Source organism: Microbacterium luteolum, assembly GCF_039533965.1.
Classification (GTDB): domain Bacteria; phylum Actinomycetota; class Actinomycetes; order Actinomycetales; family Microbacteriaceae; genus Microbacterium; species Microbacterium luteolum.
This window is the reverse complement of record NZ_BAAAUN010000001.1, coordinates 1,415,951-1,530,741: the sequence shown is the minus strand read 5'-3', so window position 1 is coordinate 1,530,741 and position 114,791 is coordinate 1,415,951. Positions and strand designations below refer to the sequence as shown.

Genomic DNA, 114,791 nt, shown 5'->3' with positions numbered 1-114,791 from the left:
TCACCAAGGTGTACCCGGTGCGGGGACGCGGCGAGGACTTCGTGGCCGTCGACGACGTGTCGCTCGCGATCCCGCGGGGCGAGACAGTCGCGATCGTGGGGGAGTCCGGCTCGGGCAAGACCACGACCGCACGGATGCTACTGAAGGTGGTCGAGCCGACCAGCGGGCTGATCCGCTTCGAGGGCAAGGACATCTCGTCGTTGAGCCGGGCGGAGACGAAGAACTTCCGTCAGCAGGTGCAGCCGATCTTCCAGGATCCGTACTCGAGTCTGAACCCGATGTTCACGATCGAACGCCTGATCGCAGAGCCGCTGGACTTCTACAAGAGGGGGAGCGGGTCGGACCGGCGAAAGCGCGTGCGGCAGCTGCTCGACGACGTGGCGCTTCCGCAGTCGATGCTGCGCCGCTATCCGTCCGAGCTCTCCGGCGGGCAGCGCCAGAGGGTCGCGATCGCGCGCGCCCTCGCGCTCTCGCCGGACCTGATCGTGTGCGATGAGCCGGTGTCCGCGCTGGACGTGCTCGTGCAGGATCAGATCCTCAAGCTGCTCGGCGACCTGCAGCGGGAGTATGGGCTGAGCTACCTGTTCATCTCGCACGACCTCGCGGTGGTGCGGCTGATCAGCGACTACGTGTGCGTGATGAAGGACGGCAAGCTCGTGGAGGCCGCCTCCTCGGAGGAGATCTTCACGAACCCGCGCGACCCGTACACGCGCCGCCTGCTGGCCTCGATCCCGGGCAACGAGCTGAACATCGCGTCCTGACCGGCGCCGACACCCCGGCTCGCTGTCGAAACCCCCTGCCGCGCGCGGCAGGGGGTTTCGACGTCGGAGCCGGGGTGATGAGGGGCTTTTACCGCAGCTTCCGAGATTGGTCAAGGACTGAGCTTGCCATGTCGCAGAATCACACGTATAGTTGGTAGTTGCGCTCGCTTCTCCCTGCCCTCATATGGTGGTCGGCATTCGTTGAGTCTTTGAGCGCACACTCCACCTGACGACAAAGGAATCGAGAAGCCCTGCGGGGCTCACGGAGGTTATTCCCTTGGCTGCTGCTCGCAACGCATCCACATCCACCACCACCAAGAACGGACGCGGAGCATCCCGTCTTTCGTTCGCCAAGATCTCCGACACCCTGACGGTCCCAGACCTTCTGGCTCTGCAGACCGAATCCTTCGGTTGGCTCGTCGGCAACGACGCCTGGAAGGCGCGCGTGGCCGAGGCCAAGAAGGCCGGCCGCACCGACGTCAACGAGAACTCGGGCCTCGGCGAGATCTTCGAGGAGATCTCTCCCATCGAGGACCTCGGCGAGACGATGCAGCTGTCGTTCACGAACCCGTATCTCGAGCCGGAGAAGTACTCGATCGACGAGTGCAAGGAGCGTGGCAAGACCTACGCCGCTCCGCTGTACGTCGAGGCCGAGTTCATGAACCACCTCACCGGTGAGATCAAGACCCAGACGGTCTTCATGGGCGACTTCCCGCTCCAGACCGACAAGGGCACGTTCATCATCAACGGCTCCGAGCGCGTCGTCGTCTCGCAGCTCGTGCGCTCGCCGGGTGTCTACTTCGACAAGACCCCCGACAAGACGTCCGACAAGGACATCGTCTCGGCGCGCGTCATCCCGAGCCGTGGCGCATGGCTCGAGTTCGAGATCGACAAGCGCGACCAGGTCGGTGTGCGCGTCGACCGCAAGCGCAAGCAGTCCGTCACCGTCTTCCTCAAGGCGCTGGGCATGACGAGCGAGGAGATCCTCGCGGAGTTCGCCGGCTACACCTCGATCGAGGAGACGCTCGCGAAGGACACGATCGTCACGAAGGAAGATGCGCTCCGCGACATCTACCGCAAGCTCCGTCCGGGCGAGCAGGTCGCCGCCGAGGCCGCCCGCGCGCTGCTGGACAACTTCTACTTCAACCCGAAGCGCTACGACCTGGCGAAGGTCGGTCGTTACAAGATTAACCACAAGCTCGGTCTCGACCAGCCGCTGAACTCGTCGGTCCTGACCGTCGAGGACATCGTCGCCACCATCAAGTACCTCGTGCGCCTGCACGCCGGTACCGAGGAGACCTTCACGGGGATCCGCGGTGGCAAGAAGGCCGAGATCCGTCTCGCGACCGACGACATCGACAACTTCGGCAACCGTCGCATCCGCGCGGTCGGCGAGCTGATCCAGAACCAGGTCCGCACCGGCCTGTCCCGCATGGAGCGCGTCGTCCGCGAGCGCATGACCACGCAGGACATCGAGGCGATCACGCCGCAGACCCTGATCAACGTGCGCCCCGTCGTCGCCGCGATCAAGGAGTTCTTCGGAACGTCGCAGCTGTCGCAGTTCATGGACCAGAACAACCCGCTCGCCGGTCTGACGAACAAGCGTCGTCTCTCCGCGCTGGGCCCGGGTGGTCTGTCCCGTGACCGCGCCGGTGTCGAGGTCCGTGACGTCCACCCGTCGCACTACGGCCGCATGTGCCCGATCGAGACGCCGGAAGGCCCGAACATCGGTCTGATCGGTGCGCTCGCGACCTTCGCACGCATCAACTCGTTCGGCTTCATCGAGACCCCGTACCGCAAGGTCGAGGGTGGCGTGGTCACCGAGCACATCGACTACCTGACGGCTTCCGAAGAGGTCGACTTCAACATCGCGCAGGCCAACGCCCCGCTCGATGCCAAGGGTCGCTTCATCGAGAGCCACGTCCTGGCCCGCCCCAAGGGCGGCAGCGGCGAGGTCGACATGTTCCTCCCGGAGGACATCGGCTACATCGACGTCTCCCCGCGCCAGATGGTGTCGGTCGCGACCTCGCTCGTGCCCTTCCTCGAGCACGACGACGCACAGCGCGCCCTCATGGGTGCCAACATGCAGCGTCAGGCTGTGCCGCTGCTCCGCAGCGACTCGCCGCTCGTCGGAACCGGTATGGAGGGCTACACGGCCATCGACGCCGGTGACGTGCTCACCGCCGACAAGGCCGGTGTCGTCTCCGAGGTCTCCGCGGACCGCGTCGTCGTCATGCTCGACGAGGGCGGAACGCAGGAGTACCACCTGCGCAAGTTCGACCGCTCCAACCAGGGCACGTCGTACAACCAGAAGGTCGTCGTCTCCGCCGGTGAGCGCGTCGAGGTCGGAGAGGTCATCGCCGATGGCCCCGCGACCGAGAACGGTGAGCTGGCCCTCGGGAAGAACCTCCTCGTCGCCTTCATGACGTGGGAGGGCTACAACTTCGAGGACGCGATCATCCTCAGCCAGGACCTGGTGAAGGACGACACCCTCTCCTCGATCCACATCGAGGAGTACGAGGTCGACGCCCGCGACACGAAGCTCGGCAAGGAGGAGATCACCCGTGACCTCCCCAACGTCAGCCCTGAGCTGCTGAAGGATCTCGACGAGCGCGGCATCATCCGCATCGGCGCCGAGGTCCGCCCCGGCGACATCCTGGTCGGCAAGGTCACGCCGAAGGGCGAGACCGAGCTGTCGGCCGAGGAGCGTCTGCTCCGCGCGATCTTCAACGAGAAGAGCCGCGAGGTCCGCGACACGTCCCTGAAGGTGCCTCACGGCGAGCAGGGCACGATCATCGCGGTCAAGGAGTTCAACGCCGAGGACGGCGACGACGAGCTCGGCTCCGGCGTGAACCGCCGCGTCGTGGTCTACATCGCCCAGAAGCGCAAGATCACCGAGGGCGACAAGCTCGCCGGCCGCCACGGCAACAAGGGTGTCATCGCGAAGATCCTCCCGATCGAGGACATGCCGTTCCTCGCGGACGGAACTCCGGTCGACATCGTGCTGAACCCGCTCGGCATCCCGGGTCGAATGAACTTCGGCCAGGTCCTGGAGACCCACCTCGGGTGGATCGCGAAGCAGGGCTGGAAGGTCGAAGGCAAGCCGGAGTGGGCAGCGCGTCTGCCCGAGCAGGCGTTCGAGGCCGCCCCCGGCACGAAGGTCGCCACCCCGGTGTTCGACGGTGCGAGCGAGGAGGAGATCGCTGGTCTCCTCGACGCGACCACGCCGACGCGCGACGGTGACCGCCTGATCGGTTCGAGCGGAAAGGCCCAGCTGTTCGACGGCCGCTCCGGCGAGCCGTTCCCGGCGCCGGTCTCCGTGGGCTACATGTACATCCTGAAGCTGCACCACTTGGTCGACGACAAGATCCACGCACGTTCCACGGGTCCGTACTCGATGATCACGCAGCAGCCGCTGGGTGGTAAGGCGCAGTTCGGTGGACAGCGCTTCGGTGAGATGGAGGTGTGGGCCCTCGAGGCCTACGGCGCCGCATACGCGCTCCAGGAGCTCCTCACGATCAAGTCCGACGACATCCTCGGCCGCGTCAAGGTCTACGAGGCGATCGTCAAGGGCGAGAACATCCAGGAGCCGGGCATCCCCGAGTCGTTCAAGGTGCTCATGAAGGAGATGCAGTCGCTCTGCCTGAACGTCGAGGTCCTCTCGGCCGACGGCACGCTGGTCAACCTCCGCGACACCGACGACGAGGCCTTCCGCGCAGCGGAGGAGCTCGGGATCAACATCTCCAGCCGCTTCGAGGCCGCCTCGATCGACGAGATCTAAGGTGAGGGCCGCCAGTGGCGGCCCTCCCTCCCAGACTTCTCAAAAAGAATTCCGACACAGGAGAATCAGTGCTCGAGTCAAACACTTTCGATGAGCTTCGCATCGGCCTCGCCACCGCGGACCACATCCGCGCGTGGTCGTACGGTGAGGTCAAGAAGCCCGAAACCATCAACTACCGCACCCTGAAGCCCGAGAAGGACGGTCTCTTCGGAGAGCAGATCTTCGGGCCGTCCCGCGACTGGGAGTGCGCGTGCGGCAAGTACAAGCGCGTCCGCTTCAAGGGCATCGTCTGCGAGCGCTGCGGCGTGGAGGTCACCAAGAGCTCCGTCCGTCGTGAGCGCATGGGTCACATCGAGCTCGCCGCTCCCGTCACCCACATCTGGTACTTCAAGGGTGTCCCCTCGCGTCTCGGCTACCTGCTCGACATGGCGCCGAAGGACCTCGAGAAGGTCATCTACTTCGCCGCCTACATGGTCATCTCGGTCGACGAGGATGCTCGTCACCGCGACCTGGGCACGCAGGAGAACAACATCCGTCTCGAGCTGAAGACGCTCGGCGACCGTCGTGACGCCAAGATCGCCGAGCGCCTCGCTCGTCTCGAGGAGGAGCTCGCTGCTCTCGAGGCCGAGGGCGCCAAGGCCGACGCCAAGAAGAAGGTGAAGGACGCCGCCGAGAAGGAGATGTCCCTCATCCGCAAGGGCGCCGACGAGGCGATCCTCAAGCTGGAGCGCGTGTGGGAGGACTTCCGCACGCTCGAGGTCGGCGCACTCCGTCCCGAGGACGACGTCTTCCACGAGCTGCAGGACCGCTTCGGTCAGTACTTCGAGGCCTACATGGGCGCCGAGTCGATCCAGCGTCGCCTCGCGGCGTTCGACCTCGCTGCCGAGGCGGAGAACCTGCACCTGCAGATCTCCGAGGGCAAGGGCCAGCGCAAGATCCGCGCGATCAAGCGCCTGAAGGTCGTCAACTCGTTCCTGGAGACCGGCATGAGCCCGGCCGCCATGGTCCTCGACGTCGTTCCGGTGATCCCGCCGGAGCTGCGCCCGATGGTGCAGCTCGACGGTGGCCGCTTCGCAACCTCCGACCTCAACGACCTCTACCGTCGTGTGATCAACCGCAACAACCGTCTTCGTCGTCTGATCGACCTCGGTGCCCCCGAGATCATCGTCAACAACGAGAAGCGGATGCTGCAGGAGGCCGTCGACGCACTGTTCGACAACGGTCGCCGTGGTCGTCCCGTCACCGGTACCGGCAACCGTGCCCTGAAGTCGCTCAGCGACATGCTCAAGGGCAAGCAGGGTCGCTTCCGTCAGAACCTGCTCGGCAAGCGCGTCGACTACTCGGGCCGTTCGGTCATCATCGTCGGACCGCAGCTCAAGCTGCACCAGTGCGGTCTGCCCAAGCAGATGGCTCTGGAGCTCTTCAAGCCGTTCGTGATCAAGCGCCTGATCGACCTCGGTCACTCGCAGAACATCAAGGCGGCCAAGCGTGCGGTCGAGCGCACCCGTCCCGAGGTCTGGGACGTGCTCGAGGAGATCATCCGCGAGCGTCCGGTGCTGCTGAACCGTGCACCCACCCTGCACCGTCTCGGCATCCAGGCGTTCGAGCCGCAGCTCGTCGAGGGCAAGGCCATCCAGCTCCACCCGCTCGTCTGCGCGGCGTTCAACGCCGACTTCGACGGTGACCAGATGGCTGTGCACCTGCCGCTGTCGGTCGAGGCTCAGGCCGAGGCCCGCGTGCTGATGCTCGCGTCGAACAACATCCTGAAGCCGTCCGACGGCCGCCCGGTCACCCTGCCTTCGCAGGACATGATCATCGGTCTGCACCACCTGACCACGGTCAAGGAGGGCGCAGCCGGTGAGGGTCGTGCATTCGGTTCGGTGGGCGAGGCGATCCTGGCCAAGGACGAGGGCACCCTCGACCTGCAGGCCAAGGTCCGCATCCGCATCCCGGGTCTGACGTTCCTCGAGGGCGACGCTCCCGAGGGCTACGAGCGCCACGGCCTCGTCGACGCCTCGCTGGGTCAGGCGATCTTCAACGACACGCTCCCGAAGGGCTACCCCTTCGTCCGCGAGCAGGCTGACAAGAACAAGCTGTCGCAGATCGTCAACAAGCTGGCCGAGGAGTACCCCAAGGTCGAGACCGCCGCTTCGCTGGACCGCATCAAGGATGCCGGTTTCTACTGGGCCACGCGCTCCGGTGTGACCGTCGCCCTGAGTGACATCCTCACCCCGCCGAACAAGGCGGAGATCGTCGCCGGCTACGAGAAGCAGGCCGCGAAGGTCCAGTCGCAGTACGAGAAGGGCCTCACGACCGACACCGAGCGTCGTCAGGAACTCATCAAGATCTGGACCGAGGCGACCGACGAGGTTCAGGCCGCCATGAAGGCGAACTTCCCGGAGGACAACACCATCAACCGCATGGTGTCCTCGGGCGCCCGTGGTAACTGGCTGCAGATCCGGAACATCGCCGGTATGCGTGGTCTGGTGAACAACCCCAAGGGTGAGATCATCCCGCGTCCGATCATCTCCTCCTACCGCGAGGGTCTGTCGGTGGCGGAGTACTTCATCGCGACGCACGGTACCCGTAAGGGTCTGGCCGACACCGCTCTGCGTACCGCCGACTCGGGTTACCTGACCCGTCGTCTGGTGGATGTCTCGCAGGACGTCATCATCCGCGAAGAGGACTGCGGCACGTCGAAGGGCCTCGAGCTCCCGATCGCCGCTCCGAACTCGCAGGGTGAGCTGGTCCGCGACGCGAACGTCGAGAACTCGGTGTTCGCTCGTACCCTGGCCTCCGATGTCGTCAGCGAGTCGGGCGAGGTTCTCGCCTCGGCCGGAGACGACGTGGGCGATGTCCTGATCGACAAGCTGGTCGCTCTCGGTGTCGAGACCATCAAGGTCCGCTCGGTTCTGACCTGCGACTCCGCCGTCGGTGTCTGCGCGCAGTGCTACGGCCGTTCGCTGGCGACGGGTAAGACCGTCGACATCGGCGAGGCCGTCGGCATCATCGCGGCCCAGTCGATCGGTGAGCCCGGTACCCAGCTGACGATGCGTACCTTCCACACCGGTGGTTCCGCGTCGGCAGACGACATCACGCAGGGTCTGCCCCGCGTGCAGGAGCTGTTCGAGGCTCGTACCCCCAAGGGTGCGTCCCCGATCGCCGAGGCCGATGGTCGCATCACGATCGACGAGACCGACAAGGGCAAGAAGGTCATCCTGACGCCCGACAGCGGCGACGAGCCCGTCATCTACCCGGTGCTGCGTCGTGCGACGCTACTCGTGGAAGACGGACAGCACGTCACCGTCGGTCAGCCGATCCTGGTCGGAACGCTCGACCCCAAGGAGATCATGCGCGTCATGGGTGCTCGCGAGGTGCAGCGTTACCTCGTCGGCGGCGTCCAGGGCGTGTACCGCTCGCAGGGTGTGCCGATCCACGACAAGCACATCGAGGTCATCGTCCGTCAGATGCTCCGCAAGGTCACCGTCGTCGATCACGCCGACACGACCCTGCTCCCGGGCGAGATGGTCGACCTCAAGCGCTACCAGGCGATCAACCGCGAGGCTGTCGCCGAGGGCAAGCGTCCGGCCTCCGGTCGTTCGGAGCTGATGGGTATCACGAAGGCGTCGCTCGCGACCGAGTCGTGGCTGTCGGCTGCGTCGTTCCAGGAGACGACCCGTGTGCTCACCGAGGCTGCCATGCAGGGCAAGCGCGACCCGCTGGTCGGTCTCAAGGAGAACGTCATCATCGGTAAGCTCATCCCCGCCGGAACGGGACTCTCGAAGTACCGTGACGTCACGGTCGAGGCGACCGAGGAGGCCAAGAGCGAGCGCTACCCGAACCGGATCTTCGCATCCGACGGTGCGTACGCCGACGGCGACTTCGGTTACGTCGACTTCGACGCGTTCTCGACGGACGACATCACGCCCGGTACGTACAACTGATACAGCTGACGCACTGAGTGACTGAGAAGGCCCCGGGGTTCACCCCGGGGCCTTCTTCGTGCGCGCACGCGCGCGCACGCGCATCCGATCCCTCGCGCGGGGGAGGAGAAATCGTGCCGTGGGGGGACCCGGGCGGTACCACCGGCGGATGGCAGGACGAGGCGGAGACGCTTTGCTGGAGTTGATCGCTCTCGACCGCGGCCAGGAGCCGCGTCGGGGCGGCGTCTCTTCCCGGTCGGACCGAACGAAACTCCTCTCACACATGACATTCCTCACGCGCGCCAGCCTCGCCAACCGCGCCATCGTCGGCCTGATCACGATCGCCGTCGCCGTGTTCGGCATCATCGCGATGTCGTCGCTCCGCCAGGAGCTGACGCCGTCGATGACGCAACCCGGTGCGTACATCTCGGTGAGCTCCAGCGGACTCTCGCCCGACCAGATGGTCCAACTCGCGACCGAGCCCGTCGAAGAGGCCCTCGGCGGGGTGAGCGGACTCACTTCGGTCAGCTCCACCACGCAGAGCGGCAATGCGCAGGTGATGGTCAGCTGGCCGTTCGAGCTCGATGCGGACGAGACGCTTCGCGCGATCAAGGCGGCGGTCGACGGGGCCAAGGCCGCGCTGCCGAAGGACGCCACCGTCGTCGTGCAGTCGGGTTCCGCATCGGAGCTGCCGGCGATGGTTCTGAGCGCGGGCTCGACCACCGATGCCGAGACCTTCGCCGAGGCGCTCGAGCAGAGCGTCCTGCCCGAGATCCGTGCGGTCTCCGGGGTGCGTGCGGCCACGCTCGAAGGCCGCGAGACCCAGCAGGTCGAGGTCTCACTGCGACCGGCCGATGTCGAGCGTCTGAAGGTCGACCCCGCGATGGTGCTCGCGGCGCTGCAGAGCAACGGCGCGGTGCTGTCCGCCGGTCAGGTCGGCACGGATGAGGGGCAGGTCGCGGTCAACGTCGGCCCTGGCACCGACAGCATCGAGGCCATCGCCGCGCTTCCCCTGCAGGTCACCGAGGGCGCGGTGCAGATCCAGGATGTCGCCGACGTCACGCTGAAGCCCCAGCCGGCAGGCTCGCTCTCGCGCGTGAACGGCAAAGCCGCCCTCACGATCCAGGTGATGCCCGCTCTTGGGGCGAACGCCGTCGAGATCTCGCACGGCGTCACCGCGATCCTCGATCGATACAGCGACTCGCTGAAGGCCGAGTTCGTTCCGATCTTCGATCAGGCGCCCTACATCGAGCAGTCGATCGAAGACCTCTCGACCGAGGGTGGTCTCGGGCTGCTCTTCGCGGTCATCATCATCTTCGCGTTCCTGCGCTCGTGGCGTTCGACGATCATCGCGGCCGTTTCGATCCCGCTGTCGCTGCTCATCACGATGATCGCGCTGCTCTGGACAGACAACACGCTCAACATCTTCACGCTCGCCGCGCTCACGATCGCGATCGGACGCGTCGTGGACGATTCGATCGTCGTGATCGAGAACATCAACAGGCACGCCGAGAGGAAAGTACCGACGGTCGCGGACATCGTCGCCTCGGTCAAGCAGGTGTCGGGTGCGATCATCGCCTCGACGGCCACGACGATCGCGGTCTTCCTGCCGATCGCCTTCGTGTCGGGTGTCACCGGACAGCTGTTCCGTCCGTTCTCGATCACGGTGACGATCGCGCTCGCCGCGTCGCTCGTGGTCGCGCTGACGATCGTCCCGGTCCTGGCGTACGTCTTCCTGAGGTCCCGCGGGGCGCGACGCTCCGCAGCGGTGACCGCGGGCGGTGTGACCGCCGCATCGGAGGCGGAAGCCCCCGTCGAGGATGCCGAGTCGTTCGCACGCGCCGAGATGAGCGCACCGGAGGATCGGCTGCAGCGGGGGTTCATGTCCTTCCTCGGGGCGACGCATCGGCGTCCGGTCATCACGCTCGCCGCGTCGACGGCCGTGCTGCTGGGGACATTCGTCCTCGCGACGCAGATCCCCACGGACTTCCTCGGCGAGTCCGGCCAGCAGAGCATCACCGTGACGCAGACCCCGGAGAAGGCGGCCACCGTCGAGGATCGCGTCGCGGCGGCCGAGCCGGTCGAGCGTGCGCTGCAGGGTGTCGAGGGCGTCGAAAGCGTCCGGTCCACGATCCCCGGAGCATCCACGAGTGCCGGCGAGGAGAACATCAACACGTTCGACGTCACGCTCGAGAAGGGTGCGAAGGCCGCGGAGGTCCAGGACGGGATCGATCGGAAGCTCGCGAAGCTCGGTGACCCCGAGCAGTTCGAGGTGCAGACGGCGGATGCCGGCGGCGGGGGAGCAGGGATCGACCTGCGCGTGATCGGCGACGATCCGAAGGCGCTGGCAGCGGCGAGCGACTCCCTCATCGAGGCGCTCGAGAAGGAGAAGAGCGTCCAGAGCGCTTCGAGTGATCTCAGCGGGGAGCAGCCGATCGTGCAGGTCGCGGTGGATCCTCTCAAGGCAGCGGCTCTCGGTTTCGATCAGCAGCAGATCGCGGCAGCCATCACGGCTGCCCTGAACGGGACGCCGGCGGGAAGCGTGGTGCTCGACGGGCGAGAGCGTGACATCGTCATCCGCACCGGAGCCGTCAGCGGAGGAGCCGACGCGGTCGCCGCGATGGCGCTCCCGGTGACGTCCAAGCAGACCGCAGCTGCGCAGAAGGCGGCGCTCGATGCGCTGGAGGCCCAGCAGAAGCAGAAGGCGGAGGAGCAGACGGCGAAGGCCGCCCGCGAGATGGACGACCAGATCGCCGAAGCGAGCACTCAGCGCTCGCAGCTCGGAGAACAGCTCGGCTCCCTGCGAAGCCAGCTCGCCCAGCTGGAGGCATCCGCACCCGTGGTGCCGGCACCGCAGACACCGGAGACGCAGGCGGCGATCGACGCCGAACGCGAGCGTCAGGAGCAGATCGCGGGGATGCTGTCGGCGATCGGGCAGGCGCAGGCCGGCATCGAGGCCGCTGACGCGCAGATCGCACAGCTCCGCGAGGGCCGTGCCGAGTCCGCTGCGCAGCAGGAGGAGGCCACGCGCCTCGAGGCAGAGCAGAAGGCGGCATCCGAGGTGCGAGGCACGGCCGTGCGGGTCGGCGATGTCGCGACCGTGACCGAGGAGATGACGGCACCGTCGATCTCGCGGGTCGGCGGCGAGCGGGTCGTGACGATCACGGTCACCCCGAAGAGCGGTCAGCTCGACGCAGCCACGAAGGCCCTGGACGCGGCCACGGCGCAGTTCGACCTCCCCGCAGGTGCACGCTTCGAAGTGGCCGGCGTCTCCGCCGATCAGGATGATGCCTTCGGACAGCTCGGCCTCGCCATGCTCGCGGCGATCGCGCTGGTCCTGCTGGTGATGGTGATGACCTTCCGCAACCTGCGTCAGCCGACGATTCTGCTCATCGCCGTGCCGTTCGCCGCCACCGGTGCGATCGTCGGACTGCTGCTCACCGGCACGCCGCTCGGCCTCCCGGCGCTGATCGGACTCCTGATGCTCATCGGCATCGTGGTGACCAACGCGATCGTGCTGCTCGACCTGGTCAACAAGCTGCGCGAGGGTGGGGCCGATCTTGCTGAGGCGGTCTACCACGGAACGCGACTGCGTCTGCGCCCGATCCTGATGACGGCGACGGCGACGATCTTCGCGCTGCTCCCGATGGCGTTCGGGATCACGGGAGGCGGGGTGTTCATCTCCCGTCCGCTCGCGATCGTCGTGATCGGCGGCCTCATCAGCTCGACCCTTCTCACGCTGGTGCTCGTGCCGATCCTGTACCTGCTGCTCGAACGCTCGCGCGAGCGCCGCATGGCCAAGCGTGCAGACCGGCGGGCGCGGCGCGAGCAGGAGAAGCTCGACGCGCAGGAGCCGGGTGAGGACGAGGGCGTCGCGGTCTTCGACGACGGCTCCGAGGGCACGGACGACAGCGTGCCGGCGGTGCAGCGCGAGTGAGCGCCCGACCGCCGGCCGGCGCGCGGTCGTCAGTCGAAGATGTGCGCGACGATCGACGACGTGTAGCCGGACGGCGACAGGTTGGAGTACCGGGTGTCGATCATGATGTCGTCACGCCAGAACAGCGTGCGTCCGTCGGTCACCGGATACTGCGTGTTCGGCCAGGTCTTCTCGCAGCGGGTGCCGCCGTCGGGGGTGAAGCAGGCGAAGCCCTCGGTGTCGGCGAGTGCGTTGAGCATGTCGAGCGCCGGGCCGCGGTTCATGGCGGAGATCGTCGTGACGAGCCTGGTGGTGTCGGCTCGGGGATCCGCCCAGACGCACGTGAGCGTGCCGTCGGTGCCGACGCCGGACGGGCCGAACGCGGCGTCGTTGAGGGGCGTGCCCTCGAGCTGGGCGAGTACGTCGTCGGAGAGGATCGCGCGGCAGTCCGTCGGCAGCGCGACGCCCTTCGCGGTCGGCGAAGGGCTGGGGGACGGCGTTCCGGTCTCGACGGGGCCATCGGATGCTCCGGCCGACGGACTCGGCGATCCGCCCGCGTTTCCCGAGTCGTCGGATGCCGGTCCGCACGCGGTGAGGACGGCCACGAGGAGGAGTGCCGCGGCGCCTGCGGGGAATCGCGCGTTCATGGCCACACCGTAGCGCGGTTGCGGTTCGGGGGACAGCATTCGTGCGGCACGCTCGCAGTGGCGCGTCGCGGTAGGGTCGGCGGATGAGCATCGAGACTTCCACCGCAGGATCCGTCGTCGTGATCGGCGATGCCCTGATCGACGAGATCCGCGACGATTCGGGTGTGCGGGAGTTGGTCGGCGGGGCCGCGCTCAACGTGGCTGTCGGGCTCCGACGTCTCGGCGTCGCGACGACGCTCATCGCGATGGTCGGCGAGGACGAGGCCGGAGCGCACATCCGCGAATACCTCTCCGATCACGGAGTGCGTCTCATCGAGAGCGCGGCTCCGCACGGCTCCTCGCGTGCAGTCGTCCAGCGCGCGGCCGACGGGGAGCCCGACTACGTCTTCAACGAAGCGGCCCGGAAGCGCAGCATCCGCTATTCCGGCGAAGCTCGCCAGGCCATCGCGGAGGCGGGACTGGTCGCGATCAGCTGCTTCCCCTTCGACGTGCCCGCCGAGGTGGACGCCCTGCTCGAGGCCTCAGCGGGGGCGCGCCTGGCGATCGATCCGAATCCGAGGACCGGCATGCTGAGCGATCGGGCCGAGTTCGTGAGGGGCTTCGAGCGGGCCGCGGCGGGTGCCGACATCGTCAAGGTCGGCGCCGACGACGCGACGATCCTGTACGACGGCGACCTCGACGTGCTGCGCGCCCGACTCCGCGGCCTCGGAGTCGGGGCCGTGCTCGCGACGGCGGGTGCCGACGGTGCGCTCCTCGAGACGGATTCCGGGACCGCTGCGGCCCCGATCTCGGACCTCCCCGGCCGCGTCGTCGACACCGTGGGCGCGGGGGATGCGACCCTCTCGGCGGTCGCCGCCGGCCTCGTCGCGGGGAGCCCCGCAACGCTCGACGAGTGGCGCGCGCTGCTCACCCGGGCCATGGACATCGCCGCCGCGACGTGCCGCGCCGAGGGTGGCCTGCTCCGCACGCCGGAGTCGCTCGAGGAGGCCGAACGAGGCGTCTTCGGCAGCTGAGGGGCCGATTTCATGTGCCCGCGTCTGACGGGTATGATGGTCTTTCGTGCCCCCGGTTGGCTGTTCAAGTCGGACGGGTGCGCTCTGGCGAGTTACCCAAGCGGCCAAAGGGATCTGACTGTAAATCAGACTGCATCGCATTCGGGGGTTCGAATCCCTCACTCGCCACCAGCGCAGATCACACGCAACAAGCCCCGGTAGCCCGGGGCTTGTTGCGTTTCTCCCCGCGTTTCGAACGGCCGCGTGCCCGATACAGTGACCTCATGATGAACCTCACGGGCGTCTCCGTCGTCGCCCTTCGCGAGGCGCTGTGAGCGCGCCGGCAGGCTGGTACTCCGACGCTGCGGGCGCTCCGCGCTGGTGGGACGGGTATGGGTGGGCCGAGGAATATCGGGTGCCGCCCGACCCGCTGCCGCCGCAGGTCGCTCCGGGAACGAGTTCGCGCACGGTCTGGGTGTGGCTCATCGTGCTTCTTCCGCTGCTGAGCCTCTTCCCGTTGTTCTTGTATCTCGACCAGATGCTGCGAGGAATGGTCGACCTCGTGGCACTGTTCCCCACCAGCGGTTCGGCTCCTGACCCCCAGCGCCTCCTCGCAGCGGAGCTGAGCCTCATCTTCAATCCTTGGCTTCTCGTCATGACGGTCATCGGATGGGGGTCCGCCGCCCTGTACGTGTGGTTCGCGTTCCTCGATGCGCGAGAGCTCGAGCGTCGCGGCTTCGCAGCCCCGTTCCCCTGGCTGTGGAGCCTGCTGTCGCCGCTCGTGTACGTGATCGGGCGCCACGCCGTCATCCGACGCCGAGGAGGGAAGGGGGCAGCTCCTCTCTTCGTGACGATCGCGATCCAGGTCGCCGTCTTCGTCGCGACGATGGTCTGGACTGTGGTGTTGATGTTTCAAGTGACTGCGGCCATCCTCCCTGGGAAGTGATCCAGCCGGTGTTCGACGACGCCCTCCGGTGACAATCACTCCGTGACACCGAGGCCCTGCGTCCGCCACACTGAGTCCCATGGGATCAGCGTTGACCACCATCGGATTACCCGTCGCCCTCGGCATCATCATGCTGGGGCTCGGACTCAGCCTCACCCTCGCCGACTTCGCGCGGGTGCTGAAGCAGCCCAAGGCGGTGATCATCGCGCTGCTGTGTCAGCTGCTGCTGCTTCCGGCGATCTGCTTCGGCCTGGTGCTCGCGTTCCAGCTCCCGCCGATCCTCGCGGTCGGCATGATGATGCTCGCCGCATCGCCCGGCGGCACGACGGCCAACCTGTACAGCCACCTGTTCCGGGGTGACATCGCGCTCAACATCTCGCTGACAGCGGTGAACTCGGTGATCGCGGTGATCACGCTCCCGCTCATCACGAACTTCGCCATCGCCTACTTCCAGCCGTTCGACGACAGGCTCGGACTGCAGTGGTCGAAGGCGCTCGAGGTGTTCGCGATCGTCCTCCTGCCGGTCGCGCTCGGAATGCTGATCCGCCGGTTCTGGCCGCGGTTCGCCTCGGGCATGGACAAGCCCGTGCGCATCGCATCCGTGATCATCCTGATCGTCGTGATCGCCGGTGCCGTGGCGTCGAACTGGGCGCTCCTCGTCGCCAACTTCACCCAGCTCGCCCTGATCACCGTGCTGTTCTGCGTGATCAGCCTGACCATCGGGTTCCTCGTCCCGCGGTGGCTCCGGGTGGGCAAGCGGCAGGCCATCGCCACCTCGTTCGAGATCGGCATCCACAACGCCACGCTCGCGATCGTGATCGCGCAGTCCGTGCTCGGCTCGGTCGAACTGAGCCTCCCCGCGGCGGTCTACGGCGTGCTGATGTTCTTCATCGCTTTCGGATTCGGATTCCTCATCCGCGACCGGTCGGCGGCGGAAGCGGAAGCCCCGGCCTCGACGGCACCAGAGGGTTCATAGACTGGAACGATGCGAGCGCTCACCGAAGCCGAAGTCCGGGCATCGTTCGTCAATGCGGACGAGGGAGAGCTGCGCACCCTCGAGATGCCGCACGACTTCGTGCTCGTCGACTGGGACTACCTCGACTTCTTCGCGTGGCGGGACCCGAGTGCGGCCAAGCGGGGGTACGTCCTGATCCAGCACGAGGGCGGCGTCGCCGGGGTCGTGCTTCGTGCGTCCGAATCGGGCAGGGGGCGCTCCGGCATGTGCAACATCTGCCACACGATGCAGCCCGGGAACCAGGTCGCCCTGCTCTCCGCACGCCGCGCCGGAGAGGCGGGCCGTCGCGGAGACTCCTTCGGCACCTACATCTGCGCGGACCTCTCCTGCCACGAGAACGTGCGGCTGGCGCACCCTCTCGCGCCGAACGAGGTGCGCTCACCCGGGCAGGTGGACTTCCGGCTCGACGGAACCCGTCGGCGGATGGAGGCGTTCGTCTCGCGCGTCTGGGCGCAGGACTGATCGCGGTTACGCTGGACCCACACGTCCCATGCTCGAAGGAGAAGCCATGAGCGATGCCATCCTGTTCTCGGTCGATGAGGGGATGGCGCGGCTCACGCTGAACCGTCCGACCCGGCTCAACGCATTCAACGCCGACCTCGCCCACGCCTGGAAGGACGTGACGGCCGAGGCCACGTCGAGAGCGGATGTGAAGGCGATCCTGCTGGACGCCTCCGGCCCGGCCTTCTGCGCCGGTGGCGACGTCATCGACATGGCAACGACGATGGGGTCGTCCTCCGGTGCCGACATCACGGCGCTCGCCGAAGTGATCAACGCCGGCATCCGCTCGCTCACCGAATCGTCGGTGCCCGTCGTCGCCGCGGCGCATGGGACGACGGCCGGCGGAGGGCTCGGCATCCTGCTCTGCAGCGACTACGCCGTCGTCGGATCGCGTTCCCGGCTCGGCAGCCTCTACGCGAACATCGGTCTCACTCCCGACCTGTCGGTCTCGGCGCAGCTCGCGCGCGCGGTCGGACAGCGCCGCGCGCTGCAGCTCGTTCTGCAGGATCGCCTTCTCACCGCCCAGGAGGCGGTCGAGTGGGGCCTCGTCGCGGAGGCTGTCGAGGGAGAGGATGCCGCGGCCGAGGCGGAGCGGGTGCGGGCGCGTGGTGAGGAGATCGCGCGTTTCTGGCTGGCCGGAGCCGCCGACGCGTACGGACAGGCGAAGCACCTGGTGCGTTCTCAGCCGGAGCGCTCGTTCGTCGAACAGCTGAGCGAGGAGGCCCGTTCGATCGGGGCCGCCCTCGAGACTCCGGATGCGCAGGCGCGGGTCGCGGCCTTCGCGGCGGCATCCGCGAGGAGATCCGTCTGACTGCTCCTGCACCGCCAGCACTTCCGCGATGACTTCGCCCGGTTCGGGCGGCCGCCGTGGCAACAGGCCGCGCGCGTGGCAGGATGAGGGCAACGCCGCTCAACGAGAGGATGGCCATGTCTCAGCCGGACACCACCGCGCATCAATCGACGCAGGGTGAGAAGAAGAACATGTCGCTGCTCATCAGGGGGGCGATCTGGATCGCCATCGGCGCGCTCATCGCGGCCGCTCTCGTGTGCGTCGTCTGGGTGCTGATCGGCGATCAGGACGGCCTGATCGGTCGGGCGTTCCTGACCATCCTGCTCCTGGCCGCCTTCGCCGGCATCGCGATCCTCGAAGCGGGGCTCGCGCCGAACAGGCCGGACTGGCTGGCTCTCGCCAGCATGGTGACGTGGATCGTCGCACTCCTCGTCGGCGCCGTGAAGATCTGGCTTCCCGAGGAAGACGGCTACTTCACCGGTGCGGAGCGGTTCTTCCAGCTGCTGCTCGTCATCGGCATCCTGCAGCTCGCCCTGCTCCACGTGCGTCTCTTCACTCCCGCGGCGCGGCGCCACGTGACGACGTTCACCCGGATCATCTACATCGCGACGATCGTGTTCCTGGGCGGCCTCGTCGGCCTGCTCATCTTCTACCTGGCCTTCCCGCACAGCTTCGACTACGGCGAGCTCTACTGGCGCATAGTGGTCGCGCTGACGATCCTCGCAGCCGTCGGCACGACGCTCATCCCGCTCCTGAACGCGCTCTTCGCGCCGAAGAAGCCTTCGCAGGCATCCGCCGCGATCGCCGCCGCTCCGGCCTGGCCCACGTACGCCGACGGCCTCACCCCGCTCCCCGTGCTTCCCGACGGAAGTCCGGACTGGAACGCCTACTACACGGGCTACCCGACCGTCGCGCCGCAGCAGCAGGCACTCGGGCAGGCGCCGGCAGCGGCGTTCCCTGTGATCCCGGAGCCTGTCGCGCCGCAGTACGCGCAGCCGTTCACCCCGCCTGCCCCGCAGGCGCCCGAGGTCCCTGCGGCTCCGCAGCAGGCGGCACCGCCCGCGTTCCCGCCGCCCCCGCCTGCCCCGCAGCACCCCGCACCGTGACGCTCGAGGGCGAGCTCAAGGATCTCGCGACGGAGATCGCGCGCGAGGCCGGAGAGCTCGCGCTCCGCCGTCGCCGCGATGGTGTGCACCTCGCCGCCACCAAGTCGACGATCGCCGACATCGTCACCGAAGCCGACCGCGAGGTCGAGGCGCTGATCCGCGAGCGGGTCGACGCCGCCCGCCCGGACGACGGGTTCCTCGGTGAGGAGTCCGGCGCCGACCGCGGGACGAGCGGCATCACCTGGGTCGTCGATCCGATCGACGGCACCGTCAACTACGCCTACGGCATGCCGGCGTACAACGTGAGCATCGCCGCCGTGCGCGGCTCGGCCGAGCCCGAATCGTGGGAGGCGCTCGCCGCCGCGGTCAACGCCCCGGCGCTCGGAGAACTCTTCACCGCGGCTCGTGGACATGGCGCCTGGGCGGGGGAGACCCGCCTCGCGGTCACATCGGACACATCGGCCGGGGCTCTGCTCGCCACCGGCTTCGGCTACGACCCGGCCACGCACGACGGCGACCTCGCGACCGTGCGACGGGTGATGACGATGGCCCGGGATCTGCGCAGATCGGGATCGGCCGCGCTCGACCTCGCGTACGTCGCCGCGGGGCGACTCGACGGCTACTTCGAACGAGGGCTCAAGCCGTGGGATTTCGCGGCGGGGGCGCTCCTCGTCGAGGAGGCCGGCGGTCTGGTCTCGCGCCACGACCTCGATTCGGCGAGGCCGATGCTGATCGCCGGAGGGCCCGAGGTGCATGCGCGCCTCCTCGCGCTGCTCGGCGAGAAACACTGAGCCGTTCATGGCATTCCCAGGCGGATACCGGTAGGGTTTTATGCGATCGTTACTTTCACCACCCGAAGGTGAAAGCTGAGTTTGCGCCCCCGAGCTTGACGCACGACCGAGAGATTAACGCTTTTGCCCTTCGAGAATCCCCAGGCTGCCTCTGCGCCCACGCGCCGGTCCAGCCGACTCCGCACTGAGGCCTCTGAGGCCCCCGCGGTGGGACCGACGGAGTCTGTCGCAGCAGCTGAGGCCGTCATCGCCATCGCCGCTGTCACCCCGCTTTCCCGCCGTGCCGCCCGCCAGCGTGTGACCGCGGACGCCCCGATCGAAGACGCGCCCCTGGCCCGGATCGATGACGCACCTGTGCAGCCGGCCGACGTCGAGCCCGACACCGCTGATGCTCCGGCAGCGACCGACAAGGTCGAAGAGCTCGTCGAGGTTTCCGAGCCGGTCGAGGTTCCCGAGCCTGTGGAGGCCCCCGAGGCTTTCGAGATGCCCGCAGCGCCGAGCGCGAACGCATCGGATGACGCGGCAGACGCAGACGCCTTCGAGCGTGCCTCCCGCGCGTTCCGTGCGACCGGGCCCGTACCCACGGCATCCGTTCCGTCCGAGCCCGTCGCGGACGACGCGACAGCCGAGGGCGACGCCGCCACTGCTGCTCCCGACGTGGCGCAGCGCCGTTCGCGCAGCGCGCGCAAGGTGTTCGCCGTCGGTGCGACTGTCGGTGTCATGAGTCTTGCGGGTCTGCTCGCGGTCTCGATGACTCTCCCTGCCGAGGCTGTGGCCGCCGCCCAGGGCACCTCCGTTGCTGCGACTTCGCTCATCGCGTCCTCCCAGCAGGCCGCCGATGGCGACTCCGCCGACGAGATCCAGGCCTTCGTCGCTCCTGCAGGCGTCCAGAACGAGTCGCTGACACGCGCCGACGGATTCAGCACGATCTCGCTCGTCCAGGTCGCTGCCGAGCAAGGCATCAACTACTCCAGCGAGGTCTTCACGAACGACCCCGACGCGGCCATCCAGTGGCCGTTCCTCGTGGGCGTCGGAATGACCGACGGCTACGGCATGCGCAGCGGCCGTCTGCACGAGGGCATCGACTTCGTCCCCGGCGACGGCGCTCCGGTCCAGGCCATCGCCGACGGAACCGTGCGCATCGCGACCGAGCAGGGCGACGCCTACGGTGTGACCGTCTACATCGATCATGTGATCGACGGCGCGGTCATCACGAGTCACTACTCGCACATGCAGTACGGATCGCTCCAGGTCGCGCAGGGACAGACCGTGAAGGTCGGCGACATCGTCGGCAAGACCGGAAACACGGGCCGTTCCTACGGCGCGCACATGCACTTCGAGCTCATCGTCAACGGATCGACCATCGATCCGCTGCCGTGGCTCCGCGCGAACGCGGGTCGGCACTCGGACTGACCCGCCTTGATTTCATGAGGACGCCATGGTGATGGTATTCTCGTGTGGTTGCCCCGAGAGGGGCAGCACGCCCCGATAGCTCAGTGGCAGAGCACTTCCATGGTAAGGAAGGGGTCGTCAGTTCAATCCTGACTCGGGGCTCGCAGCATTCTTCTCACACGCGGACGGATGCCTCGCGGCAGGGTAGCTCAGCTGGTTAGAGCGCACGACTCATAATCGTGAGGTCGCGGGTTCAAGCCCCGCTCCTGCTACAGATCAAGACCCCCGGTTTCCGGGGGTTTTGTCGTTTCTGCCCGACGGCATCCGCTGCGATGGTTAGGCTCACTGCATGCCTATGCCAGATGAGACCACGTCCGTCAGCCTCGCCTGGGGAAAATCTCTCCTCGGTGTCGCGGCGCTGATCTTCAGCGTGTCCATCGTGTTGGCAGCGGGAGAGTGGTGGCAGTTCGTCACGTTCGGTGTGATGGTGCTGCTCGGCGTCGTCCTGCTGGTCAGCGGTGTGCGCGACATCGTTGCGAGTCGTCGCGAGAAGCAGGTATCGCGAGACGAAGTCACCGAGAGCTGAAGAACCGCCCGGCTCCATCGACGAACGCGCCCTCAGTCGTCCGGGATCAGCCTCTTGCCGGTCAGCGACGTGGCCTCCCGCGTGTAGCCGAGGCCGTCGTAGAACGCCAGCACCTCGTCGTTCCCCGTGCGGACCATCAGCATCACCTTCGGGCAGCCCAGCGCCAGGAGTCGTGCTTCCGCCTCGTGCACGAGTCGTCGGCCGATGCCTTCGCCGCGGCGGGCCGGCGCACTCGCGAGGTAGTACAGCCACCCGCGGTGCCCGTCGTACCCCGCCATGACGGCGCCGACGAGCGTCCCCTGATCCACGGCGACGAGCAGCAGCTCCGGCCACACGGCGCGCGCACGACGGATGTCGGCTCGCGGATCGTTCCAGGGGCGTGTGAGACCGGTCTCGTGCCAGAGGTCGATGACCGGCTCGATGTCGGCATCGGTCAGGGCGCGGATCTCCAGAGTCACCTGGCAAATCTACTTCGGCGCCGGTGGAGCGGTCGAACGAGGGGGTGGTGTCCGCCTAGGGGCACCACCCCCTCCGCTCAGTCCACGCGGGACACGTGGTAGTGCGAGATGAGGAGTTCGTCGTCGTCCGCACGCTCGAAGACCAGCGTGAGGTGCGTCACGATGTCGTCTCGCCCCTCGAGGTGGAACACAGCCCCCAGGTAGGCAACGACCGCGTCATCCCCGAGGTCGTGCGCCCGGAGGACGTCAAACTCCACCGTCAGGGGCACCGGTTGGGAGTCGTAATACGCCACAACCCCTGAACGCCCGATCGAGTGGTGCGGCCGCAGGCCCTGGAAGAGCGCGTCCGCGGTGAAGGCGGAGGCGATGCGATCGAGGTCTCCGTCGCCGATTCCCTGCTGCCATCGGGACAGCGCCGGTGCGATCCGGGCTGCCGAGGGCGTCACCTGCGCGGTCATGGTCAGTGCCCCGCGCTCTGGCCGCCGTCGATGTGCAGGAACTCGCCGGTGACGAACTCGTTCTGCTCGAGGTAGACGACCCCGCGGGCGATGTCATCCACCGTGCCGGCCTTCTGCAGAGGGTGGAAAGCCGCGAGCTGCTCCGGTGTCGCGCCGCCCTGCAGGGGAGTGAGGATCATCCCCGGCGAGACGGCGTTGACGCGGATGCCGCGGTCGCCGTACTCCACGGCGAGCGACTTCGTGGCTGCCGCGATCCCGCCCTTGGTGAGTGAGGCGAGCACCGACGGGATGTCGGATCGTGCGGATTCGACGAGTGTCGTGGTGATGTTGACGATGTGTCCGCCGCCCTGCTCGAGCATGGGGACGATCGCGTTCCGCGTGAAGTGGAAGAAGCCTCCGAGGTTGACGCCCAGGTTGAGCGCGTAGTCCTCCTCGGTGGTGTCCGTGAAGGGCTTGGCGGTGAACACTCCCACGTTGTTGACGAGCGTGTCGACTCGTCCGAAGCGGTCGAGGGCGGTGCGGACCACGTTCACAGCGGTGCGGGGATCGGCGGCGTCACCGGGGACGGCGACGGTTCCCGGGTCGTCGCCGTCCGTGATCGAGCGGGACGTGGCCACGACGGCGTATCCGAGCTCCCGGTAGGCGGCGACGAGTCCGGCACCGATTCCCTGCGAGGCGCCGGTGATGATCGCGACTTTCTGAACAGACATGATTCTCCTATAGACGATCGGTCAACTACTGATATTGACCGTTATAGACGATCGGTCATATACTTGTCAAATGGGTCGGACATCGGATGCACGGGAGAGGCTGCTCGAAGCCGGAGAGCGGCTCTTCGGCGAGCGCTCGTACGGGGCGATCGGCGTCGCCGAGATCAGCGCCACAGCGGGTGCGCCGAAGGGCAGCTTCTACTACTACTTCCCGTCGAAGCAGGAGTTCGCCGTCGCTGTGATCGATGAGCACTGGCGCCGACAGAAAGAGGAGTGGTCGAGCATTCTGTCGGCGGAGGGCAGCCCCGTCGATCGCCTGCACCGGCTCTTCGAGGCCACCGCCGCCGTGCAGCGCGAGGCGAAGTCAGGCGTCGGTGCCGTCGCCGGGTGCATGTTCGGCAACCTGGCCCTTGAGCTCTCGTCCACGGAGCCGGTCATCCGGGAGCGGCTCCAGGAGATCTTCGACACCCAGGTCGACATGGTCGGAGCGGCACTCGGCGACGATCGGCGTGAGATGGCGATCGCCGTCGTCGCGAACCTCGAAGGTCTCGTCCTGCTGGCGAAGCTGCGCAATGATCCGTCGCTGATCGAATCCCAGTGGGACAGCACCGCCCGGATGCTCGAGGCCGGCGCCTCGACCTGAGGCTGCGAGACGCAGCCGTGTCAGTCGGCGGGCGGGAAGCGCTCGATGTTGGCTTCGACCCAGCCGCGGAGGGCCCGCAACGGCTTCTCGGCGTCGACGCCGAGGTCGGTGAGGGAGTACTCCACGCGGACCGGTACTTCGGCGAAGACCGTGCGCACCAGCAGTGCGCGCGCCTCCAGGCGCCGCAGCGTCGCGGTCAGCACCTTCGGGCTGATCCCCTGCAGGCGCGTCTTGAGCTCCCCGAATCGCTGCGGCCCGTCGCTGAGCGCCCCGATCGCCAGCGCGCTCCACTTGTCCGCGAGCAGATCGAGCACTCCGCGGCAGGGGCATTGCGCGTCATAAACGTCATGAGGAGCATCGATGCGGCAGGCGGTCTCGGTCGGCATCCGTCCATGGTATCTCTTGGATACTTAGGGCGCTTGCGGGTAACTGGGGGTCTTCGGATAGCGTGACGGGCATGGCAAACGACACCTTCTCCCTCCCCGACCAGATGCCCGCGATCGGCGCGCGCGGCCGACGACCTGTCACGGATCCCGAGTCGCTCTCCGACCTCACCCTGCCCGTTCCATCCCCGACGGGCAGGGATCTCCTGGTCGAGGTCGAGGGCGTATCGATCAACCCCGTCGATGTGAAGGTCCGCGCCGGCTCGCCGACATCCGGTGCGCATCGTATCCTCGGCTACGACGCCGTCGGCGTGGTCGTCGGCCTCGGCGATCAGGCCACCCGCTTCGCCGTGGGTGACCGCGTGTTCTACGCGGGCCAGATCGACCGCCCCGGCACGAACAGCCGCTACCACCTCGTCAACGAGAACATCGTGGGGCACGCACCGCGCTCGCTGTCCGTCGCGGAGGCGGCAGCGCTCCCGCTGACGGCGATCACGGCGTGGGAAGCGCTGTTCGACAAGCTCCGTCTCGATGACCGCAGCGAGGGGACCCTTCTCGTCATCGGTGCGGCCGGCGGTGTCGGATCGCTCCTCATCCAGTTCGCAAAGGCGCTCACGAAGCTCACGGTCATCGCTGTCGCCTCGCGCCCGGAGTCGGTGGAATGGGTGGAGCGGATGGGCGCCGATCACGTCGTCGGCCGCGACTTCGTCGACGAGGTCTCCGCGATCGCTCCGAGCGGCGTCGACTACGTCTTCACGTCGTTCACGCCCGGCAATGTCCGCGCGATCGCCGACGTCATCCGTCCGCGGGGCGAGGTCGTCTCCATCGACGAGACCGGCGGCAGCATCGACGCGCTGAAGGGCAAGAGCGTGACCTGGCACTGGGAGCTGATGTTCACCCGCCCGGTGACCGACCCCGCCGACCACTACCAGCACGAGCTCCTGGAGCAGGTCGCCGAACTCGTCGACGAGGGTGTGATCCACACCACGATGACCGAGCATCTGACACCTCTGGATGCCGCGACCATGCGCCGAGCGCATGAGATCGTCGAGGCCTCGCAGACGATCGGCAAGGTCGTCGTCACGGACTGGCCGGAAGAGGCGCATCCACTATCGTGATGTGGTTATGACTGCTGCCGCCCGGCACGATGCCATCCTCCGCGAGCTCGAACTGCGCGGCTCGCTGACCAGCGCCGTCCTCGCGGCGCGGCTCGGCGTGACCCCGATGACGCTGTGGCGAGACCTCGTCGCTCTGGAGCAGAGGGGACTGCTCGCCCGCGTGCACGGGGGAGCGATCTCGCTCGCGGTCGCTCAGCAGCAGTCCCGCGAGGACGGGTCGGGGGCGCGTGCCCGCCCCCGACCGGTGGCGACCATCGGCATGATCGTGCCGACCACCCAGTACTACTTCCCCGAGGTGATCCGCGGGGCCAGTCAGGCGGCTCACGAGTCGAACTGCCGCCTGGTCGTCGGCGCGACGAACTACTCGTCGCAGGAGGAGTTCCGCCAGGCGGAGCGGCTCATCGCCAGCGGCGTCGATGCACTGATGATCACGCCGCACGACACGATCGCCGGGAGCTCGCCCCTGCAGCGGATGCTGGAGGAGGCGGGCATCCCGATCGTCATGGTCGAGCGATCCGTCGAGGATCACCTCGCCGGACGCCTCGAATGGGTCCGCACCGACCATGCGCATGGGGCGGAGGTCGCGGTGCGTCACCTCGCGCAGCAGGGACATCGGGCTATCGCGCTCGCCGCCCGACCATCGGCGACGGTCGCCGGGCTGGATGCGGGCTTCCGGCGTGCCATGGCCGCGATCGAGCCGGCATCCGCTTTCGCACTCCGCCGTGATCTCTCGCACCCGCAGATCGGTGACAACGCCAACATCGCAGAGCTCGACGAGCTGCTCGACGAGTGCGTGGCACAGGGGATCACGGCAGCGATCCTGCTCGGCGATGCGGATGCCATGGCGTTCCTCGATCTGGTGCTGGAGCGCGGACTGCGGGTTCCGGAGGATTTCGCTGTGGTCGCCTACGACGATGAGGTGGCAGCCTTCGCCACCGTGCCGCTGACCGCCGTCGCGCCGCCCAAGCACGAGCTCGGTCACGCCGCCCTGCGCCTGTGCGTCGACCGTCTGAAGCAACCTGCGGGTGCCGCGCACACGCCCGTGCGGATGGCGCTGCTGCCAGCGCTGGTGGTTCGTGAATCCTCGGTTCGCACCGCCTGATTGTTAGGTTTTGTGAGAAAACCCTCCGTTGTGTTGGTGAATCGCGTCGGGTGACGAATGATCGATCTCGCACGGTCAACGATTCAAAGGAGAACCCGCGATGTCCCTGCGTCGAACTTCCCTCTCCGTGGCGGCACTGGTCGCCACTTCCGCACTCGTCGCGGGCTGCGCTGCCAGCGCTCCCGCGGCCGAACCCGTCAAGACCGAGACCCCGAAGGGTGAGGTCACCTTCTGGTCGTTCCTCAGCGGCATGGCCGATGTCGTCGCCGCGTTCAACGCGAGCCAGGACGACATCACCGTGAAGTTCGAGGAGATCCCGAACGGAGCGAACGGCGGCTACACCAAGCTGTCGGCGGCCATCGAGTCCGGCAGCGGACCCGACGTCGTCGGCATCGAGTACGACCGGCTCCCCGGGTTCGTCGCGGCCGAGCAGCTCGCGCCCGTCGACGACCTCGTCTCCGAGGACATCCTGGGGGAGTACGACGAGCAGGTGCGCAACCTGGTCTCGTTCGGCGATGCGGCCTATGCCCTTCCCTACGACGCGCCGCCGATGGTCATCTGGTACCGGCAGGACGTCCTGGAGGCCGCCGGCGTCGAGGTCCCGACCACCTGGGACGAGTTCGAAGAGGCGGCGCGTGCGGTCAAGGCCGTGAACCCCGACGCCTATCTGACGAGCTTCTTCACCAACGAGCCGCAGCTCGCACCGATGTCCTGGCAGGCGGGAGCCGAATGGTTCAGCGTCGAGGACGAGAGCTGGAAGGTCTCGGTCGATGACAAGAAGTCGCAGGAGGTCGCCGACTACTGGCAGCGCCTGATCGACGAGGACCTGGTCAAGGCGCAGCTCGGCTTCAGCGACGAATGGACCGCGGATCTGAACAGCGGTGTGGTCAACGCCTGGGTCGGCGGCTCCTGGAGCGCGTCCGCGCTCAAGACCCGCACCGAGGCATCCGGTCAGGCCGGCAAGTGGATCGCCGCCGCTCCGCCGTCGTGGGATGGCGAGCCGACGGGTGCGCTCAGCGGAGGCACGAGCTTCGCGATCCCCGAGAACTCCGAGAACGCCGCGGCCGCAGCCGTCTTCCTCGAGTGGCTGGTGACATCACCCGATGCGATCGAGGCGCGGGGCGCCGTGGGCACCGCGTACCCGGCCTACCCCGGGCTCTCCGACGTCGCGGCATCCGTCGCTCCCGTCGACTACTACGCGAACGACATCTACGAGGTTTTCGACGAGGCGTCGGCGAACCTCGGACCGTGGGCCTGGGGACCGAAGTACGACCTCACGGCCACGGCCCTCAAGGATTCCGTCACCGCCTCGCCCACACTGAGCGAAGCGCTGACCGCGACGCAGCAGGCCACCGTCGACGGGCTCGAGAAGCTCGGCCTCGACATCAAGGACTAGCTGATGCATCGCCGGGCGGGCGTCGAGAACGGTGCCCGCCCGGCGGTTCAGATCGAAGGATGACGACGATGACAACTCCCGCAACCGCGAAGCGGCGGACGACGAGGAAGACGATCCCGGGAACGGGCGGGCGCACCGCCTCCGTCTTCCTGATCCCCTTCTTCGCCCTGTTCGCGCTGACGATGATCGCCCCGGTGATCTATGCGATCGGCATGAGCCTCTTCGCCGAGAAGCGCAGCGGCCTCGGGTTCGGTGGCTCGACCACCGAGTTCGTCGGGCTCGGGAACTACTTCGAGGTCCTGTCCGACCGTACCTTCACCGACGGATTCGGGCGGCTCGCCCTCTATTGCCTGCTCTACGTCCCGTCTCTTCTCGTGGTCGCCCTCGTTCTCGCACTGCTGCTCGACTCGGCCGTCGCCTACGCCAAGCGGGCGTTCCAGCTGCTGCTGTTCCTGCCGCACGCCGTCCCCGGTGTCATCGCGGCTCTCATCTGGGCCTACCTCTACACCCCGGGGGTGAGCCCGATCGTGAAGGCCCTGGAATCCGGCGGGATCGGGATCGACTTCCTCTCGGTGCAGCTCGTGCTCCCCTCCATGGTCAACATCGCCGTGTGGGAGTGGGCGGGCTACAACGTGATCATCCTCTTCACCGCTCTCCAGGCCGTGCCCCGCGAGATCCTCGAGGCCGCACGCGTCGATGGCGCCGGTGAGATCCGCACGGCCTTCTCGATCAAGACCCCGCTCGTGTGGCCCGCCATCGGCGTGGCTCTGCTGTTCACCGTCATCGGATCCCTCCAGCTGTTCACCGAGCCGAAGATCCTGTCCTCCGCGACGACCGCGGTCACCAGCACCTGGGTGCCGAACATGTGGGCGTACGACGCGGCGTTCAACCGCAACAACCTGCCGCAGGCCGCAGCCGCCTCCATCATCCTGGCGCTTCTCGCCGGCCTGCTGTCGTTCGTCGTCACCCGATTCACCTCGAAGGAGCCGACGCGATGACCTCCGTGATCGACCGTCCGGCGCCCCGCGCCGCGGCACCCGCGAAACCGCCGCGGACCCCACGCCGGAACCTGGCGGGCGGGCGTCACCTGCCGTCGAAGGTCGCGGTCAACGGCCTGCTGATCCTCGGCTCCGCCTACATGGTGCTGCCGCTGCTGTGGCTCGTGTTCGCCGCGACGAAGAACGCCGGCGAGCTCTACTCCGGAGACGCTTTCGCCTTCGGATCGGATCTCGTCGCGAACATGCAGCGACTGCTCGGCCAGGACGACGGCATCTTCCTGCGCTGGCTGGGCAACAGCATCCTCTACGCCGGCGTCGGCGCCATCGTCGGCGGATTCGTGTCGCTGATGGCGGGATACGCGTTCGACAAGTTCGAGTTCCGCGGCAAGCGCGGCCTCTACGCGTCCGTGCTCGTCGGCGTCCTCATCCCGAACACCGCCACGGTGATCCCGCTCTACCTCCTCGCTGCCTCCATCGGTCTCACGAACACCATCTGGGCCGTGCTGATCCCGACCCTGTGCAACCCGTTCAGCGTGTACCTCGCGCGCGTCTTCTCCTCGGGCTACCTGCCGGCCGAGACGCTCGAGGCCGCACGCGTCGACGGCGCCGGCCCGATCCGCAGCTTCCTCCAGGTGGGCTTCCCGATGCTGGTCCCCGGCTTCGTCACCATCGCGCTCTTCCAGTTCGTGGGCATCTGGAACAACTTCATGCTGCCGCTGATCATGCTGCAGAACCGCGATCTGTTCCCGTCCAGCGTCGGCATCGCGCTCTGGCAGAGCCAGGTGCAGCAGAACCCGGAGTTCTCCACCCTCGTGATCGCCGGCTCCTTCGTCTCGGTGCTGCCGTTGATCATCGCCTTCGTGATGCTGCAGCGGTTCTGGCGGGCCGGCCTCTCCGCGGGGAGCGTCAAATGAGCCCGCGTCGCCCCGTCATCGCCTTCGCGATGCCGGACTCCGTCAGGCACCGCGTGTTCCCGGCCCGCTCGATGGAGCAGTACGGGGCGATCGCGGAGGTCGCCGGCCATCTCACCGAGTTCGACTCCGCCGCCGCGCGCCGCGTCCTCGACCGCGTCGAGGTGCTCATCACGGGCTGGGGTGCACCGCGGATCGATGCGGCACTGCTGGACGCCGCCCCACGGCTCGAGGCGGTTCTGCACGCCGCCGGCACGGTCAAGCCGTACCTCGATCGCGTGGTCGTCGACCGCGGCGTGCGGGTCAGTTCGGCGGCCGCCGCCAACGCCGTGCCCGTCGCCGAATACGCGGTGGCGATGATCGTCCTCGCCGGGAAGCGCGTGCTCCCCATCGCCCGTCGCTACCGGGACCTCCGAACGCAGTTCGACATCGAAGCCGCCTTTCCGGAGATGGGGAACCACGGGAAGCGGATCGGCATCATCGGCGCGTCGAAGATCGGCCGGATCGTGATCGACATGCTGAAGGCCTACGCGTTCGAGGTCGTGGTCTACGACCCCTACCTGGACGACGCGGAGGCGGCTGTCCTGGGCGTCGCCTCGGTCTCTCTCGACGAGCTCCTCCGCACGAGCGACGTCGTCTCCGTGCACGCTCCCTCGCTGCCGTCGACACGCGACCTGGTGGACGCGCGCGGCATCGGCCTCATGCGCCGCGGCGCGACCCTGCTCAACACCGCGAGGGGCGAGCTCGTCGATCAGGAGGCGCTCACGCGCCGCGTGGTCGCCGGCGAGCTCTTCGCGATCCTCGACGTCACGGTGCCGTGGATCCTCGAGCCGGACCATCCGCTGTACACGGCGGAGAATGCTCTGCTCACGCCGCATATCGCGGGGTCGCTCGGGGAAGAGCTCGGCCGGCTCTCCGGCGCGATGCTCGAAGAGCTGCGGCGGATCGCCCGCGGCGAGCCGCTCCTGCACGAGATAGAACCCGACCTCCTCGCCATCACCGCCTGACCTGATCCACTCCGCCGTTCAATGACGACCCAAGGAGCATCACCATGCCCGAATCCTCGAACCTGACCCGTCGCACCCTCCTGCTGGCAGGAGTCGGCGGCGCGCTCGCCGCGGCCGTCGGCGTCGTATCGCCGCCCCCGGCGCAAGCGGCAGCGTCGGCGTTCCACACCGGCCGCAAGGGAACCACGATCACCGAGATCGGGCCCGGAATCGAGCAGTACTCGCTGATGAGCGGGGTACTGCTCGACGGAGTCGTGTACATCGGTTCGCGCAACCTCGAGCCCACCGGCATCCTCGCCTTCGACGTCGCGTCGGGGAAGGTGATCGACTCCACGACCCTGGCCACGGGTCACAGCATCCAGGCGCTGGCGGTCGATCCGGTACGGAAGATCCTCTACGCCGGCATCCTGCAGAAGGCCGCGGGAAGCGACAACCTCTACCGGTGGGACCTCGCCGATCTCTCCGCGCCCGCCGTGTCGATCGGGCGGATCGGCGACCGTGATGTGCGCGACCTCGCCGTTTCCCCCGACGGCACCGTCTTCGCGGTCGGCGGCGGCGGCACCGGCGCCCCGGCCCTCTGGCAGTACTCCCCGTCGACCGGGGCCGTCACGAGCCTCGGGGTGCCAGACGCCAAGGCGACGCTCGCCCGTGCGGTGGCCGCGACCGACCAGACGGTCTACTTCGGCGCTGGCAGCACGCTCGGCGGCGGCACCGACACCAGCCGGGCCGCGCTCTACTCCTACGACCGCGCGTCGGCCGCCTTCGCCGACATCACGCCGACCGAGATGGTGAACGACCCGAGTATCCGCGAACTCGCCGTCGACGGCGAGCGGCTGCTCGCCTCGACCGCGGGCTCCCTCGAGCAGTCGAAGATCGCTGCCATCTCGCTCGCCGATCACACGTCGTACGAGCTCGTCACCTCGATCGGTAAGACGGCCAAGAGCTTCGCCGTGATCGACGGCGACGTGTACTGCGCGAACGAGGCGGGCGTGCTGCGCTGGTCGCCGGGAGCGGCGGAGGTCGAGCAGCTTCCGCTGACCATCGACCTCGGCGAGATCTGGGGCCTCGATCCCCACGACGGCGGACTCGTCGCGGTGTCGGGATACGCGGTCGTCGCGGCCTTCGATCGCGACGGCACCATGCGATCCGAGGTCGATCTCGGTGACGCGGGGGCGCCGGTCAGTGCACAGACCTGCATGGGCATCGCGGTCGGCGCTGGGTTCGCGTACGTGGGCGGAAACGGCGGCATCGCGCGCCACGATCTGGGCAGCGGCGAGGTCATCAACCTCCGCGCACCGGGTGAGGCGAAGGATGCCGAGGTCATCGGCGGCGTGCTCTACACCGGTCAGTACAACTCGCAGGGCATCTGGTCCTACGATCCCGCATCCGGAGAGCCGATCCACCGCGTGGCGTCCTTTCCCTCCGAGCAGAACCGGCCGCTCGACACGCACTGGGACGACTGCAACCGGCTGCTCCTGGTGGCGGCGCAGGCCGACACCGAGGGCGGTGGCTCGCTCTGGACGTACGACCCCGCCACGGGCGCGAGCACGCACGCGATCAATCCGATCGATGACGTGCAGCTCGTCCGTGCGGTCGTCGCCGTGGACGGCGTCGCCTATCTCGGCGGCGACAATGCGCAGAAGACGGGCCCGCGCGGCACGATCGTGGCGTGGGATCCGATCGCCCATCGCGAGCTCTGGCGAATCGAGACCGCGCAGGCGAACGGGATCGGTGCTCTTGCGAGCCACGGCCGATACCTCTTCGCGCTCACGCAGCGGGGCACCCTGTTCGTGATCGACCGCCCGCGTCGGCAGATCGTCCACACCGTCGATCTGAAGTCGATCGCTCCCGGGTTCGTGGCGATGAAGGCGGCTCGTGGCGTGATCTACGGCGTCTCCGACACCACGCTCTTCCGCATCGATCCGAAGACGTTCGAGGTCACCACCGTCGTGGCGGCGATCAACGGCGGCTGGTACAGCGGACCGCACCTCAACGTCGACGAGGACGGGGCCGTCTACACGCTGCGCGGACGCACGCTCGTGAAGGTCGACGACCACCCGCGGAGGCCGTGAGCTCGCGGCCGTGCGCATCGGAGGCGCGAGCGCAACCCCCTGAGCGAGTCGGCGGAACGAGCGTACCTTCGGCCCATGAGCGATGCACCGGCAACAACTCATACCCACGTCGACATCGACGGTCATGACTTCCTGCTCAGTCCGGGGCAGGACCTCGACGACCTGATGCGCCGGATCGAGGACGCCGCACGATCGGATGGCACGTTCGTCGGCTTCATCTCGCAGGGCGTGCGCCTCAGCGCGCTGATCTCGCGGACGAGCCGGGTCGTGATCGCGATCGACGACGATCCGGCGACCGGACCGCCGTCGGACATGGGCGACTACGCGCATGCCGAATGGGAGTACTGACCGCCGGTCGAGGAAGGCTGGCGCACCGGTCGCCGTCACCTCTATCGTCGGATGCATGAAGTCATCCATCTCAGGAACGACCATGCCCGTGCTCGAAGTCACCCTCGACCCGGGCGAGAGGATCGTGGCGGAGGGCGGGGACGTGGCCTGGATGTCGGCGGGGTTCGCTCTGGACACGTCGACCGTGCACGGCACCGGAGGACAGGGCGGCTTCATGAGCGGTCTGAAGCGCGTGCTGGGTGGAGCGCAGCTGTTCCTCACCGAATACACCGCTCCGGCGCAGGGTGGTCTCGTCGCGTTCGCGGCGCAGCTGCCCGGGACGATCCGGCAGATCGACATCGACGCGGCCGATCAGTTCATGGTGCAGGCCGGGTCGTACACGGCGAGCACGAGCGACGTCCAGGTCTCGGTGGGGCTGCAGAAGAAGCTCGGCGCCGGTATCTTCGGCGGCGCGGGAGTCGTGTTCCAGAAGCTCACCGGCTCCGGCACCGCATGGGTTCAGCTCGCCGGCGAGATCACGGAGTACACGTTGGCGGCGGGGCAGTCCCTGCTCATCCATCCGGGGCATCTCGCGATGTTCGACGCGAGCATGGATCTGCAGTTCACGTCGATCAAGGGCATCAAGAACAAGTTCTTCGGTGACTCGCTGTTCCTCGCCGAGATCCACGGCCCCGGACGCATCTGGCTGCAGTCGATGACGCCCGCGAAGCTCGCGGCCGCCATCGAGCCCTACCTGCCCGACCGCTCGTCCGGGTCGAGCAACTCCTAGGAGCCCTCGATCACCCTCGGTCCCGGCGTCGCAGCGACGGCGGCGGACGATGGGGGATCGGGATCGGGCGTGTGGCGCGCGACGCGTCCTGGAAGCGGCGCACCGACTCGAGCACGTCGTCGACCGACGGATAGCGCGGGGCGAGCGGGAGATCGCGCAGCCACAGCACCTCGACGTCGGCCGGTATGTCCTCGTAGATCCGACAGACGATGCGCCGGTGATCTCCGTCGGGGTAGTGCAGGTCGTGGATCGCCCAGGCCTCCGCGCTGACCTGGGTCAACACGAACCGCTGGTCTGATTCCTGCTCCATCATTCTCCTGCCTGTCCTCCCTTGCAGGATGCCGGGAGCACAGGGAGACGGGTAGCCCCTTGACAGGATCACGAGCGGATGCCGGGGCGGCAGGCCGATCGGGCGCGGGATGTCAAGGGGATCCGGTCTCGGCCCGCGCCCGACGAGACTGGCGCTCCCATCCGCACGACCGATCGGAGACGACCATGTCAGACCCGCAGAGCACTCCCGACGACCGGCCCGAAGTCGACGCCGTCGGCGTCGACCCGGACTTCGTCACGAACGATCACGACCCCGACGCCTCCTCTCCCGTGGAGGAAGAAGAGGCGTCGGAGGACGACGAGGAGGTGGACGTCGCCGACCTCCCCTGATCGTGCGTCAGCGGCGGGTGGGCGTCGTCTCGGCGTCGCCCACCGGCCCCGCCGGATCGTCTCCCGCGGCCACCGCTGCGGCATCCGTCCGTCCGGAATACGTCCGCCCGGTGCCGCGAAGCTCGGCCTCCAGCCGCTCCGCCTCCTCGCCGCTGATGGCCTCGCCGCGAGCGACGAGCCCGGCCTGGTCGGAGAGCGGGATCTGCTTGAGGAACAGCGACAGCACCAGCGCCAGCACGATGAACGGCACGAGGAACCAGAACACCGGGGCGAGGGCGTCGGCATACGCGGTGACGATGCCGTCGCGCACCTCGTCGGGCAGCGAGCTCAGCGTGGACGGGTCGATCGTCGACGCGGCCTGAGACGCGGCATCCGGTGATGCGCCAGCGTCGGCGAACACGCCGAGCAGGTTCTCGGTCAGGCGCGTCGTGAAGATCGTCCCGAACACGGCCGTTCCGAGCGAGGCCCCCACCTCGCGGAAGTAGTTGTTCGTGCTCGTCGCGGTGCCGATCTCGCTCGCAGGCACGGCGTTCTGCACCACCAGGACAACCACCTGCATGATCAGTCCGAGGCCTGCGCCGAACACGAACAGGAAGGCGCAGATCAGCCAGATGGGTGTCGTCGCCGAGAGCGTGGTCATCGAGACCATCGCGATGCCCGTGAGGATCGTGCCGACGATCGGGTAGATCCGGTACCTCCCGGTCTTCGAGATCGCGATGCCGGAGAAGATCGACGTTCCGATGAGGCCCACCATCATCGGGATCATCAGCAGGCCGGATGCCGCGGCCGACGTGCCGGACGACATCTGCAGGAACGTGGGCACGAACCCGATGGCGGCGAACATCCCGATGCCGAGTACCAGGCCGATCGCCGTCGCGTTGACGAAGATCGGGTTCCGGAAGAGGCTCAGCGGGATGATCGGGTCCTGCACCCGGGACTCCGTGATCACGAACGCGGTGGCCGCGGCGAGCAGCCCGGCGCCCCAGGCCCACGTGGCGAGCGAATCCCAGCCGAACTCGGCGTCACCGCCGAAATCGGTGAAGAAGATCAGGCACGTCGTGGCGATCGAGAGGAAGATCACTCCGAAGATGTCGATCGGTTTCTCGGCCTTCTTGCTCGGGAGCTTGAGCGCCACGAGCGCGATGATGAAGGCCGCGATCCCGACCGGGATGTTGATGTAGAACGCCCACTGCCAGGTCATGTGGTCGACGAAGAATCCGCCGAGGAGGGGGCCGGCGACGGCCGAGAGGCCGAACACGGCGCCGAGCGGGCCCATGTACTTGCCGCGCTCGTTCGCGGGGACGATGTCGGCGATGATCGCCTGCGACAGGATCATCAGACCGCCGCCTCCGAGGCCCTGGAGGGCGCGGAACACGACGAACATCCAGAAGTCGGTGGCGAAGGCGCAGCCGACGGATGCCAGCGTGAACAGCGCGATCGCGACGAGGAACAGGTTCCTCCTGCCCAGGACGTCGCCGAACTTGCCGTAGATCGGCATCACGATCGTGGTCGCCAGCAGGTAGGCGGTGGTGATCCAGACCTGGTGGTCGACGCCCCCGAGCTGTCCGACGATCGTCGGCATCGCGGTCGACACGATCGTCTGGTCGAGGCTGGAGAGCAGCATCCCGGCGATGAGTGCGCTGAAGATGATCCAGATGCGGCGCTTCGTGAGCAGGAAGGGCGCATCCTTGGTGGGGGTGGCGGTGGCGGACATTCAGTCGGCTTTCTGTGACGGAGCGTAGAGCGCGCGGGCGAGCTCGAGACGTCGGGTGATGAGCGTCTCGAAGGAATCGGTCGAGTGGTGGTGCAGGAGCTGGTCCATGGACAGGCGCACGAGGGCGCCGACGGAGTGCACCATCACCTCGGCGCGCATGTCGGCATCGGCGACATCGCCCATGCGGCGCACGATCAGCTCCATGTCGCGGCGTTCGTTCTTCGCGATCTGCTCGAAGGCGGCCTTCAGCAGCCGCGGCTCCTGCTCGATGACCGCGAAGAGCTCGGCGGCATCCTCGAGAGGGTTGATGAGTCCGAAGCGGTGGATCGTCAGACCGACGAAGTCGTCCAGCAGCTCGCCGCGCTCGGAGACGAACGCCTCCTCGAGGGCTTCCTGCCGGGAGTCGATCGTGGCGAAGCCGAAGACCGCGTTCTCCTTGCTCTCGAAGTAGTTGAAGAACGTGCGGCGCGAGACCCCGACCTCGGCGCAGAGCTCCTCGACCGTGAAGCCGGCGAAGCCCTGATCCGCCGTGAGTCGCCTGGCGACCTTCGTCAGCGCGCGCGAGGTCTCGCGCTTGCGCTGTTCTCTCAAAGAATCTGCACCTTGCTCCATAGAGTGCAAGTTTGCACTCTGAAGCTTGGAGTGCACTGTGAGCTCGGTCGGCACCCTTCACAGAGAAATGTCGGACGGATCTGTGACGATCGGCGCCCGGCATCCGTCCTAGTGGTGTCGCTGACCTGCGACCCGCACCCTGCGCGGATGCGAGAGACGTAAGAAGGAGCTCACCATGGCGAATGTGACGAATGCCGCTCAGGCCGGGACCCCGGCCGTCGCGCCTCGCGAGGCCGTCGCGCCCGGCACGACCACGATCGAGGATGCCGTCGTCGCGAAGATCGCCGGCATCGCCGCGCGCGAGGTGAGCGGCGTGTACGCCCTCGGCGGAGGAGCCGCCCGCATGGTCGGCGCGATCCGCGATGCGCTCAACACGAGCGACCTCACGCAGGGGATCAGTGTCGAGGTCGGCGAGACCCAGGTCGCCGTCGACGTCACCATCGTCGCCGAGTATCCGGTCTCGCTGCAGAAGGTCGCCGATGACGTGCGCGCTGCGATCCATCGCGCGATGGTCGACTTCGTCGGCAAGGAGGTCACCGAGGTCAACGTCACCGTCGACGACGTGCACATCGCGACGGGCGACGATGCGGCGCCGGATGAGAGATGATCCGATCCGATGGCGCATCCGTTCCGAATCTCCTAGGGGATCAGGACGAGAAGGTGAGCAGATGGCAGACGAACGCTTCCGGAATGCGCTCGAGCACGCCGACGACCGCATCGTGGCCGGACGCGCCATGGACGGCGACGTCGAGTCGTTCGCGGTGCTCGTGCGGAGGTACACGCCGATGATGCGCGCATACACCCGACGGATGCTGAACGCTTCGGCCGACGTGGACGACGTGGTCCAGGAGGCGTTCGTCACCGCGTGGCAGCGTTTCTCGGAGCTCGAGGATCCGTCCAAGGTCAAGAGCTGGCTGATGAGGATCGTCAGCCGCAAGGCCGTCGACCGCATCCGGTCCCTCCGACCCGTCGCCGACATCGACGCCTTCGACCGTCCCGCTCCTTCCCACACGTCACCGGATGAGGTGGTCCAGGCGCGGGCTGGCATCGCGGCGCTCGGGGCCGCACTGCGCGAGCTCCCCGATGCGCAGCGCGAGTGCTGGGTCCTCCGCGAGATGGGCGGCTACTCGTACGACGAGATCGCCGAGGAGCTCGGCATACCCGTTTCGACCGCGCGAGGCCTGCTGGCCCGCGCGAGGAAATACATGATCGTACGGATGGAGGAGTGGCGATGAGCGACGACCATGACGCCCCCGACGGCCGACGACTCGGACTGGAGCCGACCGATCTGGACGGGCACACCATCGAGGAGCTCACGGAGTACCTCGACGCCGGTCGGCAGCCGCTGGACCGCTCGATCGAGGAGTCGCCGGGCTGTCAGCTGGCCCTCGACGCACTCGAGAGGCTCCACGGGCTGAGCGGCGAGCTGATCGACGCGGATGCCGCGGCATCTCCCGAGGTCGAGCCGGGCTGGGTCGATCGCATCCTCGCGGGCATCGCGATCGATGCCCGTGCGGGCCGGAGGATCCCCTTCGCCTCGCCGGAGCCGAACGTCGATCTCGCGATCACGGAAGGCGCGGTGCGCGGCCTCATCCGATCAGCGGAGAACGCTGTTCCCGGGCTGCTCCTCGGGCGCTGTCGCCTGGACGGTGACGTGACGACGCCGGGGACGCCCATCCGGGTCGCGATCGAGGCGAACGTCTTCCCCGGCGAGCCGATCCCGCTTCTCGCGGATCGCCTCCGCGCGGAGGTCGACAGGCGACTGCGCCTTCACACAGAGCTCGACATCGTCGCGATCGACATCGCGATCCGGGACATCCAGGAGGTCTCATCGTGAACGGAGCAGCAGCGATGACGCCGGAGGCCCGCACCGAGCTCGCGCAGGAGATCGAAGACGCCGTGCGTGCGACGCCGGGCGTCCGGAACGTCTATCGGTCCGGGTCGCTGGTCTCGAATCTGCTCCGCGCGGGAGCGGTCGCGCTCGGCGTCAGCGACGACAGCCGACCGATCATCTCGGTGGTCGCGGGGGAGGAGGGCCTCGCGGTCGAAGCGTCGGTCGGCGTCGACGTCGCCGCGTCAGCGGCCGTCGTGCTGCTGGCCGCGTACGAAGCGGTCGATGCCGTGCTGCGCACCGCCGGTCTCCACAGGGAGAGCATCACGCTCACGGTCGTCTACGTGCAGTCGCGCGACGCGGCCTGACCGCGCGACGCGGAGATGCGAAAGTGCCGCCCTCCGGCAGGGGAGGTCGGCACTTCCGTCTCGGTGACGAGTGATCAGGCCGCGTCGCGAAGCCCGTCCACGAGAGGCGTGGTCGGACGGCCGATGAGGCGCGCGAGGGTACCGTCGGTGTCGGCGAGAGCGCCGTTGCGGATGCCGGCGTCGAGAGCCACCACGAATCCGACGGTTCCCGCGTCGAGTCCCGCTGCCTCGAGTGCAGCGCTCTGCTCCTCGGTCGTGAGGGGCTGGTACGCGACCGGGCGACCGGTCACCTCGGACATCGCGGCCGCGAGCTCGCCGTAGTTCCACGCGACGTCGCCGCCGAGCTCGTACACCTCGCCGACGTGGCCGTCTTCGAGCAGCACCACGGCGACGGCATCCGCGAAGTCCTTGCGGCTCGCCGAGGCGACCCGGCCTTCGCCCACGCCGGCGGCGAGCACCCCGGTCTCGGCGGCGCGCGCGAGGTCGGCCGCGTAGTTCTCGGTGTACCAGTTGTTGCGGAGGATCACCGCGGGAAGACCCGATGCCGCGATCAGTTCCTCCGTCGCCTTGTGCTCGGGCGCGAGGACGAGGTCGCTCGTCGTAGCCTTCGGCGCGCTCGTGTAGACGAGCTTCGAGACGCCCGCGGCCTTCGCGGCATCGATGACCGCCTGGTGCTGAGCCACCCGCTGGCCCACTTCCGAGCCCGAGACGAGGGCGACGGCGTCGACACCCTCCAGTGCTGCGGTGATCGAGGCGGGATCCGTGTAGTCCAGGTGCACGACGCGCACGCCGAGGTCGGCGCCCTTGGCGACATCGCGGGCTCCGGCGACGATCGACTGCGGGTCGGCGCCGCGCTCGAGGAGGGCGGCGATGATGAGGCGTCCGAGGTTGCCGGTCGCGCCGGTGATGAGGATGGTCATGGGGTGTCCTTTCGTGGGTGACACCCTCGACAACCGGCGGCACCCCTCAGAACATTCCGTCCAGAGGGTACCCACTTTCAGGTAAGGTACCTACATGTCAGTGAGTTTTGCGCAGATCAAGGAGTCCACGCCGGCGGTCTTCGACCAGGGCTGCGGGACGCGCGTCGTGCTCGATCACATCATGAGCAAGTGGGGCGTGCTCATCCTCTCCTCTCTCTCCGACGGGACGCATCGATGGGGCGAACTGCGTCGCGCGGTCGACGGCATCAGCGAGAAGATGCTCGCGTCCACTCTCCGCACCCTCGCCGACGACGGGCTCGTGCACCGCGAATCCCTGCCGACCGTGCCGCCGCACGTCGAGTACAGTCTGACTCCGCTCGGCCGCGATCTGATGGAGCGGATGCTCCCCCTGATGGAGTGGGTCGCCGACCACGCAGACGGAATGCTCGGGCGCGACTGAACCTGCGGATTCCGTCGTCATCAGGAGTGCTGAGGTGTGGAATCCGTCGGTGGAAGAAAACGTTTGACGCGAGAACCGCAGTAGCCCTACTGTTCTGACATGGCCGCAACGACGCCGATTCATCTGGAACGACCCGACGGCAAGGGTCTGGCTGCGGGAACACTGGGACTCTGGGGATCGACCGTCATCGGTCTTGCCTCGACCGCCCCCGTGTACTCGCTGGTAGCGACGCTCGGATTCGTGGTGCTCGCGGTCGGGGCGCAGGCGCCCATCGCGTTCATCATCGCCTTCGTGCCGATGCTGCTCATCGCCTTCGCGTACCGCGAGCTCAACAACGCCGTGCCCGACTGCGGCACCACGTTCACGTGGGGGACCAAGGCCTTCGGCCCCTGGGTGGGCTGGATGGGCGGCTGGGGAGTGGCGGTCGCCGGCATGGTGGTGCTCGCGAACCTCGCCCAGATCGCCTCGGTCTACTTCTGGTCGCTGATCGGCCAGGACCTGGAGAACAACGACTGGCGCGTCGTGCTCGTCGCCGTGCTCTTCATCGCGGCGATGACCTGGGTCAGCTGGCGCGGGGTGGAGATCGGCGAGCGCATCCAGAACATCCTGCTCGGCATCCAGTACCTGGCGCTCGCGATCTTTGTCGTCACCGCGCTCTGGCAGTTCTTCGCCGGCACCGCACCCGACCCGACGCCGTTCGACATGGCATGGCTCAACCCCTTCGCCTTCACCGACTTCGCGGGGTTCACCGAGGCCATCCTGCTCGCTCTCTTCATCTACTGGGGCTGGGACACGTGCCTGGCGCTGAACGAGGAGACCAAGGACCCGAAGCGCATCCCCGGTCGCGCGGCCCTGCTCACCACCGTCATCCTGCTGTTCACCTACGTGGGCGTGACCATCGCCGCGATGATGTACGCGGGGCTGGGGGAGACGGGAACCGGTCTCGGCAACGAGGCGAATGCCGACGACTTCTTCCTCGCGATCAAGGACGGCCTCCTCGGTCCGTTCGGATGGGTCCTCGTCGTCGCCGTGGTCATCTCGGCCATCTCGTCCACCCAGACGACGATCCTGCCGACCGCGCGCGGCACGCTCGCGATGGGCGTCTACCGCGCACTTCCGGCGAAGTTCAAGGACGTGCACCCGACCTACAAGACGCCGTCGTTCTCGACCATCGTCATGGGCATCGTCGCGGTGGCCTACTACGTCGGAATGACGCTGATCAGCGACAACATCCTGCAGGACTCCATCCTCTCGCTGGGTCTCGCGATCGCCTTCTACTACGCCATCACCGGCTTCGCCTGCGTCTGGTACTTCCGGAAGGATCTGACCAGCTCGGCACGCGACTTCTTCTTCAAGGGCCTGTTCCCGCTGCTGGGTGGCCTGATGCTGGCGTGGGCGTTCATCCAGTCCGCGATCGACATGTGGGACGTCGACTACGGCTACACCGTTCTCTTCGGCATCGGCGGCACGTTCGTGATCGGCATCGGCTCGCTCGCCATCGGTCTCGTCCTGATGTTCGTCTGGTACCTCTTCCCGCGCTCGAAGCGGTTCTTCCGCGGCGAGAGCCTCAACCGCGAGACGCAGGTGATGGTGCCCGACGAGCCGAGCGTGACGATCCGTTCCATCGACGGCGGCATCTGAGCATCGCAAGCGGGCTCGCGGGCTTGTCCTAGGCTTGCTCCGTGCGCATCCGGCTCGACATCGCCTACGACGGCACCCATTTCCGCGGCTGGGCGAAGCAGCCCACGCTCCGCACGGTGCAGGGGACGCTCGAACCCGCGCTCGCCCGCATCGTCGGCTCCGACGTGCAGTTCGTGGTCGCCGGACGCACGGATGCCGGTGTGCACGCGACCGGACAGGTGGCGCACGTCGACCTCGATGAGGCCCAGTGGGCGCGGATCGAGGCTCGGCACGGCCGTGCGGCGCAGGACCCCGCAGGCTCGATCGCGGGGCGGATGCGCGGCGTGCTCGGCGCCTACTCCGACGTCACGGTGACGCGGAGCTCGATCGCGCCGGAGGGCTTCGACGCCCGGTTCTCCGCCGTGTGGCGTCGTTACCGCTACCGCCTCGCCGATGCGGAGGCGGGGTTCGATCCGCTGCGGCGCCTCGACACGACCAGCATCCGCGGGCGCCTCGACTCCCAGGCGATGGATGCCGCGGCGCGCACCCTCATCGGGCTGCATGACTTCGCGGCGTACTGCAAGCCACGCGAGGAGGCGACGACGATCCGCACTCTCCTCGACTACCGCTGGGAACGCGACGCCGACGGCGTGCTGGTGGCCGAGGTCAAGGCCGACGCGTTCTGCCACAGCATGGTGCGCGCGCTCGTCGGCGGATGCGTCGCCGTCGGCGAGGGGCGGCTCGACATCGGAGACCTCGTGGTGCTGCGGGACGCCCTGACACGGACCAGCGAGTTCAAGGTGCTGGCGGCGCGCGGCCTGACACTGACCGAGGTCGGCTATCCCGCCGACGAGCTGCTCGCCGCCCGAGCGGAGCAGACGCGGGCACGCCGCGACAGGAACGACGACCGACCGTAAGCTGAACCCGGCAGATCTCTTCACAGTACGACGGGGGAAACGTGACGGATCGGATCGATGCGCGGACGGGTGCGTTCGCCGCGGCCCTGCGCGCAGCGATCTCCGAACGCGGGATCTCGCTGTCGAGACTGCAGCAGGGGCTAGCCGACGACGGCAACCTCGTGTCGATGGCGACCCTCAGCTACTGGCGGTCCGGCGACCGTCAACCGGAGGGTGCGCAATCGCTGAGCGCCGTCGACGGTATCGAGGACCGGCTCGGTCTGCCCCGCGGGCACCTGAGTTCGTTGCTCGGACCCTCGACGCGACTGGGGCCGGTGGCGCCACCACGGCTTCCCTTCGACGAGGAGCGCGAGAACCGCGAGACGGAGGAGACGCTGCGCGCGCTGCAGTCCGCCCCGCAGGAGGCGCTCCGCGATCTCTCCACCCATCTCACGGTGCGCGTCGGGGCGAGCGGAGCCGTCGAGAGCATCGTGATGCGCTCCCTCGTGCAGGCGACCAGGGGACTGATCACCGAGCTTCCGCTCATCGACGTCGCTCCCGAGGAGACCGAGGTGATGTCGGTGATCTCCGACGTCGTCGGCGGGCGCATCGACCGCGAGTACCTGCACCCGGGACATCTCCTCTCCGGGGTGGTGATCGCCCTCGACGAGCCGATCACCACCGGCGGCACGACGCTCATCGAGTTCACGGAGACGTTCCCGCCCGGTTATCCGCCGCGCCAGTCCGCCTGGCATGCGACATCGCGGCCCGCGCGCGAGAGCCTGATCTGGGTGCATTTCCACCCCGATGCCCTCCCCGCCTGGTGCGAGGAGTACATCGAGACCGAAGACGACTACGCGTCGTCGATGCGGCCGGTGCGCAGCGGCTCCGTGCACCTCGCGCGTCACGGATTCGGCCCGGGGGTGCTCGGCATCCGCTGGGGATACGACGAGTGATCGGAGCCGGCGCACAGCGACGACGGGTAGCGTGGGAGGGGTCATGAAGGTCATCTCGTACAACCTCCAGAAGCACCGGGCCGCGGGCGAGCTCGCCGCTCTCGTGCGCGAGCACGACCCCGACATCCTCTGCCTGCAGGAGTGCGACGTGCCCGAGCTCCCGCCACGGATCGGCGGACTCGTGCTCGCGGATGCCACGCACGGCAACCGTCTCGGCATCGCGCTGTTCTACCGGGAGAGCACGTATCACCTGCAGGGGATCCGCATGCTCGGGCTCAAGAAGTCCCTGCACGACCGGATCGCGAAGCCGGCGCACGAGCGCGTGCTCGGGGCGCGTCTGCGCGACATCGACGACGGCCAGGACTTCATCGTGGCCTCGTTCCACGCGGCGCCGCTGACGGCGCTCAACTCCCTGCGCCGCCATCAGATCCGTGCGGCCCTCACCGAGCTCGCGACACTCGGCGAAGGGCTCCCGCAGCTCATGGTCGGGGACTACAACTACCCGATCTTCAAGGAGAACCTCGGTCAGGCGGTGCGCGACCACGGGTACGCGCTGACCCTGAGCGATGATCACACCTACACCCGCTACCGCGTCTTCCGCGGCCACTACGACTTCGCCACCTCGACGGGTTTCGAGATCGAGCGGATCACCACGCTGCCCCAGGGGTCGAGCGATCACCGGCCGATCCTGGTGACGGTCAAGCCGGACTAGGCGCCGACCGCTCAGGCGGCCCCGGGGCGGAACGCCGCACGATGCGCCGCCGGGCTGACGCCGAGCCGTTGACGGAAGTGCAGGCGGAGCGACACCGCGCTGCCGAATCCGGCGAGTTCTGCGACCCGCTCGATCGTGTCGTCGCCGCTCTCGAGCAGCGTGCGAGCGAACTCGACCCTCTGATCGAGCAGCCACTGCTGCGGACTCGTCGCGGTGCGGTCGCGGAAGCGTCGAGTGAACGTGCGACGGGACATGTGCGTCGACGCGGCCCAGCCGTCCACATCGATGGGTGTGCCGAGGCGCTCGCGCGCCCACCGCATCGCCCCGCCGATCGGATCGTCGGCCGACACGGCGACCACCGGCGCGGGGATGTACTGGGCCTGCGACCCGGTGCGGTGCGGCGCGAGCACCAGTGAGCGGGCCAGCGTCGCTGCGGCGACGCTCCCATGGTCCGAGCGGACGATATGGAGGCAGCAGTCCAGCGCGGCCGCGGCGCCGGCGGAGGTCACCACATCGCCCAGATCGGACCACAGCACGTCGTCGCGCACACGGATCTGCGGCTCCGCCGCCGACAGCCGATCGGCGGCGGCCCAGTGCGTCGACACCTCGCGTCCGTCGGCGATGCCGGATGCGGAGACCACGATGGTGCCCAGGCAGAGCCCGACGATGCGCGCGCCGCGACGGTGGGCTCTCCGTACCGCGTCGAGCAGCGCCGCCGACGGCTCCGATCCCTCGCGCCAGCTGGGGATGACCACGAGGTCCGCCTCGTCCATCGCCTCGAGTCCGACGTCGACCTGGATGCCGTATCCCGCCGCGGTCGGCATCGATCCTGGCTGCTCGGCGCACACGTCGACGTCGTAGAGACCCCTCACGCCGTCGAGTCCCGCGCCGCCGAAGACCAGTGTCGGGACGGACAGGTGGAAGGGGCTGATGTGCGGGAAGGCGAGCACCGCCACGCGGGAACGGGGAGCGGAGGAGGCCATGGCCCGATCCTATCGGAAGTGTGCTTCCAGGCCACTGGGCCCGCCGCGGAGGATGCCGGAGACTCGATCCATGACACAGATCTCTGCTCTCCTCGTCGGCGGACCCACGCTCCACTTCACCTACGCGGGCCTCGGGTTCCTGACCGACCCGACCTTCGACGAGCCGGGCTCGTACGAGGGCCCGATCGTGCTCCGCAAGCTGACCGGCCCCGCCGTCCCGGCATCCGCTCTCGGCGCGATCGACGTCGTGCTGCTCTCCCACGACCAGCACGACGACAACCTCGACACCACTGGGCGGGCGCTGCTGGGCGAGGTGCCGCTCGTGCTCGGCACCGAGGAGTCAGCCACCCGCATCCCCGGCATCACGGGCCTGGTGTCGTGGCAGCAGCACCGCGTCGGTGACGTCGTCGTCACGGCGGTGCCCGCGCTGCACGGGCCCGAGGGGGCCGAGGCGCTGTCCGGCCCGGTGACCGGCTTCGTGCTCGAAGCCGATGGCCATCCCACGATGTACGTCTCCGGCGACAACGCCTCCGTCGACGTCGTCCGCGAGATAGCCGGGCGCTTCCCCGGCATCGGGATCGCCGTCCTCTTCGCCGGAGCCGCCAACGTCGGGCGCTTCGGGGACGCCGACCTGACGCTGAACGCGCGGACGGCGCTGGAGGCGGCCGACGTCCTCTCCGACGCCGTGATCGTTCCCGTGCACGCGGAGGGCTGGTTCCACTTCTCCGAGACCCGGGAACGACTCGTCGCCATGTTCGGGTACGCCGGACAGGGCGATCGGCTCCGCGTGCTGACGGCAGGGGCGCGGGTCGACGTCGGCTGAGGGCCGGTTTGGGGGAAGGGCACCGGGTGGCGTATGCTGTCTCTTTGGTGCCCTTCCCTTCTGCGGGGAAGATGCACTATCCGAACGTGAGCCCTCCACTGGCGTGTTCCTCCCCCTGGGGATGAACCACCCCGGAGTGGGATTCACGAACTTCTCCGTTCGACATAAGAAAGCAGCACTATCGTGACGCGCACTTACACCCCGAAGGCCGGCGAGGTCCAGCGTGACTGGGTCGTCATCGACGCCACCGACGTCGTTCTCGGCCGCCTGGCTTCGCACGCCGCTACGCTCCTGCGTGGCAAGCACAAGCCCACCTTCGCCAACCACATCGACTCGGGTGACTTCGTCATCATCGTGAACGCCGACAAGGTCGCGCTCACCGGTCAGAAGCTCCAGAAGAAGCTGGCCTACCGCCACTCCGGTTACCCGGGCGGCCTGAAGTCGGTCACCTACGCCGAGCTGATGGAGAAGAACCCGGTCCGTGCTGTGGAGAAGGCCATCCGTGGCATGCTCCCCAAGAACAGCATCGGCCGTCAGCAGCTGTCGAAGCTCAAGGTCTACGTCGGTGCCGAGCACCCGCACGCCGCTCAGCAGCCGAAGACGTACACCCTCGACCAGGTCGCCCAGTAAGCGCCGTAAAGACTTAAGGACATACTCGTGGCTGACATCCAGGACACCACCGAAACCCCCCAGAACTTCTCGACGTCGACCCCCGAGACCGAAGCAGTCGAGGCGGCTCCCCGCCCCGTGCTCAGCGTCCCGGGTGCCGCTGTCGGCCGTCGCAAGCAGGCCATCGCCCGCGTGCGCATCGTCCCCGGCTCGGGAACGATCACGGTCAACGGCCGCACGATCGAGGACTACTTCCCGAACAAGCTGCACCAGCAGCTGATCAACGACCCGTTCACGGTGCTCAACCTCACCGGCGCCTACGACGTCATCGCCCGCATCTCGGGTGGTGGCCCCTCGGGCCAGGCCGGCGCGCTTCGTCTCGGCATCGCCCGTTCGCTGAACGGCATCGACGAGGAGAACAACCGTCCGACCCTGAAGAAGGCCGGCTTCCTCTCGCGCGACGCTCGCGTCAAGGAGCGCAAGAAGGCTGGTCTCAAGAAGGCCCGTAAGGCGCCTCAGTACTCGAAGCGTTAAGGTCCGCTGCTCCGATGCCGATTTTTGGCACGGACGGCGTGCGAGGACTTGCCAACGGCATCCTCACCGCCGACCTGGCGCTCACCCTGGCCCAGGCGACTGCTGTCGTCCTGGGCCAGGGCCGTACTGCGGAGTCTCGCAAAGCCGAAGGCAAGCGACTCACCGCAGTTGTCGCCCGTGACCCCCGGGTCTCGGGACACTTCCTCACGGCTGCGGTCTCTGCCGGTCTCGCGTCCTCGGGCGTCGACGTGCTCGAGGCGGGCGTCATCCCGACGCCGGCTCTCGCGTTCCTCGTCGCCGACCGTGACGCCGACTTCGGCGTGATGATCTCGGCGTCGCACAACGCCGCGCCCGACAACGGCATCAAGATCTTCGCGCGCGGCGGGCGCAAGCTCCCCGACGTCGTCGAGCAGCGCATCGAAGAGGCCATGTCGGGGGAGATGCTCCGCCCGACCGGCGCCGGCGTCGGTCGTATCGAGCGGTTCTCCGACGCGGAGGACCGCTACGTCCTGCATCTCCTCGGCTCGCTCCCGAACCGGCTCGACGGCATCCACGTGGTGCTGGACTGCGCGCACGGCGCGGCATCCGGCGTCTCCCCGGAGACGTTCCGCGACGCGGGCGCCGAGGTGACCGTCATCGGTGCCGACCCCGACGGGTGGAACATCAACGACGGCGTCGGCTCGACCCACCTCGACAACCTCGCTGAGGCCGTCGTGCGTCTGGGCGCCGACATCGGCATCGCCCATGACGGCGACGCGGACCGCTGCCTCGCTGTGGATGCTCAGGGCAACCACATCGACGGCGACCAGATCATGGCGATCATCGCGGTGTCGATGAAGGAGCGCGGACACCTCACCGACGACACGCTCGTCGCGACGGTGATGAGCAACCTCGGCCTGCACGTCGCCATGCGCGAGCACGGCATCACCGTGCGACAGACCGCTGTCGGCGACCGCTACGTCCTCGAGGACATGAACGCCGGCGGCTACGCCCTGGGCGGCGAGCAGTCCGGTCACGTCATCATGAGCGAGTACGCCACCACGGGCGACGGACTCCTCACGGGCCTGCACCTCGTGGCCGAGATGGCGCGCCAGAAGAAGTCGATCGCGGAGCTCGCCTCCGTGATGACCGTCTACCCGCAGGTGCTCATCAACGTGCGCGACGTCGACAAGGATCGCGTCGCAGACGACGAGCACGTCAAGCAGGCCGTGCTCGAGGTCGAAGCCGAGCTGGGCGACACCGGGCGCGTGCTGCTGCGCAAGTCCGGCACCGAGCCGCTCGTGCGCGTCATGGTGGAAGCGGCGGATGCCGAGTCGGTGCGCGAATACGCGGATCGTCTGGCCGGCGTCGTCCAGGAGCGCCTGGCGCTCTGACACGACTCACGTCGACACGACGAGATCGGGACGCCCCCGCGCCTTCGGGCCGGGGGCGTTTCGCGTCCGCGGCGGCTTCGCGGTGCGCTCAGGGCGCGGCGCAGATGCGGAAGTAGCCGCTGTCGGCGAGCGTCTCGGTCGTGCAGGCGAGGCCGGTGAGCCGCGGTGCGTCCTGCATGGCCACGGCATCGAACAGCCCGACGTGCGCCCCGGTGAGGACGATCGGCGCCACGGCGGCGCCCCAGGGGTCTGCGGCCAGCCATTCGACGTCGTTGTCCTCGACCCAGGCTGCGAGCGGAGCCACGCCGGTGCGCTGCTCCTCCAGCGTGATGAGCGTGCGCGGGGCGAACTGCGCGGCGACGTGCAGGACGCCGCCTGCCGCGACGACGAGCGCCAGCGCGGATACCGCGGCGACGCCGACGATCCGGATGGCACGCCCCCGCGGCATCCGCACGACGGCCCAGACCGCGACCGCGGCGATGATCGGGAAGAAGGCGAAGACGCCGGGCGCCGGATGCCGCACCCAGAGGGGCAGCCGCGACGCGGTCGCCCACCAGCCGACGAAGGCGAGGGCGCCGACGAAGGCCGCCAGCGCGTACGCGATCACGATCCGCTCTGCGGGTGTGGCCGAGCGCCAGCGGAGGACGACACCCGCGGCAGCGAGTCCGATCGCGATGACGGCTCCGACGGCCGCGATCACGCCGGGCAGCGACCACGAGTCCGCCAGCGCACCGAGCTTCTGGAAGACCGAGGTGGCGGCGTCGCCCTGACCACCGCTGCGGACGAAGTTGACGAGGTTCCGGAGATGCTCCACGAAACCGCTGAACCCCAGGGAGGCGAGCGCGACGAGCTCGAACAGGAGCGTCGGCACGGCGACGAGCACGAGCGGGAGCCAGGCGCGTCGCAGCAGATCGCGGATACGTGCCCAGCCCGTGCCGTCCGACAGCACCCACAGGGCGACCGCGAAGGCCGGGAGGGCGAGCAGCACGATGAGCTTGGCCTGGATCGCGAGTCCGACCAGCAGACCCGCCAACCACGCCCGCCGGGGCAGCGCGATCAGCGCCCACACGAGGAGTGCGGCGGCCGGGATCTCGCCGAGCAGGTCGGCCGGCCCCTGGATCGGTGACACCCCGGCGCCGGCGGTGAAGGCCAGCGGGACGGCCACGGCGAGCAGAGCCGCCCAGCGTCCGGCGATCCGGTGACCGATGACGGCGAGGCCGGCGAGAAGCAGCACCCAGTAGGCGAGGGGGATGAGGCGGGCGGCGATGACGGGGTCGATGCCCGTGGCGAGCAGCAGGGCGACCGGAAGGAGCACGACAGGGCCGGTGGAGATGCGCGGATCGAACGGGGTGATGGTCGAACCGGAGAGGGCGCCGTCACTCGAATAGCCGAGGCCGGCGAGCAGATTCCGCGGGACGGTGAGGTTGAACGCCTCGTCCTCCCAGAAGCGCCAGACGACGAGGCTGTGCCAGGCGACGATCACGTGTCCGATCAGCAGGGCAGCCGCGACCGCCCAGAACAGGATCGTGCGCGTGCGGGTCATCGCGCGACGGGCTCCGGCCGACGGATGCCGCGAAGCGGGGCCGAGGGGCGCAGCGACAGGGTCCAGGCCTCCACGAGCGCGGTGCGCACGAACGCGCGCAGACGCTTGGGCGGCAGGCTGACACCGTTGCCGCGGCCCCACATCGTGCCCGTGGAGGACGCGCCGCGACGGGGGATGCTGGCCACCCGCAGGTAGCGCACCGTGAAGCCGGCACGGGCCTCGGCCAGCGAGAAGTGCACGTGCGGCACCGACGCGTCGGCGGGGATCGCGTCGAGCAGAGCCTGCAGGGCGTCGGGCCGGTAGGCGCGCAGCGGAGTGTTGACGTCCGGGATGCGGCGCCCCGCGGCGAGGGCGATCAGCAGGCCGACGGCCGAGGTGAGGACCTTCCGGTACCAGGGGTCGGTGCGCCCGTCGCGGACGCCGTGGACGACGTCGGCATCCGCCTGGTCCAGAGCGGCGAGCAGGCGGGGGAAGTCGCGGCCGTAGAACTGCCCGTCGCCGTCGACGTGGATGAGCACCGTCGGGCCGGTGGCGAGTCCGGCGCGGTAGGCGGCGAGAGCGGTCGGGCCGTGTCCGCGGTTCACCGGCTGCACGTCGACCGTCACGTCGGCGACGTCGTCGAACACCGATGCCGTGGCATCCGTCGAGCGATCGTCGGCGATGTGGAACGTGACGCGGTCGGCCAGTGGAGACACGGAATCCCGGATCTCGTCGATGAAGCCCCGGATGCCCTCGACCTCGTTGAAGGCGGGCATGACGATGGCGAGATGGCTGAGAGTCACAGGGGTCCTAGGGATGGCAGGGCGCAGGGCATTCTGCAAGTAGCCTAGTTGAGCCATGAATCCTCCCCCCTCCCGACTGCGCCGCTTCGTCGGCGTCGGCAGCCGCTTCCTCGTCGTCGGAGGGCTGAGCACCCTGATCGAGATCGGCGTCTTCAACCTCCTCGTCTACGTGTGGGGCTGGGACGTCGTCGCCGCCAAGATCGCCGCCTCGCTGGTCGCCCTCGTGAACGCCTACATCGGGAACCGCGAGTGGACGTTCCGGCACCGCGACCGCCGCGGCCGCATCGCCGAGGTCCTGCTGTTCCTCGCGACCAATGCGGTGTGCACGGCGATCGGCGCCGCTCTCGTGTGGGCCGGCGTCGAGCTGGTGGCCTCGTCGCTCGGTCGCGCCCCCGGTGCGTTCGCGGTCAACGCCGTGAACCTGGTGAGCATCGTGATCGTCGTGCTGCTGCGCTTCGTCCTGTACCACTGGGTCGTCTTCCGGGCGAAGCCCTGACGTTCCCGTGGCACTTGTGGCGGGTGTTCGGGCCGAATACCCGCCACAAGTGCCACGGGAACGCTCAGCCGAGAGCCTGGCGGACGCGGGAGATCAGGTCGGCGGGGCGGCGGACGAGATCGGCGGTCACCTCGATCACCGTCCAACCCGCGGCCCGCAAGCGGGCGATGCGTTCCACATCGTGCGCGTACGTCGAACTGTGCCAGATGCCGTGATACTCGACGGCGACCTTCCGTCCCGGGTAAGCCAGGTCGACGCAGGCGATGAATCCGCCGTGTTCGTCGTAGACGTCGATGTTGAGTTCCGGCTCCGGAAGCGAAGCCTCGACCAGGATGCAGCGCACCTTGCTCTCGCGTGGCGACCAGGCATCGGTGCGCACCAGCGTGAGCGCCTCCCGTAGTCGGCGGACGCCGACCCGCCGACCGGATGCCGTGGCGGCGCGCAACCTCGCCGGCGTCGTCAGCGGCCGCCGGTCGGTGTCGGGGCGACCGTACCCCGGCCTCCACACGCGGCAGAAGTAGTCCCCGAGAGCGACGAGGTCGTGCAGAGGTAGAGTGCCGAGACTCGCCCAGGTGCTCGCCGGAGTGGTGACGCGCAGTCCATCGAGCGTGCACACGGCGGTCGTCGTCTGACGCATGCGATGTCCCGTCACCCCTGCGAGGCGGGGCAGTGAGCCGGTGCCGAAGACCCCGACGTGCACGGGAAGGTCTTCGTCATCCTCTCCGAGGCGGCGGAAGAGAGGAAGCGGAGCACCCCACAGCGCAGCAGCGGTCTCTTGGGCGAAGAAGTGCTCCGGGTGCATCCGCGGTGCGTATTCGTGCGCGCGGGCGCGGCGCTGCATCTGCTCGGCCCGGTGGGGTCCGGGCGTGGAGGCGGCTTCTGCCGGAGCATCCGTCCCGCCGACATCGGAACGGCGGCGCATCCCGCGGAACGGCGCGGCGAGATCATTCGCCCGCAAGCGGCTGCGTGGCACCCCCGCCTCTCGCGCTTCCGCGACGCTGAAGTGTGGTCCGAGCGACGGCGGCAGCTCTCCGATCCGGGTCATGCCCCCAGCATCCGCATCCGCCACCCCGCCCGTCCCTGTCCTCCACAGGCAGAAAGACGCTCCCGTGGCAGGTGTGGCGGGTGTTCGGCCGAAACACCCGCCACGGGGGCCACGGGAGCGGCGAAAGCGCCCGGTCGGGGGAGGAGGAGTCAGGCCTTGGCGCGCTTGCGCTTCTTCGCGGGCGCGTCCTCGGTGTGGGTCGCGCCATAGGTGTACGCGCCGTAGCCGTAGCTGTCGGGACCCTTGGTCGGCAGCATCGTGACGACCACGCCCAGCAGATTCACGCCGGCGGTCTCGAGCGAGCGCAAGGCGCCCTCGAGCTCCTGCTTCTTCGTCTTGCCGGACGCTGCGGCGATGATGACGCCGCGCGTCTTGCTGCCGACGACCGCGGCATCTGTGACGAGGAGGAGCGGCGGCGCGTCGATGAGCACGTAGTCGAAGTACTCGCCGAGCGGCGCCAGCACCTGGTCCATGGCGGCGGAGCCCAGCATCTCGCTCGGGTTGGGCGGCACCTGTCCGCTCGGCAGCACGAACAGGTCGTTGGTGCCCCACTTCTGCAGGGCGTCGGCCACGTCGATGCGCCCGATGAGCACGTCGGTGAGGCCGACGCTGCCTTCGATGTCCATGTAGTCCGCCACGCGCGGCAGCCGCAGGTCGCCGTCGACGAGCGCGACGCGTGCGCCGGTCTCGGCGAGGGCGATCGCGAGGTTCGCGGTCGTCGTCGACTTGCCCTCGCCGGGGCCGGCGCTGGAGATCACGAAGATCCGCGGCCCCGCGTCGACGTTCAGGAACTGCAGGTTGGTGCGAAGGCTGCGGAACGACTCGGCGCGGGGGCTGCGCGGATCGGCGTGCACGATCAGCGGACGCTTGGTCGCCTCCGGGTCGTAGGCGATGCCGCCGAGCACCGGACGGTCGGTGAGCGCCTCGATGTCGTGGAGCGTGTGGATGCGGTTGTCGAGCACGGTGCGCAGTGTCGCGATCGCGATGCCCACCGCCAGGCCGATGATGCCGCCGAGGATGATGAGCATCCGCACGTTGGGGCTGGTCGGCTGTGTCGGGGTGACGGCCGGCTCGGTCACGGTGATCTGCACGGGGCTCACGGCGCCCTCGACCGCGGGCTGCTCGAGCGTCTCCTGGACCGCGTCCTGGAAGCTCGACGCGACCGTGTTGGCGATGTCCGCGGCCTGCTCGGCATCGCCGTCGGTGACGGTGATGTCGATCAGCACGGTGTTCAGCGGGGTCGTGGCCGTCACGCGGTCGCTGAGCCCCGCCACGCTGTCGTCGAGGCCGAGTTCGTCGATGACGGGTTCGAGCACGAGCGCCGTGCTGACGACGTCGACGTAGCTGGTCACCATCTGGCGGGCGAAGGTGGTGCCCTGCACGAGGTCACCGGTCGCGGCGCCTTCGGTGTGGACAGAGACGTACAGCTGCGTGGAGGCCACGTACTTGGGCTGCTGCAGCGCCGCGTATCCGGCACCCGCGGCGAGGCCGAGGATCAGCAGTATGAGGATCAGGATCCAATTGCGGTGCAGGATACGCACATAGTCGCGAAGTTCCACGCGGCAGATTCCCCCTGTTGTGTGCGGTCTCGGTCTGCTCAGACCAGCCGCAAGACGGTTCTCGACATTGTTTCACGGTGCACGCCGCTGACGCGCACCGTGCGGGGCGCGTCAGCGGCTGACTCGCTCGACCTCCATGCCGTACGGATTCTTGTCGCCGCCGCGGACCGGCACCTTCGTGACGACGGTTCCGAGCACGCGGGCGTCGACGGCTTCGATGCTCTTCGCCGCGTCGGCAAGGCGGGTGGCGTGCGTCGCGCCGGAAGCGGCGACGAGGATGGCGCCGGTCGCCACGCGGGCGATCACGGCGGCATCCGTCACGAGAAGCAGCGGGGGCGCGTCGATGATCACGACGTCGAATGCGTCCCTGAGCGCCTCGACGAGCTGCGCCATCGCACGGGAGCCGAGGAGCTCGGCCGGATTCGGCGGAACGGTGCCCGAGGGAAGGAGGAAGAGCGCGCTGCGCCCCCAGGGCTGGATCACGTCGTTCAGGTCGACGCGCCCGGCGAGCACGTCGCTGAGGCCGATCCCGCCCTCGATGCCGAAGTACTCGGCGACGCGCGGGAGGCGGAGGTCGCCGTCGATCAGGGCGACGCGGTGGCCGGCATCGGCGAACGCGAGGGCCAGGTTGCCGGCCGTCGTCGACTTGCCCTCTCCGGGGCCGGAGCTCGTGATCACGAACACGCCCTGGCCCTCGGTGAAGAGGAAGCGCACGTTGGTGCGCAGGGCGCGGAACGCCTCTGCTCTGGCACCGTGCGGCGCGGCGCTGACCGCGAGAGGGTGCTCGGAGGTGTCGGGATCCAGGGGGATCTGCCCGAGCACGGGCGCGGCGACCGCAGCCTCGACGTCGGATGCCGTGCGCACCCGCTGGTCGAGCGTCGCACGGAGGAGTGCGATCCCGATGCCGGCGGCGAGGCCGATGATCCCGCCGAGCGTGAGCGAGAGCTGCATGTTCGGTGCGACCGCCGTGGTCGGGACCTGCGCGGCCTGGAGCGTGACGAGACGCACGGAGTACGCGGTCTGCTGCTCGCGCTTCTCGAGCGTCTCGGTGACGACGCTCGTGAAGCTCTCGGTGACCGCGTTCGCGATGCGGGCGGCCTGGCCCGGGTTGCCGTGTTCGACGCTGATCGTGATGATCGCGCTGTTGAGCGCGGCGCTCGTCTGGATGCGTCCCGCGAGGCCGGCCGGTGTGGTGGGGAGATCGAGGTCCTCGATCACCGGCGCGAGCACCAGCGTGCTGGTGAGGATCGCCCGGTAGGTTCCGACGGTCTGCATCGCGTAGCTGGTGGCGAGCGCCCGCTCGGCCGGCGTCGCCGTGTCGCCGACCTGCACCGTGACCATGACCTCGGCCGAGGCTTCGAACCGCTGCGGGGTGAGCATCGCGACGAGCGCGCCGGTGGAGAGCCCGATGACGGCCCCGGCGACGATCAGCACGATCTGCCTTCGCAGGACGCGGACGTAGTCGCGGAACTCCATTGCTCTCCCGGTCGGTGCGTCGCGGATCGGCGGTATCGTCTTCTGAGACTACCGATTCCGACGAAGGCACCATGACTGGTCTGAGCGCACTCTTCCCGAACGGCCCGCGCAGCGATGCACCGGGACGTGCGCAGCTGGACGATCATCACACGGTCCGGCGCCTGCGCGAGATGATCGGCGAGCCGCGCGACACGCGCGGTCCCGTTCGGCCCCTGGCGGACACGGACGAGCTGATGCGCAGGGTCGAGGCCGCCGCGCAGAACGCCGCGCCGATCGCGGTCGGGACCGCGGATGCCTCGCGTCCTGCCACACGGACGCGCCGGCGCTGGGACCCTCTGGCCACGTCGGTCGGTGCGCTCGCCGTGGTCGCCGCGGTCGCGGCAGCGGCGGTCGGCGGCGTGCAGATGGCGACGGCGAGTCCGGCAGCGAGCTCGCTCGTGTCGCTCGAGGCCGATGAGGCGACCCTCCAGAACGCGCACCAGGCGCTGACCGCCACGAGGAACCGCATCGTGAGCGACATCGAGACCCAGACGGCGGCCGCCGCTGTCTTGCGCAGCGCCCTGGTGTCGACGGGCACGGCGCCGGATCCGGCATCCGATGGCGACGTGATCCCGGTCACGGATCCCGCGGCGCTGGCGACGGCGCTCGCGTCCGTCGACGCCTATGCGGCGGGTCTCGCGGCGATCACGGTGCCGAAGGTGCCGGCGGAGTACCGGCGCGGAGACATCGACGAGGAGTCGCTGGAAGACGTGGGAAGTGCCATCGACGGGGCGCAGGAGAAGCTGGTCGCCCTCGACGGGGCGACCGCCGAGATGCGTTCGATCCGCACGCAGCTCGACGCGCTCCGTCCCCCGGCGGATGCAGCGGTGGCCGCCTATGCCGCGACCTTCGCCGGCAGTGCGGAGGCCGCGAAGTCCGGCTTCCCCGATGCGGATGACGCGCTGCAGGCGCGACTGGCCGAAGCCGCGGCCCGCGTCGGCGCGAGCGGACTCTGGGGTGCCGCAGGGGTGACGGCGCTCGAGGGGTACCGGGATGCGTTCGTCGCCGTGGCCGCCGATCAGGCGCAGGTGGATGCCGACCAGGAGCAGAGCACGCGGCAGACCACCCGGCGAAACGATACCCAGCAGACCGCACCGCCGTCGGACACGACCACCCCGACGGACCCGCCGGTGACGGAGATGCCGCCGGATCCGGAGACGCCGCCCGAGGGCGAAGGGACGCCCTAAGACACGAACCTGCTCAATACCTGTGAGAACATAGCTCCAGGGGAGTGAGTAAGTCTGAGGGGGCTTCCAGTCTTGAGTGCGAAAAAGGCGTTCGTCGATACTTCGACAGGCGATATTCCGATATTCTCGGAGGTTTCCGTGACGCAGAAGCGACGCCGGATGCTCGCCGCGATCGTCGACGGACTCTCCTGGAGCTTCGGCGTCGTGCTCGCGATCGCCCTGCGTTTCGAGTTCATGATGGACGCGCGCGGCTGGATCTCGACCACGGTGCTCGCGCTCATCGCGGGCGCGATCCAGATCATCGTCGGCTATGTCACCGCGCTGTATCGCGGCCGCTTCACCTACGGCTCCTTCGATGAGGTCCGTGCCGTCGGCATCATCGTCGTGATCGAGGCCGTCGCGCTGTCGCTGCTCGTGATCCCGATCGGCCCGGCCGTCGGGGTGCCGCGCGGCACGCTGCTGCTCGCGTTCCCGTTCGTCCTGCTGCTGATGTTCGGCGTGCGCTACTTCGCCCGCCTCCTCATCGAACGCGCACGCAAGCCCGGGGAAGACGCCTCGCCGGCGCTCATCGTCGGTGCCGGCTTCATCGCCGACAAGCTGCTCGCCAACGTCACCACCGATCCGGCGTCGCCGATCCGCGCGGTCGGACTGCTCGACGACGACCCGGACAAGCGCAACCTGCGGCTGCGGGGAGTGTCGGTCATCGGCACCACCCGCGATTTCACCGAGGCCGTCCAGCGCACCGGAGCCGAGCTCGCCATCATCGCGATCGGCAGCGCCGACAGCTCACTCCTGCGCAAGCTCAGCGACCGCGCCGAGGCCGCCGGTCTTCGTGTCGCGGTCACGCCCTCGCTCCACAGCCTGAAGTCGGGGGAGGGGTCGATCAGCGACGTCCGCGACATCAGCATCGAGGACCTCATCGGCCGGCATCCGGTCGACACCAACGTCGAGCTGATCGCCGGCTACGTGACCGGACGACGCGTACTGGTCACGGGTGCCGGCGGATCGATCGGCTCGGAGCTCTGCCGACAGCTCGCGAAGTACGGGCCGAGCGAGCTGATCATGCTCGACCGCGACGAGACCGGGCTGCAGGACGCCCAGCTGGGCACGTCCGGGCACGGTCTGCTCGACACGAACGACGTGGTGCTCGCCGACATCCGCGACGTCGAGCTCCTCGACCGGATCTTCGACGAGCGGCAGCCCGAGGTGGTCTTCCACGCGGCGGCGCTGAAGCACCTCCCGATGCTCGAGCAGTACCCCGACGAGGCCTGGAAGACGAACGTCATCGGTTCGCTCAACGTGCTCAACGCGGCTCGCCGCGTCGGGGTGTCGACCTTCGTCAACATCTCGACCGACAAGGCGGCCAACCCCACGAGCGTGCTCGGGCACTCCAAGCGCGTCGCCGAGAAGCTCACCGCGTGGGCCGGCGAGCAGACCGGGATGCGCTACCTCTCGGTGCGCTTCGGCAACGTCATCGGCAGTCGCGGTTCGATGCTGCCGACGTTCCAGCGGCTCATCGCCGACGGACGCCCGATCACGGTGACCCACCCGGATGCGACGCGGTACTTCATGACGATCCCGGAGGCCTGCCAGCTCGTGGTCCAGGCGGGAGCCATCGGCCGCGCCGGCGAGGTGCTCATCCTCGACATGGGCGAGCCCGTGTCGATCCTCGAGGTCGCGAAGCGCATGGTCGCGATGTCGGGCAAGAACATCGAGATCGTGTTCACGGGTCTGCGCCCGGGGGAGAAGCTGCACGAAGAGCTCGTCGGGTCGCGCGAGAACCTCGAGCGTCCGTTCCACCCGAAGGTCTCGCACACGCGGGCTGATGTGATCACCCCGGAACGACTCGACAAGACCGGATGGATGGAGCGCATGTTCGCGAGCCCGCGGAACAACGACACGGTGGTCATCGAGCCGATCCGCCTCGCGAAGGGTGCCGAGGCGTGAGCGAACGGATCTACATGTCCTCGCCCGACGTGGGAGAGGCGGAGGAGCAGGCCGTCGTCGCCGCGATGCGCTCCGGCTGGATCGCCCCGCTCGGCCCCGACGTCGACGCCTTCGAGCGCGAGCTCGCCGATCGCGTGGGCGTCGCTCATGCGGTGGCCCTCAGCTCGGGGACCGCGGCACTGCATCTCGGTCTCCTCACCCTCGGTGTGAAGCCCGGCGATGTCGTGCTGACGTCGTCGATGACCTTCGCGGCCACCGCCAACGCCATCGTCTACACGGGCGCCGAGCCGTACTTCATCGACGCGGACCCGGTGACGGGGAACATGGATACCGCGCTGCTCCGGGAGTCGCTCGTCGAGCTCCGCGACGCGGGCGAGCGGGTGTCGGCCATCGTTCCGGTGGATCTGCTCGGCAAGGCGGTCGACTACACGGCGATCCTCGCGATCGCCGACGAGTTCGGCGTGCCGGTGCTGTCGGATGCCGCGGAGTCGCTGGGCGCCACGCACCAGGGGCGCGCGGCCGGCAGCTTCGGCCGAGCATCCGTCGTGTCGTTCAACGGCAACAAGATCATGACCACGTCGGGCGGCGGGATGCTGCTGACCGACGACGCGGGCTTCGCGCAGCACGTGCGGTATCTGGCCACGCAGGCGCGGCAGCCGGTCGTGCACTACGAGCACACCGACATCGGCTACAACTACCGGATGAGCAACCTGCTCGCGGCTCTCGGGCGCGCGCAGCTCGCCCGCCTCGATGCGATGATCGCGCGTCGTCGTGAGATGCGCGAGCTGTACAAGCAGCTGTTCGCGGAGGTCGACGGCGTCGAGGTCTTCGGGGCCGAGGGCGACGAGGCCGACAACGTCTGGCTGACGTCGATCGTGATCGATCCGGAGAAGACCGGCTGGGAGCCCTCGGAGCTCGCCGCGGCCCTCGCCGCCGATGACATCGAGAGCCGTCCGCTCTGGAAGCCCATGCATGCGCAGCCGGTGTTCGCCGATGCCCGGCGCAAGACCAGCGGTGCTTCGGAGTCCCTGTTCGCGCGCGGCCTCACCCTGCCGAGCGGTTCCGCCCTGACGCCGCCGCAGCGCGAGCGCGTGCTGACGGCGATCCGCGGCTTCCTGACGCGATGAGCGCACGGTTCCGTCCCTACGACGTCGTCAAGCGCGGCCTCGACATCGTCGCCGCGGCGGTGGCGCTCGTCGTGCTCTCGCCGATCATCGTGGCGACCGCCGTGCTCGTCGCGGTGAGACTCGGACGCCCGGTCGTGTTCGCGCAGGAGCGTCCGGGCAAGGACGGCCGGATCTTCACGCTGTACAAGTTCCGGTCCATGCGCTCGGTCGACGAGGCTCGTGGATGGGTGACGGATGCCGACCGGCTCACCCCGTTCGGCGTGCGTCTGCGGTCGACGAGCCTGGATGAGCTGCCCAGTCTGTGGAACGTGCTGCGCGGCGACATGAGCGTCGTCGGGCCGCGGCCGCTGCTGGTCGAGTACCTGGAGCGCTATTCGCCCGAGCAGGCGCGCCGGCACGAGGTGCGCCCCGGCATCACGGGGCTCGCCCAGGTGACCGGTCGCAACGCGATCTCCTGGGAGAGCAAGTTCGCCCAGGACGTCCGCTACGTCGACCGACGCAGCGTCGGCCTCGACCTCCGGATCGTCGCCCGGACCATCGGCTCGGTCGTGAAGCGCGACGGCATCTCGGCAGAGGGACATGTCACCATGACGAAGTTCGGTGAGGCACATGGCTGAGCGGATCGTCATCGTCGGAGCCGGCGGCTTCGGCAGGGAGACCCTCGACGTGGTCGAGGCGATGATCGCGGCCGGCGAGCCGCTGCAGCTGCTCGGCGTCGTGGACTCGGGTCCGCGCCCCGTCGACCTCGGACGTCTCGCGGAGCGCGGCATCGTCTACCTCGGCACCGAGGAGGAATGGCTGCCGACCGCCGCGGGGGACGAGCGCTTCGTGGTGGCCATCGGCTCGCCGTCGGTGCGCGAGGCCGTCGCCCGGCGGCTGTCGAACGCGGGTCTGCGCGCCACCACGTTCATCCATCCGCGTGCGGTCATCGGATCGCGGGCGCGCATCGGCGACGGCGTCGTGATCACCTCCGGCGTGCAGGTCTCGACGAACGTGAGCATCGGCGACCACGTGCACCTCAACCCGGCCAGCATCCTCGGGCATGATGCGACGCTCGCCGACTTCGTCTCGGTCAATCCCGGTGCGATCGTCTCGGGCAACGTCATCGTCGAGAGCGGTGTTCTCCTCGGCGCCGGCTCTGTCGTGCTCGCGGGGCTGACGGTCGGGGCGGGGGCGACTGTGGGGGCTGCGGCCTGCGTGACGAAGGACGTCGCGGGCGGCACGACCGTGGTCGGCGTGCCTGCGCGACTGCTCGAAGACAGGGCGACGCCGTGAGGGTGCTGATCGTCTCGCAGTACTACCCGCCGGAGGCCGTGCCGCTGCCGGCTGACCTCGCCCAGGGCCTCGCCGCGCGCGGGCACCAGGTGAAGGTGCTCACGGGCTTTCCGAACTATCCGACCGGCAAGGTCTTCCCCGGCTATCGCCAGCGCTGGCGGTCGACGGAGCGATACGGCGCGGTCGAGATCCGTCGGGTGCCGCTGTTCGCCGATCATTCGCAGAGCGCGCTCAAGCGCATGCTCAACTACTTCTCCTTCGCGTTCAGCTCGGCGACGGCCCGGCGCCTCTCGCGCGGAGCCGACGTCGTCTACGTCTACGCCACCCAGATGACGGCCGGGTTCGGTCCGTGGCTGTGGCGCGTCACCGGCGGGCGCCCGTACGTGCTGCATGTGCAGGACCTGTGGCCCGACTCCATCGTCGGATCGTCGATGATGGCCGGCGGCACGAAGGAGCGCGTCATCTCCGGGGCTCTCGGTCCCTGGCTGCGCAGTGCCTACAAGCGCGCCGCCGGGGTCATCGGCATCGCTCCGACCATGGTGTCGACGCTGGTGTCGCGGGGCGTCCCTGAGGACCGCGCGCATCTCGTCTACAACTGGGCGGATGCCGGCGAGCCCGTCGAATCCGTGCTCCCCGCGGCCGATGCACCGCGCGCCGAGATCGTGTACGCCGGCAACGTCGGCGATATGCAGGACCTCGGCACCGCTGTCCGTGCCGCGCACGCTGCGGCGGATGCAGGGGTCACGCTGACTCTCGTCGGCGACGGCGTGGTGAAGGCCGACCTGCAGGCGCTCGTCGGCGAGCTGGGCGCCGACAACGTGCGCTTCCAGGACCCCGTCCCGCGCGAGCGGATGCCGGAGATATACGCCCGCGCCGACTACGCGCTCGTCTCGCTGAAGGACATGCCCGTCTTCCGCGGCACGATCCCGTCCAAGTTCCAGGCCGTGCTGTCGGCGGGCGTGCCCGTGGTCACGACTGTGCAGGGCGATGTGCGCCGTCTCGTGGAGGACGGCGACGTCGGACTCACTGCGGATGCCGAGAGCGTCGCGTCGCTCGAAGCGGCGTTCCGCTCCGCGGCCGCGCGCACCACGGATGAGCGCGCGGCGATGGCCGAGCGCGGACGAACGATGTACGACACCCATTTCTCCCGCGAGTCGGGAATCTCCAGGATCGAAGAGCTGCTCTCGGCAGCCGCGAAGGGAACGAGTAGACGACGATGAGCGAGTCATACGGCGGAGCGCGGGTGCTGGTGACCGGCGGAACGGGATCGTTCGGCCACACGGTCGCGAAGAAGCTCCTCGAGCGTGACGTCTCCGAGATCCGGATCTTCAGCCGCGACGAGGCCAAGCAGGATCTCATGCGTCACGAGATCCCCGATTCGCGTCTGCGCTTCTACGTCGGCGACGTGCGCGACTACGACAGTGTCGACCGCGCCACGCGCGACGTGGACTTCATCTTCCATGCCGCGGCGCTCAAGCAGGTGCCATCGTGCGAGTTCTTCCCGATGGAAGCCGTGCGGACGAACGTGAACGGCAGCGAGAACGTGGTGCGTGCGGCCGACCGCAACGGCGTCTCCTCTGTCGTGGCGCTCAGCACCGACAAGGCCGTCTACCCCGTCAACGCGATGGGCATGTCGAAGGCATTGATGGAGAAGGTCGCGCAGTCCCACGGCCTGAACAACCCCAACACCGCCACCACCGTGTCGTGCGTCCGCTACGGCAACGTCATGTACTCGCGCGGATCGGTGATCCCGCTGTTCATCCGTCAGCTCAAGGCGGGGAAGAACATCACCGTCACGAACCCCGACATGACGCGTTTCATGATGTCGCTCGCGCACTCGGTGGATCTCGTCGAGTTCGCGTTCCAGAACGCGACGCAGGGCGACCTGTTCGTCCGCAAGGCGAAGGCGACCTCGATCGGCACCCTCGCGCAGGCCGTGCTCAACCTCTTCCGCTCGGATGCGAAGCTCGAGGTGATCGGCACCCGTCACGCTGAGAAGCTGTCCGAGGCGCTCGCGACGCGGGAAGAGCTCTCGCGCGCCCGCGACATGGGCGACTACTTCCGCGTCGTCGCCGACAACCGCGACCTCAACTACAGCGTCTACTTCGAAGAGGGCGACGTCGCGCAGAACCGCTTCGAGGACTACGACTCGCACACCGTGCAGCAGATGTCGGTCGGCGAGGTCGAGGAGCTGCTGCTGACGCTCCCCGAGGTGCGCGACGAGCTCCGTCTGGCGGGGATCCCCGAGAGCGGATCGAGCTCGTGAGCGGTCTCGCCGTCACCGGGGCCGGAGGGTTCCTCGGCTGGCACCTGCGTGCGGCCATGAAGGAGTCGGGCACGCCGGTGGAGGCCATCTCCGTCGGCACCGGATTTGAGGCGTCGAAGGCGACAGCGGCCGTCGACGGCAGCGAGCGCGTCATCCACATCGCCGGGATCAACCGGGCATCCGACGAAGAGGTGCGCGACGGGAACATCGCGTTCGCCGAGCAGCTCTCCTCCGCACTGCTCGCCGCGGCGACGCCGCCCCCGGTGGTCGTCTACGCCAACTCCACCCAGGCGACGAACGGATCCGTCTACGGCGAGTCCAAGGCCAGGGCGGCGGAGATCCTCGCCGAGACGGCATCCACGATCGGCGCGGAGTTCGTCGACGTGCGTCTCCCGAACCTGTTCGGCGAACACGGGCGTCCGTTCTACAACGCGGTCACCGCGACCTTCAGCCATCTCGTGGCCACGGGCGAGAGCCCGGTCGTGGAGAACGACAAGGAGCTCACGCTGCTGCATGCGCAGAACGCGGCCGACATCCTCAGCGGGGCCGCGCCTGTCAGGGCGCTCGAGGACCTGCAGCAGGAGGAGACCGTGTCTGGTCTGCTGGCCCGCCTGCAGGGCTACGCGGAGCTCTACGACCGCGGGGAGATCCCGAGCATCGCCGAGGACTTCGACCGCGATCTCTTCAACACGTACCGGTCGTACACGTTCCCGGCTCAGTCGCCGATCGATCTGACCCGTCACGCAGACGCCCGCGGATCGTTCTTCGAGATCATCCGCTCGCACGGCGGTCCCGGCCAGTCGTCGTTCTCGACGACGGTGCCGGGCGTCACCCGCGGAGACCACTTCCATCGCCGCAAGATCGAGCGCTTCACGGTGCTCCAGGGCCGAGCCCGCATCTCGCTGCGCCGCCTGTACTCTGATGAGGTCGTGTCGTTCGAGGTCTCGGGCGATGCCCCCGGTGCCGTCGACATGCCGACGATGTGGGCGCACAACATCACGAACATCGGCGAGGACCTGCTGTACACGTCCTTCTGGACGAACGACATCTTCGACCCCGCGAACCCCGACACGATTGCCGAGGCAGTGTGACCATGGCCGACAAACCCAAGGTGATGACGGTCGTCGGCACCAGGCCGGAGATCATCCGCCTGTCCGCGACGATCAAGCTCCTCGACGAGCACACCGACCAGGTTCTCGTCCACACCGGGCAGAACTACGACTACGAGCTCAACGAGGTGTTCTTCGAAGACCTCGGGCTGCGCCGGCCGGATCACTTCCTCAACGCCGACACCTCGTCGCTCGGGGCCGCGCTGGGCTCGATCCTCACGAAGACCGAGGAGGTGCTCCGCGAGGAGAAGCCGGATGCCTTCCTCGTGCTCGGCGACACCAACAGCTGCATCTCCGCGGTGATCGCGAAGCGCATGAAGATCCCGGTGTTCCACATGGAGGCGGGCAACCGCTCGTTCGACGAGAACGTGCCGGAGGAGACGAACCGCCGCCTGGTCGATCACGTCGCGGATTACAACCTGGTCTACACCGAGCACGCCAGGCGCAACCTGCTGGCCGAGGGGCTGCACCCCTCGAAGATCCTGCTCACCGGATCGCCCATGCGCGAGGTCCTGGAGCAGAACCGCACGCAGATCGAGGCGAGCGACGCGGTCGAACGAGCAGGGCTCACGCCGGGGGAGTACTTCCTCGTGAGCCTGCACCGAGAGGAGAACGTCGACAATCCGGCTCGTCTCCGCTCGGCGATCGCCTCGCTGCAGGCGCTGCGGAGCGAATACGGCATCCCGATCCTCGTGTCGACGCATCCGCGCACACGCAAGCGGATCGAGGCCCTCGACGACGCTGCGGCGGTCGACGGCATCATCTTCCACCCGCCGTTCGGCTTCCATGACTACATCAAGCTGCAGCAGCAGTCGAAGCTCGTGCTCTCGGACAGCGGCACGATCAGCGAGGAGTCGAGCGTGCTCGGCTTCCCCGCCGTGACCGTGCGCGACTTCATCGAGCGCCCTGAGGCTCTGGATGCCGGTGCCATCATCACGACCGGGCTGACGCCCGAGAGCGTGCTGCGGGCCGTCAAGGCACGTCTGAGCATCCCCGCCGACCTGGCTTCGCTTCCGGCCGGCTACGAGATCGACAACACCGCGTGGCGGGCGACGGCATTCATCCTGTCGACCGCGCACTCCCATCGTGCACGGCTGGGTCTGCATGAGTGAGGGTGGCTCGGCTCCGGCCGAGGGGCGCATCGTCCAAACGGAGTCCTGGCTCATTCGTGTGCCGCCGGGTATCGGCTCTCACTCCCCGCTGCTCGTGATTCCGACCGTTCACCCGCGTGGGGACCGCAGAGTGGTGCGTTGCGCTCAGGTGGCGCTGGATGCGGGATTTAGGGTCCACTTCCTATGGCTGGGGGAGGGCGTGTCGAGCGTGGACCCCGCTGTCGGTGAGACGCTCTTCCCCCGTCCGAAGAACGCGCTCGCGCGGATCAGCATGGTGAAGGGTATCGCCCGACAGGCGGCGGAGCACGAGGCTACCCTCTGGCATATTCATGACTTCTACTTCCTCGCCGCGGCGAAGAAGCGGCGGAAGCGGGGTGGGCCACCGGTCCTTTATGACGTGCACGAGTACTACGCGACCTATTATTCGGCGAAGGTTCCGGGCCCACGGTTTCTCCGCGAGTCGGTCGCAACGGCGATCGAGGCATATCAGGTGCGCTCGGCCAAGGCGCTCGGCGCGGCGAACGTCGCCACGGACGACATGGCGCGGACGTTCAGGGCAGCGGGCGTCCGGGTCTCGGTGTCTCCCAACTATCCGCTCCTCGAGCAGTATTCCGACCTGCCGTCGGTGCCCTTCGCCGATCGACGGTGGACGGTGCTCCATACCGGTACCCTGAGCCGGCCGTACGGTACGCGACTCCTGATCGAGCTCATCGCTCGTTCCGCGTCTCGAGGACTCCCGTTCGAGTTCCAGGTCCTGGAACGGTACCCGTCGGCCGGGCACGAGGATGATTTCCGCGGAATGCTCGACCTGCAGGGTCCACTGCCGAACCTCGAGATGTTGCCTGCCCGACCGGCTCACGACGTGCCGAAGCTGCTCGCGAATGCAGGTTTCGGGCTTTCGCTCCTTCAAGCCGAGGGACAGAACGAGCTCGCGGTGGCCAGCAAGAGTTACGAGTACACGATCGCCGGACTGGTGAACGTTGTCACCGACCGTGTGGCACAGAAACGCTTCGCAGACTCCTACGCGGTTCCGGTCAGCGGCCACGAAGACGATGTCGACGGCATGCTGGATCAGATGATGGCACTCGCTGACAATCCCGAGGAGACTGCCCGGCGATTGGCATCGACGGCCACGGAGGCGCGGCGCGAACTGACCTGGGAGATGGCAGTGCAGCCGGGTCTTTCACAGATCATGCTCGAATCGGCGCAGGATGTCTCGCCGCACTCCAAGCAGTATCGTCGTCGGAACCGTCAGCGTTAGCTCGGATCGACACAAGAAGAGTGCTCATGCGTGCGACTGGAATTTTCGGGGGTGAGGCCTCATGACGACATCAGCAGGCGGCGCTGAGCCCGTCGGCACTACGGTCGTCCTGTTCACCCTCGACTACCCGTTCGGGGAAGGGGAGCCGTTTCTCGAACCGGAAGTCCGGGTGCTGGCCGACCGATTCGATCGCGTGATCATCGTTCCATCGGCGACGGGCGCCTCCGACCGGACAATTCGGGACGTCCCCGTCAATGCCGTCGTGATCGCACCGTCCGGCGGCGGTGCCCTGCGCGCTGTTGCCCGCCAGGCAATGCGTCACCCCATCCAGACCCTGGCTGCGTTTTTCGGCTCGATTAGTGCGCAAACGAGCGTGCGCGGAAAGCTCCAGGAACTGAAATTTCGCATCGCGGTGAGTATTCGCAGCAACGCCGTGCTCCGGACGATCCCCGCGATGGGATTGCTGCGCGCACATTGCGTTTTCTACGCCTACTGGTTGGATCTGCCCGTCGGCGTCGCTATTGACGTCCGTCAACGAGCGGGGCTCGCGCACATTCCGATCGTGTCCCGCGCCCACGGTTTCGATGTGTATGCGGAGCGACACGCGTCGAACTACCTGCCCCAGCGTGAGGAGATCCTTCGCGGCATCTCGCAGGTCTTCTCGGTATCGCGCGCGGGATACGACTACCTGCGGAGACGATGGCCCGCCTACTCGGAAAAGATCTCGGTCGCTCGTCTCGGGGCGCGCGCCGCTGTCAATCCCGGCAACGCGGACCAAGACGCCAACACAGTCGTCTCCTGCTCCTTCATCTTGCCGGTGAAGCGATTGGAGCTGCTCATCGACAGTCTCGCGGAGCTGCAGTCGCGCGGTCGCGGCGTCCGGTGGCGGCACATCGGGCCCGTCGACACTGCATATTCAGCAGCCGTGCAGTTACGGGCGGAGCAGTTCCTCGCTCCGGGCAGTTTCGAGTTCGTCGGCGGCCTCGACAATGAAGGGGTGCGCGACTGGTACGCGAACAACCCCGCTTCGGCCTTCATCAACGTGTCGGCCTCAGAGGGAGTTCCTGTGTCGATCATGGAGGGACTAGCGCAGGGGCTTCCCATCCTGGCGACGGACGTCGGGGGCAACTCCGAAACGATCGATCCAGCGAGCGGGATGTTCGATGGACTGCTCCCTGCGGATCCGTCGCCCGAAGACGTCGCCGATCGAATCGAAGCTCTCCTTCGGTCGGACCGGACCGAGTACCGCCGTTGGGCCGACGCGAGTTTCGACCATTGGAAGCGAACCTGGTCGAGCGACGTGAATCACTCGTCGTTTGTCGCCAACCTCGCCGAAATCGCTCTCAGCACAGAACGGCCGATGACGCGTGCCGAATGACAGCACTCGCGGTGTCGGACGAAACATCCTCACGCTCGTCTCGGGCTCGGTGATCGCGCAGCTGGCGACGCTGGCGGCCATGCCGATACTTAGCCGGCTCTACCGGCCGCAGGACTTCGGCGAGTACTCCCTGTTCCTCTCCATTACCCTGCTCATCGCTGTGGTGGCGACGCTACGGTACGAGTTGGCGATAGTGCTGCCGCGATCCCTCAGAGAAGCCGCGGCACTTAAGAGGCTCACGACTCGACTCCTCGTGGTGAGTTCCGCGGCCGTCACTCTGGTGTGTGTCGTCGTGGTCCTCTGGCCTTCGGATCTTTCAGCTTCATGGCGCGGGCTGATCATCCTGATGGGCCCCGAAGTGCTGCTCCTCGGCGGCCTGAGCCTGTTCACCTACTGGTACACCCGCACACATGAATTCGGCATCCTGAGCCGAAATCGCGTTCTGCTCGCGGGGACCGTTGCGGTCGCGCAGGTGCTCATGAGCTTTTCCGGACTGAGCGGCGGCCTCGCTCTCGCCAGCGGGCTCGCGCTCGGGCAGCTCGTCGCCGTGGTGGTCCTTGTCTTCGCCGACGCTTCCGGGCGTCGGGCCGCCCAGGGCGCCGATCGACAACGTCGCTGGTCCTACCTGTTTCGCAAGTATTGGCGGATGCCGGCACTGACCACGCCGCAGACTCTCGTCGACTCGATCCGACTGAACGGCATCAACTTCATCATCGGGAATCACTCGCTGGATGCCCTCGGCCAGTACTCGCAGGCGTGGCGTCTTGTGAACGTACCGGCAGCCCTGATCGGCTCGGCCATCAGCCAGGTCTACTTCCCGCAACTTGCCAGCACTCCGAGGCAGGACCTGCCGCGCGTCGTGCGATCGAGCGTCGGCAAATCACTAGTCTTCGGGTTTGTGCCGTTCGCGCTGATCTTCCTCTTCAGCCCCGTGCTCGTGCCCTGGGCGCTCGGCGCGGAGTGGGGCGACGCGGGCCTCTATGCGCAAGCGCTCACACCGTGGCTCTATCTCAACCTCGCGGCGTCACCGATCTCGACGCTCTTCGTCGTGCTCGGGAAGCAGCACATCGGGTTGCCGTTCGCCGTGGTCTACGCCGCCGCGCCTCTCGCGGTGCTCTTCATGCTTAGCGGTCAGATCTATCTCGCGATCGTGGTGATGAGCATCGTTCAGACGGTGCTGCTCATCGTGAACCTGGCTCTGGCTGGATGGATTGCGCGGGCTGCAGCGTCTGGACAGGGGCAGCAGCGCAGTCTCGGCTGAGACGGGCGACGCAGTTGAGCGGCTCGGGCGCAAAGGTCTCGGAGTTGAGGTGATGCGCGGCATCACTTACTGTTGGTCTGTCACCGACTTGCCGTGTTCGTGACTCGAGGGATGCGCGAATGGTCATGGAGCGAGGACGGGTGCGAGCAACCTCCGCGGCAGCGGAACGCGGCGACGTACGTCCGGATGACGCAGTGGGGGCCGAGGTGCAGCCCACCGCCGGATGGCTGCCGCTCGTGTTGGTCTTCTTGTTGCCGGTTCTCGCGGCTTTCGGCCCGCTCGTGCCAGGTATCGGGTCGTTCTTCCTCTTCCGCGTCCTCGCGTTGCTGTTCCTATGCGCGGCCGTGTTCTCCGTGGAGAAGGGCGCACGGTCCGTGCTTCGTACCCTCACGGTCGTCCTCGCCGCCGTGTGGTTGTTGGTCGCGGGCTTGGGTCTCATGGTGTCCGGTCCCTCTCCGCACACCTTCGGAGAGCTGCTGTCCCTGGGAACGGGACTTGCGCTGCTCATCGCGGTTGCCATCGTGCGTGCACCGAAGAAGCTCCTGATGGCGCTGTTGTACGGCTGGCTGTTCGCATACGCGATTATCTCCCTCTTCGCAGTCGCCGAGATCCTCACGGGAGTCTCCCTCAGCGCCTCCTACGCCGACGAGCGGACGCTGGACGGCTGGGGGATCACCGTCACCTTCTACAACCCGAACAACTACGCCACGTTCCTGCTGTTCTCCTTTGTCGCGCTCGTCGTTCTGTGGGGGCGCACCCGAAGCAAGTTGATCCGATCAGCGACGATCGTCGGACTGGTCTCCATCCCGTTCTTCATGAATGCGACGAACAGTCGCACCGGCATCATGGTTCTCGCCGTCTTCGTCGTCACATCGATTCTCATGCTTCTGCGTGGGCGAGTCGGAGTGAAGCTCGCCCTCGTACTGCTGGCGCTCATCGGGGCGATAGTGCTGCTCGATCGCATGGAGCAGACTCCCTTCGAGGAGTTCGCTCAGTTCCTCGGAACGTCCGGCAATCAGATCGACGTCCTCGGCATCGCCATCCCCGTTGACATCTCGACATTCGTGCGCTGGAACCTCGTTCTGGTGGGGCTCGCACTCGCAGGAAGCAGCCCTCTGCTCGGCGGGGGACCCGGTTCGTTCGAGAACTATGTGGCGATCAGCGGGGCTCAGGACCAGACGCTGGGAATCGTCAATCCTCACAATGGCTTCATCGAAGTCCTCGCCCAATACGGCTTCGTGGTGTTCGCGCTGTTCATCGTCTGGTTGCTGCGCATTCTGCGCACCGGGATCCAAGCACGTCGGCACCCTGAGCGACCATCTCGAGTGGTGTGGATCGCGCTAGTCCTCGGCGTGATCTCCCTGCCGATCGTCCTCACGATGCACAGTTCCGCGATCGAGCCTTCGACGACATGGATCTTCTTCGCCCTCCTCGTTCTGGCGGCGCGGGTGCAGGAGACGGTCGGAAAAGTGGAGATCGAGTCGGAGCCGACAGGGCGTCCCCGCCACGAGACGACGCCGCGTCGTCCGTAGGGCCTCTCCCGCTCCGTGTGCGAGTATGGGAGCGTGTCGACTTGGGTTGCAATTGCTTTCGGCGCGCTGGACTTGCGAGGTAGCGAATACGAAGCTGAGGGATTCGAGATTGTCGCCGTCCCTGCGATCCCGGGCCCGCCGGCATTCCTCTTCGGTGAGGGAGCCGCGGTTTGGCGAACTCTCCTGACGGGGCCGGTCGATGACCGGACGTTGACCGAGAGAGACCGCGAGATCGTCCATGACCTCGCTGGGATGGGGCTTGCGTCGAAACGGACGGAAGATCCTGCGAGAATGCGGTCCATCGCCGAGCCCTGGCTCATCTCCGTATTCCATGAACTCGTCTATGCCCTCGTGGCGAGAGTCGCTGCGGCGCACGGCATCGACATCCTGTTCATTAAGGGGCCGACGCTGCATGCTCAGGGGCTGCGGGACCGCGAGCATTCCGGCGACGTCGATTGCTGGGTGCGCTCCGGCGATGACCGGAGGTTGGCGAAGGCGATGGAGCCTTGGGGCTGGACGCCCCTGATCCTGCCCTTCACAGGGACGACGATCACTCACTCTTTGACACTCGTTGTCGGGGAGTGGGGTTGTGCGGTGGACGTGCATTCCTCGTATCCGGGTATCGGTGTCGCGCCTGCCGAGGCTTTCAAGGTTCTGCTCGCCGATTCTGAGGACCGCGTGTTCGCCGGCGTAACCGTGAGAACTCCCCGAGACCCAGCGCACGCGGTGATCGCGGCTCTACACGACATGCGTCCGTTCGAAGGCGCGATGCCTGCTGCAGGCCTGGTCCGGAATGCGGAGTCGATGCTACGGCATGGCGGAGAGCGGGTCCTCTCAGTGGTCGATCGACTCGATGCCGGCTATGTGCTCCGGGTGCCGCTCGAACGGGCATTCGGGGGTGATGCGTCGCGGTTCGCGGCGGCGCAGCCTCCGCGAGATTGGGAGATGCGGCTGGAGACCTCGACATCTCGACGCCACTTTCGAGCTCTGCGACTGGTCCCCGTCCTGCATCGTCCGCGAACGCTGTACCGACTGATCTGGCCACGGCTTGCCACGATGCGAATCTCGATGGGTGATCCCTCGGCGTCGACATCCACTGTGCTGCGTGCGCGCATGCGTCGAATCGGTGTCAGCATCCGCAAGCTCATCGCTCGGCGCTGAATCATCCGGACCGGGGAGGGAAGCGCTGTCTTGGCGGCGGAGGCCCAGGAAGGTGCGGTTGAATAGGAACGATGTCCAGCACACACCAAACCCGCGCAGAGCTGCGGGCAGCAGCCGTTTCCCGGAAGCCCCGCAGATCCCGCCGTCGTCGCACGGTTTGGATCGTGGTCGGCGTGCTCGTGCTGCTGCTCGCAGCTGTCGGCGTGATCGGCGCCATCGCCGTCTCCAAGGCGCTCGCGGTCAGAGATGCGCTGAGTCCGGCAGTACCAGTCGCGAGCGGGTTGCCGGCGAAGGTCGTGGCCGGGGACGCGGCCGGCGCAGCAGCCGATGCCGCTGTTCTCCAGGACCTGTCCGACCGTGCGGTTGCCGAGACGAAGTCTCTCGAATGGCGGATCGCGGAGTGGATCCCCTTCCTCGGGCAGAATCTCGTCGCCGTGCGAACCGCCGCCGAAGGTGTCGACGACGTCGCCGGATTCGCGGTGGACTCGCTCCCGAACCTCGATCTCGCTGCCTTCCGCCCTGTGGACGGCGCCATCGACCTCTCGGCAGTGCATAAGCTCGAAGAATTGGTCACGAGCGGAGCCAAGACCTTCGCGGCGGTCAACGCGTCTATCGATTCCACGGACCGGACCTTCCTGGTACCCCAGGTCACCGACGCCCTGGGGTCGCTCGACGACGCCGTCTCTGGCGTCGACGACACGCTCGCCACGCTCTCGCCCATTCTCAAGGTGCTTCCCGCGGCGCTCGGCGAAGGAACTCCGCGGACCTATCTCCTGATGTTCCAGGGAAACTCCGAACTCCGGGCGTCGGGTGGCAACCCTGCTGCTCTGGCGCTCGTCACGGCGACCGAGGGGCGCATCCAGCTCACGACACAGGCCACAAGCGTCCAGTTCGCCAATGCGCGTCCGGAGAGCATCGCCCCACTCGACCCCGAGACGGATGCGCTCTACTCGGACATCATCGGGCGTTGGATCCCTAATCTGACGGCGACGCCCGACTTCCCGACCTCGGTCGAGATCATGCGGGCGTGGTGGGCCGACGAGGGGCTTCCTCCGTTCGACGATGTCATCTCCACCGATCCAGTCGCCCTCAGCTATATCCTCCGTGCGACAGGTCCGATCCCGCTCGCAACAGGAGAGACGCTCACGAGCGAGAACGCGGTGTCGTTGTTGCTGAACGAGGTCTACTTCAACTACGGAACGGGCAACGGCGGCTCCGAGCAAGACCTGTTCTTCGCCGCGGCCGCCGCCCAGATCTTCTCCACCCTCACGACAGGCATGCAGAACCCTCTCGGCTTCCTCGACGCCCTGCGCCAGGCGAGCGATGAGAGCCGGATGAAGATCTGGTCGTCCAACCCCGACATCGAGGCGATGATGTCGGACACCCGCCTCGCGGGCACGCTGCCGGCAACCAACGAGGACAAGACGATCGCCGGCGTCTACTTCAACGACACGACGGGTGCGAAGACCGACTACTACGCGGACGCGAGCGTGGTCTCCAGCAGCGACCAGTGCACGGCATCCGGACCGCCGACCTTCCAGCAGACCATCACGTTCGCGAACAACATCACGCCGGAGCAGGCTGACGCGCTGCCCTACTTCATCACCGGACCGTATTTCGAGCCCGGCCACATCGCGACGGATGTCGTCGTCTACGCTCCTGTCGGCGCGACGATCGACTCGTGGAACGTCGAGGGCGCGGAGAGCTTCGCACTGGTCGCGGAGGGCACGCACCTCGGCCGCTCCGTCGTGCGCATCAACGTCGTGACACCGCCGCAGACGGCCGCGACGATCACGGTCTCGATGAAGGGCGCCGAGGGCACCACCGGAGCGGACTACGGCGCCTACGACGTCTGGACGACCCCCATGGTGCGTGCGACGCCGGTGACCCTGGAGACGCCCGGCTGCGGCTGATCCGCGGCGACTACGGGCCGCCCCAACGCGACACGGGCCACAGGATCGGCCCCGCCTTGCCGAACACCGAGTCCCGCTGCATCCAGCGCCAGCATCCGTCATCCGGATCGGCGGCGCCGCGGCATAGGAAGACGGAGTCTGCGGAGTTCGCCCTGTTGTCGCCCAGCACGAGGTACGAGTCCTCGGGCACGGTCACCTTCGCGAAGCACCGCGTCGACAGGGGGGTGGTGTCGCAGTCGAGTTCACCGCTGACGAACGGCAGGTCCTTCACGACGTACGGCTCGTCGAGCGGCTCGCCGTCGACGAGGACCCGCCCCTCGGCGTCACAGCATTCGACGGTCTGACCTTCGCTAGCGATGACCCGCTTCACCAGCACGTAGGGACGGATGCCGGTGGTCTCGCCGATCCACTGCAGGGCGCCGCTCGCCCAGTTGCCGGCAGCGGGCTTCTCGCCCCAGCTGTCATCGGGGCGGAACACGACGATGTCGCCGGGCGTGGGGTCGGAGCCGACGAAAGCGAGCCTGTTCACGACGATCCGGTCGCCCGGCTCGAGCGTCGGAGACATCGACCCGGACGACGGCTGGCCGAGGAACGCGACGATGATGGCCGTGAGCGCCAGCGCCAGCGCGACGTTGATCCACACTCCGCCGATTCTGCGGCGACGAGGAGCAGGGGATTCTGCGGTCGTCATCTCGGTCTCCAGGTCGCGCGCGCGGGGGTTCAGCCAATACTGTCAGGGAATGGACCAATATTCTGCGAGTGCGGCGACGCACGCGCCGGAGGCCCGCACGCGGCTCCGGTCTGCCCCGAGCCGTCTTCTCGTTCCTGACGTCCTGCGTGGTTTCGCGATCATCGCGATGCTCATCGCCCACGCGGCATCCTTCGTGCCGAACGCCCCATGGGCCGTGCACTTCGTCACCGCGAACTTCAGCGACGTCGCCTCGCCCCTGTTCGCCCTCGTGATGGGGATGTCGGCGGAACTGGTGTGGCGTCGCGGCGGACGCGTGGGAACGACCCTGCTCCAGCAGACGCTGCGCGGCCTCTTCCTGGTCGTCCTCGGCGTCTGGATGGCCGGCTGGGGCTCCTGGGTGGCCGTGGTCCTCGCGTACCTCGGGCTGCTCATCATCATCGGAGCGCCCATCCTGCTGGCGCGCACACCCGTGGTCATCGCGGTGACCGTCGTGATCCTCGTCGTGAGTCAGCCGCTGCTCTCCCTCTCGCGCACGTGGATCTGGGCGTACACGAGCGGACAGCCCGTCCAGGAGCTCATGACGTGGTTGTTCCTCGGCCCCCAGTACCGCGTCGTGAACCTGCTGCCGATGTTCCTGATCGGCGGACTGCTCATCCGCCACGGTCTCAAACGCGACCGCCTGCTCTGGGTGCTCGCCGCCGCGGCGCCGCTCGCCTACATCGCCTGGGGCATCGGTCAGCGCCTCGGCACCGTGCAGTCCGGTGACTATCTCGACACTCTGAAGGACTTCGGACTCGTCTTCGCCGTCTACGTCTGCGTGGTCTTCGCCGCCACCGTCCGTCGCGAGAAGGCAGAGCGCGTCTGGGCTGCGATCTTCGTGCCGCTCCGAGCCTGCGGCCAGGTCGCGCTGTCGCTGTACCTGCTGCACGTCGGGCTCGTCGCGCTCTGGAACAACGCCTACGGCCGCCCTGCCGAGAACTTCTACCCGGGCTGGCTGGTCATCGTGCCCGGCATGATCCTCGTCGGCTGGCTGTGGTGGCGCTTCGTCGGCACCGGGCCCGTCGAATGGGTGATGGGCTGGCTCACGGGCCGGCCGAAGGCGATCCGCCGCACGGCATAGCCTCGCCGCGGCTCACGCCGGCGGGTTGGACGCCAGTGCGCGGATGCTGTCGAAGAGCAGTGTTGTCTCGTCGCTGCCGACCGCGAGGGGACCCGCCTGGAGACCGTCGGTGCCGATCAGAGCGGCCACCGGGGTCGCTCGCCCCGTGCCCAGGTTCGCACTCAGCGACCCGCCGACGTCGAGGGCGAAACGCGCGGCCCGGGGGAGCGCGTGGGCGGAGGAGGTGTCCGCAGCGCCCGACGCAGCCCGCTGGACCACGTAGAGGTCCACGAGTCCGCTCAGGTCATCTTCGGCCGCTCTGAGGGCCGTCAGCGACGTCTCGCAGGCATGGCAGCCCGGTGAGACGAACAGCAGCAGGCGGGCGCGGGAACCTGCCGCGAGCAGATCGACGATCTCGCCCGTCGCCGGCACGACGACCGCACCGGCTCCGCGGTCGCCGGCAGACGAGACGGCCGGGGGCGCAGCGGAGGCGCGGACGGTCGCCCAGGTGGCCACGGCGATCAGCGCCGCAGCCGTGAGCGCTCCGATAGTCGCCATGACCGACGTCGGAGAAGAGAGAGCGAGTGGCACGCCGACGGGCTCGCCGAGGAGCACCTGGACGAGGAGCGAGGGCACCAGCACGCCGACGGACGCGATGGTCAGCATCACGTTGCGCGTGATGAGCTGCGGCCCGATCGCAGCGGGGATCCAGTCGCCGAAGCATCCGCAGTCGTCGGTCGCGCCCATCCGATGCGCCCGGATGACGACGACGAGGAGGCCGGCCGTCAGCAGGAACGCGGCCGCGGCGAAGCCGAGGAAGAGCCATCCCCAGGTCGAGACGAGTCCGAGGGCGACCACGGCCTCTGCGGTGATCAGCGCGACAGCAGCGGCATCCGGACGGCGCACGGGGATCCGCAGCGCGGCGAACGATGCCCGCCCGCGGTCGGAGGACCGGAGCTTGCCGAGGGCGCTCACCGCGAAGACCACGGCGAGGAACACCGTCAACGGAACGACGAATGCGTGCATGACTTCATCTTGGCGGATCAGCAGAGCGGCCGGACCCCGAAGGATCCGGCCGCTCTGGTGGTCTGACTTCTCAGATCCTCTGGTGCCCGATCAGGTGGCCGAGCAGAGGATGAGGGTCGAGCTCACCGAACCGGCGGGCTTGCCACCGGTGCCGGTGTAACCGGCGGGGAGCGTCGTCGTGGCGTTCAGCGTGAACGCGACCGAGATCGAGAGCGTGGTGCGGAAGGCGATGGTGCCGCCGGCCGGCACCGCAGCGCTCAGGACGATCTGGGTGCTCGTGGGCGACAGGACGTTGACGGCAGCCGTGCCGCCGGTGACGCTGAAGACACCGATGTTGGCGATGCCGCCACCGGTGATGGTGACCGTGGTACCCGCGGGGATCGGCTCGGTTGCACTTGCTTCGAGCGTGAAGCCAGGGCCGAGGACGCCGAGGACGCCACAGCTTCCGTCAAGTGCGAACGCACCGATGTCTCCGCCCGATGCCGCCGCGAGCGGCGTCGCCACAGCAGCTGCGATGACCGGAACGGACCACGCGGCGCCCTTGACGATGGTGCGGCGCGAGAAGCCGCTGTTCTTCTGGATTTCTTCGGTCACGAGATTGTTCTCCCTCATAGATGCAGATGCGGTCGCCCGCTTGTGTCGTGAAGAGGCGACACGTTGTCTGCATCCCCCAGGAGCCTCTTCGTAGGCATCAACGTAGGCGGCCGCGAACGGCCGAGAACATCGAATGGAAGAAGTCAGCGCAGTGTGCGCTGAACCTGCGCGATCTGAGCGAAAACGCCGGTTCGGGGCTATCCGCGGCGCTGGGCGCGGAGGGCTCGTGGCGTCGCCTGGTACGCCTCGTCGAGCGCTCGGCGCAGGCTCATCGGCGACTGGAAGCCGGAGCGCTGCGCGATCTGTTCGATGCTCAGCACGTCGTACCGGCTGTCGATGAGCAGGGAACGGGCGAGACGGGCGCGCTGACGGCGGATCTCGCCGGCGACGCTGTTCTCGGCCTCCGCGAAGACGAGCTGCAGCTGGCGGAGCGACGACTGCACCTCGCGGGCGACCTGCGTGGGAGTGAGGTTCGGATCGCCGCACTGCTGGGCGATCACGGCGATCGCACGGTCGCGCAGCACGGCGCGCGGCGAGCCCTGACCGGAGACCGCGCCGACCCGGTCGAGGAGGATTGCTCCGCCCATCTCCAGGACCAGCTGCTCGACGGCGTACCGTTCGATCGCGGTCGCGCGCTCCTCGGCGACCAGCAGACCCTCGATGAAGTCCTGCATCGCCCTGTCGAGCAGGCGACGCTCGGGGAAGATCCGGGCGTCGGTCGGCAGTGCCGAGACGAACGATGCCATCGCCGTGCGCGGCACGAGGGCGACGGTCGCACTCCAGGCGCCCTGGCAGCGCAGGCCGCGCGACAGCCCGGGTGCCGCGATCACCATCCCGCTCTCGATCTGCAGCCACGGTTCGTCCTGCGTCCTGGACCACAGCGCCTGCGCCTCGATGAAGGCGAAGACCGCGTGCTCCGGGTGAGTGCTCGAAGTGTCGATCGCGACTTCGTTCGATACGCCGCGCAGTGTCAGGAGGATGACGGAGCCCGGAGTCCGCTCCCGGGCACGCAGGGAAGCCCGGTCGCCGACCGGCCGGATGCCGTGATCGATCAGCTCCTGCGGACCGATCTCCCTCACGATGCCGAGATCCACGCATCACCCTTCCGTGCGCCGAATGAACGCGCGCCAGACTGCTCGGTGCCTGTCGTTCCCCTCAGATCGACCGGCACCCTGGCTTCGCGTTGTCGACACGCTACCGTCTCGAAGACCGTCGCGGTGACCGTTTCCCCGCTTTTCTTCTGGAGTCAGAGGATTTCTTCGGTGAAGAGATCCCCTGTCCTGGATACCGTCACGTTAGGACGAGTGCCGGGGTTCGAACATCGAAGTGAAGAACTCTGCGCAGATTGTGCGAAAAATGCGCGCGATGTGTGTTCATCGGCGGTCCGGATGACGGCTCGGGCTCGATCGATAGGCTGTTCGCATGCCTGATCGCTTCCCCGTCAGTGCGGTCGGAGCCGTCATCGATGTCGATGTCTCGGGCCGTGACGCAGAGTTCCGAGTCCGCGCCCATGAGGCGTGGGCCGACGCGCGATACGACGGAGACCGCCCGGCGGATGCCGTCGTCGCGGTGCGCGAGGCTCTCGACGACGATGCCGCGCTCTCGATGCTCTCGACGGACGTGACGATCGCGGCTCTTGCGCACCGCCGGGCGGATCCGGTGTGGATGCTGCATGCGGCGGGCCTCGCCGATGAGAGCGGTCGCGTGGTCGTGCTCAGCGCGCCATCGGGGACCGGCAAGACCACGGCCGCACGGCACCTGTCGCAGCGGTACGCCTACGTGAGCGACGAGACGATCGCGATCGCGGCCGACGGCGGCGTCGAACCGTACCGGAAGCCGCTGTCGATCATCGAGGCGCACTCGGCGCACAAGGCCCAGGTGGCCCTGTCGAGCCTCGACGGAGGCCGCCCGCTCCCGGCAGCGCTGCGTGTGGTGAAGATCGTCGTGATCGACCGTTCCCCGGACGGCCCGGAGACGCCGTCGCTCGAAGAGCTCGACATCGCGGAAGCCTTCGAACTGCTCGGGCCGCAGACCAGCTATCTGTGCGACGGAGAAGCGCCGCTGCAGCGCATCGCGGCCCTCCTCCGTGCGACGGGAGGGGCCGTGCGGCTCCGCTACCGCGAGGTCGCCGGCATCGACGAGGTCATCGAGGGGCTGCTGCGAACGGAGCTCCAGCCGGTGGACGCGGTCTCACCGCGCCCGACGACATCGGGCACCGCGTCGGCGGGAAGCGGCGCGTTCGCACACGCCGACATCGTCGACGAACTCGACCTCGGCGGTCGCACCGCGATCCTGCAGCGCACGCCGACGGGCGGACAGGTCCATGTGCTCGACGGCATCGGTCCGTCCCTCTGGGCGGCCGCCCACGGCCGCACGCTCGACGACATCGTCGAGACGGTCGTCGCCGAGCACGGCGAGCCCGAGACCGGCGATGCGCGGTCGATCGTGCAGGCTGCGCTGCAGGAGTTGGTCGAAGACGGTCTCCTGCAGGAGCCGACGACTCAGACCTGAGCGGCTCCGCGGCGACGCACGCCCGGCTCCGGGGTCTCGGCCTCGGCTTCGGCGGATTCTTCCTTCTGCGCATAGCGCTCGTACGCGCCGTAGTACTCGCGGCCGTAGTACGCCGACTCCGCGCCCTTGCGGGGGACGCGGTTCAGGACGACCCCGAGCACACGACCCGTCGTGCGGGTGATGTTCTCGATGGCCCGCTGCAGCATGTCGAAGGTCGTCTTCCCCGAGGACACGACGATCAGCACGCCGTCCGCGCCCGCGGCGAGAACGGCGGCATCCGTCACCGGCAGCACCGGAGGGGAGTCGAGGATCACGATCGCGGACTTGCTGATCTCCGCCAGGAAGTCGCGCATGCGGTGCGAGCCGAGCAGCTCGCTCGGGTTCGGCGGGATGCGCCCTGCCCCGACGACCGCCAGCGGCACGTCGCGGGACGGACGGTGGGCCACGTCCTGCAGGTCGGCGCGGCCCGCGAGCACATCGGTGAGTCCGACGTCACGCGACATGCCGAAGATGTCGGCGATGACCGGACGCCGCAGATCGCAGTCGATGAGGATGGCCCACTGGCCCGCCGCGGCGAGGCTGGAGGCGAGGTTGACCGACACGGTGGACTTGCCGTCGCCGGGCACGGAGCTGGTGACCACGATCACGCGCGGCGGGTTGTCGACGTCGATGAACTGCAGGTTCGTGCGCAGCTCGCGCATCGACTCGATCGTGTGATGCGAGACGCCGTGCTGCGACTCCAGCGAGAAGTCGATCACCTGGCGCTCGTCGGACATCGACTTCTCGAGCGGGAGCGTGCCGATCACCGAGACGCCGGTCTCGCGCTCGATGTCGCGCGGATGCCGGACGCGACGGTCGACCGTGTGCCGGACGAATGCGTAGACGAGTCCGAGTGCGAGACCCACGAGGGCGCCGATGATGAGGTTCAGGCGGGTGTTCGGAGACGAGGGGGCGGCGGGGAGCCGCGCGGAGTCGCCCACCATCAGCGAGATCGCGGCCGGCGTCGTGGACGTTCCGCCCTCGAGCTTCTCGATCTCGATCGCCATGCCGTCGAGCCACGCCTGGGCGAGGGCCTGCGCGGACTCGGGCGTCGAGCCCGTCGCGGTCACCCTCAGCGCGGTGGTGTCGACGGGGTTCGTCACGGTGACGTTGTTGACGAGGACGTCGGGGGACGTGTCGAGGTCGAGCTCGTCGATCGCATGCTCGGCTACGGCGCGCCAGGAGCCGAGGTTGAGGTACGACTTCACCCGGCTCTGGGCGAGCTGGTTGCCCACCAGGGCGCTTCCGCTCGTCCCGTCGCCACCGACAGCGGTCACGATGCCGGTCGTGTCGGCGGAGTAGACGCGCGGCTGCAGGGCGCTCCAGCCGAAGGCGGCGGCGGCTCCGATGATCGTGGCGACGATGATCACGATCCAGTGCGCGCGCAGAATGCGCACGTAGTCTCTGAGTTCCAACTCTTTATCCCCTCATGCATCCCGTGGGGAACTCGGGATGCAGATACGACATCGAGCATACGGCGAACGACCGCCCGCCGTGGGAAAGCCGGGCTCAGGCGAGCGCGGCGCGGACGATCCGCTCGACCTCGTCGAGAGCCGGGACCAGCTGCGCGGCAGAGCGCGCATACGTCTCGCTGGAGCGCCGGTAGGGGTCGACCACGTCATCGTCTTCAGCGACCGACGGCGTCAGGCCGCGCTGGTCGGCGACGGCGCGGAGCACGGCGGCGAACCGGTCCTGCGGCGATCCGCCGGCGGCATCCGCTGCGCTGCGCGCGTCTTCGGTGCTGAGCGTCGACGCGAGCCGCGCGAACTCGCGGACCGTGAACGTGCGGCGCAGTCGGTTGGGCATCATCTTCACCACGTGCGAGCGATGCTCACGGGCCATCGCGAGGACGAGGTCGGCGTCGCCGATGATCGGCTCTACGAGGTAGCGGGCCTGGTGCGCGGCGGCGACCTGCGGGTCGGCGCCTGCCTTCAGAGCGAGGTCGAGTGCGGGCTCGGGCATGCCATGGCCGACCAGGGCGTGCGTCCCGGCGCTGTGCACGCGGACGCCCAACTGCTCGAGCCTGCCGCGCAGCAGCACTTCGGCGAGCGGGGAGCGGCAGATGTTCCCCGTGCAGACCGTGAGGATCGTGAGGCTCGCACTCGGCTGCTCCGACGGCAGGGGGGCGCCGAGGAAGTCGGGTACGACACGCGCATCGGCGGGGGGAGCATCCGCGGCGGCGCCCGGCGCCTGCGATTCGCGCCATTCGCGGCGGCTCATGCCGGCGGGTGGTCCATCCTGACGGTGCGCGTTCACGCCGTCAGCCTACGCGCACGAGGCGGTCGCTCGACGCCCGCCAGCGACAGGATGATCGTCACGATCAGTGCGCCGATCAGGGTTCCCGTGGTGTTCGCGATCACATCCGACAGGGTCGGGAACCGCGAGGGCATCACCCCCTGCACGGTCTCGATGAGCACGCTCATCAGCGCGCCGACCAACACGGTCTGCCACACCCGCAGGCGCGGCCACGCGAGAGCGAGGAGCAGACCGATCGGCACGAACAGGGCCACGTTGGCGAGGATCTCGAGCACGAAGGCGCTCCGCGCGTAGGACGCGATCCCGGCATCCGCGATCCAGCTCGCGATGATGCCGACGAGGCCCGTGACCTTCGCCGAGATGGCGGCGGGCAGCCACACCGTGAAACCCACGAAGAGCAGGTAGCCGACCAGCAGCACTCGCGCCACGACGGCACCGGCGGGGGTGCGGACAGCGACGGGAGCGGACATGCCGTCATGCTAGCCACCGCAGCCGACCGCGGTTCTCAGCTTCGGGTGCCGCTCCAGTTCAGCTGCTCGATGTATCGGAGCAGCACGCCCTCGCGGAGCGCCCACGGCGACACTTCGAGCTCGTCGATGTCGAGCACGGTCATCGCCGCATGCAGCGAGACCGCCGCCGCGACGATCTGGAACGTCCGGTCCGGCGTGATGCCGGGGAGCTCCTGACGAGCGGATGCCGGGAGCCGCGCGAGCCGCGGGATCCAGGAGCCGAGCGAGGCCCGGGGGAGGAGCATCCGGTCGGTGCCCGACCACCCGGGCGCCGGGTACCCGACCAGTCGGGCGAGCGAGCGGATCGCCTTCGACGAGCCGACGACATGGTCGGGACGCGGGAGCGCGAGGAACTGGGGCAGCACGGCGGCGAGCGTCTTCTTCGCGTGCGCTCGCAGACGTTCGACGTCTTCTTCCCCAGGCGGGTCGTTCGGCAGGAACTGCACGGTCATGCGCCCGGCGCCCAGGGGGACGGACGCCGCGGCATCCGGCATCTCCTCGGCGCCCGCAGCGATCTCCAGCGAGCCGCCGCCGATGTCGAGGAGCAGCAGCTGCCCGGCCGACCAGCCGAACCAGCGCCGCACGGCGAGGAACGTCAGCTCGGCCTCGGTCTCTCCGTCGAGCACCTGCAGCGGCTGCCCGAGGGCGGCCTCGATGCGGGCGATCACGTCGCCGCCGTTCCGAGCATCGCGGACCGCGCTCGTCGCGGTGGCCAGGAGCTCGTCGACCTTCTCGTTGTCCGCGACGCGACGCGCCTGCGCGACGGCCGCCTCGAGCGCGACCACCCCCTCCTCGGAGATGGCGCCGTCCGGTGTGAGGTAGCGCATGAGGCGCAGCACCGTCCGGTCGCTCGTCTTCGCCAGAGGGCGACCGCCGGGGCGGACGTCGGCGGCGAGCATATGGACGGTGTTCGAACCGATGTCGAGGACTCCCAGGCGCACGGGAAGAGACTACTCGTGCCCCGATACGATGGAAGAGTGACCACCGTCGACTCTGCGCAGCCGCTGTCTCCGTATCGCGAGATCGGTCGCGCGGAATGGGCACGCCTCGCCGCCGACCTCGATCAGCCTCTCAGCGAGACCGAGGTCGTCGAGGTCCGCGGCATCGGCGACCGGCTGAGCATGACCGAGGTCCGCGAGGTCTACCTGCCGCTCAGTCGTCTGCTCAGCCTGTACGCCACGTCGACCAAGCGCCTCGGCGCGGCGACCTCGTCGTTCCTGCAGGAGGACGACACGACGACGCCGTTCGTCGTGGGCGTCGCCGGGTCCGTCGCGGTCGGGAAGTCGACCATCGCCCGTCTGCTGCGCGAGCTGATGAGCCGCTGGCCCGGCACGCCGCGGGTGGAGCTCGTCACGACCGATGGCTTCCTCTACCCGAACGCCGAGCTCGAGCGCCGTGGCCTGATGGAGCGCAAGGGCTTCCCGGAGTCGTACGATCGCCGCTCGCTGCTGGAGTTCCTCACCGAGGTGAAGAGCGGCGCCCCCGAGGTGCGCGCACCCTTCTACTCGCACATGCGCTACGACATCGTGCCCGATGCCCACGTCGTCGTGCGGCGGCCGGACGTCGTGATCGTCGAGGGACTGAACGTGCTGCAGCCGCCGCCCGCTCCGAACGACGTGGCGGTCAGCGACCTGTTCGACTTCTCGATCTTCGTCGACGCCGACACCTCCCACATCGAGAAGTGGTACGTCGATCGCTTCCTCGCCCTCCGCCAGGGCGCGTTCAGCAACCCGTCGTCGTACTTCAACGTCTTCGCGCACCTCACCGACGAGGAGGCGATCACGACGGCTCTGGGCTACTGGAACGAGATCAACATGCCTAACCTCGTCGAGAACGTGATGCCGACGAAGCACCGCGCAAGACTGGTTCTGAACAAGGGCGCCGACCACACCGTCGAATCCGTCCTTCTCCGCAAGCTCTGACCGCGGCATCCGCTCCGGATCTATTGTTCGGACGACTCGCAAAAGTTCCCGCTTATCTTTGAACCATGTGTGGAATCGTCGGATACGTGGGCCCGCGCCCCAGCCAGGACATCCTTCTCGCCGGCCTCGCCCGCCTCGAGTACCGCGGATATGACTCCGCCGGCGTCGCCGTCATCGACGGAGACGGCGCACTCGGCATGCGCAAGAAGGCCGGCAAGCTCGCCAAGCTGCGCGACTCGCTCACCGACGCGCCGCTGCCCGACGGCTCGACCGGCATCGGGCACACGCGCTGGGCGACCCACGGCGGTCCGACCGATGTGAACGCCCACCCGCACCTCGCCGACGACGACAAGCTCGCCGTGATCCACAACGGCATCATCGAGAACTTCTCGGCCCTGCGCGGGGAGCTCCTCGCCGACGGCGTCGAGTTCCGCAGCGAGACCGACACCGAGGTGGCCGCGGCTCTCCTCGGTCGCGCATACGCAGACAACGGCGGCGACCTGCAGCTCGCGTTCCGCAGCGTCGTGAACCGCCTGGAGGGTGCGTTCACCCTGCTCGCGATGCACCAGGACCACCCGGGGCTCGTGGTCGGCGCTCGCCGCAACTCCCCGCTCGTGATCGGTCTGGGCGAGGGAGAGAACTTCCTCGGCTCCGACGTCGCCGCCTTCATCGAGCACACGCGCAAGGCTCTCGCCATCGGGCAGGACCAGATCGTCTCGATCACCCCGGATGCCGTCACCGTCACCGACTTCTTCGGACAGCCGGTCCAGGCCGAGCCCTTCGACGTCTCCTGGGACGCCGCCGCCGCCGAGAAGGGCGGCTGGTCGAGCTTCATGGCCAAGGAGGTCGCGGAGCAGCCCGAGGCCGTCGCGAACACCATCCGCGGCCGCATCCAGGACGGTCAGGTCGTCATCCCCGAGCTCGACGGTCTCGACGAGCTCTTCGTCGGCATCAACCGCGTCATCATCACGGCGTGCGGCACGGCTTCCTACGCGGCGCTCGTCGGCAAGTACGCGATCGAGCAGTGGGCGCGCGTCGCGGTCGACGTCGAGCTCGCGCACGAGTTCCGCTACCGCGACCCGGTGATCGGCGCCGACACGCTCGTCGTCTCGATCAGCCAGTCGGGCGAGACCATGGACACGCTCATGGCCGTGAAGTACGCCCGCGAGCGCGGAGCCCGCACCCTGTCGATCTGCAACACGCAGGGCGCGACCATCCCGCGCGAGTCGGATGCCGTCGTCTACACCCACGCTGGTCCCGAGGTCGCCGTCGCATCGACCAAGGCGTTCTCGGCGCAGATCACCGCGCTGCTGCTGCTCGGCCTGCACATGGGCCGCGTGCGCGGCACGGTCGCCGACGCCTCGGCCGACGTCGCCGAGCTCGCCGCCCTCCCGGAGAAGGTCGCCCGCGTCCTCGCGAGCGAGCAGGAGCACGTCACCCAGCTCGCCGGCTGGATGGCCGACACCCGCTCGGTGCTGTTCCTCGGTCGCCACGTCGGCTACCCGATCGCGCTCGAGGGTGCTCTCAAGCTCAAGGAGATCTCCTACATCCATGCGGAGGGCTTCGCGGCCGGTGAGCTCAAGCACGGTCCGATCGCGCTCATCGAGCCGGGTCAGCCCGTGTTCGTGCTGGTGCCGTCGCCCCGCCACTCGGCGCTCGTGCACTCGAAGGTCGTCTCGAACATCCAGGAGATCCGCGCCCGCGGTGCCCGGGTGATCGTGATCGCCGAAGAGGGCGACGCCGCGGTACTGCCGTTCGCCGACGAGGTCATCCACATCCCCCTCGCCGGCCCCATGTTCGAGCCGCTGCTCGCGGTCGTGCCGCTGCAGATCTTCGCCATGGCGCTCGCCACGGCCAAGGGCCTCGACGTCGACCAGCCGCGCAACCTCGCGAAGTCCGTCACGGTCGAGTAGGCCGTCTCGCCGAGCCGCCCCTTTTGGTGCGAGCCGCCCCTTTTGACGCGTTCGTACCGGGGTGGCTCGCACACAAAGGGGGCGCTCAGTCGAAACGCCGAGACGGCTCGGTAGGCTGAACGGGTGATCATCGGGACCGGCATCGACCTCGTGGACATCCCGCGGTTCGAACGGACCATGGAGCGGACACCACGTCTGCGCGAGCGACTCTTCGCACCGGCCGAGCGCACGCTGCGGATTCCGTCTCTCGCTGCCCGGTATGCGGCGAAGGAAGCGCTGATCAAGGCGCTCGGTGGCTCGGACGGCGTACACTGGACCGAGATCGAGATCGCCTCCGAACCCTCGGGAAAGCCGCACTTCGTCCTCTCGGGTTCCACGGCCGCCGTCGTGGAAGAGCGCGGCATCCTGACGCTCCACCTCACCCTCACCCACGACGCCGGTCTCGCCGCCGCGTTCGTCGTCGCCGAAGGAGCGCCGCTGTGACCGTCCCGTTCCGAGAAGCGACCATCGACCTCGACGCGATCGCCGACAACGTGCGGCACTTCCGTCGGCTTACGGGCGTCGAGGTCATCGCCGTCGCCAAGGCGAATGCGTACGGCCACGGGGCGGCGGCCACCGCCGTCGCCGCCCTGTCCGCCGGCGCCACCCGGATCGGCGTCGCCGAGATCCCCGAGGCGCTGGAGCTCCGCAGGCAGGGTGTGCACGCCCCGATCCTGGCGTGGCTGCACGCGCCGGGGGAGCGGTTCGAGCGCGCCGCCGCCGAGAACATCGAACTCGGGATCTCCTCCTTCGATCAGCTCGAGGCCGCGGCGGCCGCAGCGACGGTCGACAGACCGGTCGGCGTGCACCTCAAGTTCGAGACCGGACTCTCGCGCAACGGCATCGCCCCGGCGGACTGGGCGCGAGTGCTCGCGGAGGCCGCCCGGCTCGAGCGGATCGGTCGCCTGCGCATCGTCGGCCTGTTCAGCCACCTCTCGAACACCTCGCCGGAGGACGACAGGGCCGCTCTCGCGCGTTTCGAGGAGGGCGTCGCAGCCGCGGCATCCTTCGGCATCCGTCCGGAGATCCGGCACATCGCCGCCACCGCTGCCGCGATCGACATGCCGGAGATGCGCCTCGACGCCGTGCGCATCGGCATCGGACTGTACGGACTCTCGCCGTTCGACGACCGCCGCTCGTCCGAACTGGGGCTGCGCCCGGCGATGACGCTGCGCGGGTCGATCGCGGCCGTGCGCCGTGTGAGCGCCGGCGCCGGCGTCTCCTACGGGTACGACCACCGCACCGAGCGCGACACCACGCTGGTGCTCGTCCCTCTCGGATACGCCGACGGGGTCCCGCGCAGCGGCTCCGGCAGGCTTCCCGTATCCATCGCCGGGCGGCGCTTCCTCAACGTGGGCCGCGTCGCGATGGACCAGTTCGTCGTCGACGTCGGAGACACCCCGGTCTCGATCGGTGACGAGGTCGTGCTGTTCGGCGATCCGACGCTCGGCGTGCCCTCGGCGGCGGAGTGGGCGGATGCCGCAGGCACGATCAACTACGAGATCGTCACGCGCATCGGCCACCGCGTGCCGAGGCGGGCGTCATGAGCGTCGATCCGGCCTTCCTCGGGCGGCGCGAGATCGCCACATCGGACGAGATGGAGCACCTCGGGCGACGCATCGGCGCACAGCTGGCGGCAGGAGACCTGCTGATCCTCACCGGTCCGCTCGGAGCGGGGAAGACGACCTTCACGCGCGGCCTCGCCGAGGGCCTGGGCGTGCGCGGACCGGTGCAGAGCCCGACCTTCGTGATCGCACGCACGCACCCGTCTCTGGTCGGGCGTGCGCCTCTCGTGCACGTGGACGCGTATCGTCTCGGATCCGCCGCCGAGCTCGACGACCTCGACCTCGACCTCGACCGATCGGTGGTCGTGATCGAGTGGGGGCGCGGGATGGCCGAGGAGCTCGCGGATTCGTGGTGGGACATCGAGCTGGAGCGCCCGGTGGGCGGCGACGACATCGACGCCTCGGAGCTGGATGCCGACGCCCCGCGGATCATCACGATCCGTCAGGAGGGCGCATCGTGAGCGAACGGGTCACCGGGGCTCTCGTCGCCGTGATCATCGAGGACGACGTCGACGTGAGGTCGTTGCTCGACGAGGTCTTCCGCGCGGCCGGTTTCCGCACGATCCTCGCCGGTTCGGGTCTCGAGGGTCTCGCCGCGATCGAGGAGCACGGTCCGGTCATCACGACGCTCGACATCAACCTCCCGGGGATCGACGGCTTCGAGGTCGCCCGTCGCATCCGCCGGATCAGCTCGACGTTCATCATCATGCTGTCGGCGCTGGCGGACGAGTCGGATGTCGTGCTCGGGCTGACCTCGGGCGCGGACGAGTACCTGGTCAAGCCGTTCCGGCCGCGGGAACTCCGAGCCAGGATCGAGGCGCTGCTCCGCCGCCCGCGCAGCGAGGATCCGCGGAGCGTGCCGGCATCGCGCACCGTGGCCGACGTTCCACCCGCACCGAGCGCCGATGCGACGGTCCTGACGTGGCGGGGGATGGTGCACCGCGACCTCAGCCTCGACCCCGACACCCGGATCGTCCTCGTGGGACAGCGGCGGATCGATCTCACGCCGACGGAGTTCGAGCTGCTCGCGGCGCTCCTCACGGCGCAGCGGAGGGTGTGCAGCAAGGCGGAGCTGGCTCTCGGTCTCCGCGGCATTCCTCCCGGAGGAACCGGGCACGTCAGCGAACCCGACAAGCGAGCGATCGAGACGCACATCGCGAACCTGCGCCGGAAGATCGGCGACAGCTCCGTCGAGCCGCAGTACGTCGAGACCGTGCGCGGCGTCGGTTACCGTCTCACTCCCGCGGACGACGACACGCGGTAGTTCTGCTGGTGAGGCCGCGGCTCCCCAGCCGCGGCCTCAACGCCTGCGAATCCCCTAACTCGCGCGGCCCAGCGCCTGCGAATCCCCAGTCGCAGAGTCAGCCCCCACAAAGCAGGCTAGAGCCGAGACGCGGCCTGAAGAGCGCAGTGACCCGATCTTTGAGTAATCTTGCGTGAAAGCTGAGGATCGACCGGAGGGCGGGCGAGGATGATCCGCACGGTCTCGATCTGGCGATGGCAACTGGTGTTCACGGCCAGCATCGTGGCGATCGTCGTCATGATCACCGCGTTGACGCCGGGGACCCTGGGGATTCCGTTGTTCATCACGGGACTCGCTCTCGTCGTGGTCACGACGCTGGTGGCGTTCGCGGTGCCCTGGCAGCGGCTGCCGCGCCGGGCGGTGGTCGTCCTGCCGCTGCTGGACACCCTCGCGGTCGGCCTCGCCACAAGTGCACCCGACATCCGGCTCGGGCTGCTCTGGGTCTTCCCCGTCACCTGGCTCGCCACCTACTTCACGATGCACTGGGTGCTCGTCGGCGTGGCCTTCTGCGGGGTCTGCCTCGTGCTGTTCGCCGAGCGCACCGGCGATACCGCCGATCTTCTGCTGCGCGTCCTCACCGTCATCATCACGCTGAGCTTCCTCGGCGTCACGGTGCGCATCGGCTCGCAGCGGGCGCGGGCCGCACGGCGCCTCCTCGAGCGGCGCTCGGAGCAGGTGAACCGCGCGGCCGAGCGGGCCGAGACCAACCAGCGCCGGGTCACTCAGATCATCGACGCGCTGGGCGTGGCTCTCGTCGTGGTGGCGGGAGATGGCCGGATCCTGCAGATGAACGACGCCTACCGCGCGCTGTACGGTCGCGATCGCTTCGGCGACGCGCTCCCTTCCACAGCGGTCGAGTACGACCGCCGACGCGGCGCCGCCGTACCGCCGGGCCGCACGACCCTGGCGCGCGCCGCGAACGGCGAGCAGCTGCAGGGCGAACGGGTCTGGCTCTTCGACAGCGAGGGGCGATGGCACGCGCTCCAGGTGGACACGCAGACGATCGCCGCCGCTGCCGAGGGCACGCACATCACTCTGGTCGTGATCGACGACGTCACCGAGCTGCTGGAGGCGGCCGAGGAGCGCCGCGCGCTGGCCGCCGTCGTCTCGCACGAGCTGCGCAATCCGCTCACGGCCATCATCGGTCACGTCGATCTCCTGCTGGAGCGGGACGACCTCGCCCCGCAGGTCACCGCGCAGCTCGAGGTCATCGCCAACGCGGGGGAGCGCATGGAGAACCTCGTGGCCAGCACGCTGGAGACCACCCGGAGCACGGCCGAGGAGCCGTTCGAACCGGTCGACCTGCGCGAGGTCGTCGAGGCATCCGCCGCGTCCTACGCGCCGCTCATCTCGGGCAGCCGTCAGGAGCTCGCGATCAGCGGAGCGGAGAGCCTCGTCATCTACGGCGACGCGTTCCGTCTGCGTCAGGTGCTCGACAACCTGCTCAGCAACGCGGTCAAGTACACGCCGGCCGGCGGACGCATCACGGTTCGTCTCGGCTCGGCGGCCGACGGACAGGCCGAGCTCGTCATCCGCGACACCGGGTCCGGCATCGCGCCCGATGAGCTGCCGCGCGTGTTCGATCCCTATTTCCGCACCGACCGAGCCGTGCTGGCGGGTATCGCGGGCACCGGGCTCGGCATGGGCATCGCCCGCGGCATCGTCGAGGCCCATGAAGGAAGCATCGTCGTGGAGAGCGGCCTCGGGGCCGGCACGACCATCACCCTGCGTTTCCCGCATCGGCGAGTGAAAGAGGTCCTGGCATGATCGTGCCCGCCCACGTGCCCGTGCACGTCGACATCACGACCAGCATGGTCGCCGTCGTGACGGTTCTGGCCGCCCTGGTGTTCACGCTGGCGACGCTGGCGCGTCCGAGCCGGGCGACGGTCACGTGGGGAGCCGCTTTCGGTCTCGGCGTGCTCGGCGCCTATCTCTGGCTCGCCGGGAACCAGACCGCGGATCCCCTGATGAGAGCCGCGGCGTCGGGCCTGCTGCTGTGCTTCGAGCCGCTCGTCTGGATCGGGCTGCGGATGCACCTGCGCAGGCGGGTCATCTGGTGGCCTGTCGCGGTCTACCTGCTGATCGTCCCGTCGCTGCTGGTGGTGACGGTGAAGACCCCGGTGTATCTGCCCACGTTCCACACCGTGTTCCTCGTGAGCGGCGTCTTTGCCGCCTTCGTCGCCTACGAGCTCCTACGACGGCAACCCGGGCCGCGCGACATCCTCCTGCCGCTCGGCCTCGCCTCGTGCGCGTTCCTCGTGGTCGCGGCGGCCGCCGCCGTGGCGGCCGTGCTGAATCAGGGAGTGAGCGCCGACGAGCAGCTCAGCACGCTGCGCGGGATGAACGCGGTGGGAACCCTGGTGCTGAGCACGTGCGCCGCGTTCACGCTCGTGCTGCTGGTCAGGGCGGAGGCCACGTCGCCGGCCGTCACCGACGCCGCGATCGAACGCGCTCGGTGGCGTCTGCAGAAGGCCGGTGCCCAGAACGAGCAGGTCTGGTCCATCCTCGACGTGCGCCTGGACGACCCCGCCGATCTGCGGGAGGCCTCGACCGGCTCCGCCTTCGCGATGATCGCGAACCGGTTCCACGACGACATCCAGGACGCGCTTCCCGCTGCCGCCGACGCCATCCGGATCGACGACACCCGGGCGATCGTCATCATCCGAGGGAGCGAGGAAGCGATCCAGTTCCACATGCGGGACATCCTGACCCGCATCTCGACCATCGAGCGCGACGCGCCCGTCGAGGGCATCAGGGCGTCGGCGAGCATCGGCTGGGCGACGGTGGCGACCGCCGGATACGACTACGACGCGCTGGCCGTGGCGGCAGGAGCAGCGGCGGTCCGCGCTCGTGAGGCAGGCGGAGACCGATGGAAGCGCGCGACGATGTCGGATGCTCCGCCCTCGGAGGTCGAGTCCTCCGCGACCAGGCCCCCGGCCGGCCGGACTACCCTGGAGAAGTGATCCTCGCCGTCGACACCTCCCTGGGCACCGCCGTCGCCCTCATCGACGTCGACGGCACCCGGCGCGCCGAGGCGGCGACCGCGGATCCTCTCGGACACGCCGAGGTCATCGGCGTCCTGCTCGCCGAGGTGCTCGCCGATGCCGGCCCCGATGACATCACGCATGTCGTCGCAGGCATGGGCCCCGGCCCCTTCACCGGGCTCCGCATCGGCATCGCCGCCGCCCGCGCGTTCGCGCTCGGCCGCGGCATCCCGGTGGTCGCCGTCCCCAGCCACCTCGCCGCCGCGCTGACCGCTCTCGAGACGGCGTCCGGGCCGTTCGCGATCGTCACCGATGCCCGCCGACGCGAAGTCGCCATCACGGTCTTCGACGGAGCGGATGCCGACGGCATCCCGCGCGTCATCGCGGAGACCGTCCTCGTCAAGGCCGTAGATGCGGATGCGCATCTCGCGGGAGTCCGACGCATCGACGTCCCGACGCTCTCCGGAACCGACCTGGCTCGCGTGGGTGCGCGCGCTCTCAGCGCCGGACGCACGCTCACGGGCGACGAGCCCCTCTACATGCGCCACCCCGACGTGACCATGCCCGGAGCTCCCAAGAAGGTCGGATCATGACGCTCCGCATCGCCACGCCGGCGGACCTCGACGCGATCATGCTGATCGAGCACCGGTCGTTCCCGACGGATGCGTGGAGTGCCGAGACCATGGCCGCGGAGCTCGCCAGCCCGCACGGGCAGTACCTGGTCGATGAGAGCGACGGCATCGTCATCGGCTACGGCGGCGTGCGCGCTCTGCAGGGCAGCCCGGATGCCGACATCCAGACCATCGCCCTCATCGCCGAGCATCGCGGAGAGGGTCGAGGGCGCGCCCTGCTGCGCGCCCTGCTGGCGTCTGCACGCGAGCGCGGCGCTCGCGAGGTGTTCCTCGAGGTCAGGGCGGACAACCCCACGGCGGCCGGCCTGTATCTCGCCGAGGGCTTCGAGGAGATCGGCAGGCGCCCTCGCTACTATCAGCCGGACGACGTGGATGCCATCGTCATGCGGCGCGACCTGCGCCGGCATCCGCTGTCCGCCGACGAGCCGGAGGAGGCGAACGCATGAGTGAGCCTCTGGTGCTGGGGATCGAGACGAGCTGCGACGAGACCGGGATCGGCATCGTCCGCGGACGCACGCTGCTGTCGAACACCATCGCCTCGAGCATGGACGAGCACGCGCGCTTCGGCGGCGTCGTCCCCGAGGTGGCCGCTCGTGCGCACCTCGAGGCGCTGCAGCCGTCGATCGACGCGGCGCTGGCCGAGGCCGGGGTGACCCTCGACGAGCTCGACGCCGTCGCGGTGACCAGCGGACCGGGGCTCGCGGGCGCGCTGATGGTCGGCGTCGGAGCGGCGAAGGGCCTCGCCGTGTCGCTCGGCAAGCCGCTGTACGCCGTCAACCATCTCGTCGGGCACATCGCCGCCGACATCCTCACACCCGACGCCGAGCCGCTCGAGTACCCGACCATCGCACTGCTGGTGTCCGGTGGGCACACCTCCCTGCTGCACGTGCGCGATCTCACCACCGACGTCGAGCTGCTCGGCGAGACCGTGGACGACGCCGCGGGAGAGGCCTTCGACAAGGTGGCCCGACTCCTTTCGCTGCCCTATCCGGGCGGTCCCGAGATCGACCGCGCTGCGCTCGACGGCGACCCGGACGCGATCCGCTTCCCGCGCGGGCTCTCCCGCGCCTCCGATCTGGCGAAGCACCGCTACGACTTCTCGTTCTCCGGGCTGAAGACAGCCGTCGCCCGCTGGGTCGAGCGGTTCGAGGCCGACGAGGCGAACCAGGGCACGGCCGTCCCCGTGGCGGACATCGCGGCGAGCTTCCGGGAGGCCGTGGTCGACGTGCTGGTGACCAAGGCGCTCGCCGCCTGCGCCGATCTCGGTGTTCCCCGTCTGCTGCTCGGCGGCGGCGTGATCGCGAATCGGCGGCTGCGCGAGGTGGCACTCGAGCGCGCCGAAGCAGCGGGCGTGACCGTGCGGATCCCGCCCCTCTCTCTGTGCACCGACAACGGCGCGATGATCGCGGTGCTCGCCGCAGAGCTGATCTCCTCGGGGCGCGGCCCGTCGACGCTCGCGTTCGGCGCGGACTCGACTCTTCCGGTGACGGAGATCCAGGTCGCGGAAGCGGTTCCCGCATGAGCGACGTCCCGCGTAGACCGGACGCGGACGGCACCCCACCGACGCCCCGCACGAGCATCGAGCGGCCCAGCGGCGAGGTCGAGCGGCCGGCGGGAGCGACCAGGATCCCTGGCGCGCGCCGAGACGGCTACGCGAAGCTCCCGACGGGGCCGGTCGGCATCGAGCCGGTGGTCGTGAGCGGCCCCGACCTCGACGCAGTCGACGACACCGAGTGGGAGCCCGCGACGGACGCCACCGTGATCGACGACACCCGGCTGGCGCCCTGGGCCCTGCTGGCAGCGATCGTGGCGCTGGGAACATCCTTCTTCGTCGGCTGGGGCATCCCGGTCGCCGTCGTCTCGGTCGTCGCCGCGATCATGTCGCTGCGCCGCCCGGTCGAGAGCCGCGCGATCGGCCGCTGGGCACTGGTGCTCGGGCTCTGCGCGACGGTCTACAGCCTGGGCTGGCTCGTGTGGGCCGGTATGCAGTTCGAGCGGCTCGGATAGCAGGATGCAGGACGCCGAGGAGCTCGCGGAGATGCGCGCACTGCAGGCGCGGGCGTACGGGCGTGACGGCGACCTCTCGCACGCCGAGGCCGCGCGCCTGCGTGCACTCCAGACGCGAGCCGTCGAGCGCCGTGAGGACCGCGTCATCGGGGTCGCTGAGCCCGTCGCTCCGGAACCCGCCGCTGCCCCGGAGCCCGCCGTCGCGATGACCGCCCAGACCGCCCAGGACCCGGTGGACGAGGCCCCGGCCGCAGCATCCGCTCCCGCTCCACGGCGACCGCGCGTGCGGTGGATCGCGCTCGCCGCGGTGGCCACGCTCCTGTGCGGGGTCGGCCTCGGATGGCTCCTGTTCGGTCAGAGCCGTTCCGAGGCGGTCTCCCTGACGTCCGAGCAGCGGGAGTGGCAGAACGCTCTGCTGGCCGAGGCCGAGTACGACCCGTCGTCGGTCCGCGCTCTCGCCGTCGAGGAGGGCGTCGTCGTCTGGGCCGCGACGAAGGACGGGGGCAGGCGCACCTGCCTGATCCTGGGCGACGGCGAGTCGACCGTTCCGAACTGTCAGCTCACCGAGGCGGTCGCCGGTTCCGGCATGGTCGGGTCGATCATCGTCGACGCCGACGGCGGCTCGCAGCGCGAGGTCACCGCCCAGGTGCTGTTCGCCGCGTCGGGGGAGCCCGCCGTCGCGGTCAGCAGCTACGACTACAGCTCGGGAGCCACCGGAATCATCTATGCGAACGAGAACGAGACGCGCATCGCCGAGAAGCTCGCCGACGAGGGGTTCGATCCGCACTCGATCTGGGTGGCCGGCTACGACGGCGACGTGCCGATCTGGACCGCCATGCAGGTCGATTCACCCGGCACATGCCTCATCTACGACGGCTCCATGTCTCCGTCACCGACGGTCTGCGCCGACCCGCAGACCATCGTCGAACAGGGTGCGGGGCTGGTCCTGAACGTCGTCGACCCGCAGACCGGCGCCGCGACCACGTACGAGTTCTCGCCGACCGGTCCGTCGTACCTCGTGATCACCCGGGAGCGAGGTGAGCTCGGTGCCGGAGGAGGCTGAAGGCGAGGAGCGGTCGCGGCTGCTGCGGAAGGCGTACGCGCGCGACGGAGGGCTGACGGATGCCGAGGCGCGGCGACTGCGCGACCTCGAGGACGCGCGGCCGGCCCTGATGGTCTCCACCGCGGCGCCGGAGCCGTCGGCACGTGCGGCCGAGCCGCCGGCGCTCATCGATCGGGAGCACGTACCGCCACGCGCCCCGGTGCCGGGGGAGGTCGGCCCCGCGACGGGGACTGCCGCCGAACCGCCTGCCGAACCACGTGTCGAACCGCGCGCGGAGACGCGGCGCGAGCGGTGGCGGAGGACCTGGCTCGAGGTGCCGCGACGTCGGTGGGTCCTCGTGGCTGCGGCATCCGCTCTGCTGCTCGCGATCGGCGTGGGCACGGGCTGGGCGCTCTTCGGGCAGCGCCCCGAGGTCATCCCTCTCAGCGAGGACCAGCAGCAGAGACGACTCGAGCTGTATGACCAGGGCGAGTACGACCCGGGCACGCTGCGCGCCGTCGGCCAGGACGAGGACGCTCTGGTCTGGTACGGCACGAGGGAGGACGGACGACTGGTCTGCGTGGTGATGGACGTGGGGGAGGAGTCCTCCGACTCGTGCCAGGATCGCGACGATGTGGGGCCGTTCGGACTGTCGACGTTCGTAATGGTGCCGGACCCGGGCGATGCGGACGTCGATCCCGCCGTCGTCTCCGGCACCAGTGTGAACGTCTACATGCTGTTCTCGACGGCCGGCGAGCCCATGGTCTCGATCCAGCGGTGGACGCCGAGCGTCACCATGGTGAACCAGTTCCAGGGCGAGGAGCGCGCCAGGGCGACGGAGCTGTTCGAGCAGGGGTTCTCGATGGGCCTGTCGCTCGTCGGCTACTTCCAGGACCAGCCCGTGTGGCTGGGATCCCGATTCGCCGATGGCGACGACGCCGGGTCGTTCGAGCACTGCATGATCATCGATGCCCCCGACGAGCCCCCGGTGTGCAGCACGACCTTCGACCTGCCCGGTGCCGGGCTCTTCGCGGTGGTCGACGGGATCGACGGCGGGCTCCCCGTCTCCTGGACGATCGGCGTGCAGAACACGCAGAACCAGACCCCGTTCCTCACCATCACGCGGGACTCGTCGTTCTCCTCCCCGATCACGCCCGGCGACACCGTGCGCATCGAGTCGCCGCCCGGCGACCCGATCAGGGTCGAGGCGCCGGGAGACTCCGACGAGTGACGGCCGTCAGGCCGGGGCGGGAACGCGATCGGCGAGGATCGCACGGCGCTGGTCGCCCACCCGGACGAGGATCAGGGTGGCCTCCGCGTCCCCGCGCAACGCGAGCTTCTTCCGGAAGGCCGCGGGGTCGACGTCCACGCCGCGCTTCTTGATCTCGAGTCGGCCGATGCCGTTCGCCTTCAGCACCGCGTTGATCGCCTTGGGGGTGGCCGGCATGGTCTCGCGCACGCGGAACGACTGCACGAAGGGGCTCGTCAGCGCGGCATCCGACGTCAGGTACGCGATGTGCTCGTCGAGCATCCCGGCGTCGAGGCTCCGCGCGACGTCGCCGATGAGCCGCGCACGGATGACCGCGCCGTCGGGCTCGTGCAGGAAGGCGCCGAGTTCGCGCACGGGGGCGTCTTCGGCGTCGGCTCCCGCGGTGAGCTCGTGCGAGCGCTCGCCGCGGATCACGAGGGCAGCCCGGCGCACGCCTTCCCGCGCGAGCGCGCCGCTCCACACCACCAGCTCGACCACGCTGCCGTCCGCGCTCACCCACTGCGCCTCGCCGTCGGACGGGAGCGCGTCGCGGTCGTGGGCCGGTCCGAGCTTGATGCCCGTCGGCATCCGCGCGGCGACGTCGAAGGCCCAGTCCAGGGAGGGGGAGTAGTCGTCGGAGGACACGCGTCGTGTCTCGCTGTGCCCCGCAGTGCGCCGCGCCGGGTCCATCCACACGGCGCCGTGCTCCTCGCCGGGCGCATCGAGAGCGTTCTCCGCGGTGCTGTGACGGACGACGGCCGTATCGCCGAAGGGCGCGAGGTTGTAGGCGGCGATCACCGACGTCACCTCGTCGGCGTCGACCGCCAGCACGTCGAGGCCCGCACCGGCGAAAGCGAGGGCATCTCCGCCGATGCCGCAGCCGAGGTCGGAGACCCGCGTGATGCCAGAGCTGCGGATGCGCTGCGCGTGCCGTGCCGCGACCGCGAGTCTCGTCGCCTGCTCGAGCCCGGCGCGGGTGAAGAGCATCCGGCCGGCGAACGCGCCGAACTTCGTCGTCGCCCGGAAGCGCAGGTGCGCCTGGCCGACCACGGCGGAGACCAGTTCGGGGGAGTGCCCTGCCGCGCGGAGCCGCGAGACGGCGCGGGCGACCTCAGCGGTCGATTCGATGGGCCCCAGCTCGTCGAGCAGCCCGAGCCCCTCGGGGGTCAGCAGGGCACGCAGCTCGGACATCTCCACGACCTCAGCCTAATTCCCCTGCTCTCGCCGCCGAGACGGACCTGGCGCTGGCACTCGCATTGCATGAGTGCCAGCCGAGCGCCTAGACTGGATTAGCACTCTCGGGTTGAGAGTGCGAACAAGTCTTTCGTGTCAGCGTCAAGAAAGAAGAGGTAGACCGTGTCGGTTTCCATCAAGCCGCTCGAGGACCGCATCGTCATCCAGCAGGTCGAGGCCGAGCAGACCACCGCGAGTGGCCTGGTCATCCCCGACACTGCCAAGGAGAAGCCCCAGGAGGGCGAGGTCATCGCCGTCGGCCCCGGCCGCATCGATGACAACGGCAACCGCGTTCCGATCGACGTCGCCGTCGGCGACCGTGTCCTGTACAGCAAGTACGGCGGCACCGAGGTGAAGTTCGGCGCAGACGAGTACCTCGTCCTGTCGGCTCGCGACGTCCTCGCGGTCGTCGTCCGCTGAACCAGCGTTCCTCGGAAGGGGCTCGGATGCTGCGGCATCCGGGCCCCTTCTGCATCCCGCCACTCGGCGTCGGTTTTCTGCCGGACTCCTCCGGACCGTCGCCCTGCGGCGCCGAGCACCGCCCGCGCGACATAGGGTTGTGCAGTGCCCCCTGAGACGACGACCCGCGCCACTCGGACCGCCGGAGTCGCCTACGCCGGGGGCGCGTACCTTCTCTGGGGGATCCTCCCGCTCTACTTCCTCCTGCTCGTGCCCACCGGGCCCTGGGAGGTCGTCGCGTGGCGCGTGCTGCTGTCGCTGGTCTTCTGCCTCCTGCTGCTGACGGTGACCCGCGGCTGGGCGGCCTTCGGTGTGATCCTCCGGCAGCCGAAGCTGCTCGGCTGGACGGCGCTGGCCGGACTCCTCATCTACGTCAACTGGCAGGTGTTCGTCCTCGGCACGCTCACCGGCCACGTCGTGGAGACCAGCCTCGGCTACTTCATCAACCCGATCACCACGGTGCTGCTCGGCGTCTTCGTGCTGAAGGAGCGCATCCGCCGTCTGCAGTGGGCGGCCATCGCCATCGCCGCGATCGCGGTCGTCGTGATCGTCGTCGCCTACGGCGCCTTCCCGTGGATCGCGCTCTCGCTGACGGCCTCCTTCGGCGTCTACGGGCTGATCAAGAAGAAGATCGGGCCGGCCGTCGACGCGGTGAGCGGTCTGACGCTGGAATCGTTCTGGCTGATCCCGATCGCCGTCGTGCAGCTGATCATCGTGGCGCAGACGCCCGCCGGCATCACGATGGGCGCGAACGGCTGGGGTCACGCCCTGGTGCTCGGGTTCGCCGGCGTGGTCACGGCGGTGCCGCTGCTGCTGTTCGCGGCAGGCACGCGACGCATCGATCTCACGGTGATCGGCATGATCCAATTCGTCACCCCGGTGATGCAGTTCATCATCGGCGTCGCGGTCCTCGGCGAGCCGATGCCGGCGGAGCGATGGGCCGGATTCATCATCGTCTGGATCGCGATCGTCGTCTTCGTGGTGGACCTCGTCCTGGCCGCCCGACGTGGCCGCGCGGTCGCGAAGCCCGAAACGCTCTGATTCCCGGTTCCGCTGCGCACCGGACTCGGTGTCGGATCGTTAACGCACCGAAACATGAGCGACCCCTGTCGGCGTGTCCCACGCTCTAGTGTTAGAGCACCCGATCGTGGTCACAATCCGCGCTCAGTTACGCAAGGGAGCAACATGAACGTATTGAAGGGTTCGCGCAGCGCGAAGGTCTTCGCGGGGATCGCGCTGCTCAGCGCATCCGCCATCGTCATCGCCGGCTGCAGCACGCCGAACGCCGAGCCCTCGGACGGCGGTGGAGACAAGCCCGCAGCCGACCTGACGCTCAAGCTCGGTTCGCTGCTGCCGCAGACCGGCTCGCTGTCGTTCCTCGGCCCGCCCATGGAGTCCGGCGTCGGACTCGCCGTGTCGGAGGTCAACGAGGCCGCCGCCGGCGTCACCATCGACCTGACCGCCGAGGACGAGGGCGACACCGACACCAAGGCGTACGAGACCTCGATCACCAAGCTCCAGGGCGCGGGCGTCACCGCCATCGTCGGCGCTGCGGCATCCGGCGTCTCCCGCCTGATCCTCGACGGCAACGTGAGCGCAGGCATCCTGCAGATCTCCGCGTCGAACACCGGTCCTGACTTCACCGACTGGGACGACAAGGGCCTCTACTTCCGCACCGCGCCCAGCGACCTGCTGCAGGGCGAGGTCCTCGGCAACCTGATCGCCGAAGACGGACACAAGACGCTCGGTGTCATCTACCAGAACGACGCCTACGGCACGGGTCTGTTCGACAACATCAAGTCGACGTTCGAGGGTGCAGGTGGCGAGGTCGTCGCCGACGCCTCGTACAACGTCGGTGACGGTCAGTTCGACGCTCAGGTCGAGACGATCAAGGCAGCCAACCCGGATGCCGTCGCGATCGTGTCGTTCGACCAGTTCAAGACCATCGCCCCGCTGCTGCAGAACGCCGGCATCACGCCGGACAAGTGGTACCTGGTCGACGGCAACCTGTCCGACTACGGCTCCTCGCCCGACACGAACTTCTCGTTCTCGCTCGAGGGCGCGCAGGGCACCAAGCCGGGCCCGGCGCTCGAAGACGACTTCACGGATCGTCTGCAGACGTTCTGGACGGGTGAGGGCAACCCCGAGGTCAACGACTTCACGTACGCCGCTGAGGCCTACGACGCCGTCGTTCTCGTCGCTCTCGCGTCGCTCGCGGCCGGTTCCACCGAGGGCGCGGACATCGCGGCCAAGATGGCTGAGGTCTCCGGCGGCACCGGTGACGGTGAGAAGTGCACCAGCTTCGCTGACTGCGCCAAGATCATCAACGACGGTGGCACGGCCGACTATGACGGCTACTCCGGCGAGGTCACGTTCGACGAGAACGGCGACCCCCAGGGTGCCTCGATCGGTACCTACAAGTACGGTGCTGACAACCTGATCACCCGCACGAACTGATCACACAGACGAAGGCCCCGGATGACTCATCCGGGGCCTTCGCCGTGCGCTCGGCCCTTCGAAAGGCTCAGCCCTTCGACAGGCTCAGCCCTTCGACAGGCTCAGGGACCCAGCCTCTGGGTCGCTGAGCCTGTCGAAGCGTCCTGGCACGGAAGAGGGGCGGATGCCGCAGCATCCGCCCCTCTTCTCTTCCGCGTCAGGCGGCGTCTTCGGTGCCGAGGGTACCGAGGTACAGCCCGATCACCTTCGGGTCGTTGAGCAGGTCGCGACCGGTGCCCTCGTAGGCATCCCGTCCCTGGTCGAGCACGTAGCCGCGGTCGCAGATCTGCAGGCAGCGCCGGGCGTTCTGCTCGACCATGATCGTCGTGACGCCGGCCTTGTTGATGTCGGAGACGCGGATGAACGCGTCGTCCTGGCGCACGGGGGAGAGGCCGGCGGACGGCTCGTCGAGCAGCAGCACCGACGGATCCATCATGAGCGCGCGCGACATCGCCACCATCTGCCGCTCGCCGCCGGAGAGTGAACCGGCACGCTGCTTGAGACGCTTGCCGAGCTCGGCGAAGATGCTGCTGACGAATTCCAGTCGCTCGGCGTAGATCTTGGGGTTCTGGTAGAGCCCCATCTGCAGGTTCTCCTCGATGGAGAGCGACGGGAAGACGTTGTTGGTCTGCGGGACGAAGGCCACGCCGCGCTTCACGAGCTTGTCGGCCTTGAGCCCCACGATGCTCTCGCCGTGGAGAGTGACGTCTCCGCTGCGCACGTTCACCATGCCGAAGATCGCCTTCAACAGCGTCGACTTGCCGGCGCCGTTCGGGCCGATGATGCCGATCAGCTCGCCCTTGTGGGCTGTGAGGTTCGCGCCGTTGAGGATGTTCACGCCGGGCAGGTAGCCCGCGTGCACGTCCTTCAGCTCGACGATGACGTCGTCGTTCTTGATCTCGTTCCGGACGGGCGTCTGGTCGGTCATGCCTTCTTCTCCTCGGCGTCGTCGACGGATTCCTCGGCCTCGACCTCGGCCTCGACCTGCTCCCGGAAGCTCACCGGGTCGATATCCGAGATCACGGGGATGCGGCCGGTCACGGCGCCGAGGTCGACGTCCTGGTGGGCGCCGAGGTAGGCGTCGATCACGGCGGGGTCCGCCATGACCTCGTCCGGCGGTCCTTCTGCCACGACGCGTCCTTCGGCCATGACCACGACCCAGTCGGCGATGTGGCGGACCATGTGCATGTCGTGCTCGACGAACAGCACGGTCATGCCGAGGCCCTTGAGATCGAGGATGTGGTCGAGCAGCGACTGCGTGAGCGCGGGGTTCACGCCGGCCATCGGCTCGTCGAGCATGACCAGCGTCGGGTCGCTCATCAGCGCCCTGGCCATCTCGAGCAGCTTGCGCTGTCCGCCCGAGAGCGAGGCCGCGAAGTCCTGCTCCTTGGCGTCGAGCTTGAACCGCGCCAGGAGGTCGCGGGCCTTGCCCTCGATCTCCGTGTCCTGCTTGCGCCACAGGAACGGGAACAGGCTCGACCAGAACCCTTCGCCGCGCTGGCCGGGGGCACCGAGCTTCATGTTCTCGAGCACCGTCAGCAGCGACAGCGACTTGGTCAGCTGGAACGTGCGGACCTGTCCCATCCGCGCGACCTTGAAGGACGGTACGCCGGAGAGGTTCTTGCCGTCGAACGACCACGTGCCGCTGTTGGGCTTGTCGAATCCGCAGAGCAGGTTGAACAGCGTCGTCTTGCCGGCGCCGTTCGGTCCGATGAGTGCCGTGATCGCGCCGCGCGGGATCTCGAGGTGGTCGACGTCGACGGCGGTGAGTCCGCCGAAGCGCCGCTCCACGCCGTCGGCGATGAGGATCGGATCGACCTTGGCGACGCCGGGCTTCACCTCGCCCTTGGTCAGACCGGTGGTCTTCGGGCGACGGATGCTCCCGGTGGCCGGGGCCGCAGTCCCCTCGGGGACCGCTTCGGGGGTCAGTTCACTTGACAAAGGTCATCTCCCTCTTGTCGCCGAGGATGCCCTGGGGGCGGAAGATCACGAGCAGCATCAGCGCGACGCCGATGAAGATGAACACCAGCGTCGAGGCCTGGCTGTCGGACATCGGCAGGATCCCCGACTTCGCCATCGCCGGCAGCAGGTTCGCCATGAAGGCGAACACGACCCAGAAGAGGATCGCTCCGAGCGTCGGTCCGATCACGGTGGCCGCGCCGCCGAGGAGGAGGACCGTCCAGAGGAAGAACGTCAGCGAGGTCGTGTAGCTGCCGGGGACGACGGCCGACGGGAGGACGAAAACGATACCGCCCGCCGCGCCGATGACACCGCCGACGATGAGCGCCTGCATCTTGTAGGCGAAGACGTTCTTGCCGAGCGAGCGCACGGCGTCCTCGTCCTCGCGGATGCCCTTGAGCACGCGGCCCCACGGGCTGCGCATCAGCGCCCACACCAGCAGGATCGCGATGACGAGCACGATCAGCCCGAACACGCGGTTCCAGAGATCGTCCGCGCTGTACGTCCACGGCCCGAACCCGTACGTCCCGACGGGGAAGGGGTTCGCGTCACGGAAGCCGCCGTTGAACTGGGCGAGGCCATCGGCGGAGTTGGTGTACTCGTCGAAGACCTGCGTGGTGAACAGCAGGCGCACGATCTCGCCGGCCGCGATCGTCGCGATCGCGAGGTAGTCGGCCCGCAGACGCAGGGTCGGGATGCCGAGCAGCACCGCGAACAGCGCACCGCCGAGCAGACCGATCAGCATGCCGATCCACCACGGGAGCCCGAAGGTCAGCACCGAGATGGCGTAGCCGTAGCCGCCGATCGCCATGAAGGCGGCCATACCGAAGTTGAGCAGGCCCGCGAAGCCGAAGTGCATCGCGAGACCCGTCGCCGCCAGGGCGTACGCCAGGGTGACCGGGCTGAACAGGTAGACGGCGGTATTGGAGAAGATGCTTCCGAAGTCCATGGCGGTCAGCCCAACCTTTCCCTGCGGCCCAGCAGTCCCTGGGGTCTGACGAGGAGGATCACGATGAGCACGACCAGGGCGCTCGCATACTTCAGATCGGAGGGGATCCAGAGCGTCGAGACCTCGACCGCGATGCCGACGATGAGCGAGCCGACGAGAGCACCGAACGCGGTGCCGAGGCCGCCCAGCGTGATCGCGGCGAAGATGAGCAGCAGCATCTGCGCGCCCATGTCCCACTTCACGCCGGGGCGGAAGTACGCCCACAGGATGCCGGAGATCGCCGCCAGCGTGCCGGAGAGGATCCAGACGTAGCGGACGACCTTGTCGACGTCGATGCCGGACGCCGCAGCCAGCTGCGGGTTGTCGGAGATGGCTCTCGTGGCCTTGCCGATGCGGGTGCGCGTGAGGAAGAAGGCGACGCCGAGGATCACGACGATGCTCACCCCCATGCCGATCATGTCGATGTAAGACAGCGAGATCGGACCGAACTGGATCGGTGCCGGGCTGGCTCCGGGAAGTTGACGCGTGCCGCCGCCGATCAGGTACTGGAAGGCGTAGCGCAGAGCGAGCGAGAGCCCGATGCTGACGATCATGAGCTGCACGACGCCGAGTCCGCGTCGCCGCAGCGGACGCCAGATCCCGGCATCCAGAGCCCAGCCGAAGAGACCGCCTCCGACCACGGCGGCGACGATGCCGGCCCACAGCGGAAGATGCCAGAAGGTGGTCGTCACCAGAGCGACGAGACCGCCCCAGGTGACCATCTCGGCGTGGGCGAAGTTCGACAGCCGCGTGGTGCCGTAGATCAGTGCCGCGCCCATCGATGCGAGCGCCAGCAGGAGCCCGAAGTTCAGGCCGCCGACGAGACGCGAGAGCAGCTGATCGATGAACGACACCGTGATCCGCTGCCCCTCGCCGAGGAACAGGTTCATGATCTTGGTGCCGGTGAGGCCGAACTCGACCTCGAACGAGGCCGTGGTGCCCGCGATCGGCTGGGTGCCCTCCGGCAGCAGACTCGCGTCGACGATCACCCCGTCCGGCAGGGTCTTCTCGTCGACGGTGAGGGTGTACTTGTCCTTCTCGGGCACGTACAGCCGCCACTTGCCGTCGGCGTCGGTCTCGGTCTCGCCCTTGAATCCGTTGCCCTCGATCTCCATGACGACACCCTCGACGGGTTCATCATCGAAGGTGATGACCCCGGCGAAGTAGAAGTCCGTCACCTCCTGATCGTCGTCCGTCGTCTCCGCAGAGGCGGAGGACGGAGGCAGGACCAGGAACGCGGTCAGCGCCATGAGAATGCCGAGGAAAGCGACCACCCAGGGTCGCTTTCGCTGCACGGCGATTGATGTGGGTCCCACGCAACCTCCACTGTGAGTGCTTTCTCCGCGGCATCGGGTGTGAACCGCGGGGATGGACGACGCACTTGAGCGTAGTGCGCGTTTTGCGATTCACCTACACCGGCGGCATCCCGCGCGAATGATGGTCGCCTCCGGGAATGTTCACGGCCTGGTCTCGCTTAGAATCTTCATACGGGTTTCCCCGCACCGGCCGGCGTCGACCACCCCACTCGCACTCGGATTCGCGCGACTCGCGCAGGAGGAGCTTCCATGGACCAGCACGATCCCTTCGGCTTCGTCGGACTGACGTACGACGATGTGCTGCTCCTGCCGGGGCACACCGACGTCATCCCCAGCGAGGCCGACACGTCGTCGCGCATCACGCGCCGCATCTCGGTCGCCACCCCGCTGCTGTCGAGCGCGATGGACACGGTCACCGAGTCGCGCATGGCGATCGCGATGGCGCGTGAGGGGGGCATCGGCATCCTGCACCGCAACCTGTCCATCGCCGATCAGGCCGCTCACGTCGACCGCGTCAAGCGCAGCGAGTCCGGCATGATCACCGACCCGATCACGACGACGGCGGATGCCACGGTCGAAGAGGTCGACGCGCTCTGCGCCAAGTACCGCATCTCCGGCCTCCCGGTCATCGACGACGACGGCAAGCTCGTCGGCATCATCACCAACCGCGACATGCGCTTCGTCTCGGGTTTCGAGCGGCAGACCACGTTCGTGAAGGACGTCATGACGAGCGAGAACCTCGTCACCGCCCCCGTGGGTGTGGCCGCCGGCGAGGTCATCGCGCTGTTCGCGAAGCACCGCGTCGAGAAGCTCCCCCTCATCGATGAGGACGGCACGCTCGCCGGCCTCATCACCATCAAGGACTTCGACAAGAGCGAGAAGTACCCGCTCGCCACCAAGGACGACCAGGGCCGCCTGCGCGTCGGCGCCGCGATCGGCTTCTTCGGCGATGCCTGGGAGCGGGCGGAGGCGCTGCGCGACGCGGGCGTCGACGTGCTCGTCGTCGACACGGCCAACGGCCAGTCGCAGGGCGTCATCGACATCGTGCGCCGGCTCAAGGCCGACGAGTCGTTCGCGCACATCGACATCATCGGCGGCAACGTCGCGACCCGCGAGGGTGCGCAGGCGCTCGTGGATGCAGGCGTCGACGCCGTCAAGGTCGGCGTCGGTCCCGGATCCATCTGCACCACCCGCGTCGTCGCCGGCGTCGGTGTTCCGCAGGTCACTGCCGTGTACGAGGCTTCGCTCGCCGCACGCCCCGCAGGCGTCCCGGTGATCGCCGACGGCGGCCTGCAGTACTCCGGCGACATCGCCAAGGCGCTCGTCGCCGGCGCTGACGCCGTGATGCTCGGGTCGCTGCTGGCCGGCACCGACGAGTCGCCGGGCGAGATCGTCTTCCAGTCCGGCAAGCAGTTCAAGCAGTACCGCGGCATGGGGTCCCTCGGCGCGATGCAGACCCGCGGCAAGCAGACCTCGTACTCGAAGGACCGCTACTTCCAGGCCGACGTCCCGAGCGACGACAAGCTCATCCCCGAGGGCATTGAAGGCCAGGTCCCGTACCGCGGCCCGCTCGCCGCCGTCGCGTACCAGCTCGTCGGCGGCCTGCGTCAGTCGATGTTCTACGTCGGCGCGCGCACGATCGAGGAGCTCAAGACCCGCGGCAAGTTCGTGCGCATCACGTCGGCCGGGCTCAAGGAGTCGCACCCGCATGACGTGCAGATCGTCGTCGAGGCCCCGAACTACAAGAAGTAAGAGACTCGACGGAAAAGGGACCGGATGCCGCGCGGCATCCGGTCCCTTTCGTCGTTCCCGGGGGAGATCAGCTGCAGGTGTAGGTGACGCCGTCGACGGTCCACACGCCAGGGCCGAGTTCCGCGCACGTCCCGATGATGCCGGCGAACACGCTCACGAACAGGATGATGCCGATGATCCAAAGGAGCGTGATCACTGCGCCGACGATGATGCCGGCGATGGCGAGGCCCTTGGGCGCGCCGGCCTTGCCGAGCTTGACGGCCGCGACGATGCTGAGGATCAGGCCGATCGGCGCCGCGACGAAAGCCAGTACGAGGCCGATGATCGACAGGACGCGGCCCGGAGGGGACACCGGGGGAGCGGAATAGTTCGGGGCGGGCTGGCCGTAAGCGGCGGCCGGGTCCGCGGCCGGCGCGCCGTTCCAGGCCGGGGGATTCTGCGGGGACTCAGGGGGCTGGGGAATCGTCATGTTCTCTCCTGTTCCAGGGAGACGGCGGATCGGCCGTCGCCGGTTCTCGTAGCCAGAGCGTAGCGAGCAGCACCCCGCTCGCACCATGCCGTCCACCGGATCGACCTCTTCCGTCCGTCGTCGGCCCGGCGTAGCGTGCCGGTATGTGTCGCAACATCGTCCCGTTGAACAACCTCCAGCCCGCCGCGACCGACGAGGAGTGCCACGACGCCGCACTGCAGTTCGTCCGCAAGATCTCCGGAGCGAATGCGCCCTCCCGCGCGAATCAGGCCGTCTTCGATCGCGCTGTGGCCGAGATCGCCCAGGCGGCCCGCGATCTGCTCGACGACCTCGTGACCTCGGCTCCGCCGAAGAACCGGGCGGAGGAGGCCGCCAAGCGACAGGCCCGTTCGGGCGAGCGCTACGAGGCCATCCGGGTCTACCAGCAGGAGAAGCGCGCAGCCAGGGCCGGGTGACACTCGAACGCGCCGCACCGCGATCCGCTGCTGCGCGGTGGGCGGTGGCGCCTATGCCAGAATCGACGTACCCCGCTCGACTTTCCCCGCGGACCCGGTGGTAGGGCACCGAGACCGCGACGTCGATCCTCGCATCGACAGGGAACCTCCCCAAGGAGAGCCGCATCTATGGTTGACGAAGCTCCGCGCGTCCTCGTCGTCGATGACGACCCCGACGTCGCCCTGCTCGTGAAGACGGTCCTCGAGCGCAGAGGCGGCTGCATCGTCGACATCGCGGAGGACGGCCGCGTCGCGATCGAGCGGATGACGGAGGTGCGTCCCGATGTCGTCGTGACGGACATCGAGATGCCGGGGCTGAGCGGGTTGGAGCTGCTCGCGGAGCTGCGGCGCACGAGTCCGAACGTCCCCGTGGTCGTGATGACCGCGCACGTCTCCGTGGAGTACGCGGTGTCCGCGCTGCGCGCGCAGGCCGACGAGTTCCTCACCAAGCCGCTCGACAACGCGCGCCTGATCGAGGTCGTCACGCGGCTCGCCGCCGAAGGCCGCCGCCGCCGCGAGGAGGGCCGGCCCAAGGAGATCGTGCTGGCCATCGGCGCGCACCCGGATGACGTCGAGATCGGCGTCGGCGGGCTGCTCGCGGCTCACGCGCACGCCGGGGATGCGATCACGATCCTCACGCTCTCTCGCGGTGCCCGCGGTGGCGACGCCGAGAGCAGGCAGGGCGAGTCCCTCGCAGCGGCCGACATGCTGGGCGCCCGGCTCTTCGTCAAGGATCTGGTGGACACCGAGATCTCCGGTGGCGGAGCCACGGTGCGCCTCATCGAGGAGGTCGTGCAGGAGATCCAGCCGACCATCGTCTACACGCACTCCGGCCATGACCGGCACCAGGACCATCGGGCCGTGAGCGAGGCGACCATCGTCGCCACCCGACGGGTCGGCACCGTGGCGTGCTACCAGAGCCCGTCGGCGACGATCGACTTCCGCCCGACGCGGTTCGTGCGCATCGACCAGTACCTGGATCAGAAGCTCCGCCTCCTCGAGCGCTTCCAATCGCAGACCGCCAACCGCGACTACCTCGAACCCGAATTCGTGACCGCCACGGCCCGCTACTGGTCGCGGTTCGGCGGCGGCAAGGCCGTGGAGCCGCTCGAGGTGGTGCGCGAGACGGCGGAGTTCGTCGGTGCTCACGAACTCACGAGAAGAGAGAGCTGATGACGAAGCGTGTGCTGGTGACAGGTGCGGGAGGTCCGGCCGGCGTGGCCGTCATCCGCTCGCTCCTCCGCCGCTCCGACCTGACCGTGTTCGCTGCCGACATGGACGGCTGGGCGAGCGGCATCTATCTGGTCCCGCCGGCGCAGCGGCGGCTCGTCCCGCCCGGCCGGGACGACGACTTCGTCCCCGCGATCGCACGGATGGTCGCGGAGGATGCGCTCGATCTCGTCATCTCGACGGTCGACGTCGAGCTCATCGCGCTGGCCGATCGTCGGGACGAGCTGGCACCGGCCGTCCTCGCGGCACCCTCGGCCGACACCCTGAACACCGCGCTCGACAAGCTGGCCCTCGCCGAGCGCTGCGCCGCGACGGATCGCACGCCGCGCACGGTCCTCGCGGGGCCGGGAGCCGAGGAGATCGACTGGGAGTTCCCGGTCTTCGCGAAGCCGCGCCAGGGCGCCGGCAGTCGCGGCATCCGCCTCGTGCCCGACCGGGCGGCGCTGGAGGCGCTGCCGACCGACGAGGGACTCATCGTGCAGGACTACCTGCCGGGTGAGGAGTACTCGGTCGACGTCATCGCGGATGCTGCGGGGAACGTCGTCGCCGCCGTGCCGCGGACGCGCGCCAGGGTCGACTCGGGCGTCGCCATCGCCGGGCAGACGGTCCGCGACCCGGAGCTCGAGGAGACCGCCGCAGCCATCGCCAGGGCGATCGGCCTCGTCGGTGTCGCCAACGTGCAGCTGCGCCGGGACCGCACCGGTCGCGCGGTCCTGCTCGAGGTCAACCCGCGCTTCCCCGGAGCGCTCCCGCTCACGATCGCCGCGGGGGTCGACATCCCCTCGCTGGTCGCGGATCTGTTCCTCGGCATCGAGCTCCCGGCACGGGTCCCGTTCCGTGAGGTCGCCTCGGTGCGCTTCCTGGAGGATGTGATCGTCGAGGTCGAGGATCTGCTCGTGTCCGCGCATGCGGGCCACCAGGAGGAGCTGTGAGCCACTCCGCTCTGCGCGGGGATCACCACGTCCACTCGACGTTCTCTGATGATGCGGTGTCGACGCTCGGGGAGAACGTCGAGGCCGCCGCGGCTGCGGGGCTGAGCACCGTGCGCCTCGTGGATCACGTGCGGCAGCGCACCACCTGGGTGCCGGAGTACCTCGCCGCCGTCCGCGCGCTCTCCGTACCCGACGGTCTCGAGGTGCTCACGGGTGTGGAGGCGAAGATCCTCGACGCATCGGGCGCGCTCGACATCCCGGCGCTTCCCGAGGGCATCGACCGCATCCTCATCGCCGACCACCAGTTCCCCGGCGTCGACGGCCCCCTCGGCCCGTCCGCGGTGCGCGAGCGCATCGCGGACGGCTGGGCGGCTGACGACGTCCTGGATCAGCTCGTCGGCGCCCTGATCTCCTCGATGCGCCGGCATCCGGGGAATCAGCTCGCCCACTGCTTCTCGATCCTCCCGAAGATCGGCCTGTCCGAGGATGACCTCGGTGACGAGCGCATCGACGCCTGGGCGCGGGCTGCCGCCGAGACCGACACACTCGTCGAGGTGAACGAGAAGTGGGGCTGCCCCGGCATCCGCTCGCTCGCCGCGCTGCGCCGGGCGGGCGCGCAGATCGTCGCCTCCACCGACAGCCACGTCGCCACGGACGTCGGCCGCTACTCGCGGGTACTCGAGCTCCTCGACGCGGGGGGCGACGCCTGATGGCGGAGCTCACCTGGCCCGAGACGGCGCTCGTCGTGTTCCTGCTGCTGTGCGTCCTCGTCGGCACGCTGCCCGTGATCAACACCGCGCTGCAGTTCCTCACACTGCCTCTGCACGCGTTCCGCAACCACTACGCGAAGGCGGCGCCGTACCACCCGAACGTCGCGGTCGTGATCCCGGCCTGGAACGAGGGACTCGTCATCGGGCCGGCGATCGAACGGCTGCTGCAGCTCGACTACCCCGCGGAGCGCCTGCGGATCTTCGTCGTCGACGACGCGTCGACCGACGACACCCCCGAGATCGTCAGGGCCGTGTCGGCGGCGCACCCCGGTCGCGTCGTGCACCTGCGTCGCGACAAGGGCGGCGAGGGCAAGGCGCACACCCTCAACCACGGGCTCGACGTGGTCCTCGCGGACGCCTGGACCGAGGCGGTGCTCATCATGGACGCCGACGTCATCTTCGCCCGGGACTCGCTGCGCAAGCTCAGCCGTCACCTGGCCGACGAGAAGGTCGGCGCCGTCACCGCGTACATCGCCGAGGGCAGCCGCGACCGGAACTACCTCACGCGCTTCATCGCGATCGAGTACGTGATCAGTCAGCTCGCCGCGCGACGAGCGCAGAACGTCGACGGTGCGATCGCCTGTCTCGCCGGTGGTGCGCAGCTGCACTCCCGAGCGAACCTCGAGGCCATCGGCGGGCGCATTCCGACGGGTACGCTCGCGGAGGACACGATGACGACGTTCGAGGGGCAGCTGAAGGGGCGGCGGATGGTGTTCGAGCCGCACGCCGTGGTGCTCGCGGAGGAGCCTCGTTCGGTCGACGGTCTCTGGAAGCAGCGGCTGCGCTGGGCCCGCGGCAACGTGCAGCTGACCTCGATCTACCGGAAGCTCTGGTTCCGGCCCAGCCGCACCCACAATCTCGGGAGCTTCGTCTTCGGGCTGGCCTGGTTCACGATCCTGCTCCTCCCCGCCTTCATGCTGCTGGCGGCAGGGGCGCTGCTGACGCTCCTCATCCTGCACAGCGACATCGCGGCGTTGGTGTTCCGCTTCATGTGGATCTTCGCGGCCTGCGTGTACCTCTTCTCGATGCTCTACGCCGTGCAGCTGGATCCGCGCATCGGCAGGCAGTCGTGGCGTGAGGCCGTCATGTTCCCCGGGCTCGGCGCGCTGATCCTCATGGCGTTCGCGCTGTTCCCCTGGCTCTTCGAGGACGGTCTCGCGCAGGTCGGCCTCGCCCTGACCGATGACAGCCGCTTCGCGTGGGCCGTGATCTTCTACCTCTGGGGGCCGATCTCCATGCTCGGCGTCTGGCTCGCCCGCGCGGTGGAGTCTCTTCCCGGCGGACGCTTCGTCGCAGGGCTGCTGATCTACATCTGCGGTTACGGCTCGCTGCTGTGCGCGATCACCGTGGATTCGTACATCAAGGAGTGGCGTCGTGCCGACGCCTCATGGATCAAGACCGAGAAGATCGGACGGGTCGTCTCATGACCGATGCGCCGCCGCAGGGCTCCGAGGTGGAGGAAATCGCCGCGGATGAACGCCGGGAGCGCCGGCTCATCCCGCAGGCGCTCCTCTCGCTCGCCGTCGTCGCCGTGATCGTCGTCGTGCGAGAGCTGCTCCTCCGATGAGCGGGCGGCCGCTGGCCCTCGTCGTCGAGGACACCGTCGACCAGGCGGCCCTCCTGCGCCGCTACCTCGACCGCGAGGGATTCGATGCGTTCATCGCACTCGATGCCGAATCGGCGATCGCCGCCTTCGACGAGATCGATCCGGTCCTGGCGGTGATCGACCTCCTGCTTCCCGGGATCTCCGGCCAGGAGTGCGCGCGCCGCGTCCAGGAGCGCTTCCCGGAGTGCTTCCTCGTGATCAGCTCGGTCCTCGACGCCGCGGACTATCCGCCGGCGGATGCGGCGCTGCCCAAGCCGATCACCGGAGCCGACCTGCGCGCGATCGTGGATCGGGTGACGCGATGAGGGCGACCCCGCTGGACCGCGCGGAGAACCGGTGGTACCAGGTCTTCGACAACCCGAGCCCGCTCGTGAAGCAGGCTCCGACCTTCATCGCGACGGTCGCCGCCATCCTGCTGACCTGGTGGATACCGGATCTTCCCGTCACGCACTTCATCGCGGTGGTGCTCGGCGTCGGCCTCGTGATGGCGGCGACGGTTCATGCGGCGGTGCTGAGTGCTCGTCGGATGTACGACGGCTGGATCGTCCTGCTCGTCCCGCTGATCGACATCGTGGGCCTCGGCCTTTTCCGCACCGGCACCGGGGGAGCGAGCTCGCTCTTCTCGTCCTTCGTGCTGCTCCCGGTCATCTGGATCGCCGCGGCGCCGGGCATCCGCTACGTCTTCGTCGTCGGCGGTCTGACCTCTCTCGCTCTGCTCATGCCCTACTTCGCCGATCCGCCGCACAGCGCGGTGGACTGGCTGCGGGGCGTCATCGGGCCGCTGGTCTTCGCCGCGGTCGCCGCGGTGATCAACGAGCTCTCCCGGCAGCAGCGCGTGCGCGCCGAGCAGGCGGAGGAACTGGTCGGGGAGCGCACGTCCGCGCTCGCCGACAACGTCAAGATGATCGTGCAGCTGCGCGAGAAGGAGCATCAGTACCGCTCCCTCGTGGAGTCTTATGAGGGTCTGTGGTCGTCGATCACCGCCCAGGCCGTGATCGCGACCGACCGCGAGGGCACGATCACCGCCTGGAACCCCGGAGCCGAGCGGCTGTTCGGCCTCACCTCCGCCGAGGCGATGAGCGGTGTGCGCATCGATCGCTTCTTCGCGGAGTCGTCGTTGACGGCGCTCGCAGGCGACTGCACGAACGAGCAGCGCGTCGACACCGGCTCCGAACTGCCTCCGGGGCTGCGGGCGCTGTTCGCCGGCGCCGACGACGACGAACAGAACGTCGAGGACGACGTGGACATCGTGACGGGGGCGGGGACGTCGGTTCCCGCGCGCGTGACCGTGAATCCCTACCGCGACGGGGCCGGCACCCAGCAGGGGTATCTGCTGGTGGTGACCGACGAGAGCAAGGCGGTCGAGGTCGCGCGCATGAAGGACGAGTTCGTCGGGATGATCTCGCACGAGCTCCGGACACCGCTCAGCGCGATCATCGGCTTCCTCGACCTGCTCCAGAACGATCCGGGACAGCCGCTCACCGAGGATCAGCGGGAGTTCGTCGACATCATCGAGCGCAACGCCCAGCGGCTGCTCAACCTCGTGGGCGACCTGCTCTTCACGGCGCAGGTCGAATCGGGACGGTTCCCCCTGGACCGCGAGGAGGTCGACATCGGCGCGCTCGTCCGCTCCGCCGTGGTCTCCG

At 68.5% G+C, this 114,791-nt stretch carries 110 protein-coding genes and 3 tRNA genes (2 of these 113 running past the window's edge); 84 read left to right on the top strand and 29 right to left on the bottom strand.

From position 1 onward, the window contains the following. The 4 genes from ABD648_RS07420 to ABD648_RS07405 form a co-directional block, all read left to right on the top strand. Positions 1–761 carry the 3' portion of an ABC transporter ATP-binding protein gene (locus ABD648_RS07420; RefSeq protein ID WP_282214325.1) on the top strand. Its footprint begins 922 nt before the window's first position, so 761 of the gene's 1,683 nt are visible here — the last part of the coding sequence; the start codon falls outside the window, past its left edge; its stop codon occupies positions 759–761. A gap of 277 nt (positions 762–1,038) precedes the next feature. Then, a complete protein-coding gene (gene rpoB, locus ABD648_RS07415) occupies positions 1,039–4,542 on the top strand; it encodes a DNA-directed RNA polymerase subunit beta (RefSeq protein WP_282214324.1) in 3,504 nt (1,167 codons plus the stop codon). A 68-nt stretch (positions 4,543–4,610) separates the two neighbouring features. Beyond that, complete coding sequence (gene rpoC, locus ABD648_RS07410) at positions 4,611–8,486, top strand: DNA-directed RNA polymerase subunit beta' (RefSeq protein WP_282214323.1); 3,876 nt, start codon at positions 4,611–4,613, stop codon at positions 8,484–8,486. A gap of 262 nt (positions 8,487–8,748) precedes the next feature. Continuing rightward, positions 8,749–12,402: an efflux RND transporter permease subunit gene (locus tag ABD648_RS07405; protein ID WP_282214322.1), complete on the top strand. Its 3,654-nt coding sequence runs from the start codon at positions 8,749–8,751 to the stop codon at positions 12,400–12,402. Positions 12,403–12,431: 29 nt separating this feature from the next. Here ABD648_RS07405 and ABD648_RS07400 read toward each other — a convergent pair whose 3' ends face one another. Beyond that, on the bottom strand, positions 12,432–13,028 hold the full coding sequence (locus tag ABD648_RS07400) for a hypothetical protein (protein WP_282214321.1): 597 nt from the start codon (positions 13,026–13,028) through the stop codon (positions 12,432–12,434). A gap of 83 nt (positions 13,029–13,111) precedes the next feature. On the opposite strand from ABD648_RS07400, the gene ABD648_RS07395 reads away from it, so the two are divergent. From ABD648_RS07395 to ABD648_RS07340, 12 genes are all read left to right on the top strand, one after another. Then, entirely contained in the window at positions 13,112–14,041 is a 930-nt protein-coding gene (locus ABD648_RS07395) for a PfkB family carbohydrate kinase (RefSeq protein ID WP_282214320.1), read from the top strand. An 86-nt stretch (positions 14,042–14,127) separates the two neighbouring features. Beyond that, positions 14,128–14,212, top strand: a tRNA-Tyr gene (locus ABD648_RS07390). A 139-nt stretch (positions 14,213–14,351) separates the two neighbouring features. Next, positions 14,352–14,966: a hypothetical protein gene (locus tag ABD648_RS07385; protein ID WP_282214319.1), complete on the top strand. Its 615-nt coding sequence runs from the start codon at positions 14,352–14,354 to the stop codon at positions 14,964–14,966. Between the two features lie 79 nt (positions 14,967–15,045). Continuing rightward, positions 15,046–15,942: a bile acid:sodium symporter family protein gene (locus ABD648_RS07380; RefSeq protein WP_282214318.1), complete on the top strand. Its 897-nt coding sequence runs from the start codon at positions 15,046–15,048 to the stop codon at positions 15,940–15,942. A gap of 9 nt (positions 15,943–15,951) precedes the next feature. Continuing rightward, positions 15,952–16,443, top strand: a complete 492-nt coding sequence (locus ABD648_RS07375; protein ID WP_282214317.1) for an FBP domain-containing protein — start codon at positions 15,952–15,954, stop codon at positions 16,441–16,443. Positions 16,444–16,489: 46 nt separating this feature from the next. Next, positions 16,490–17,293, top strand: a complete 804-nt coding sequence (locus tag ABD648_RS07370) for an enoyl-CoA hydratase/isomerase family protein (RefSeq protein ID WP_282214316.1) — start codon at positions 16,490–16,492, stop codon at positions 17,291–17,293. A gap of 116 nt (positions 17,294–17,409) precedes the next feature. Continuing rightward, positions 17,410–18,378 carry a hypothetical protein gene (locus tag ABD648_RS07365; protein WP_282214315.1) on the top strand — a complete coding sequence of 323 codons (969 nt, stop codon included), beginning with the start codon at positions 17,410–17,412 and terminating at the stop codon, positions 18,376–18,378. Next, entirely contained in the window at positions 18,375–19,169 is a 795-nt protein-coding gene (locus tag ABD648_RS07360; protein WP_282214314.1) for an inositol monophosphatase family protein, read from the top strand. Before ABD648_RS07365 ends, ABD648_RS07360 begins: the two co-directional genes overlap by 4 nt. 207 nt (positions 19,170–19,376) lie before the next feature. Continuing rightward, complete coding sequence (locus tag ABD648_RS07355) at positions 19,377–20,582, top strand: M23 family metallopeptidase (RefSeq protein WP_282214313.1); 1,206 nt, start codon at positions 19,377–19,379, stop codon at positions 20,580–20,582. A 69-nt stretch (positions 20,583–20,651) separates the two neighbouring features. Continuing rightward, a tRNA-Thr gene (locus ABD648_RS07350) sits at positions 20,652–20,723 on the top strand. Between the two features lie 36 nt (positions 20,724–20,759). Then, positions 20,760–20,833 (top strand) — tRNA-Met (locus tag ABD648_RS07345). Between the two features lie 77 nt (positions 20,834–20,910). Continuing rightward, complete coding sequence (locus tag ABD648_RS07340; protein WP_282214312.1) at positions 20,911–21,147, top strand: hypothetical protein; 237 nt, start codon at positions 20,911–20,913, stop codon at positions 21,145–21,147. Positions 21,148–21,179: 32 nt separating this feature from the next. Here the strand turns inward: ABD648_RS07340 and ABD648_RS07335 are convergent, their stop codons facing one another. The 3 genes from ABD648_RS07335 to ABD648_RS07325 form a co-directional block, all read right to left on the bottom strand. Continuing rightward, on the bottom strand, positions 21,180–21,605 hold the full coding sequence (locus ABD648_RS07335; RefSeq protein ID WP_282214311.1) for a GNAT family acetyltransferase: 426 nt from the start codon (positions 21,603–21,605) through the stop codon (positions 21,180–21,182). A 77-nt stretch (positions 21,606–21,682) separates the two neighbouring features. Continuing rightward, a complete protein-coding gene (locus ABD648_RS07330) occupies positions 21,683–22,063 on the bottom strand; it encodes a YybH family protein (RefSeq protein WP_282214310.1) in 381 nt (126 codons plus the stop codon). 2 nt (positions 22,064–22,065) lie between these two features. Continuing rightward, positions 22,066–22,773, bottom strand: a complete 708-nt coding sequence (locus ABD648_RS07325; RefSeq protein ID WP_282214309.1) for an SDR family NAD(P)-dependent oxidoreductase — start codon at positions 22,771–22,773, stop codon at positions 22,066–22,068. A gap of 70 nt (positions 22,774–22,843) precedes the next feature. On the opposite strand from ABD648_RS07325, the gene ABD648_RS07320 reads away from it, so the two are divergent. Further along, positions 22,844–23,416 (top strand): TetR/AcrR family transcriptional regulator, encoded by a 573-nt coding sequence (locus ABD648_RS07320; RefSeq protein WP_282214308.1) that lies wholly within the window; start codon positions 22,844–22,846, stop codon positions 23,414–23,416. A gap of 20 nt (positions 23,417–23,436) precedes the next feature. Here ABD648_RS07320 and ABD648_RS07315 read toward each other — a convergent pair whose 3' ends face one another. Beyond that, positions 23,437–23,802, bottom strand: coding sequence for a winged helix-turn-helix transcriptional regulator (locus ABD648_RS07315; protein WP_282214307.1), 366 nt, complete (start codon positions 23,800–23,802; stop codon positions 23,437–23,439). 71 nt (positions 23,803–23,873) lie between these two features. Here ABD648_RS07315 and ABD648_RS07310 point away from each other — a divergent pair, with 71 nt between their 5' ends. From ABD648_RS07310 to ABD648_RS07270, 9 genes are all read left to right on the top strand, one after another. Continuing rightward, positions 23,874–24,917 carry a zinc-binding alcohol dehydrogenase family protein gene (locus tag ABD648_RS07310; RefSeq protein WP_282214306.1) on the top strand — a complete coding sequence of 348 codons (1,044 nt, stop codon included), beginning with the start codon at positions 23,874–23,876 and terminating at the stop codon, positions 24,915–24,917. A gap of 7 nt (positions 24,918–24,924) precedes the next feature. Next, the gene (locus ABD648_RS07305) at positions 24,925–26,019 is read left to right on the top strand and encodes a substrate-binding domain-containing protein (RefSeq protein ID WP_282214305.1); all 1,095 of its coding nucleotides are present in this window, start codon (positions 24,925–24,927) and stop codon (positions 26,017–26,019) included. 100 nt (positions 26,020–26,119) lie between these two features. After that, positions 26,120–27,415: an ABC transporter substrate-binding protein gene (locus ABD648_RS07300; RefSeq protein ID WP_282214304.1), complete on the top strand. Its 1,296-nt coding sequence runs from the start codon at positions 26,120–26,122 to the stop codon at positions 27,413–27,415. A gap of 68 nt (positions 27,416–27,483) precedes the next feature. Continuing rightward, positions 27,484–28,413 (top strand): carbohydrate ABC transporter permease, encoded by a 930-nt coding sequence (locus ABD648_RS07295; protein ID WP_282214303.1) that lies wholly within the window; start codon positions 27,484–27,486, stop codon positions 28,411–28,413. Further along, a complete protein-coding gene (locus tag ABD648_RS07290; RefSeq protein ID WP_282214302.1) occupies positions 28,410–29,327 on the top strand; it encodes a carbohydrate ABC transporter permease in 918 nt (305 codons plus the stop codon). Before ABD648_RS07295 ends, ABD648_RS07290 begins: the two co-directional genes overlap by 4 nt. After that, complete coding sequence (locus ABD648_RS07285) at positions 29,324–30,331, top strand: hydroxyacid dehydrogenase (protein WP_282214301.1); 1,008 nt, start codon at positions 29,324–29,326, stop codon at positions 30,329–30,331. The genes ABD648_RS07290 and ABD648_RS07285 overlap by 4 nt, the downstream gene beginning before the upstream one ends. 44 nt (positions 30,332–30,375) lie before the next feature. Beyond that, a complete protein-coding gene (locus ABD648_RS07280; RefSeq protein ID WP_282214300.1) occupies positions 30,376–32,403 on the top strand; it encodes a DUF5074 domain-containing protein in 2,028 nt (675 codons plus the stop codon). A gap of 75 nt (positions 32,404–32,478) precedes the next feature. After that, the gene (locus tag ABD648_RS07275; RefSeq protein ID WP_282214299.1) at positions 32,479–32,751 is read left to right on the top strand and encodes a hypothetical protein; all 273 of its coding nucleotides are present in this window, start codon (positions 32,479–32,481) and stop codon (positions 32,749–32,751) included. A 55-nt stretch (positions 32,752–32,806) separates the two neighbouring features. Next, entirely contained in the window at positions 32,807–33,520 is a 714-nt protein-coding gene (locus tag ABD648_RS07270; RefSeq protein WP_282214298.1) for a TIGR00266 family protein, read from the top strand. Positions 33,521–33,530: 10 nt separating this feature from the next. Here ABD648_RS07270 and ABD648_RS07265 read toward each other — a convergent pair whose 3' ends face one another. After that, positions 33,531–33,830, bottom strand: coding sequence for a hypothetical protein (locus ABD648_RS07265; protein ID WP_282214297.1), 300 nt, complete (start codon positions 33,828–33,830; stop codon positions 33,531–33,533). A 185-nt stretch (positions 33,831–34,015) separates the two neighbouring features. On the opposite strand from ABD648_RS07265, the gene ABD648_RS07260 reads away from it, so the two are divergent. Then, a complete protein-coding gene (locus tag ABD648_RS07260; protein WP_282214296.1) occupies positions 34,016–34,180 on the top strand; it encodes a hypothetical protein in 165 nt (54 codons plus the stop codon). 7 nt (positions 34,181–34,187) lie between these two features. Here ABD648_RS07260 and ABD648_RS07255 read toward each other — a convergent pair whose 3' ends face one another. Next, positions 34,188–35,894 carry an MDR family MFS transporter gene (locus ABD648_RS07255; protein ID WP_282214295.1) on the bottom strand — a complete coding sequence of 569 codons (1,707 nt, stop codon included), beginning with the start codon at positions 35,892–35,894 and terminating at the stop codon, positions 34,188–34,190. Then, positions 35,895–36,485, bottom strand: coding sequence for a TetR/AcrR family transcriptional regulator (locus ABD648_RS07250; protein ID WP_282214294.1), 591 nt, complete (start codon positions 36,483–36,485; stop codon positions 35,895–35,897). A 196-nt stretch (positions 36,486–36,681) separates the two neighbouring features. Between ABD648_RS07250 and ABD648_RS07245 the strand changes: the two genes are divergently transcribed. The 4 genes from ABD648_RS07245 (at position 36,682) to ABD648_RS07230 (ending at position 38,705) form a co-directional block, all read left to right on the top strand. After that, on the top strand, positions 36,682–37,113 hold the full coding sequence (locus ABD648_RS07245) for an Asp23/Gls24 family envelope stress response protein (RefSeq protein WP_282214293.1): 432 nt from the start codon (positions 36,682–36,684) through the stop codon (positions 37,111–37,113). Between the two features lie 61 nt (positions 37,114–37,174). Next, positions 37,175–37,741 (top strand): RNA polymerase sigma factor, encoded by a 567-nt coding sequence (locus tag ABD648_RS07240; protein ID WP_282214292.1) that lies wholly within the window; start codon positions 37,175–37,177, stop codon positions 37,739–37,741. After that, a complete protein-coding gene (locus ABD648_RS07235; protein WP_282214291.1) occupies positions 37,738–38,343 on the top strand; it encodes a hypothetical protein in 606 nt (201 codons plus the stop codon). Before ABD648_RS07240 ends, ABD648_RS07235 begins: the two co-directional genes overlap by 4 nt. Continuing rightward, positions 38,340–38,705 carry a hypothetical protein gene (locus tag ABD648_RS07230; RefSeq protein WP_282214290.1) on the top strand — a complete coding sequence of 122 codons (366 nt, stop codon included), beginning with the start codon at positions 38,340–38,342 and terminating at the stop codon, positions 38,703–38,705. Before ABD648_RS07235 ends, ABD648_RS07230 begins: the two co-directional genes overlap by 4 nt. Before the next feature lie 74 nt (positions 38,706–38,779). Here the strand turns inward: ABD648_RS07230 and ABD648_RS07225 are convergent, their stop codons facing one another. Further along, positions 38,780–39,625, bottom strand: coding sequence for an SDR family oxidoreductase (locus ABD648_RS07225; RefSeq protein ID WP_282214289.1), 846 nt, complete (start codon positions 39,623–39,625; stop codon positions 38,780–38,782). 94 nt (positions 39,626–39,719) lie between these two features. On the opposite strand from ABD648_RS07225, the gene ABD648_RS07220 reads away from it, so the two are divergent. The 5 genes from ABD648_RS07220 (at position 39,720) to ABD648_RS07200 (ending at position 44,269) form a co-directional block, all read left to right on the top strand. After that, entirely contained in the window at positions 39,720–40,085 is a 366-nt protein-coding gene (locus ABD648_RS07220) for a winged helix-turn-helix transcriptional regulator (RefSeq protein WP_116634516.1), read from the top strand. Positions 40,086–40,184: 99 nt separating this feature from the next. Beyond that, the gene (locus ABD648_RS07215; RefSeq protein WP_282214288.1) at positions 40,185–41,726 is read left to right on the top strand and encodes an APC family permease; all 1,542 of its coding nucleotides are present in this window, start codon (positions 40,185–40,187) and stop codon (positions 41,724–41,726) included. A 41-nt stretch (positions 41,727–41,767) separates the two neighbouring features. After that, a complete protein-coding gene (truA, locus tag ABD648_RS07210) occupies positions 41,768–42,622 on the top strand; it encodes a tRNA pseudouridine(38-40) synthase TruA (RefSeq protein ID WP_282214287.1) in 855 nt (284 codons plus the stop codon). 41 nt (positions 42,623–42,663) lie between these two features. Beyond that, positions 42,664–43,557, top strand: a complete 894-nt coding sequence (locus ABD648_RS07205; protein ID WP_282214286.1) for a hypothetical protein — start codon at positions 42,664–42,666, stop codon at positions 43,555–43,557. 43 nt (positions 43,558–43,600) lie between these two features. Continuing rightward, a complete protein-coding gene (locus tag ABD648_RS07200; protein WP_282214285.1) occupies positions 43,601–44,269 on the top strand; it encodes an endonuclease/exonuclease/phosphatase family protein in 669 nt (222 codons plus the stop codon). Between the two features lie 11 nt (positions 44,270–44,280). Here ABD648_RS07200 and ABD648_RS07195 read toward each other — a convergent pair whose 3' ends face one another. After that, a complete protein-coding gene (locus ABD648_RS07195) occupies positions 44,281–45,252 on the bottom strand; it encodes a GlxA family transcriptional regulator (protein ID WP_282214284.1) in 972 nt (323 codons plus the stop codon). 70 nt (positions 45,253–45,322) lie between these two features. Between ABD648_RS07195 and ABD648_RS07190 the strand changes: the two genes are divergently transcribed. The 4 genes from ABD648_RS07190 (at position 45,323) to glmM (ending at position 48,591) form a co-directional block, all read left to right on the top strand. Continuing rightward, on the top strand, positions 45,323–46,075 hold the full coding sequence (locus tag ABD648_RS07190; RefSeq protein ID WP_282214283.1) for an MBL fold metallo-hydrolase: 753 nt from the start codon (positions 45,323–45,325) through the stop codon (positions 46,073–46,075). Between the two features lie 183 nt (positions 46,076–46,258). Next, positions 46,259–46,705, top strand: coding sequence for a 50S ribosomal protein L13 (rplM, locus tag ABD648_RS07185; protein ID WP_210097189.1), 447 nt, complete (start codon positions 46,259–46,261; stop codon positions 46,703–46,705). Positions 46,706–46,732: 27 nt separating this feature from the next. Beyond that, positions 46,733–47,218, top strand: coding sequence for a 30S ribosomal protein S9 (gene rpsI, locus ABD648_RS07180; protein WP_046012472.1), 486 nt, complete (start codon positions 46,733–46,735; stop codon positions 47,216–47,218). A 14-nt stretch (positions 47,219–47,232) separates the two neighbouring features. Next, positions 47,233–48,591: a phosphoglucosamine mutase gene (gene glmM, locus ABD648_RS07175; protein WP_282214282.1), complete on the top strand. Its 1,359-nt coding sequence runs from the start codon at positions 47,233–47,235 to the stop codon at positions 48,589–48,591. Between the two features lie 88 nt (positions 48,592–48,679). Here the strand turns inward: glmM and ABD648_RS07170 are convergent, their stop codons facing one another. Both ABD648_RS07170 and ABD648_RS07165 read right to left on the bottom strand, forming a co-directional pair. Continuing rightward, positions 48,680–50,134 (bottom strand): hypothetical protein, encoded by a 1,455-nt coding sequence (locus ABD648_RS07170; protein WP_282214281.1) that lies wholly within the window; start codon positions 50,132–50,134, stop codon positions 48,680–48,682. Beyond that, positions 50,131–50,916 carry a glycosyltransferase family 2 protein gene (locus tag ABD648_RS07165; protein WP_282214280.1) on the bottom strand — a complete coding sequence of 262 codons (786 nt, stop codon included), beginning with the start codon at positions 50,914–50,916 and terminating at the stop codon, positions 50,131–50,133. Before ABD648_RS07165 ends, ABD648_RS07170 begins: the two co-directional genes overlap by 4 nt. Before the next feature lie 55 nt (positions 50,917–50,971). Here ABD648_RS07165 and ABD648_RS07160 point away from each other — a divergent pair, with 55 nt between their 5' ends. Next, on the top strand, positions 50,972–51,412 hold the full coding sequence (locus tag ABD648_RS07160; protein WP_282214279.1) for a GtrA family protein: 441 nt from the start codon (positions 50,972–50,974) through the stop codon (positions 51,410–51,412). A 64-nt stretch (positions 51,413–51,476) separates the two neighbouring features. Here the strand turns inward: ABD648_RS07160 and ABD648_RS07155 are convergent, their stop codons facing one another. The 3 genes from ABD648_RS07155 to ABD648_RS07145 form a co-directional block, all read right to left on the bottom strand. Continuing rightward, entirely contained in the window at positions 51,477–52,457 is a 981-nt protein-coding gene (locus tag ABD648_RS07155) for a hypothetical protein (RefSeq protein ID WP_282214278.1), read from the bottom strand. A 149-nt stretch (positions 52,458–52,606) separates the two neighbouring features. Beyond that, complete coding sequence (locus tag ABD648_RS07150) at positions 52,607–54,016, bottom strand: tyrosine-protein kinase domain-containing protein (protein WP_282214277.1); 1,410 nt, start codon at positions 54,014–54,016, stop codon at positions 52,607–52,609. Between the two features lie 111 nt (positions 54,017–54,127). Next, positions 54,128–55,492 carry a tyrosine-protein kinase domain-containing protein gene (locus ABD648_RS07145; RefSeq protein WP_282214276.1) on the bottom strand — a complete coding sequence of 455 codons (1,365 nt, stop codon included), beginning with the start codon at positions 55,490–55,492 and terminating at the stop codon, positions 54,128–54,130. Between the two features lie 71 nt (positions 55,493–55,563). Here ABD648_RS07145 and ABD648_RS07140 point away from each other — a divergent pair, with 71 nt between their 5' ends. The 15 genes from ABD648_RS07140 (at position 55,564) to ABD648_RS07070 (ending at position 74,060) form a co-directional block, all read left to right on the top strand. Then, on the top strand, positions 55,564–56,718 hold the full coding sequence (locus ABD648_RS07140; protein ID WP_282214275.1) for a hypothetical protein: 1,155 nt from the start codon (positions 55,564–55,566) through the stop codon (positions 56,716–56,718). A gap of 138 nt (positions 56,719–56,856) precedes the next feature. Beyond that, positions 56,857–58,665 carry a polysaccharide biosynthesis protein gene (locus ABD648_RS07135; RefSeq protein WP_282214274.1) on the top strand — a complete coding sequence of 603 codons (1,809 nt, stop codon included), beginning with the start codon at positions 56,857–56,859 and terminating at the stop codon, positions 58,663–58,665. After that, the gene (locus ABD648_RS07130; RefSeq protein WP_282214273.1) at positions 58,662–59,792 is read left to right on the top strand and encodes a DegT/DnrJ/EryC1/StrS family aminotransferase; all 1,131 of its coding nucleotides are present in this window, start codon (positions 58,662–58,664) and stop codon (positions 59,790–59,792) included. The genes ABD648_RS07135 and ABD648_RS07130 overlap by 4 nt, the downstream gene beginning before the upstream one ends. Further along, positions 59,789–60,409 (top strand): sugar transferase, encoded by a 621-nt coding sequence (locus ABD648_RS07125; protein WP_282214272.1) that lies wholly within the window; start codon positions 59,789–59,791, stop codon positions 60,407–60,409. Before ABD648_RS07130 ends, ABD648_RS07125 begins: the two co-directional genes overlap by 4 nt. After that, a complete protein-coding gene (locus tag ABD648_RS07120) occupies positions 60,402–61,067 on the top strand; it encodes a NeuD/PglB/VioB family sugar acetyltransferase (protein ID WP_282214271.1) in 666 nt (221 codons plus the stop codon). The genes ABD648_RS07125 and ABD648_RS07120 overlap by 8 nt, the downstream gene beginning before the upstream one ends. Beyond that, the gene (locus ABD648_RS07115; RefSeq protein ID WP_282214270.1) at positions 61,064–62,287 is read left to right on the top strand and encodes a glycosyltransferase family 4 protein; all 1,224 of its coding nucleotides are present in this window, start codon (positions 61,064–61,066) and stop codon (positions 62,285–62,287) included. Before ABD648_RS07120 ends, ABD648_RS07115 begins: the two co-directional genes overlap by 4 nt. After that, on the top strand, positions 62,284–63,333 hold the full coding sequence (locus tag ABD648_RS07110) for a polysaccharide biosynthesis protein (protein ID WP_282214269.1): 1,050 nt from the start codon (positions 62,284–62,286) through the stop codon (positions 63,331–63,333). Before ABD648_RS07115 ends, ABD648_RS07110 begins: the two co-directional genes overlap by 4 nt. Beyond that, on the top strand, positions 63,330–64,424 hold the full coding sequence (locus ABD648_RS07105; protein WP_282214268.1) for a polysaccharide biosynthesis C-terminal domain-containing protein: 1,095 nt from the start codon (positions 63,330–63,332) through the stop codon (positions 64,422–64,424). Before ABD648_RS07110 ends, ABD648_RS07105 begins: the two co-directional genes overlap by 4 nt. Positions 64,425–64,426: 2 nt before the next feature. Next, positions 64,427–65,554 (top strand): non-hydrolyzing UDP-N-acetylglucosamine 2-epimerase, encoded by a 1,128-nt coding sequence (gene wecB, locus ABD648_RS07100; RefSeq protein WP_282214267.1) that lies wholly within the window; start codon positions 64,427–64,429, stop codon positions 65,552–65,554. Further along, on the top strand, positions 65,547–66,815 hold the full coding sequence (locus ABD648_RS07095) for a glycosyltransferase (protein WP_282214266.1): 1,269 nt from the start codon (positions 65,547–65,549) through the stop codon (positions 66,813–66,815). Before wecB ends, ABD648_RS07095 begins: the two co-directional genes overlap by 8 nt. Positions 66,816–66,876: 61 nt before the next feature. Further along, positions 66,877–68,193, top strand: coding sequence for a glycosyltransferase (locus ABD648_RS07090; protein ID WP_282214265.1), 1,317 nt, complete (start codon positions 66,877–66,879; stop codon positions 68,191–68,193). Then, entirely contained in the window at positions 68,183–69,454 is a 1,272-nt protein-coding gene (locus tag ABD648_RS07085; RefSeq protein WP_282214264.1) for a lipopolysaccharide biosynthesis protein, read from the top strand. The genes ABD648_RS07090 and ABD648_RS07085 overlap by 11 nt, the downstream gene beginning before the upstream one ends. Positions 69,455–69,594: 140 nt before the next feature. Further along, a complete protein-coding gene (locus tag ABD648_RS07080; protein WP_282214263.1) occupies positions 69,595–70,986 on the top strand; it encodes an O-antigen ligase family protein in 1,392 nt (463 codons plus the stop codon). A gap of 33 nt (positions 70,987–71,019) precedes the next feature. Next, positions 71,020–72,147: a hypothetical protein gene (locus tag ABD648_RS07075; RefSeq protein ID WP_282214262.1), complete on the top strand. Its 1,128-nt coding sequence runs from the start codon at positions 71,020–71,022 to the stop codon at positions 72,145–72,147. A 164-nt stretch (positions 72,148–72,311) separates the two neighbouring features. Further along, positions 72,312–74,060, top strand: a complete 1,749-nt coding sequence (locus tag ABD648_RS07070) for a DUF4012 domain-containing protein (RefSeq protein ID WP_282214261.1) — start codon at positions 72,312–72,314, stop codon at positions 74,058–74,060. Between the two features lie 10 nt (positions 74,061–74,070). On the opposite strand, the gene lepB is transcribed toward ABD648_RS07070, so the two are convergent. After that, complete coding sequence (gene lepB, locus ABD648_RS07065) at positions 74,071–74,751, bottom strand: signal peptidase I (protein ID WP_282214260.1); 681 nt, start codon at positions 74,749–74,751, stop codon at positions 74,071–74,073. Between the two features lie 49 nt (positions 74,752–74,800). Between lepB and ABD648_RS07060 the strand changes: the two genes are divergently transcribed. Then, a complete protein-coding gene (locus ABD648_RS07060; protein WP_282214259.1) occupies positions 74,801–75,871 on the top strand; it encodes an acyltransferase family protein in 1,071 nt (356 codons plus the stop codon). Between the two features lie 12 nt (positions 75,872–75,883). Here the strand turns inward: ABD648_RS07060 and ABD648_RS07055 are convergent, their stop codons facing one another. The 3 genes from ABD648_RS07055 to ABD648_RS07045 all read right to left on the bottom strand — a co-directional run bounded on the left by ABD648_RS07055 (position 75,884) and on the right by ABD648_RS07045 (position 78,564). Next, complete coding sequence (locus ABD648_RS07055) at positions 75,884–76,876, bottom strand: MauE/DoxX family redox-associated membrane protein (RefSeq protein WP_282214258.1); 993 nt, start codon at positions 76,874–76,876, stop codon at positions 75,884–75,886. A gap of 90 nt (positions 76,877–76,966) precedes the next feature. Further along, complete coding sequence (locus ABD648_RS07050; RefSeq protein WP_282214257.1) at positions 76,967–77,470, bottom strand: hypothetical protein; 504 nt, start codon at positions 77,468–77,470, stop codon at positions 76,967–76,969. A 197-nt stretch (positions 77,471–77,667) separates the two neighbouring features. Continuing rightward, complete coding sequence (locus tag ABD648_RS07045) at positions 77,668–78,564, bottom strand: AraC family transcriptional regulator (RefSeq protein WP_282214256.1); 897 nt, start codon at positions 78,562–78,564, stop codon at positions 77,668–77,670. A 328-nt stretch (positions 78,565–78,892) separates the two neighbouring features. Here ABD648_RS07045 and ABD648_RS07040 point away from each other — a divergent pair, with 328 nt between their 5' ends. Then, entirely contained in the window at positions 78,893–79,981 is a 1,089-nt protein-coding gene (locus ABD648_RS07040) for a PqqD family peptide modification chaperone (RefSeq protein ID WP_282214255.1), read from the top strand. Here ABD648_RS07040 and ABD648_RS07035 read toward each other — a convergent pair. From ABD648_RS07035 to ABD648_RS07020, 4 genes are all read right to left on the bottom strand, one after another. Then, the gene (locus ABD648_RS07035) at positions 79,972–81,435 is read right to left on the bottom strand and encodes a tyrosine-protein kinase domain-containing protein (protein WP_282214254.1); all 1,464 of its coding nucleotides are present in this window, start codon (positions 81,433–81,435) and stop codon (positions 79,972–79,974) included. The two genes, ABD648_RS07040 and ABD648_RS07035, sit on opposite strands and share 10 nt — an antisense overlap. A 94-nt stretch (positions 81,436–81,529) precedes the next feature. After that, positions 81,530–82,276: an arsenate reductase/protein-tyrosine-phosphatase family protein gene (locus ABD648_RS07030; protein ID WP_282214253.1), complete on the bottom strand. Its 747-nt coding sequence runs from the start codon at positions 82,274–82,276 to the stop codon at positions 81,530–81,532. Continuing rightward, complete coding sequence (locus tag ABD648_RS07025; protein WP_282214252.1) at positions 82,273–82,746, bottom strand: VanZ family protein; 474 nt, start codon at positions 82,744–82,746, stop codon at positions 82,273–82,275. Before ABD648_RS07025 ends, ABD648_RS07030 begins: the two co-directional genes overlap by 4 nt. A 35-nt stretch (positions 82,747–82,781) precedes the next feature. Further along, the gene (locus tag ABD648_RS07020; protein ID WP_282214251.1) at positions 82,782–83,726 is read right to left on the bottom strand and encodes a Ppx/GppA phosphatase family protein; all 945 of its coding nucleotides are present in this window, start codon (positions 83,724–83,726) and stop codon (positions 82,782–82,784) included. Between the two features lie 36 nt (positions 83,727–83,762). Here ABD648_RS07020 and coaA point away from each other — a divergent pair, with 36 nt between their 5' ends. The 14 genes from coaA (at position 83,763) to ABD648_RS06950 (ending at position 97,423) form a co-directional block, all read left to right on the top strand. Beyond that, positions 83,763–84,707 carry a type I pantothenate kinase gene (gene coaA, locus ABD648_RS07015; RefSeq protein WP_282214250.1) on the top strand — a complete coding sequence of 315 codons (945 nt, stop codon included), beginning with the start codon at positions 83,763–83,765 and terminating at the stop codon, positions 84,705–84,707. Positions 84,708–84,772: 65 nt separating this feature from the next. Next, positions 84,773–86,620 carry a glutamine--fructose-6-phosphate transaminase (isomerizing) gene (glmS, locus tag ABD648_RS07010; protein ID WP_282214249.1) on the top strand — a complete coding sequence of 616 codons (1,848 nt, stop codon included), beginning with the start codon at positions 84,773–84,775 and terminating at the stop codon, positions 86,618–86,620. A gap of 123 nt (positions 86,621–86,743) precedes the next feature. After that, complete coding sequence (locus tag ABD648_RS07005) at positions 86,744–87,103, top strand: holo-ACP synthase (RefSeq protein ID WP_282214248.1); 360 nt, start codon at positions 86,744–86,746, stop codon at positions 87,101–87,103. After that, positions 87,100–88,206, top strand: a complete 1,107-nt coding sequence (gene alr / locus ABD648_RS07000) for an alanine racemase (protein ID WP_282214247.1) — start codon at positions 87,100–87,102, stop codon at positions 88,204–88,206. The genes ABD648_RS07005 and alr overlap by 4 nt, the downstream gene beginning before the upstream one ends. Further along, entirely contained in the window at positions 88,203–88,685 is a 483-nt protein-coding gene (gene tsaE / locus ABD648_RS06995) for a tRNA (adenosine(37)-N6)-threonylcarbamoyltransferase complex ATPase subunit type 1 TsaE (protein WP_282214246.1), read from the top strand. Before alr ends, tsaE begins: the two co-directional genes overlap by 4 nt. Then, positions 88,682–89,488, top strand: coding sequence for a response regulator transcription factor (locus tag ABD648_RS06990; RefSeq protein WP_282214245.1), 807 nt, complete (start codon positions 88,682–88,684; stop codon positions 89,486–89,488). The genes tsaE and ABD648_RS06990 overlap by 4 nt, the downstream gene beginning before the upstream one ends. Positions 89,489–89,695: 207 nt before the next feature. After that, complete coding sequence (locus tag ABD648_RS06985) at positions 89,696–91,294, top strand: sensor histidine kinase (RefSeq protein ID WP_282214244.1); 1,599 nt, start codon at positions 89,696–89,698, stop codon at positions 91,292–91,294. Continuing rightward, on the top strand, positions 91,291–92,490 hold the full coding sequence (locus tag ABD648_RS06980) for a hypothetical protein (protein ID WP_282214243.1): 1,200 nt from the start codon (positions 91,291–91,293) through the stop codon (positions 92,488–92,490). Before ABD648_RS06985 ends, ABD648_RS06980 begins: the two co-directional genes overlap by 4 nt. After that, positions 92,487–93,104 (top strand): tRNA (adenosine(37)-N6)-threonylcarbamoyltransferase complex dimerization subunit type 1 TsaB, encoded by a 618-nt coding sequence (tsaB, locus tag ABD648_RS06975; RefSeq protein ID WP_282214242.1) that lies wholly within the window; start codon positions 92,487–92,489, stop codon positions 93,102–93,104. The genes ABD648_RS06980 and tsaB overlap by 4 nt, the downstream gene beginning before the upstream one ends. Then, complete coding sequence (gene rimI, locus ABD648_RS06970; protein ID WP_282214241.1) at positions 93,101–93,589, top strand: ribosomal protein S18-alanine N-acetyltransferase; 489 nt, start codon at positions 93,101–93,103, stop codon at positions 93,587–93,589. Before tsaB ends, rimI begins: the two co-directional genes overlap by 4 nt. After that, on the top strand, positions 93,586–94,665 hold the full coding sequence (gene tsaD, locus ABD648_RS06965) for a tRNA (adenosine(37)-N6)-threonylcarbamoyltransferase complex transferase subunit TsaD (protein WP_282214240.1): 1,080 nt from the start codon (positions 93,586–93,588) through the stop codon (positions 94,663–94,665). The genes rimI and tsaD overlap by 4 nt, the downstream gene beginning before the upstream one ends. Next, positions 94,662–95,150: a hypothetical protein gene (locus ABD648_RS06960; protein ID WP_282214239.1), complete on the top strand. Its 489-nt coding sequence runs from the start codon at positions 94,662–94,664 to the stop codon at positions 95,148–95,150. Before tsaD ends, ABD648_RS06960 begins: the two co-directional genes overlap by 4 nt. 4 nt (positions 95,151–95,154) lie before the next feature. Beyond that, on the top strand, positions 95,155–96,213 hold the full coding sequence (locus ABD648_RS06955) for a hypothetical protein (protein WP_282214238.1): 1,059 nt from the start codon (positions 95,155–95,157) through the stop codon (positions 96,211–96,213). Next, a complete protein-coding gene (locus ABD648_RS06950) occupies positions 96,197–97,423 on the top strand; it encodes a hypothetical protein (protein WP_282214237.1) in 1,227 nt (408 codons plus the stop codon). Before ABD648_RS06955 ends, ABD648_RS06950 begins: the two co-directional genes overlap by 17 nt. 6 nt (positions 97,424–97,429) lie before the next feature. On the opposite strand, the gene ABD648_RS06945 is transcribed toward ABD648_RS06950, so the two are convergent. Next, entirely contained in the window at positions 97,430–98,638 is a 1,209-nt protein-coding gene (locus ABD648_RS06945; protein ID WP_282214236.1) for a class I SAM-dependent methyltransferase, read from the bottom strand. Between the two features lie 159 nt (positions 98,639–98,797). On the opposite strand from ABD648_RS06945, the gene groES reads away from it, so the two are divergent. The 3 genes from groES (at position 98,798) to ABD648_RS06930 (ending at position 101,590) form a co-directional block, all read left to right on the top strand. Continuing rightward, positions 98,798–99,094 carry a co-chaperone GroES gene (groES, locus tag ABD648_RS06940; RefSeq protein WP_046012430.1) on the top strand — a complete coding sequence of 99 codons (297 nt, stop codon included), beginning with the start codon at positions 98,798–98,800 and terminating at the stop codon, positions 99,092–99,094. A gap of 144 nt (positions 99,095–99,238) precedes the next feature. Further along, complete coding sequence (gene rarD / locus ABD648_RS06935) at positions 99,239–100,174, top strand: EamA family transporter RarD (RefSeq protein WP_282214235.1); 936 nt, start codon at positions 99,239–99,241, stop codon at positions 100,172–100,174. A 144-nt stretch (positions 100,175–100,318) separates the two neighbouring features. Beyond that, a complete protein-coding gene (locus ABD648_RS06930) occupies positions 100,319–101,590 on the top strand; it encodes an ABC transporter substrate-binding protein (RefSeq protein WP_282214234.1) in 1,272 nt (423 codons plus the stop codon). A 196-nt stretch (positions 101,591–101,786) separates the two neighbouring features. Here the strand turns inward: ABD648_RS06930 and ABD648_RS06925 are convergent, their stop codons facing one another. The 4 genes from ABD648_RS06925 to ABD648_RS06910 are packed head-to-tail and all read right to left on the bottom strand — an operon-like array spanning position 101,787 to position 105,826. Continuing rightward, on the bottom strand, positions 101,787–102,557 hold the full coding sequence (locus tag ABD648_RS06925; RefSeq protein WP_282214233.1) for an ABC transporter ATP-binding protein: 771 nt from the start codon (positions 102,555–102,557) through the stop codon (positions 101,787–101,789). Then, positions 102,554–103,507: an ABC transporter ATP-binding protein gene (locus tag ABD648_RS06920; RefSeq protein ID WP_282217519.1), complete on the bottom strand. Its 954-nt coding sequence runs from the start codon at positions 103,505–103,507 to the stop codon at positions 102,554–102,556. Before ABD648_RS06920 ends, ABD648_RS06925 begins: the two co-directional genes overlap by 4 nt. Before the next feature lie 52 nt (positions 103,508–103,559). After that, entirely contained in the window at positions 103,560–104,537 is a 978-nt protein-coding gene (locus tag ABD648_RS06915; RefSeq protein WP_282214232.1) for a branched-chain amino acid ABC transporter permease, read from the bottom strand. A 5-nt stretch (positions 104,538–104,542) separates the two neighbouring features. Continuing rightward, positions 104,543–105,826, bottom strand: a complete 1,284-nt coding sequence (locus ABD648_RS06910) for an ABC transporter permease subunit (RefSeq protein ID WP_425561724.1) — start codon at positions 105,824–105,826, stop codon at positions 104,543–104,545. A gap of 315 nt (positions 105,827–106,141) precedes the next feature. Between ABD648_RS06910 and guaB the strand changes: the two genes are divergently transcribed. Further along, on the top strand, positions 106,142–107,644 hold the full coding sequence (gene guaB, locus ABD648_RS06905) for an IMP dehydrogenase (protein WP_282214231.1): 1,503 nt from the start codon (positions 106,142–106,144) through the stop codon (positions 107,642–107,644). Between the two features lie 67 nt (positions 107,645–107,711). On the opposite strand, the gene ABD648_RS06900 is transcribed toward guaB, so the two are convergent. After that, positions 107,712–108,113 carry a DUF4190 domain-containing protein gene (locus tag ABD648_RS06900; RefSeq protein WP_282214230.1) on the bottom strand — a complete coding sequence of 134 codons (402 nt, stop codon included), beginning with the start codon at positions 108,111–108,113 and terminating at the stop codon, positions 107,712–107,714. A 143-nt stretch (positions 108,114–108,256) separates the two neighbouring features. Here ABD648_RS06900 and ABD648_RS06895 point away from each other — a divergent pair, with 143 nt between their 5' ends. From ABD648_RS06895 to ABD648_RS06860, 8 genes are all read left to right on the top strand, one after another. Continuing rightward, positions 108,257–108,568 (top strand): DUF2277 domain-containing protein, encoded by a 312-nt coding sequence (locus ABD648_RS06895; protein ID WP_282214229.1) that lies wholly within the window; start codon positions 108,257–108,259, stop codon positions 108,566–108,568. A 168-nt stretch (positions 108,569–108,736) separates the two neighbouring features. Further along, positions 108,737–109,780 carry a response regulator gene (locus ABD648_RS06890; RefSeq protein WP_282214228.1) on the top strand — a complete coding sequence of 348 codons (1,044 nt, stop codon included), beginning with the start codon at positions 108,737–108,739 and terminating at the stop codon, positions 109,778–109,780. After that, entirely contained in the window at positions 109,780–110,769 is a 990-nt protein-coding gene (locus ABD648_RS06885) for an ATP-grasp domain-containing protein (protein WP_282214227.1), read from the top strand. Before ABD648_RS06890 ends, ABD648_RS06885 begins: the two co-directional genes overlap by 1 nt. Next, positions 110,766–111,479, top strand: coding sequence for a PHP domain-containing protein (locus ABD648_RS06880; RefSeq protein WP_282214226.1), 714 nt, complete (start codon positions 110,766–110,768; stop codon positions 111,477–111,479). Before ABD648_RS06885 ends, ABD648_RS06880 begins: the two co-directional genes overlap by 4 nt. Further along, positions 111,479–112,966 carry a glycosyltransferase family 2 protein gene (locus ABD648_RS06875; RefSeq protein ID WP_282214225.1) on the top strand — a complete coding sequence of 496 codons (1,488 nt, stop codon included), beginning with the start codon at positions 111,479–111,481 and terminating at the stop codon, positions 112,964–112,966. Before ABD648_RS06880 ends, ABD648_RS06875 begins: the two co-directional genes overlap by 1 nt. Beyond that, positions 112,963–113,106 (top strand): hypothetical protein, encoded by a 144-nt coding sequence (locus tag ABD648_RS06870; protein ID WP_282214224.1) that lies wholly within the window; start codon positions 112,963–112,965, stop codon positions 113,104–113,106. The genes ABD648_RS06875 and ABD648_RS06870 overlap by 4 nt, the downstream gene beginning before the upstream one ends. Continuing rightward, on the top strand, positions 113,103–113,450 hold the full coding sequence (locus ABD648_RS06865; protein WP_282214223.1) for a response regulator: 348 nt from the start codon (positions 113,103–113,105) through the stop codon (positions 113,448–113,450). The genes ABD648_RS06870 and ABD648_RS06865 overlap by 4 nt, the downstream gene beginning before the upstream one ends. Beyond that, positions 113,447–114,791, top strand: partial view of a sensor histidine kinase gene (locus ABD648_RS06860; RefSeq protein ID WP_282214222.1) — the 5' portion only. 449 nt of this gene lie beyond the right edge of the window; only the first 1,345 of its 1,794 coding nucleotides appear in the window; it begins with the start codon at positions 113,447–113,449; its stop codon lies off the right edge, out of view. Before ABD648_RS06865 ends, ABD648_RS06860 begins: the two co-directional genes overlap by 4 nt.

Bases quoted from the DNA above. Each gene is read 5' to 3' on its own strand.
- ABD648_RS07405 (WP_282214322.1), top strand. From the start codon at position 8,749: ATGACATTCCTCACGCGCGCCAGCCTCGCCAACCGCGCCATCGTCGGC.
- ABD648_RS07400 (WP_282214321.1), bottom strand. From the start codon at position 13,028: ATGAACGCGCGATTCCCCGCAGGCGCCGCGGCACTCCTCCTCGTGGCC.
- ABD648_RS07395 (WP_282214320.1), top strand. From the start codon at position 13,112: ATGAGCATCGAGACTTCCACCGCAGGATCCGTCGTCGTGATCGGCGAT.
- ABD648_RS07380 (WP_282214318.1), top strand. From the start codon at position 15,046: ATGGGATCAGCGTTGACCACCATCGGATTACCCGTCGCCCTCGGCATC.
- ABD648_RS07375 (WP_282214317.1), top strand. From the start codon at position 15,952: ATGCGAGCGCTCACCGAAGCCGAAGTCCGGGCATCGTTCGTCAATGCG.
- ABD648_RS07370 (WP_282214316.1), top strand. From the start codon at position 16,490: ATGAGCGATGCCATCCTGTTCTCGGTCGATGAGGGGATGGCGCGGCTC.
- ABD648_RS07365 (WP_282214315.1), top strand. From the start codon at position 17,410: ATGTCTCAGCCGGACACCACCGCGCATCAATCGACGCAGGGTGAGAAG.
- ABD648_RS07340 (WP_282214312.1), top strand. From the start codon at position 20,911: ATGCCTATGCCAGATGAGACCACGTCCGTCAGCCTCGCCTGGGGAAAA.
- ABD648_RS07330 (WP_282214310.1), bottom strand. From the start codon at position 22,063: ATGACCGCGCAGGTGACGCCCTCGGCAGCCCGGATCGCACCGGCGCTG.
- ABD648_RS07325 (WP_282214309.1), bottom strand. From the start codon at position 22,773: ATGTCTGTTCAGAAAGTCGCGATCATCACCGGCGCCTCGCAGGGAATC.
- ABD648_RS07320 (WP_282214308.1), top strand. From the start codon at position 22,844: ATGGGTCGGACATCGGATGCACGGGAGAGGCTGCTCGAAGCCGGAGAG.
- ABD648_RS07315 (WP_282214307.1), bottom strand. From the start codon at position 23,802: ATGCCGACCGAGACCGCCTGCCGCATCGATGCTCCTCATGACGTTTAT.
- ABD648_RS07310 (WP_282214306.1), top strand. From the start codon at position 23,874: ATGGCAAACGACACCTTCTCCCTCCCCGACCAGATGCCCGCGATCGGC.
- ABD648_RS07305 (WP_282214305.1), top strand. From the start codon at position 24,925: ATGACTGCTGCCGCCCGGCACGATGCCATCCTCCGCGAGCTCGAACTG.
- ABD648_RS07300 (WP_282214304.1), top strand. From the start codon at position 26,120: ATGTCCCTGCGTCGAACTTCCCTCTCCGTGGCGGCACTGGTCGCCACT.
- ABD648_RS07295 (WP_282214303.1), top strand. From the start codon at position 27,484: ATGACAACTCCCGCAACCGCGAAGCGGCGGACGACGAGGAAGACGATC.
- ABD648_RS07290 (WP_282214302.1), top strand. From the start codon at position 28,410: ATGACCTCCGTGATCGACCGTCCGGCGCCCCGCGCCGCGGCACCCGCG.
- ABD648_RS07285 (WP_282214301.1), top strand. From the start codon at position 29,324: ATGAGCCCGCGTCGCCCCGTCATCGCCTTCGCGATGCCGGACTCCGTC.
- ABD648_RS07280 (WP_282214300.1), top strand. From the start codon at position 30,376: ATGCCCGAATCCTCGAACCTGACCCGTCGCACCCTCCTGCTGGCAGGA.
- ABD648_RS07275 (WP_282214299.1), top strand. From the start codon at position 32,479: ATGAGCGATGCACCGGCAACAACTCATACCCACGTCGACATCGACGGT.
- ABD648_RS07270 (WP_282214298.1), top strand. From the start codon at position 32,807: ATGAAGTCATCCATCTCAGGAACGACCATGCCCGTGCTCGAAGTCACC.
- ABD648_RS07265 (WP_282214297.1), bottom strand. From the start codon at position 33,830: ATGGAGCAGGAATCAGACCAGCGGTTCGTGTTGACCCAGGTCAGCGCG.
- ABD648_RS07260 (WP_282214296.1), top strand. From the start codon at position 34,016: ATGTCAGACCCGCAGAGCACTCCCGACGACCGGCCCGAAGTCGACGCC.
- ABD648_RS07255 (WP_282214295.1), bottom strand. From the start codon at position 35,894: ATGTCCGCCACCGCCACCCCCACCAAGGATGCGCCCTTCCTGCTCACG.
- ABD648_RS07245 (WP_282214293.1), top strand. From the start codon at position 36,682: ATGGCGAATGTGACGAATGCCGCTCAGGCCGGGACCCCGGCCGTCGCG.
- ABD648_RS07240 (WP_282214292.1), top strand. From the start codon at position 37,175: ATGGCAGACGAACGCTTCCGGAATGCGCTCGAGCACGCCGACGACCGC.
- ABD648_RS07235 (WP_282214291.1), top strand. From the start codon at position 37,738: ATGAGCGACGACCATGACGCCCCCGACGGCCGACGACTCGGACTGGAG.
- ABD648_RS07225 (WP_282214289.1), bottom strand. From the start codon at position 39,625: ATGACCATCCTCATCACCGGCGCGACCGGCAACCTCGGACGCCTCATC.
- ABD648_RS07220 (WP_116634516.1), top strand. From the start codon at position 39,720: ATGTCAGTGAGTTTTGCGCAGATCAAGGAGTCCACGCCGGCGGTCTTC.
- ABD648_RS07215 (WP_282214288.1), top strand. From the start codon at position 40,185: ATGGCCGCAACGACGCCGATTCATCTGGAACGACCCGACGGCAAGGGT.
- ABD648_RS07200 (WP_282214285.1), top strand. From the start codon at position 43,601: ATGAAGGTCATCTCGTACAACCTCCAGAAGCACCGGGCCGCGGGCGAG.
- ABD648_RS07195 (WP_282214284.1), bottom strand. From the start codon at position 45,252: ATGGCCTCCTCCGCTCCCCGTTCCCGCGTGGCGGTGCTCGCCTTCCCG.
- ABD648_RS07190 (WP_282214283.1), top strand. From the start codon at position 45,323: ATGACACAGATCTCTGCTCTCCTCGTCGGCGGACCCACGCTCCACTTC.
- glmM (WP_282214282.1), top strand. From the start codon at position 47,233: ATGCCGATTTTTGGCACGGACGGCGTGCGAGGACTTGCCAACGGCATC.
- ABD648_RS07170 (WP_282214281.1), bottom strand. From the start codon at position 50,134: ATGACCCGCACGCGCACGATCCTGTTCTGGGCGGTCGCGGCTGCCCTG.
- ABD648_RS07160 (WP_282214279.1), top strand. From the start codon at position 50,972: ATGAATCCTCCCCCCTCCCGACTGCGCCGCTTCGTCGGCGTCGGCAGC.
- ABD648_RS07155 (WP_282214278.1), bottom strand. From the start codon at position 52,457: ATGACCCGGATCGGAGAGCTGCCGCCGTCGCTCGGACCACACTTCAGC.
- ABD648_RS07145 (WP_282214276.1), bottom strand. From the start codon at position 55,492: ATGGAGTTCCGCGACTACGTCCGCGTCCTGCGAAGGCAGATCGTGCTG.
- ABD648_RS07140 (WP_282214275.1), top strand. From the start codon at position 55,564: ATGACTGGTCTGAGCGCACTCTTCCCGAACGGCCCGCGCAGCGATGCA.
- ABD648_RS07125 (WP_282214272.1), top strand. From the start codon at position 59,789: ATGAGCGCACGGTTCCGTCCCTACGACGTCGTCAAGCGCGGCCTCGAC.
- ABD648_RS07120 (WP_282214271.1), top strand. From the start codon at position 60,402: ATGGCTGAGCGGATCGTCATCGTCGGAGCCGGCGGCTTCGGCAGGGAG.
- ABD648_RS07110 (WP_282214269.1), top strand. From the start codon at position 62,284: ATGAGCGAGTCATACGGCGGAGCGCGGGTGCTGGTGACCGGCGGAACG.
- wecB (WP_282214267.1), top strand. From the start codon at position 64,427: ATGGCCGACAAACCCAAGGTGATGACGGTCGTCGGCACCAGGCCGGAG.
- ABD648_RS07095 (WP_282214266.1), top strand. From the start codon at position 65,547: ATGAGTGAGGGTGGCTCGGCTCCGGCCGAGGGGCGCATCGTCCAAACG.
- ABD648_RS07090 (WP_282214265.1), top strand. From the start codon at position 66,877: ATGACGACATCAGCAGGCGGCGCTGAGCCCGTCGGCACTACGGTCGTC.
- lepB (WP_282214260.1), bottom strand. From the start codon at position 74,751: ATGACGACCGCAGAATCCCCTGCTCCTCGTCGCCGCAGAATCGGCGGA.
- ABD648_RS07060 (WP_282214259.1), top strand. From the start codon at position 74,801: ATGGACCAATATTCTGCGAGTGCGGCGACGCACGCGCCGGAGGCCCGC.
- ABD648_RS07055 (WP_282214258.1), bottom strand. From the start codon at position 76,876: ATGCACGCATTCGTCGTTCCGTTGACGGTGTTCCTCGCCGTGGTCTTC.
- ABD648_RS07040 (WP_282214255.1), top strand. From the start codon at position 78,893: ATGCCTGATCGCTTCCCCGTCAGTGCGGTCGGAGCCGTCATCGATGTC.
- ABD648_RS07025 (WP_282214252.1), bottom strand. From the start codon at position 82,746: ATGTCCGCTCCCGTCGCTGTCCGCACCCCCGCCGGTGCCGTCGTGGCG.
- glmS (WP_282214249.1), top strand. From the start codon at position 84,773: ATGTGTGGAATCGTCGGATACGTGGGCCCGCGCCCCAGCCAGGACATC.
- tsaE (WP_282214246.1), top strand. From the start codon at position 88,203: ATGAGCGTCGATCCGGCCTTCCTCGGGCGGCGCGAGATCGCCACATCG.
- ABD648_RS06985 (WP_282214244.1), top strand. From the start codon at position 89,696: ATGATCCGCACGGTCTCGATCTGGCGATGGCAACTGGTGTTCACGGCC.
- ABD648_RS06980 (WP_282214243.1), top strand. From the start codon at position 91,291: ATGATCGTGCCCGCCCACGTGCCCGTGCACGTCGACATCACGACCAGC.
- rimI (WP_282214241.1), top strand. From the start codon at position 93,101: ATGACGCTCCGCATCGCCACGCCGGCGGACCTCGACGCGATCATGCTG.
- tsaD (WP_282214240.1), top strand. From the start codon at position 93,586: ATGAGTGAGCCTCTGGTGCTGGGGATCGAGACGAGCTGCGACGAGACC.
- ABD648_RS06960 (WP_282214239.1), top strand. From the start codon at position 94,662: ATGAGCGACGTCCCGCGTAGACCGGACGCGGACGGCACCCCACCGACG.
- ABD648_RS06955 (WP_282214238.1), top strand. From the start codon at position 95,155: ATGCAGGACGCCGAGGAGCTCGCGGAGATGCGCGCACTGCAGGCGCGG.
- ABD648_RS06930 (WP_282214234.1), top strand. From the start codon at position 100,319: ATGAACGTATTGAAGGGTTCGCGCAGCGCGAAGGTCTTCGCGGGGATC.
- ABD648_RS06925 (WP_282214233.1), bottom strand. From the start codon at position 102,557: ATGACCGACCAGACGCCCGTCCGGAACGAGATCAAGAACGACGACGTC.
- ABD648_RS06915 (WP_282214232.1), bottom strand. From the start codon at position 104,537: ATGGACTTCGGAAGCATCTTCTCCAATACCGCCGTCTACCTGTTCAGC.
- ABD648_RS06910 (WP_425561724.1), bottom strand. From the start codon at position 105,826: ATGGCGCTGACCGCGTTCCTGGTCCTGCCTCCGTCCTCCGCCTCTGCG.
- guaB (WP_282214231.1), top strand. From the start codon at position 106,142: ATGGACCAGCACGATCCCTTCGGCTTCGTCGGACTGACGTACGACGAT.
- ABD648_RS06900 (WP_282214230.1), bottom strand. From the start codon at position 108,113: ATGACGATTCCCCAGCCCCCTGAGTCCCCGCAGAATCCCCCGGCCTGG.
- ABD648_RS06895 (WP_282214229.1), top strand. From the start codon at position 108,257: ATGTGTCGCAACATCGTCCCGTTGAACAACCTCCAGCCCGCCGCGACC.
- ABD648_RS06890 (WP_282214228.1), top strand. From the start codon at position 108,737: ATGGTTGACGAAGCTCCGCGCGTCCTCGTCGTCGATGACGACCCCGAC.
- ABD648_RS06885 (WP_282214227.1), top strand. From the start codon at position 109,780: ATGACGAAGCGTGTGCTGGTGACAGGTGCGGGAGGTCCGGCCGGCGTG.
- ABD648_RS06875 (WP_282214225.1), top strand. From the start codon at position 111,479: ATGGCGGAGCTCACCTGGCCCGAGACGGCGCTCGTCGTGTTCCTGCTG.
- ABD648_RS06870 (WP_282214224.1), top strand. From the start codon at position 112,963: ATGACCGATGCGCCGCCGCAGGGCTCCGAGGTGGAGGAAATCGCCGCG.
- ABD648_RS06865 (WP_282214223.1), top strand. From the start codon at position 113,103: ATGAGCGGGCGGCCGCTGGCCCTCGTCGTCGAGGACACCGTCGACCAG.